The following is a 115,343-nucleotide window of genomic DNA, read 5'->3' as shown; positions in this document are numbered from 1 at the left end:
AGATAATGTGGATGTATTCTACGGGTTTGTGTTCAGTATTGATACAGGCTCGGATCAGGAGATTAAGCTGACTGCCTATGATCAGATGCGTTATTTGCTGGGCAATGGCAGTTATGTTTTGCAGGATGTTACGGCTAATGATGTTATAAAAAAAATAACGCAAGACTACGGACTGCAGACAGGTGTGCTGGAGGATACAGAGTACCGGATTCCCTCTTTAATCGAGGATGACAAAAAGCTGCTGGACATCATTATGGGAGCGATCGGCAGTGAGCTTCAGTATAAGGGGCGGTTGATGGCCTTTTACGATGATTTTGGTAAGCTAACACTGCGAAAACCGGAGTCTATGCTGCTTAATCTGGTGTTGGGAGCGGGGCATTATCTGTATGACTATTCGCTCAAAAAAAGTATTGATGATGATACGTACAACACGATCTTTTTATACAAGGATAATGAGAAGTCTGGTAAGCGTGATTTCTTTCCGGTTAGCGATAAGGATAATGTGAAACGCTGGGGTATCCTCCACTTGTATCAGAAGGCTGATGACAAAGCGAATGCTGCACAAATTCAGGAGAAGGCAAATAATCTGCTAAAAATGCACAACCGTGAAAAGCTTAGTCTCTCCGTACAGGCGATTGGTGATATGCGCGTAAGGGCTGGTAATTTCATATATGTCCTGCTTGATGAATTTAAGACTCAGGTGTTTCTGGTGGATCAATGCAGTCATAAGATTTCCGGTGGGGAGCATACGATGTCCCTCGATATAAAGGTGGTGTAGAAATGATGTTGGATATTATAAAAAAAGCAAGCCTAGGAGCCGTGGGAAATACAAATCCCGTGGCTTTTTCTTATGGGACGGTAACGGAGGTAGCTCCCTTACAGATCCAGGTGGATCAACGTTTTATTTTATCGGGGAATGCGCTAGTGCTGCCTGAATCGGTAATGGAATGTAAAGTCGAGCTAGAGGGTAGAGAACTGGTAGTGCGTCGAGGACTTGCCTCTGGAGATCGGGTTCTGATGGTTCGGATGCAGGGCGGACAAAGCTATATTGTTCTGGATCGGCTGGTGAGTCCAATATGATTCCTGCGATTGGAAAAGCTGGACCGATAACCGCCCTTCTTGAAGGCGAGGTCAACCTTGAGCGTGGGGAAAACCCTAGTCTCACCTACCGAATGGATTGGGACAGAAAAAGGATCACTGGCCAAGCGGATGGACTTGAGGCAGTGCAGCAGGCAGCGGCCAAAATTCTGCGAACCAATAGATTTGAACATCTGATTTACAGTTCGGATTACGGAACAGAGTGGCAGCTGGTTTTGGGTAAGGATCGGCTGTTAGTCAGAGCTGAAATCAGACGTGTCGTTAGTGAAGCCTTACTTCAGGATGAACGAATCCTTAGCTTAGAAAATACTGAGGTCTCTTTTAACGGGGATAATCTAACCTTTGATTGTAAGGTGGTCACACGTTATGGGAATTTTCAGCTGAGAAAGGAGTGGAATGAGGGTGTATGAGGATCAGACGTATGAGGCTCTTTTGGAACGGATGCTGGACCGGGTTCCGTCAGGTCTGGATAAACGCGAGGGCAGCATCATTTATGATGCGCTGGCTCCGGCAGCAGCAGAGCTAGCGCAAATGTACATTGAGCTGGATGTGAATAATAATCTGTATTTTGCAGATACGGCTACCGGTGAGTACTTGGAGCGAAGTATCTCCTGGTCAGGAATTGTAAGGCGTGAAGCGAGCAAAGCGCAGCTGAAGGGGATTTTTTATAAAGCGGATGGGGGACTTCTGGATGTACCTCTCGGCAGCCGGTTCTCTCTCGATATGCTGAATTATACGGCTGTGGAAAAGTTATCTCCTGGAGTGTATCGGTTGGAGAGTGAAACCGCTGGAGAAGAAGGAAACCGATATTTTGGCTCTTTGCTGCCGGTGGATTATATTTCAGACCTTGCACGCGGAGAAATAGCTTCTCTTCTGATCCCTGGGGAGAACGCCGAAAGTGATGAATCGCTTCGCCAGCGTTATTTGGATTCAGCCAGACGCCCAGCTACTAGCGGCAATAAATATCACTACATGGAGTGGGCAATGCAGGTTGCAGGGGTAGGTGGCGCTCGTGTTTTTCCATTATGGAATGGTCCTAAGACGGTAAAGGTGATTATCGTAGATGCTGAGAAACTTCCTGCTTCTGAGCTGCTGGTGACTAAGGTTCAGCATTACATTGATCCGGTCTCTGGAGAGGGTGAGGGGCAAGCCCCTGTAGGTGCTGTTGTATCGGTGGCGTCGGCAACGGGCAAAAGCATCAGTATAAGTGCAAAAGTAACCCTTGCTTCAGGTTATGCGCTGCAAGCTGTTAATGAAGAATTCAAGGCGACTCTTGAGAGCTATCGCAAGGAGAAGGCTTTTTCAGCAACCTATATTAGTCAGTCTGTAATTGGTGCACTATTGCTAGCTACTGAGGGAGTCGCAGATTACAGTGAGCTGAAGCTGAACAGTGGAGCGGGCAACGTAATGTTGAGCGAAGAAGAAGTGCCGTTGTTCGGCAATGTTTTACTGGAGGTGTAGCATGGGTTATCCAGAGCAAATTGATATTTTTCAAGAAAAGCTTAATAAAAAAGCAAACGGTGCCAGTTATGTTATTGAAGAGAGATTATCGCTTGTAAATGGCATGTATAGTGGTGCGCTTGCGCATGACAACATCAATAATCAGAGCATCGCAGTGTACACAGGGTCACAGTATTCCGGGATCGAGCTACGTAATTTTACGGTGTCTTTTCCGGATGAAGCGCCGTGGCGACGGTTGATTAAGATTTTTGCCGATGTGCCTGAGGTTTATGTGACTTACGAAACCCCCGGCGATACCGTTGAAGCAGAGGATATTAACGGTTTGCAGGAAAGTCTTACTGCTGTTCAAACTGAAATAGAACGGTATAAGAACAAGGGACAGATTGACGGAGGATCATTCAGAAGAGAGGTGTAAAATGGCACAGACCATACAAATAAAGCGGGGAACAAAGGCTGAGCTAACGAGTTATGGCGTGTTGAAGGCGGGTGAGCTTGGTTTTTGCAATGATACAAAGGAAGTTTATATTGGTGACGGTACGTCTAATTCCATGGTCGGAAGGGCGTTGTCCGGACCAGAAGCCTCGCGTCCAGTTGCTGGAGCCGTTGGCCGGTTGTATTACGTGACTACGGGTTCGAATAGCGGATATTTATATTTTGATGATGGGGCAGCTTGGCGGCGGGTGAATGCGCAGAAGCTTAGTGACCTGACGGGTACAATTGACGATATCGCTGATGGAGCAACCTACGCGAAGGTGCTTAAAGCGGATATTAGTGCGGGACATATCAATAAAGTATCAGATGGCACGAATGTAAAGACTGCCGCTGAGATCAAGACTCACATTGACGATGTGACCAAGCACCGGACAATCAATGATGCCGGGACTACGATTACAGACTTGTGGTCTGCACAAAAGATTAAAAATGAAATTGAGCTGGCTAAGCATAACATCGAACCGCAAGCGTCGGTAAAAGATCAGAACCTGCTGGCTCCACCAGCCAGTCCGGTTGAGGGTGATCGATACATTATTCCAGCTGGAGCAACTGGGGCATGGGCGGGAAAAACGAATCAAATCGTGGAGTACCAATCTGCTGCTTGGGTATTTTATGTTCCTGCCGTAGGCTGGACCACTTATGTTGATGATGAGCAGAAGATTTATAGCTGGAACGGCAGCGCATGGGTTCGAACGGGTGGTGCATTACAGACCATTACAGCTGGAAACGGACTGATTGGTGGTGGACAGGCCGATGCTGTGACGCTGAATATTGGTGCAGGCAATGGGATTACGGTCACTGCAGACGCGATTGCGGTTACAGCTGGAAAAGGGATCACTGTAGATGGTGCCGGTGTAGCTGTAAGTGTGGATGGAAGTAGCATCATTTATGATGCGGCGAATGGCAATAAACTTACCGTAGCCAGTATTGATGGCGGAACTTTCTAGGGGGCGGGACAATGGCTTTAAAGACATTGATTCAAATACGCCGCGGATTGGAAAGTGCGATTGGAGCACTGGCTATTGGTGAGCTTGGCTACTGTACAGACACAGGTAAGCTATATATCGGTTCTGCTGCTGGGAATGTCTTGCTAGTTGCGGCACAAAGTACCGGAGACATGCTGAAAAGCATTTACGATACGAATAACAATGGCAAGGTAGATTTTGCTCAACAAGCGGATAGTGTAGCTTGGGCGGGGGTAGAGGGGAAGCCATCAGTGTTTCCTCCAGCGACGCATACACATGATTATCTGCCTAAAGGCCCTCTAACTTGGAATCAAATGAAGGGGGTGTAGGGGATGAGCTATGGCAACTCTTTATTCAGCGAATTATTGTATTCCGCAGATGAAGATTCGAATCATCCGGGTGAAGTCGAGGCGCCTGATCTAATGCAGTATTTGCCAGATTATTATAAGGATGTCCGTGAAATGGAGAAGCTTCAGGAGACCATCGGGCTAGAAATTGGTGGACTGAAGGTAGGCACTATAGATGTACTGGATCAGGCGTTTGTTGAAACGGCAACTGTGAGCCTTGGACGTTGGGAGGCCGAGCTTGGACTGAATATCGATTCATCCAAGTCATATGCCACACGCCGAGAGATGATTAAAGCGAAGCTGCGTGGAAACGGGACGACAACGCCGGAGATGATCCAGCGGACGGCGTCCGCTTTTTCAGGTGGAGTGGTTGAAGTTAAGGAAGTGCCTGATGAGTACCGTTTTGAGATTCATTTTGTGAGTACACTGGGCATACCTCCGAATATGGCAGGGTTGATTCAAATTATCGAAGAGATAAAACCTGCGCATTTAGCTTATGAATTTGTGTTCAGCTATACCTGGTGGGACTCTGTTAAGGCTTTGACCTGGGAGAGTGCACACAGTAAGACATGGAACGAATTAAGAACTTATAGATAGGAGAGTGACACATGCAAACCACAGGAAATTTGGGCTTAAAGAAACCAGAGGGAACAGATATCGTTGATATTGCCGATCTGAACGGGAATATGGACATCTTGGATAATGCCGTAACTGGCAAGGTTGATAAAGTTACTGGGAAACAGCTGTCCACGAACGACTACACTACGGCGGAGAAAACGAAGCTGGCGGGGATTGCTGCGGGTGCCAATAATTATGCGCACCCTAATCACACGGGGGATGTTACTAGTAATGGTGATGGAGTTACGGCTATTGCGGCTGGGGTGATTGTTAATGCAGACGTTAATGCTGCGGCTGGGATTGATGCCTCGAAGATTGGGACTGGCGTGGTCTCGAACACGGAGTTCGGGTATTTGGATGGGGTGACTAGCGGGATCCAGGGGCAGTTGAATGGTAAGGCGCCATTGGTTACTACGCCTCAGCAGACTACCGCTGATATTACGTATTATGTGCGGACGGATGGGAATGACAATAATACAGGGTTGGTGAATACGGCGGGTGGGGCGTTTAGGACGATTCAAAAAGCGATTAGTGTAATTCCGCAAATGGTTAATCATGTGGTTAACGTCTATGTCGGGGCTGGAACATACGCGGAAAGCATTTTGCTAAGTGGCTATAGCGGAAAGGGTAGTTTATATGTTGTCGGAGTTTCGGCGGCTACTACTTTTGTGCAAAGTGTTGCCTTGACTGGCTGTTCAATTATTGTGACAGTGGACAGCTTTACATGCACCACTACAACAATGGCGCCGATATCTATCACTTCATCAATCGGCGCTGTTATGAATCAAGTTATTTCCACAGCGAATGCGCCGACACAAACAGGCATTTCTCTCAATTTATCTAAATCGCGTTTAACTGCTTGTGTGATTTCTAACAAAATGCGCGTTATAGATGCAGTTAATGCGGCTGAATGTTATGCGGAAAACTTTAACGGAACAGGTAATGGAGCGAATTATTATGCAGAACTCGGATCGCAAATAAATTGGGCGGGAACACAAGCAAGTTCCACAGCCGGAAATGCTAGTGCTTCTGGTGGTGTGATAGTTGGTGGGGAAGGTGTTCTTAATCCATGGGGAGATAATACAACAGCCATTAGAAGTAGATGCGAAGCCGTTGCTAATTCATCCCAAGCTATAACCGGGTCAACTTTTACAAAGATTCTGTTCGGGAGAGAAGATTATGATGTTTTTAACGAGTATGATGCATCTTTATCTAGGTTTACCGCCAAAGTGTCTGGTGTCTATTTGGTAACAGTGACCATACCGTTATCTGCGTTACCTGCGCAAGCCAGAACTTTAATGGATTTAAGAAGGAATGGTGCAGTCGTTTGGAGATTTCAAGATTCAACATCCTCAGTGCTAAGTGATGCTTCTCTTTCAGGTACAACAACTATGTATTTAAGCGCTGGAGATTATCTTGATATCCAAGTCTATATTGGAGGTTACAATATAAACACAGTAGCAGGCGGCTCATTTTGTGTAACGCGAATAGCATAAAAGGAGGAATGAAGATGAACATAGCATCAGCAATTATGTATCTATTTCCAACCGGTGACCCAATGCAAAATTTTTCCGTACAGGATAACGGGCCGGAGCCGAAGCTGTACCCGGGAGCTGAAGAGAAAGGTAAGGTGCTGTATGAAATCAAGCAGCCGGATAAAGGAGAGGAACCAGTAGAGGGTATACACTACCGTTACGGCATCGACTATAACCTACTAATCGAGGGCAAGGACTACGACATTATTGAACGTGGCCCATACATCGCCGGCTGGAACCTAGACGTACCACAACCAACAGAAGTAGAACTCGAAGCAGCGTGGGAAGCCTACCTAGAGGCCGAAGCCAACAAACCGCCAGAGTTAAGCGAAGTCGAACAACTGCGCGCAGAGAATACGGCTTTGCAGGACCGGCTTCAAGACGTCGAAGTCATCGTGGCTGAATTACTGAGTATATAAAACCAAAAGGAGGTCAGTTGTAATATGACAATGAATTCATTAACAGCCGCCAAGATTCGCTTAATGGCTAACGCATGCATCACTCGTTATGATCGTGAGGAAGGTCCGATAGAGGATATCATTTCTTCCTATAACATGCAGCCGGATAATGAGATTTTGGTAAAGGTGCAGATTATCGATAAACGATCAGATATACCATTTGTTGAGCATAATTCTTCTGAGCAATCATCAGCTATATAACTTGCACGCATCCACACAGGAGCGTGTTTTTTTTGTGCCCTCGGTGGTGCCGGGGGCTATTTTGCACCAACATCATTACAGAAAGGAGCGGACGAATGAAAGAGGGGGATATTGCGCAGTTGGAGAAGCTGCTTCCGCTGGCGGATAAGTATGGGTTGGCTTATATTGTTGCGTTTATTTTGATGATTGTGCTCATGGTATTATTGCGTGCGATTGTCAAAGGGAACCTTGTACCGCGAGAACTGCTGGATCGTGCAGAGGAGGATCGGGATCGTCTGCAAGCGATTCTGGACAAGGAGCGCTCGGAGTTTATGCAGCCGACACTGGACGTCTTAAAGAAACTGAAGATTGACCATACGGAAGACAGGGGGAGTTAGGAATGCTGTCACAATGGATTCGGCGGCTGCTTCTCCCCCGGCATGTTGATAAAGAGATGGAGCTCCGCAGAGCCTCTACCAGCGTTACGCTGACCATAAGTCATTATATAAATGTCTCGCAGGAAATTCAGGAGGAGATTGACCGTAACCGATTCGCCAAATATTTAGTTTATGATCGAGGGGATCATGATGCACATGATTGATTTTTTATTATTGTTGCTATATAGCACTACTGCAGCCTGTGGAGTATACATCATTTATCGCCACAGACAATATTTTTATGAACGATTCCGAAAAGGTGTGGTCAGCGTGTTTATGCTGGCTATGCTTTTTTTCTTAATGGCCTATACATTCAATATGTTAATCATTCTACTATTCCGTTTGGTAGCTCTACTAGGAGCGGACTCGGCGGCACGGCTAATTTGGCTGAACTATAGCTGGGCTATTGCTCAATTCGGAACAACAGTCGGCATTATTATATTGGCTTTAATGACGCGTTCCGGGAGATATGATCAATTCATTTATGTGAAAAAGATAGACAGAAAAGAGGATCATCATGCTGACACTAATGCAGGTAAAAAATAAATCAGCCTCGCGCTTAACCAACCTACATCCCGTAGTCCGTTCCGCGGCTACTGCTCTAATTGAACGTTGCTACAAACTCAACATCCCCATTCTCATTACCCAAGGCCTCCGCACAATTGCCGAGCAGGATGCTCTTTACGCACAAGGTCGCACTAAGCCTGGAGCGATTGTTACCAATGCGCGTGGCGGGTATAGCTACCACAATTTTGGACTAGCCGTAGATTTTGCTCTTTTGCTGCAGAATGGATCGAGTGTGTCATGGGATATGCGACTGGACGGGAATAACAATCAGATTGCAGATTGGCAGGAGGTTGTAAAAGAGGCCAAGACACTTGGATTCGAATGGGGTGGCGATTGGACTAGCTTCAAGGACTACCCTCATTTTCAAATGGTGTTTGGGTTAACGCTCACTCAGTTACGAACAGGGGCAAAGCCCTCAACATCGGCAGTGGAGGCAGCGTACAAAATCATCAATCGGAAGGAGGAGGAAACATTGAAGGGTGACGCAATAGCTGTCGTAAAGGTTAACGGGGTTAAGGTTGCAGATGGAGTGCTTGAAAAAGGCATCACCTACGTTCCCGTTCGTATTATTGCAGAAGCGCTAGGTGCACAGGTGGGTTATGATTCCGCCACTCGAACGGTTGAGATTACAAGTACTCACTAAGGAGGTATCTATCATGGAAACTAGAGAGATTTTAGATGATGTTATGGCGTTTGCCTCAATATTAGCTGTATTCGTACTGGCACTTGTTCAATTGGTCAAAAATAGTATCAATATCCCGCGTAATGCAGTCCCAATTATCGGACTATTAATAGGCTTGCTCATCGGAGCGGCAGCGTATCCTTTTACCGATCTGGATATCGTCCTTCGGCTTTGGGCTGGAGGGCTGGCTGGTTTATCTGCGACGGGGTTGTTTGAGCTAGCTTTTAAGGATCGCCCGGGGACAACGAAAGAGTAAATGGATAATAGGTACGAATCATAAAAAAGGGCTGTTCCAAAAAGTCTGAATAGACCTAAGGAAGAGCCCCATTGTTTTTTTACGAGATTACATAGTTAAGCTTCAGAACGAAAGCGTACTTCCAGGCAGCAAAGAGTACAGCCCTCCAAAACCTTCACCTTCTAATATAGAAGTGACATGATCAATATGCGATTTGGGAGCATGTACGAGCACCGACCGGCGGCTGGGAACCGTTTGGAGCATTTCTCGAATATCCGGTAAGCCTTGGTGGACTTTATAGCGAATGAGTGAGATTGTACATCTCGTGTCGCTAGATTCTTCTACCATAGAATGTTTAATGAGACGGTGCCCGAAACTACCTGCCGCCAAATGTCCCGTAAAAATCACATGGTTGTCAGGAGAAGCAGAGAGCTGGTGAAAATACTCTTGTGCTTTTGCCGACTGCATCATTCCGTCATTGGTAAACACGATTGAGCTTTTGAGATTCAACAATGCCTTTGCACGTTCCTCTGAATTAGATACAATGCACAAGTTCTTTCTATTAAAAAGCATATCAACGCGCTGCATAGCGCCCTCTTTCAGCCATTCGGTCTTATCGCTCAACCCTCTTAAAGGTGCTATGAGCTCTTCTTCGACGATCAGCTGATTATCCGGGAAACACTCGGTTGCCCATACGATCAATTCCTGGCTTCTGCCATGGATAGGAACCGGAAGGAGGATAGCCCCCCCTTTTTGCAGAGTGTTAGAGATCGCTGACTCTAGTTGCTGTAACTTTATAAGCTGCTCATCAGGATCCGCGCCATAAGCGGCATCGATAATGGATAGATCGGCGACATCATTTTTAGCTCCGGCTTCCATAATCGTAGGTGAATCTGCCATGAGCAGCAGCGACTCCTTCGTATAATCCCCTGAGAAAAATACGATTGTTCCATCCCATTCGAGGATCAGCCAAACCGAACCTGCTAAATGTCCGCTTCGCCCCCATTGTACACGAAGATTAGGTGCAATCCTCAGCCAAGTCTGAGGGGGGATATGCTCCTCCAAATACATGAACTGGATAGATTGCTTATCTATTTCTTCATAAGGTAGTGATGCGGACTGAGCAGCCACGTATTTATCCCATGCTTCGAAATAATCGGGAAGCTGTTTAACGGTAGCTTTCGTTGTCCATACCTTACCTGAATATCCGTACTTATATAGTAGAGGAAGTGCTATGGAATGATCCTCATGCGCATGGGACAGAAACACTGCCTGCAAATGTGGGATGATGTCTGTATCAAGCAGGGGGTATTCACCTGGACCTTCTTTTTTGACACCACAATCGAGTAGAATACCAGATTGCCCATCTTTGCTCTGCAAAAGATAGGAGGAACGGCCATGCTCTCCGGCCCCTCCCCAAATCGTTAGTGTGCTCATCGTTGTCTCCGCTTTCTATCTGGGCTTAAATATTCTAATACTAGTAGTAATATAGTAGTAACGCCGACAGAGATTACTGCCATGGCCATCCCCATCGCTACTGCACCTTGTTCAAACTGGGCAAAAATATAGGTCGCCGATGTCTGCATTGAAGGTGGAAGAATGAGTAAGGAGGCTACCAGTTCCCGATTGGAAATGGTGAAGGTCATCATCCAGCCTGCCACCATCCCCGGAAGGATGAGAGGGAGCAGGATACGGCGGAACACATAAAGCTTGCTTCCTCCGAATACTTGTCCCGCTTGCATAAGGGAAGAGTCGATCTGCCCATAGCTCGCTTTTACATACTGAACAGTATAGGGGATGAACAGTACAACGTAGGTTAGCACAACCATCCAGTAGGTATTATAGAGCGGAATAGGCATCCAGCGAGCATTCCATAGCAGGATTAGCCCTACTACAATTACAATTCCAGGAACTGTGTTGGGAAGTAGGCTGAACAGATCTGTAATTTTCTGTTTGAATGTAGCCCCTTTTCCTACGGTTAAAGCAAACCAAGTCCCAAGAATAACTGCGATACTGGAAGCAACGATGGCTAATGTGAAGCTATTTAATAAGGCCTCAAGACCTTGAGAACCCGGTGACAGCAGCTCTGCATAATGTTTTAAGGTTAGATTGCTCCAAGATACGCCCTCTCCTCGCAGCTTTAATAATGAGGCTGTTATGATAGAGAAATAAGGAATGCCGATTGATGCTAGAAGTAGTAGAACAACATATCCCCAACTAAGAACCCCTACGATACCAGTACTTTTATAACGTTTGGTACGAGTCCCTTTGCCGCCTATTAAGCGATAAGAGAAGCGGCTGCTAATTAGAGTCTGGATGTACCACATGACGAGACAAACTCCGAGCAGCAAGGAAGCTAGTGAAGTAGCCTTTCCAAAATCTATTGGCCAACTAGAGATATACTTATGGATCTCAGAGGTCAGAACGTAAAAGCCGATCCTACGACCAAAGGTCGCAGGGGTACCAAATTCGGCAATCGTTTTGACGAAGATGAGAAGAGCGCCAAGCCCATAGCTGGATAATAGCAAGGGAATGATTACTCTTTTAAATCTGTAAAAGAACGGAGCACCATGAACAGAGGCTGCTTCCTCCAGATTGCCCCCGATCTGCAAAAGCGCATTACGCAGCAGTAAATACAGGAAGGGGAATAAATGCAGGCTCATGATCAGCACCATCCCTCCATAACTAAAGAAATACGGAGTCAGCACGGAGGAAGCGGGCAGAAACTGTTCCATATACCCACCCGTCTGCATAAATAACATCCAACCCATTGAACCAATGTATGGCGGAGTCATAAAAGGAATTAGTAGCACAACATCCAGCCAATTATGATGCCCTAAGTCCGTTTTAGCCATAATCCAGGCCAGAGGTAGTGCAAATAGCGTAGTTAGTAGAATAACGCTTACCCCGAGCCCGATAGAATTCAGCAGTACCTCAACCAGATCATGACTACTCATAATGGTTCGTAGTGGCGCGGCTATATCCAGCTGCTCATTGGGATAGATACTGGTCCAAAAAATGAGCAGGAGTGGCAGCAGTACGAGCACTGTCAGTATAAATAAAGCAAGTCCGCCGCTCACCCATTTAAATGAGCGTAAAGAGTTAATATTCATTACGCTTATTTAAAAATTTGTGTGAAGGTCGAGGAAACTTCATCACTATGTTCATTCATCCATTCCCATTTCACATCAAATGTCTTAATTTCATCGAGATTCGCACGATTCTCTGCTTTGACATCGGTTCTGCCTGGCAATAAGTAGGCTTTAGCTACAAGCGCTTGAGCTTCATCAGATAGAAGATAGTCGATAAATGCCTTGGCATTATCTACATTCGGGCTTGTCTTAATAATCGCAGCCGGGCGAGGGCTGATCACTGTTCCTTCAGCAGGGTAGACGATATCTACAGGCTCTCCATCAGCTTTTGCCTTATAAGCCATATAATCTACACCTGAGGCAACGACGGATTTAGCACCGGTAATAACTGGATCAAGGGCCTCCTGATTGGCGCCCGCCATCGCTATACCATTGCTTTTGTATTGTTTAAAAAGATCCCAACCGCTGTCCCCTTTAGCGCTTAAATATCCAGTTACGAAATCTAGAGCTGAGCCAGATAGCGAAGGATCTGGAATATTGACGGTTCCTTTCCATTCCGCTTTAGTGAGATCATCCCATGAAGTCGGAGGTGTGCTAACTTTTTTAGTATTGTAGACAATCCCCAGTGCGGATGCGCTATAGCTAAAATAATTGCCATCTGCTGTGTCTGACCAATCGCTAACGAGCTTATCTGCATTAACCGCCTCTTTATATGGAAGCAATAATCCATCATTCTTCATCCCTTGCATGGACGGAAGGGAGGCAAGAACAACAACATCGACTACTGGATTGGACTTTTCTGCTTCCATACGGGCTAATATTTTTCCAGTAGTGCCTTGGAACATTTCCACCTTCACACCGGTTTTGGCTTCAAAGCCGTCTTTAATTTTATTGGCTAGACCCTCAGGACCTGCGCTGTAGACGACAAGACTGCCACTCAGAGCTTTCTCTGTTGGTTGTGGTGCTTCAGTTTGAGCTGTAGTGTTAGCGGTTGAAGTCGGATTGCTTGCGTTAGCAGCAGGAGTGTTAGTAGAGCTACAGCCGGCTAGACTCGCTCCGATTATAGTTGTTAGAAGAAGTGTACTAAGTCCTTTAGTGTTATTCATTGGTTTCAATGTGAATGCCTCCCTAATATTTTTTGCATCTTGCTGCATGGAACAGCATCATACGAGCTATTCCATGCAGTGGACGCTTAATTCAGATGATGGATCTGGTGCTCAGAAGCGTAGACCTGGATCGTTTCTCCAACAGGTAGACGTTGATCATGATAAGCGGTCCAAGTAGTTCGGTTCTCCATGTCCAGAATGACCTCATAGCGATCACCCATATAGCTCACATGTCGAATCGTCCCCGTAAATGGAAGAGAGGAAGCATCCTCCTGAGCCCAACGTAAATGTTCCGGACGAAGCATTTGCTTATCGGGAACGATCCAGTTGGATTTTCCAATAAAGTGGGCTACAAAAGGATGGTTTGGTTTCTGATAAATCTCTTCAGGAGAGCCTGTTTGTAAAATAGTGCCGCCTTGCATCACGACCACTTCATCTGACATAGACATCGCCTCGGTTTGATCATGGGTGACATATAGAGCGGTAATGCCCATGTTCCTCACCAAGGAGGTTAACTCCAGCCTCATTTCATCTCGCAAGACCGCATCCAGAGCACTTAATGGCTCATCGAACAATACGAGCTGGGGTCTAGTAACTACTGCTCTGGCAAAAGCAACCCGTTGCTGTTGTCCACCGGACAGCTGATGGGGAAAGCGTAGCTCCAGTCCTTCCAGCTTTACGGATCGAAGGGCTTGCTGAACCCTAATCCGTAAATCCTTTTTCTGCTTAGAGGCACGAAGTCCGAAGGCGACATTCTCGAAGACAGTTAGATGCGGCCAGAGCGCGAAATCTTGAAAGACCATGCCAAAGTTTCGGCTATGGATGGGGCGACTAATTTTTTTGTTGCCTGAGAAAATAAACTCGTCATCCATTAGGATTTCTCCCGCATCCGGTGTTTCTAGCCCAGCAATCAGACGGAGTAGTGTCGTCTTTCCACAACCTGAAGGACCGAGTAATGTCGTAAAGCTTCCAGCGGGAATCTTCAGATCTGCAGCCTTTAAGGCATGCACATCTCCGAATTTCTTTTCCAATCTGTGGATTGTAATTTCCTTCATTCTATCTACCTGCCTGTTCTTAAGCTTGTTCTTATTGTAAAGGTAAAGAATTCCCGCTATATTTGCTGAATGTAACTGTGATATTAACTTTTTTGCCGATTTATTTTAACATTCATAGAATTCTTCTATGTTACCGTTTAGTGAATAGGCGAGGAGTGGATGATAATGAACCTTAATTTAATTAAGCTGGAAATCGTAGAATTGCTAAATAAACATAAAAAAATAACTACAGTAGCCGATAAACTCGGACTGAAGCAGCCCACCGTTACGTACCATTTGAAGAATTTAGAGCAGCAATTGGGGGAGAAGTTATTTGAATCCAGAATGGATAAAATGATTCTTACGGAGAGCGGGAAAGCGTTTCTTCATTATGCGACTAAAATCAATGCACTAGCTGCAGAAGCGGAGCGGGTTGTAAAAGAGTTCAGTCAGGCGGGTCGAGGAACGCTTAAGATTGGTGCCAGTTACGTTCCAGCTACTTATATCCTTCCGAAAATATTGGGGCTGTTTGGAGAACAACATCCTGGGATTACGATCTCTTTATCGGTTAAGCCTTCCCCTGTAATCAAAGAAATGCTGGCTAGTCATGAGATTGATCTTGGTATTTTGTCTACAGAATCTTTTTATCTACCAGATCTGCATACTCAAGCCTTGTGTGAGGACGAGCTCGTGCTTGTTTTTGCGCCATCTCATGAATTTGCCTCATTTTCTAAGCTAAACCCGGCTATGATTGCTTCAGCAAGTTTTATATTACATGACAAGGAGTCGAGCACACGCCAACTGACGGATAAATGGTTTGAGCGTGAAGGGAATGAACCGAGGACATATATTCTATTGGATTCACTGGAGGCTATAAAGCAATCGCTTATGAGTGGAAAGTACGTTTCGTTTATATCGCGTCTTGCTGTGGAGGATGAGGTAGCCAGAGGAAGATTGCTAATGCGCACCATTCCAGATTATAATTTTCAAAGACATATTTATTATTCATATAACCGCGATCGTCATTATTCTCCGCTTATTGGCCTGTTCATCGATCAGATTCGAACGCTCCGTATTTAAATACACATAATGAAGGTATGCTGGAGCCATTATATATAAGAAAGAATACATAAAATATAAGGACTGTATAAATTGAGAAATTGGTGTATAATCTTAGATACTGTGTCGCTTTACAGCGCAAAAAAGTTGGAGATTTTCACGCAGTTTTATTGTATGATATGAGGAAAGCTTTAATAGGCGATTTTTAGACAGACAATAATTAACACATTGATCCGGAAGAGAATGGGGGGAGCAGCATGACCGAACTTACGACTACCGTCAGCAAAAGCAACTCTAACAATCTGCTGCGACGGGACGTACGGTTCTTGGGGAACATTTTAGGAGAGGTCTTGGTTCACCAAGGCGGTAACGAACTACTAGAGATCGTGGAGAAAATTCGCGAAACCAGTAAATCGCTGCGCTCACTATTTTTACCTGAACTGCACAGTGAATTTAAGGAGTTAATCAATTCTTTGGATCCAGAGAACCGTCATCAGGTAATAAGAGCGTTCGCTATTTATTTTCAGCTCGTGAATATTGCCGAACAGAACCATCGGATTCGCCGCAAACGTGACTATGAACGTTCAGCTGGGGAGACAGTTCAACCCGGTTCTATAGAAAGCGCGATTAAAGAGCTTCGTGAACGTGATTTCTCTCATGAGGAAGTTAACGAGATTATTGCAGGATTATCTCTGGAACTTGTAATGACGGCACATCCTACGGAAGCTATGCGCCGTGCTATTCTCGATATTCATAAGCGGATATCTGATGATGTTATGGGTCTGGATAACCCTACCTTAACCTTCCGGGAGCGTGAACAGCTCCGTGAGAAGCTATTAAATGAAGTGATTACGCTATGGCAAACGGATGAACTGCGTGACCGTAAGCCTACCGTACTCGATGAAGTACGTAATGGGATGTACTATTTCCATGAGACGATCTTCCATGTATTGCCCGATGTTTATCAAGAACTTGAACGTTGTCTCAGTAAATACTACCCAGGGCAGAATTGGCATGTACCAACCTACTTGCGTTTTGGCTCATGGATTGGTGGAGACCGTGACGGTAACCCTTCGGTAACTTCTACAGTTACTTCACAGACTTTGCGCATGCAGCGTAAGCTGGCGATTCGGGAATATCAACGGATTATGCGTGAACTCATGAAATATCTTAGCTTTAGCACAAGTATTGTTAAGGTGACGCCTGAGCTAGTAGAATCCATTGAAGCTGATCGTGAGATCATTAATCTTGGCAAGATGGAAGAATGGCGCAATGATAATGAACCTTACCGTATTAAGCTCAGCTATATGATCTCCAAGACACAAAATGTTCTGGATGATGAGAAAAAAGATACTCTTGAGCGTTATTCTACACCTGAAGAGTTTATCCATGATTTGAACGTGATTGACCGCAGCTTACGGCATCACTATGCCGATTATGTGGCCGACACTTATATTAAGAAATTGATCCGCCAAGTGGAGCTGTTCGGTTTCCATACGGCGACACTTGATGTGCGTCAGCACAGTCAAGAACATGAGAATGCTATGACTGAAATTCTGGCGAAAATGAACATTACGCCGGATTACTCCAAACTGTCTGAAGATGAGAAGATTGAGCTACTGGAGAAGCTGTTGAATGATCCACGTCCAATCACTTCTTCTTATCAGACTTATAGTGAGGGTACAGAGGAATGTCTTGCAGTGTACCGGACGATCTTCGCTTCGCAAGAAGAGTACGGCAAACAATGTATCACTAGTTATCTGATCAGTATGGCAGAAGCGGCAAGCGATATTCTGGAGGTTATGGTCTTCTCCAAAGAGGTAGGACTATTCCGCAAAGATAATGACGGTACAGTCGTATGTACGCTGCAAGCAGTGCCACTTTTTGAAACGATTGATGATTTGCATGAAGCACCACAAATTATGAATAGATTGCTCAGCATGCCTATCTACCGCGATGCAGTAAGAGCAATGAATGATTTGCAGGAAATCATGCTTGGATATTCAGATAGTAACAAAGATGGCGGCGTGGTTACCGCTAACTATGAACTGCGTGTTGCTCTGAAAGAGATTACAGCTACAGCCGATAAGTTCGGAATCAAGCTGAAGTTCTTCCACGGTCGTGGTGGAGCGCTCGGCCGTGGCGGCATGCCGCTTAACCGCAGCATTCTAGCTCAGCCAGCCTCGACGATTGGCGGAGGCATTAAGATCACCGAGCAGGGAGAAGTTATCTCCTCCCGTTATTCGATGCAAGGGATTGCTTACCGCAGTCTAGAGCAAGCGACATCTGCGCTTGTGACTGCAGCGATCAATGCGAGAATTCCACAAGCGGATTTATATGAAGAGAAGTGGGAAGAGATTGTTGCCCGTATCTCTGAAGTTTCGCTTCACAAATATCAGGATTTGATATTCCGTGATCCGGACTTCTTGACTTATTTCAAAGAATCCACCCCTCTGCCTGAGGTTGGAGAGCTTAATATTGGTTCACGCCCTTCCAAACGGAAGAACAGTGACCGCTTTGAAGACTTGCGTGCAATTCCGTGGGTATTTGCGTGGACACAAAGCCGTTATTTGCTTCCAGCGTGGTATGCTGCTGGAACCGGACTGCAGAGTTTCTATGAGGGTAAGGAAGAGAATCTGAAGATAATGCAGCATATGTATGAGAACTTCTCATTCTTTACTACACTGATAGATACGCTGCAAATGGCTATTTCAAAAGCGGACTTGATCATTGCTAAGGAATACGCCAGCATGGGCAAGAACGAGGAAGCACGTCAACGGATCTTCGGCCAGATTGAAGATGAATTCAAACTGACCTCTGAGCTGATCCTGAAGATTACTGGGCAGCAGGATATCTTGGATAACGTCCCTGTGATTCAGGAGTCGATTAGACTCCGCAATCCTTACGTTGATCCACTTAGTTACCTGCAGGTTCAATTGCTATCTGAGCTTAGAGCGCTCCGTGAAGTCGATGGAGACGATAGCGAATTGCTTCGCGAAGTATTGCTTACTATCAATGGCATTGCCGCCGGTCTTCGGAATACCGGCTGATATAGTCTTAACACAAAAAGTCCGCCCTTTATTGGGCGGACTTTTTGTGCTTAATACGAGCTGTTATGATCATAAACTAATTATTGTTGCTGTGGATTTTACTTGTTCATAAATATTGGAGAGTCAAACCCGATATTTCTTTTTTTACCCTACCCAAGTAACCGAGATGTAATCGGAGGTAAATTAGGAGGGATATAAAATTAGGGGAAAGAGTGCATGGAAAAGAATTTTGGAACTGTAGGAGCGCCAGCGTTCGCCTTTATCCTCAGATTTCGACCGCTATATGCGGTTTATAATCAGGAAATCAGAGGATAACAGCGACCGAAAGTCCAACATTCTATGGAATGCAATCGTATTCCCAACCGTGTTTTACTCCTAAAAATTAACTCAGTTTACATAGAAGGTTACAATACAATCCTTGATTTTTATACAAACTTGAATTACGATTTAATTGCTTGTACCGTGGATATTTCAAGATAAATACCAAGGGCGGCAAGTCTGGGGGAGTTAACAGGTGGAGAATTTGGAAGGCAGATTGACAAAGCTCGCCTTAAAAGGCGACCAAAGGGCATTTGCCGAGCTTGTGGAACTATATAAAGACAAAATATATCATCTGGCGTACCGGATGCTGAACAATCGCCATGAGGCGGAGGATATTGTTCAGGAGACTTTTTTGCGTGTGTATAGAAACTTGGATCGGTATGATGATAAACAGAAGTTCTCTACCTGGATTTATCGGATTGGAACGAACCTCTGTATTGATAGATTACGTAAACGGAAACCAACCTATTCGCTCGATGCAGAAATGAACGATCAGGAGGGCCTTGACGGCTATTCATTGATTCCAAGTGATAATGTGACACCTGAGACCGAATTACTGCTCTCTGAGACGCAGGGGCTAATCTATGAGGCGATTGACAGTCTGCCTGTGAAATACAGGTCTGTGATGATTCTTAGATACCTGCAGGATTTATCACTTCAGGAGATCAGTGATGTGCTCGACATGCCTGTTACCACGATTAAAACGCGCGTTCACCGCGGTCGTGAATTTTTGCGTAAAAAATTAGGCCCGAAAATGTAATAATTGATTTTTTTATGAAACATCTTTTGAAGAGCAACGTATGTAAGTTAAGCAAGTCTTATGTGTCCTGACCCTTTGTCTTAGGATAATTAAATAGCACTCATGAAAGGATTGGCTCCTATGGAATGCAAACTGGCCGTCTCTATGATGCACGATTACTTGGATGACGACTTGCCCGAACAGCAGCAGAGGGAATTGAAGGAGCATCTTCTATCCTGTCCAGATTGCCGTGCAAAGTTTAAAGAATTAGAACAGACAGATATGTTGATGTTCTCCCTTATGCATCAGAATCCCGTCGCCTCAGATGATCTTGTGAGCCGGATAATGAGTTCATTGCCAAAGTCCAAGAAAGAAAAAGCTTTCATTACCTGGATCAAGAGACACCCTGCACTTACAGCGGCATCTCTGTTTCTTGTCGTAATGCTAATGAGCACCGTAACTTTTTGGAGTCCAGATAGACAACTTGTAGTTAGAGGAGTAGATCTGGATCAAGTGGTCATCAAAGGGGATACTGTAATCGTACCTTCCGGCAAGATTATTACCGGTGACCTTACCATAGAGAATGGTAAAGCACAGGTATATGGGGAAGTGAACGGTAACGTAACAGTTATTGACGGCTCTTTGTATCAGGCTTCAACGGCTCATATTTCTGGGCAAGTCAAAAGCATAGACCAAGCAGTAAGTTGGCTCTGGTATAAAGTGACGAACATGTTCTCTGAAGTTGCCTACCGTTAATGCGGGCAGTGGTTACCTTGAGCTGGAATATTATTTTGCGCCTCTTTTTCCGGAAAGATGGCGCTTTTTTGTTGCCTTATTTTAGAAAATTTAGAAAATGCGTGAGGCACTAAACTTGCAACTGGAGCCCGAACGTTATAACCTAGATATGATATAGATCTAACAGACATTTTACATAAACCCAGCTAATATGAAATGACGGGGGTTTTAGGCAATGAGTTATTTTACAGATTTAACATGGAAAGACTCCATTAAAGATATAATTGATATCTTGATCGTCAGCTACATTATTTATAAAGTGCTTAATATGGTGCGCGGAACTCGAGCGATTCAACTGCTAAAGGGGATTCTCGTACTGGTTTTGATTTGGGCTGTGAGTACCATCCTAGATCTCTATACGCTCAAATGGCTAATGAATCAAATGTTTACATTCGGGGTGCTGGCGGTCTTTATCATTTTTCAGCCGGAACTACGAAGGGGACTGGAGCAGCTTGGACGAGGCAGATTTTTCGGACGGGCTGGGGAAAGTGATGAAGAGCTCAGTAAATTAATTGGCGAAGTCATTAAAGCCGTAAATTATTTATCACATAGAAAAATAGGGGCATTAATCGTATTCGAGCGAGAGACAGGCCTCAATGAATATACGGAATCGGGTATCGCGATGCGTTCTCTAGTCAGCTCGGAGTTGCTGATTAACATCTTTATTCCTAACACACCTCTGCATGATGGAGCCCTTATTATGCAAGGAAACCAGATTGCCGCCGCTGCTTGTTATTTACCTTTGTCTGAGAACCCTTTTATTAGTAAGGAACTGGGGACACGGCATCGTGCAGCTATAGGGATCAGTGAGGTTGCGGACTCTGTGTCTGTCATTGTCTCAGAGGAGACAGGACAGATTTCTCTGGCCATCAATGGTCAAATTGTGAGGGACATTAAAGAAGAATCAATGATTTCGAAGCTCCATCAAGAGCTAAGTGTAAGTTCATCGCTGAAGGAGAAAGGTTCAACTTTCTGGAAACGGAAGGGGGACAAAAATCATGGATAAGTGGATGAGCAATAACAATTTCAATAAGATTCTTGCCCTTGCGTTTGGGATTATTCTGTTTACAATGGTTCGTGTCGACACAGCACCTGTTGGACAGACCACGGTCGATACTAAGTCGAAGATTATTGAGAATGTAAAGATCGAAGAGGTCGGTCTAGATAAAGATAAATATGTGCTGGAATACAAGGATGTAGATAGTGTCAGTATGGAGGTTAAGGGGAAGAACTCTGATATCTCCTTTCAGTTCTCGGACGACTATAAAGTGACTCTTGATCTAAGTAAGGTTGAGCCTGGAGATAATACGTTGCCACTCTCTTATTCATTACCTAGAGGTGTAACGCTCGTCAGAATGACTCCTAAAGAGGTCAACGTACATGTAGAGCTGCGAAATACAAAGTCTTTTCCCATAACCTTGGTTACCAAGGGAGAACCAGCAGCGGGTTATCAATTGGGCACCCCTGTCATGCAGCCTACAGATACTGTTGAGGTTACGCTTCCTGATAATGAGTTAAGCAAAGTGGTAAAGGTACAAGGCACCATTGAGCTAAATGGGGAGAATGAAACCTTTAAAGAGAAGAAATTGAAGCTGCACGCTTATGATAGTGAAGGAAAAGAAGTGAAGGACGCTGTAATTGAACCAGCTACCGTATCGGTGGAATTGCCAATTACTTTGCCTTTTAAGAGCCTGCCACTGGATATCGGCTTTACCGGTCAACTTCCAGATTCTCTCGTCTTATCGAATGTGACACCAGAACTGGAATCAGTTGTTGTATATGGTCAAGCAAATGCATTAGCTGCTTTATCAACCTATGAAGCAAGTGTCGATCTTAGCGCTATAGATTCTGCAGGAACGAAGCAGCTGAAGGTAGATCTGAAGCCTCCGGCTGGAACTGAGAAGGTCATGCCTGAAACTGTGAATGTTTCATTAACGATTTCAGAAATTGCTGAACGGAAGGTTGACGCTGTACCCATCAAGTTACAAGGTGTGGGTGATGGGCTAGAGGGAAGTATTGTTAATCCATCAAGTAAGGATATAGACCTTACCTTAACGGGTGCACCTAATTTGTTAAATCAACTAGATAAGAAAGATTTAAGTGTTGTGGCAGATGTGACTGGCCTTACTGCCGGGACTCATGAGGTTTCTTTACGGGTATCACTGCCCAAATTCATTGCACTGGCTAATTCAGGCGTGCCTCTTACCGTGACTGTGCAACTACTATCACCTGCAACGCCGGTGCCTACACCTCATCCAGATACGGGGAGTGTAACTACTCCTGAGCCAAGCTCTGAGCCTGTTATAGGCGATGAGGGAGCCACTGAGAAGCCCACCCATAGTGGAGAGGCTGGTGGGGGGACAGCAACGCCTGACCCGACAGATAGCAATCCAGAGAATAACGGCACAGCTAACACAAGTGCGAATTCCGAAAATCCTGTAGGTACAGGGGGAACATAACCTTTTATTGAAATACGTCTTTTAGGATATGTCCCAAAGGTACACCAAAATAGTATTCAAGTCATATGATAGAACATTAAGCTAATGTAGCGTATTCAAAGGAGAAAAATAATGGGGAAGTATTTTGGAACTGACGGTGTGCGGGGAGTAGCGAACCGTGAATTAACAGCAGAAATGGCCTATAGCATTGGTCGTTGCGGTGGATATGTACTAGCGGGTAACGTGCATAAACCAAAGGTTGTCATCGGAATGGACACACGTATTTCCGGTCCTTTGCTTGAATCGGCTCTTATTGCTGGTTTGCTGTCTATTGGAGCAGATGTAATCCGTATAGGTGTAGTGAGTACGCCTGCTGTTGCCTATATTACTAGATTATTAAAGGCCGATGCAGGGGTAATGATTTCTGCATCACATAATCCGGTTGAAGATAATGGCATTAAGTTCTTTGGCGGAGATGGTTTCAAGCTTACGGATGAAACTGAGCTGCGTATTGAAGAGCTTATGGATGCTGAGGTAGATGAATTGCCGCGTCCTATCGGTTCAGGTTTAGGCATGGTTACGGTTGATAATGATGCTAAGTACCTCTATTTAGAATATTTGAAGACTACAATTTCTCAGGATTTTAAAGGGGTCAAGGTCGTACTCGACTGTGCTCACGGCGCAGCGTATGAACTTGCACCAAGATTGTTCAGAGAGCTTGGCGCTGAGGTTATTTCTATTGGATCTGAGCCTGATGGCTTGAATATTAATGCTGGATTTGGTTCGACACATCCAGAGACTTTGCGTGAAGAAGTATTGCGTCAAGGAGCGGATTTGGGGCTTGCTTTTGACGGAGATGCTGACCGATTGATTGCGATTGATAATAAAGGTGATGAAGTTGACGGAGACTTTATCCTTTGTATTTGCGGGGATGCAATGAACCGTGCAGGCAAGCTAAAAGATAGTACAATTGTATCAACGGTTATGAGTAATATTGGATTCTACAAAGCTACCGAGAAATTATCTCTGAACACTGCTAAAACAGCTGTAGGTGATCGGTATGTGATGGAAGAAATGCGCCGTGGCGGCTTTAATCTAGGTGGAGAACAGTCTGGACATGTTATCTTCCTTGATTATAATACTACAGGTGATGGTATTCTGACGGCTATTCAGCTGGTAGATACACTTATAGCTTCAGGTAAGCAGCTTAGTGAACTCAAAAGCATGATGACAAAGTATCCGCAAGTACTGGTTAATGTTCGTGTTCAGGATAAGACCAATTATCCTAACAACCAGGCTATCGAAGCGGCTATCGCTGAAGTAGAAGGCAAGCTAGGCGACAATGGCCGTGTGCTTGTACGTCCGTCCGGTACGGAGTCTCTAATCCGCGTCATGGCAGAGGGACCTGATAAGGCAGATCTAGATCTTTATGTGAATCAAATTGTAGAAGTTGTTCAACGCGAATTGGTATAATTCATTTCCATAACTATATAGCCGGTGTAGTGTGCGAGATCAATTCGGACTCATTACACCGGTGTTTATCACTTTTAGGCCGGATCCAATGAACAGGAATTGGAAATTTGGGTTGGTGCAGCATTGCCAAAGTACTACAAGGTGCATATAATAGATTAAGTGTCATTCTAGAAGGAAAGCGGGGATTGTGAGGTTCGCAATAGCAAGCGCCAGAGCTTGGTCGAGCGCGGGGGAGAAGGGAAAGCTGCTACATAGCTATGTAGACAAGGGCTTGAACGGATCACGGCAGACGTAAGCTGACGAGGTGGAGGTGTTCGAAATGTTCGGCGGGGACCTCCCGGTGATGCACCAGAGCCGTAAATGGAGACGGAAAATGGAAGGGCGACCTTTCACACAACGTTTTCATGGGTGCATAAGAAATTTAAAAATTCATGTGTGCGCGCATCGTAAAGAAACACGGTAGTTCTGCCACGGCAGAGAAGAAGGCTGTGCATTTCATGAACATAAGATGTAAGTGACAGTTTATTTTGTTGATCCAAAATACAACAGAATATTTGCTTTTTCTCAAAAACATGCCGCACGGCACGTTTCTTTCCTTATGCCGCCACATTACGATAACTCGGACGGGGGAAATTATAATGTGTGGTATTGTAGGATATATTGGTAATCAGAATTCGCAGGGGATCTTGGTTGAAGGATTGAAGAAGCTGGAGTATCGGGGATATGATTCTGCTGGTATTGCTGTATTTACTGGGGAAGGACTGCAAGTAGTGAAAGCACAAGGCCGTTTGGCGAATCTGCAGTCGAAGCTGGAAGGCAGACCACTGGCAGGTAGCGCCGGTATCGGACATACACGCTGGGCAACCCACGGTAAACCATCTGATGAGAATTCGCATCCACATACGGATAACAGCATGAAGTTCTCGGTCGTTCATAACGGTATTGTTGAAAACTATCTGGATCTGAAAGAAGAGCTGATTGCTGGCGGATGCCACTTTGTCTCCGAAACAGATACAGAAGTGATTTCACATCTGATTGCTCGTGAATATGATGGGGATATCGTGAAGGCTGTGCAAAAAGCGATTACCTTCATGCGCGGTGCGTTTGCATTAGGTGTCCTGACTGAATATGAACCAGATAAATTGGTGGCTGTGCGTCAAGCGAGCCCGCTCATTATCGGTCTTGGCGAAGGAGAAAACTTTATCGGGTCAGATATTCCTGCATTGCTTGAGTATACCCGTAACGTATATATTTTGAACGACGGCGAAATGGCAGTCCTGACAAGAGATGCTGTCGAACTGATGACGATTGAAGGCAACTTTATTTCTCGGGAAATGATTACTGTCGATTGGGATGCAGTTACCGCGGAAAAAGGCGGCTACGAGCATTTCATGTTGAAAGAGATCCACGAGCAGCCTAAGGCTTACCGCGACACTATGCGTGGTCGTATTAATGCCGAAGGCAACAAGGTTGTTTTGCCAGAGTTGAACATGACGGAAGAACAAATCAAGAACATCCGTAACATCCAAGTTGTTGCTTGCGGAACGGCATACAACGCTGGTGTGGTAGGACGTACTATGATCGAATCTTTGGTTCGTATTCCGGTTGAGAATGATATCGCATCGGAATATCGTTACCGTTCACCAATCGTGACACCAGAAACTTTGGTTATCGTTGTTAGCCAATCCGGTGAGACCGCGGATACATTGGCTGCTCTGCGTGAAGCGCAAGCTAACGGTGCACATGTATTGGCGATCACTAACGTAGTGGGCAGTTCTATTGCTCGCGAAGCGAATGATGTGTTGGTAACTTTGGCAGGTCCTGAAATTGCAGTAGCCTCGACCAAAGCCTATACTTCACAATTGGTTGCCTTCGGATTGTTTGCTCTTTATTTAGCTGAAGTTCGTGGTACACAAACCGAAGCACAAGTGGCTAAGATTCTAGCAGCTATGCAAGCTCTACCAGAGCAAGTGGAAGAGATCCTGGCTCAAAAAGAAGCGATCAAAGGTTATGCAGAACAAATTTCTGAGCACAAAAACCTTTTCTTCATCGGCCGCGGCGTAGACTACGCTGTTGCTCAAGAAGGATCCTTGAAGCTGAAAGAAATCTCTTATATTCACTCCGAAGCTTATGCCGCAGGTGAATTGAAGCACGGTACGCTGGCTCTAATCGAAGAGGGCGTTCCGGTTATTGCCCTGGCAACTCAGGAAGCTGTGCTTGAGAAGACTGTGAGCAACATTAAAGAAGTGAAGGCTCGCGGCGCTGACGTGCTTGCGATCACTCATCAAGAGCATTTGACTGACCTGCTTAGATCAGTGGATCAAGTGTTTGTGATTCCTAAGACACTGCCAATGCTGACAGCAGCGTTGTCCGTAGTACCTCTGCAATTATTGTCTTATTATGCTTCTCTTGCGCTGGGTCATGATGTGGATAAACCACGTAACTTGGCGAAGAGTGTTACTGTGGAGTAGGGTTTGTTGGGAATAGACAATGTGTTGTTGGTTTTTAATAAAGATTGATAATTTATAATAAAGTTCGATAATTTTAAATAAAAATTGATAACTAATAATAAAGTTTGATAAAAAACAACCTCTGTGGGTAAAATATCCATAAGAGGTTGTTTTTATTTCTGACTTTTGGAGGTTGTTGTATGGAAAGAAGTTTCGAATGGTTATGGGATAAATATAAAGAGGGTGCTCGAGATAAATTTGAGGAGGTTTGTTATAAAATCTATAAAAATGAACATCCGAGTGCTGAAGTTAAACGAGTGAGAGTTAATCAAGGTGATGGAGGTATTGATGTTTATATAGATTATGGAGATAGATATATAGTTGCTCAATGTAAGTTTTTTAGATATGAAGTAGGGAAATCTCAAAAGGACCAAATAATCAGTTCATTTAAATCGGTAGATAAAGACGATTTGAATGAGTGGGTTTTATGTATACCGATTATTATGGATAACAAAGAAGCTTCATGGTGGAGAAAATGGAAAAAAAGAAACGAAGAAGAGTTTGGAATTGCTATTAAATTACATGATGAAGATGACTTGATTGATTTATTGAAAAAACACGATTTATATGATGAATATTTTGAAACAGTGCGATTAGATAAAAACTTTTTCTCAAATAATGCAAAAGATAATGAAAAAGCGAAAATGAGAGAGTTACTTTTTCCTGTAATGAATTTAATTAGTCAAGCAGAAAATGGAATAACTTTAATAGAAGAAATTGATGCAGTACAACCTCTAAATAATCATAAATTTTTTGAACAAAGTGGATTGATTGTTTTGCTAGGGAATCTGTCTGAATATATTTCTCATTGGAACAATCGATACAATAATGAAAAACCTGATAATTATGAGGAAGTTATTTATAAATTGAGAACTCAAATTGTAGAAGAATATCAAAAATTAGATTTATCCTACTAGGAGGTGAAGTCAATGCCAAAACGCAAACGAACAACACCTATAGATAAAAAGGTAAAAGACGGTCATGGACAAGGTATTGGTGTAGATTATAAGCCATGGTTGGTTATTCAAGATGTATCATCGCTAGGACGATCTACTAGATTAAAAGGTATTAAAATTCCTAGGCAATATGAGTTTTTATCGGATTTGGAACGAAACTACTTTTATTTATTGGAATATTCGGATTTGGTAGTCGATATTCGTGAGCAGTTTCCCCTCTTGCCAATTGAGGAAACGCTAATTATTGCGGAAGAATTGGGTATCAAACATCCAACACATCCTCAAACGAAAGAGCCAATTGTAATGACTACCGATTTCGTAGTTACAAAGCTGGAACAAGGTCAACCTGTTAATTTAGCTCGAACACTTAAATATAAAGATGACCTTATGGATAAACGTGTCATTGAAAAGTTTGAGGTTGAACGAGAGTACTGGGAACGTAAAGGAATTGATTGGGGCATCGTTACAGAACTAGAAGTACCGAAAGAAATGGCGTTGAACATTTCTTTCGTACACTCGTATGCTGATTTAAGTAGTATTGAAGATTTCAATAAGTATAGTGAATCGGATATAGATACATTTAGTGTTTATTTAATTTCACAATTACTTAGTATAGATAAAACAGTAAGAGAAGCTTGTACGCAATTAGATGATGTATTTTACTTGTCGCCTGGTAGTGGTCTTACCCTATTTAAACATCTAATTATTACAAAAGTAATTGAAGTAGATTTAATGAACAAATTAGATGTAAACAACGTTATTGAAATCAAATTTGTTCATAGGGACTATTCAGAAAAGGTGAATGCAATATGATTTTTTATAATCAGTTGTACCAGTATGTAAATAACGAAAAGGAAAATCGCATACGAATTATCGAATTAGATGATTCCATCGTTTATTATGTGGAGTTAAATGGCGATACTGCAATGCCGAAAAAAATCAGCTTGAAAACATTAGAGGATGAAATTGATGCAGGTGTGTTGTTAGCAATTTCAGACCCGTTTTTCACAAGTCACGATGATAAAAATCTAACGCCAAAGCAAATTGAAAAACGTGATGAAGATTGGGAAGTAATTAGTAGTACATGGGAAGATTATAAGTGGCAGCTATTAGAAAAGAAAACGCGTGATTTAGCCTTTGATCAAATTGCTGAGAAATTTAATTTAAAAAAGCTCAAGGTTAAAAGGCTTTTCACCCGCTTTTGGCAAAGAGGTTTAAATAAAAATGCACTTTTACCCGATTACAACAAATCTGGTGGTAAAGGTAAAGAAAGAAATTTAGCTAGCGCAAATAAAGTAGGAAGGCCTCGTAAATATGGAGTAAGTAATGAAAAAGAGCAAGGTATTAATATTACAGATGATGTTAAAAAACAGTTTGTACATGTAATAAAACAGTACTATCGCAAAAAAGAACAACTTACTTTAGCGGAAACGTATGAATATTTACTACGTGACTTCTACTCTAATAAATATATTGAAGATGATGAAGTGAAATATAGTGTGTGGGATGCTTCGCGAATTCCGAGCTATAACCAGTTCTACTATTGGTTTAAAAAATATGAAGACCCGCAATTAGATATCTCGATGCGTAAAAGCAAGAAGGAATTTGATTTAGAGCATAGACCAATTTTGAGTAATTCCACACAAGAAACAGATGGACCGGGTACTCGATTCCAAGTAGATGCTACCATCGCAGATATTTACTTAGTAAGTTCATTTAATCGTTCTCTAATTATTGGACGTCCAGTTATTTACGGAATTATAGATGTATATTCGAGATTATTTACAGGTGTATATGTCGGTTTAGAAGGGCCTTCTTGGACGGGAGCAATGATGGCTCTAGATAATATGATTACAGATAAAGTTTTTTACTGTGCCGAGTATGGCATTGAAATAGAAGAGCAGCAATGGCCAGCAAAGCACTTGCCCGAAATATTAATTGCTGATAGAGGCGAGTTTGAAGGATATTCGGTAACGAGTTTAATCAATAACTTTAATATCAAAATTGAAAATACCTCAGCTTATCGTGGTGATTTAAAGGGTATTATTGAACGTCAATTTGGTACCATTAACGGCAAAATTAAACGTAAAGCACCGGGAGCAATTCAAAAGGAATATCGCGAGCGTGGCGATCGAGATTACAGATTAGACGCGACGTTAAATTTAAAGGAATTCACTAAAATTGTAATCCATTTAATGTTACAGCATAATCAAAAAATTATTGATAAATATCCATTGGAAAAAACGATGATTGAAGATGGCTTAGTTGCTACACCACTTAATCTTTGGACTTGGGGTATTGCAAATAAAAAAGGACGCTTACAAGTTACGAATGATAAAAATATATATCGTTTAAATATACTACCTCGTGGAAAGGCTCGCATAACTAGAGCAGGTATAAAATTTAAAGGTCTTTCTTATGGGTCTGATAAGGCTATTAATGAGCAATGGTATGTGAAGTTAAGAAGTACGAGTATTGAAGTTGCATATGACCCTAGAGATATGGATCAAATTTATATTCCCTCTAATGATGGGAGAAGCTTTGATATTGCTTTTTTATTAGATGCAAGTAAACAGTATGAAGGGAATATGTTAGATGAAATTGAATTTTATCAAGAGTATCTTGAAGAGCTAAAAGCAGAGCAATTTGTTGAACAGAAAAATAACAGTATTAACACTGATGTGGCAATAGAAGAAATCATTAAAAAGGCTAAATTAGAAAAGAAAAAGCAACCTAAACCAACTTCAAAAGCGGAACAGGTTCGTAATATAAAAGTAAATAGACAAGCTGAGAAGGTATTACAAAGAGAAGAGGAAAAATTTGATTTAGTTGATAGAGAAACAAAAGTAAATCAACAGCCTACACAAATTCTAGAATTTCCGAAAATAAAGGAAGAACCAACTACTAAATCGAGTTCAGGCCTAATGAGCAAATTGAAAAGAAAGCGAGATGAGGAATTTGGAGAAGACGAATAATGTCGTTTTAAAAGGCGACTATGAGGAAGCAGTCTATAAGCCACAATTTCTTCCAGAGTACGAAAATAACCCTTTTCTAGAAGCTCTACCGCCTATTTTCAATGAAGATGATGTGTTAGAACGCTTTATGGTAACGCCTCGAATAAGTAAGGAAGATAAGCAGAAAGAAGCTAACATTCGGTATCATGTATTAAAGCGTGTCAAAAATTTTATTCAGCCATTACCGATTCATTTTGAAGTGGAACGTCGTCTATCTACGTTGTTACGACGAGGATATTTAGCGCGTAATCCATTAGATAAAAAATTTTTTGAAAGAATTCGAGTGTTACATGAACTTCGAGAAGATGAGGAACAGGCCCATAAGTATATTGATGAGCGTTTGAATTACATTCGTTCAACAGCCGACAGCCTTTCGATCATTGGTATTTCAGGTATCGGTAAAACAACTGCAATTGAACGTCTGTTATTAATGTACCCGCAAGTTATTAAGCATGAAAACTATATGGGAGAGCCATTTAATCGTACACAAATTGTTTGGTTAAAAATTGATTGCCCTTATGATGGAAGTCTTTCGACGCTATGTAAAAGCTTTTTTGAAGCGATTGATAATTTGTTAGGAACTCGCTATTCAGAAAAATTTGGTTCGGGTTATCGAGTTACTTCTACGATGTTATTACATATGACTTCATTAGCTAGTATGTATGGCATCGGATTGCTCGTTATAGATGAAATTCAACATTTATTACATTCTAAAAATGACCAAGAAGAAATGTTGAATTTCTTTGTAACGTTATCTAATACAGTAGGAATCCCTACAGTTTTAATTGGTACATCCAAAGCACAACAACTGTTTAAAGGGAATTTCCGTCAAGCTCGCCGTGCAGCAAGTGATGGATCAATCATTTGGGATCGAATGGATAAAGATAGCGAGGAATGGGAGTTCTTTTTAGAGACTCTATGGAAATTACAATGTCTTAAAACACGTTCAGAGCTAACCGAGGAGATTAAAGATACCTTTTATGAAGAATGCTTAGGAATTACTTCTGTTGCTGTTTGCTTATTTATTCTGTCGCAAGAGCGTGCTCTTTTTGATGAAAATAATCCGGATGAAATATTAACTTCTAAAGTGATTGTTAAAACAGCTAAAGAAGACATGCAATTTATTCAACCGATGCTTAATGCAATTCGTAATAATGACTTTGCAGCTATGTATAAGTATGAAGATATCATGATTAATTTAGATGAATTGATGCAGAATCATAAGCAAAATACAGCTTATGAGGGACGGATTAAACTTGCAATGAAGGAGCGACAAAATACAGTAATCCATAAGAAAAAAGAATTAGTCGAAGGTCTAAGTTTGGAGATTGCTGCTATAGGTATATTTGATTCACTAACTTCAAAGGAAATTTTTGAAGAAACAAAAAAAGTTATTGAATTAGCACCGATTGATACAGATGAGAATATTATTAAAGCACAAATTATTCCTTTGCTGATTGAATTAAACCAGAAGGAAAAAGAAAAAACGGAGAAGTTAATAAAATCTAGTAAAGTATTACCGTTATTAGATTTGAGAGACAAGGCTATAAAGCAGAAAAATCATCCATATGTTCTAATGAAAGAAAGTAATTATATAAAAAATACGATGAGCGAGTTTTATAGTTAATAAATTGGAGTGTGAAATTTTAATGTCTTTTAAAAATGAGTTCCCAGAGTATATAAACTACTCTAATGAAGATTATTTAATGAATGAGGTTACTATCCCTTTATTAAGAGAAATAGCTCAAAAAGTTCCCAGAGTATATGTAGAGCAAAAAAGGAAAAATTTTAATTTAAACTTAGATGGAACTGTTAGAAATGCTTGTGACACTATTTCCCTCTATACTAACAATGAAAAGACACAAAATTGGGGATATGATTATATTATTAGAGACTTTGAAGAACAAATGATGGATTTTAAAGGTGGTAAATTCCATAGATTTATGGATGCTATGCAAGAATTAGCAAGAAATGAAGAAGTCTTAAATGCTTTAAATAGTATATTTGAAGACCATAATTTTGGATATAAATTAATAAAAGATAATCCGAATAAATGGATTTGTATTAATCCTAATATTGGTATTACGATTGATTTTGAGGAATTAATAAAAACTACTTCTGATATTTGTAAACAAACAGCGGAGCATATTAAGCAAGCTAGAGAGCAACTCACTAGAGCAAACGAACCTAGAGCAAGAAAAGATGCAATTCGTGATTGTTTATCCGCAATGGAAGCATTAATGAATTACCTAACAGGAACAAATGATATATCAGAAGCAGATAAGATAATGAGAGACAATGAAAACAAGTGGGGACAAGGATTTATTATAAAAGATGGTATTACTATGTGGAATATGTTTCACAATAAATATAAAGATATTAGGCATGGGAATAATTTCGATATCAGTTTAATTAGTTATGAAGAAACAGTTTATTTTATAGACAGATTGCTAGCATTTGTGAAGTATATTTCTAGTAAAGTAACTGATACTGTCGAAGAAAAAACTTTTTTATTTTAAATTGAGGATGATTAAATGCTACCTTTCTTCACAAACCCCTATCCAAATGAATTGTTGTATTCAGCCATTGCTCGTTACCACTTTTATAGTGGGAATCTTGATTGTAAAGATACGTTGGAAGAGTTGTTTGGCAGTCGTTGTGTGATACCGAGTGTGGAGATTGGCAGCTATTTTTCTGTTTTGGTAGAAAAGCTAGGATCGCATTACTCGGTAGAATCGCTTTTGTCCAACCATACGATTTATCCGTACTATGCTTCGTTTTTATCGAAAGCACGGCAGCAGGAAGTTTTGCAGGATGTATTACAAGATGGACAGGCATTATATACAAGGCTTGGCATGATTGCGGGAAGTGTTTGTAAAAAGGATGATTTATATTATTGTGCCGAATGTGCTAAAGCAGATGATGCACAATACGGAGAACCGTACATTCATAGAGAGCATCAGCTTCAAGGAATTAATTATTGTCCACATCATGAAGTGTCATTGCGTAAATACCCAACTACAACAGATAGTCGGATACAATATGTCAGATTTGAATTAAAACATATGAATTTAAAAGCTATTTACGAAACGGATTCATATAAGGATATAGCTGTAACAATAGCAAAGCAGGCATATCAACTGTTGCAATTACCTTTACATGGACTTTCAAGGGAAATCATAAGCTCTAAGTATCGAGCATTATTAAGAGAGCGCAATTTAATAACAGCCTCAAATTGTGTGCGACAAAAGGAGTTATATCAAACGTTCGAGTCACATTTCCCAAAGGGCTTTTTGCAACTGTATGAAAGTGAATTAAACGAGGCCTATGAATATAATTGGTTGAAGGTGTTACTGCGTAATTCCAAGCGTCATGTACATCCGCTACGTCATTTATTTTTACTACATTTTTTACAACAGGATGTAGAGAGCTTGGGAACTAGTTCTGCTGATCAAGGTGCATTTGGTAATGGTCCATTTCCTTGTTTAAATAAGGCTGCATCACATTACAAGCAGTTCATCATTCAAGATGTAGACGTAACAAGGGATTCTAAAACGAAAAATTTAATTGGCACATTTACATGCTCATGTGGGTTTATTTATGCAAGAAAACAATCGACAGACATATTCAAGATAGGTCGAGTAAAAGAGTTTGGTCATGTATGGCATCAAAAATTAATTGAACTTTCATGTGAAAACATAAGTATCAGAGCAATTGCAAGAGGGTTGGGCGTAGATTCCAAAACTGTAAAAAAATATTTAGAACAGCCATCGTTCAAACAGGACCAGCAAAAGGTCTCAATGACAGTATCAAAATTAGATTCATATAAAGCTGAATTTATTGCGATAGTGCAAAGGCATCCGCAATCAAGTAGAACGCAATTACGCAAAACTTACCAAAAAGAATATATGTATTTATACCGTCACGATAAAGAATGGTTGTTTGGTATATTACCAGCCCCTCAAAAGAGTTTTAACGAGGTTAGAACGATTGATTGGAGTAAAAGAGATAAACAATATTCTAATGATATTAAAACGTTATATGAGCAATTGTGGACGTCTGAAAAGCCTATTCGAATTACAACATCTCTTTTAGGGAAACGTTTGGGGATATTAGCCAATCTTGAAAGACATTTAGAACAGCTGACTATTACAAAGCGTTTACTTGAGCAAATTACGGAAAGTGTGGAGCAATTTCAAATTCGCCGATGCTGTAAAATCATTGATAATCTGAAGTGCGAATTGAGCGATGTAAAATTATGGCGTGTTCAAAGGCTAGCAGGAATAAAGTCAAAGGATTTTAAAACAATTCGGCCAATACTAGAGGTATATTTACAGGAAGGTGGAATCGATGAACAGCAAAGATATAAAGCTTAAATCTTGGCCGTTTGATAAAGGTGCACGCGTGAAATTGGAATGGATCGGTGCGCCTTTTAGATACGAAAAAAAGGTCGTACTGCCAGTTTATTTTAGTGGAAAAGTTAATGGGTATTATACAACTGAAAAGTTAATAGTTGATTGGACCATATTAACTTCTTTGATAATCCAGCATTATTACGTAGATGGAGTTATTACGAAACCTATCTCACCTAATCAAATTGAAGAAATTATAATTATAATAGATCCAAATTACGTTGGCTATTTTGAACAAAACTATTCAATACGTGGAACAAACTATACGGAAACATCGCAAACTTTTGTTATCAAATACAATGGTGAGCGTTTCTACTTACCGTTAATTGAAGTACTGAGAGGAATAGTTGCACCGAATGCATTTCTATTGAATTGCTTATTTGAAATGAACTCTTTCCCGCTATATTTCACAGAGCAATATGAGCCAGATTTATTACGATTACACTTCACATCTTCTTATAATGCAAATTATTTAAAGAATGAGTATTTGCATCATTTAGTTTGGTTGTTAATGAATAATAACGTTCGCAAAGTCTATGAGAACATGTCTAGTAACTTTCATTTTAATAACTCTATAAAGTTTGAATGGCCATTTCAAACACCAATTAAACTTAAGCTGCGTGTAAAAAAAACGGCAACAGGATATACAGTTCTAAATATCAAAGCGATGCTAGAAAAAGAACTACAGATTTCTAATTTAGAGATTACTCACCCGAGCCTTGTTCGTCATGAAAAATCGAATGAGCCAAGAAAGCGTATAATTCTCCCCCTTTCCAATTCAGGTGATTATGAAGCTGATGCAACAGTTGATGGACGTACAAGTGAATTTGATGAGGTAGTAACAGATACTTTAACTCATGAGTACACAGATGCTCTATTAATCACTAGACAAAGAACGGTCTCAACTAAACAACGTGACGGAATTGATGGTAATACAAAAAAGACAGTAAAAGTAGATAATAATAGCCGTTCAATGGGGGATATTGGCGGAACAAGTATATTAAGAGGCTTAGAAGTTAAGCCATTACAAAATACATATGTTAATGATGAATTAGCGGACTTTAAAGAAGTATTAAATGAGTTATCAAGAGCTTATTTTGTAGAAAGTGTGGAGGCATATGTTGGTGAGTTAACTGACATAGGAGAGCGTTCATTTGCGTTTTTAGATGATGGCATTACTCCTAGAAAGTATATAGTGGCATATGTGAAACTAAGGAATGGAAAAGAAGTTGCATTGTTAGAAGTTGAACGCGCTGGGCGTAGTGTTTCTACTTTAATTATTACATCCTTAGATGGTTCAAATATTAAGTTGCATATTGAGCCTTTACTAAAATACATTATATTCAGCTCAGGTAGTTGGTTAAAAGAAGGTTTAGTTAAATGGGAAAAGAGCCTAGCAATTTATAAAGTAAAGCACACGAGTAACTTTAAAAAGTTGGTATTCAATAAAATCTCAGACGTTTAATAAATAATCCTTTTAATACACTTAAACTTTAATTATAAATAAAGAAAATCATTTTTTTGTTGTGATTTTATCCATAAAATGAAAAGGGGATTGGTGACAAACGTTGATATAACGGCATTTGTCGCTTTTTTAGTGGAACATTGTTTATGCAACTTTTTATGCAAGCACCGCAAACACTTGATACAAGGCAGAACAATCTATAAAATAGTAAATGGAAAGGGAGATTATAGTTCCTGCCCGTAATCTTTTTTCTGCAAACGGGCCATTATCCAAAGTACCACATAACAGAAGAAATTTATGATAAATATATATTAAGTTTTGAAATACTGGTATTTATGCCAGAGGGTAGTCAGTACAGTGCAAGAAAAATAGTCTTAGTTAACTTGACTTTTTTTATTAAAAATATATAATTACTAATGTATTTTATAAACTATTAGGAGGATTATTAAAAATGACACATTCTATGAGACTACGTTCCCTATCTTTGAACAAGTAATTAAATATGTTCAAAGGCTCTGTTTGTATTTACAGAGTAAACGGGAGTAGTCTGTCCTTTTTTAATAATCTTCATTTCAAAAATTCACCCAATCCATACTTGTAGTTTGTCTAACTATTTTGATTTAGGCAATATACTGTTTGATTTATTTGGGATGGAAAGATGTTATGATGAGAAAGGCGACTTGTTCTGCCTTTCTTTATTTTTATCTTTTTTCACTTTCTTAGCCATGCTCATGCTAGAGCTAGGTATGTTTAGTGATGACTTTCTACAAGTCACAAAAAATAAGGATGGCTCTCTTTCCCTTTACTCTAAAATCACAAGCAGATGCTTGTGATTTTTTTATTATTTGGAGGTAGGGAAAATGGATAATATGAATTGGAAACGGAAATTTATTGCGATTTTTACAGGGCAGTTCTTTTCACTATTAAGCAGTGCTGCTGTTCAATTTAGTATCATTTGGTGGTTAACAGATACATCAGGAGGTTCTCCACTGATTTTAACGCTAGCAGGACTGGCTGGATTTATGCCACAAGCATTGTTAGGTCCTTTTGCAGGAACTATTACTGATCGTTATTCACGAAAAGTGATTATGATAATTGCAGATATGACGGTTGCACTTGGAAGTTTAGCTTTATTTGTATCAATGTATTTTTATGATCCGAGTATTATATTGGTGATAATTGTATTGATCGTTCGTTCATTAGCAACTGCATTCCATATGCCGGCCATGCAAGCGTCTATTCCACTAATAGCCCCAGAAGAGCATTTGACAAAAGTTTCTGGATGGGGACAGACAGTGGCTTCTATATCAAATATTGTTGGTCCAGCAGCGGGGATGTCATTACTAGCGATAAGCTCTGTTGAGTGGGTTCTATTACTAGATGTCTTTGGGGCAGTAATTGCTAGTAGTATTTTGCTATTTATTCACATTCCAAATGTACAGAGTTCAGAAACTGTTGATTCCTCTAGTTTTATCAGCGAAATGAAAGAAGGATATCATGCACTTGTAAAACATCCTGTTTTATTAAGGTTAACAGTCACGATTACGATTGTTTCGGTGCTGTATATTCCGCTAGGCACTTACTTTCCGCTTATGACACGAAATCATTTCGAGAAGGGCGTAGTTGAAGCTGGAATAATCGAAATTGTTTTTGCTGTTGGCCTCATCTTTGGTGGTATATTAATGGGGATTTTCGGAGATCGATTTGAAAAATTGAAACTCATTGTTAGCGGAATGATACTGATGGGGATTGCCTTATTCATTTCTGGCACACTTCCATCAACTTTATTCTATGGATTTATCGTAATGGCTGGTCTAGTGGGATTGTCTGGTCCATTATTTTCAGCTCCGTTTTATGCTCTTATCCAAACCGAAATTGAACCTCATTTACTTGGGAGAGTGTTTAGTTTTGTTGGAAGTTTGGCATTACTTGCAACACCGTTGGGGTACGCATTTGCTGGGGTTCTGATCCACTTAACAAATGTGGCCGTATTATTTTTGATTACAGGTATATTAATTGTATTAAATGCTGTTATCGTAAGGAAAGCAAAATAGGAGGGGAATTTCATGCAATTTTTACTATTCTTTTGATACGAGCTTGGTTTTGAGAAAGAGGCTCGTATCGATTCTAGCTATCGATACGGAATAAAAATATTTCGGAGGTAGCGAAAGATGGAACAAATCTGTTTTGAATTAGAAAATGTAGAAGTGACATATCTAGATAAAGAGGTTTTAAAGATTGAAAGATTAGCTGTACACCAATTTGACCGTATCGGCATAGTCGGTAAAAATGGTGCAGGTAAAAGCACGTTACTAAAATTACTGGCGGGTATTATTGAGCCAACAACGGGAAAGGTGAATCGGCTTGTTGAGAATGGCTATTTTGAGCAACTTGAAACTCCATCAGTACGTGATGCTGATCCAGTGTTACTTGGAAAATTAGACGTACCGAAAGACTCTAATCAGCTAAGCGGAGGGGAACAAACAAGGTTGAAACTCGCTAAATTGTTTACTCATTATTATGAAGCTTTATTAATTGATGAGCCGACTACTCACTTAGACCAAGAGGGGATTTCGTTTTTGCTCGATGAACTTAGGTATTACTACGGAGCGCTTGTATTAATTAGTCATGACCGTTCTGTATTAGATGAACTAGTTACGACAATTTGGGAAGTTCATGAAGGTAAGGTACGAATCTATTCAGGAAATTACAGCGACTACATGGCACAAAAGAAGTTAGAACGTGAACAGCAGAGTCAAGCACATGAACAGTTCATAAAAGAAAAGAGCAGGCTAGAAAAAGCAGCACAAGAAAAAATGAAGAAAGCTGAAAAAGTTGCACAAGCAGGTCGATTGTCAAAAAAAGATGCGAATGCAAAGCCGGATAAGTCCTTTATGACAAAATCCAAAGGTACGAGCCAAAAAGCTATGCAGCGTGCAGCAAAGGCCATTGAGCAACGAATGGAAAAACTTCAGGAAGTCGATGCTGTAAAAGAGGATAGGCAAATAAACTTCCATCAATCGAGAAATTTAGAGTTGCATAATAAATTTCCGATAATGGCAGACCGATTTACTCTTCAAGTGGATAACAAAGTATTATTAAATGAAGTAAGTTTTCAAATGCCGCTTGGTAAAAAAATCGCAATTTCGGGTAAAAATGGTGCTGGCAAAAGTACTTTACTCCATCATATTGCTATCAATGCGCCCGGTTTAACAATTTCACCAAAAGCAAAAATTGGCTACTTTCGTCAAATGAGCTATCAATATACAAGGGATGAAACGGTATTGGAATTTCTGAAAAATCGTTCTGAATACGACGAGAGATTTTTACGAAGCGTTCTACATTCCATGTTGTTTGTCGGCACAGATATATTAAAAAGTGTAAAATCATTAAGTGGTGGTGAAGCGATTCGTCTACAATTATGTCAATTATTTTTAGGAGAGTATAATATTTTATTGTTAGATGAACCAACCAATTTTTTAGATATCTATGCTATTGAAGCGTTAGAAAGATTTATTACAGCATATAAAGGCACTATTATCTTCGTATCACATGATCGCAGGTTTATTGATTGTGTAGCAGATTGTATATATTTCATTGAAGATCAACAGCTAAAATTAAGGGGTTGATTAATGATGAAGGAGAAATAATGGGGTTATTATCAAAATAAGATCTTCCGTAATTGGGTACTTTTTTGAAGAATACAGTAGAGAATTATCAAACTTTTTTATAAAAATAGTGTAATACTTCATAAAGAAAGAACCCGTTTTGATCAAACTTTTTTCAAAACGGGTTCTTTAAATTTAATGTAAGATAAGGCTTTGTCGCTTCATTTTGATCAAACTTTATTTTAAACCAACATGTGTGTAAAATGACATTAAAGTTAGGTACTAGTATTAATGTGAGTAACCTAACAATAATGTTTGTGTCTTCACAAAATAGATCGTAATTACTATTCAAAATCATTTGTATACCATTAAGCCGCTCATATTTTGAGCGGCTTTTTTTAATATATAATTCGTTAAAAAGAAGTTTATTCTTATAGTCATGAGAGCTGTAAAAAGAAAATAGTAAACTAAACTAAAAAAGAGTATTAGACTCAGCAAATAAAGTTATAGACTGGCGCAAACCCCATCCGGCTAGGCAGCTAGCTGTTCCGCAAACCAAGATACTTCGGAGCAGGCGGTGCTAGGCGCGGACAACATCTCCGTTCTAGTGTCCAAAGAAGCTGAAAATTATCAAGAGCTTGATAGAGGAATAAAGCATTAATCGAGGGCTATCGTTACGCTAACGAGAAGGATAGTTATAAAGATTGTTTGAATACCGTGTAAAAAAAGAATTGACATTGGAGTTAACTCCAATGTTATTGTAAATGTATGGAAAATCGATATTCTATAAAAGAGGTTTCACAGATCCTTGGTATTCCGAAGGATACGCTTCGGTACTATGACCGTATTGGAATCGTATCGCCGTCCCGGGAACACAATTCTTACCGTAGGTATTCGAAGGACGACCTCGTCGATTTGATGAATATTCAAATCATGCAGTATGCGGACTTTTCTCTAGAAGAAATAAAGGGGAAGTTTCAGTTCCACAGAATGCAGAGTGTAGATCCTGCTTATTATCAGGAGGTCGCTGAATTCCTTGATGCCAAAAAAGCAGAAACGCGCAAGAAAATTGCACATCTAGAAAAGGTCAGTCAGTTGCTCGACGTAGCAGTTGAAGCGCTAAGGGACTTAAATTATGAAAGCGACCAGCGACTGGCAGTGTTCGTTCGGGAGATTTACCGGGATCTTCACAGGAAGGATCCTGGAACTAAGGAGGATTGTGATGGACATCAAAATTAAGAATTATTATTATCTGATTGCTGGCGTTCTTGCGATACTGTTTGCCGTTACGCATGCTATGAACGGGCAATCCGTTGTACTGCCGACGCTCTTTGTGAATGATATAGCCGTGGATACACAGATAATATTTAGGTATGTCTGGCACATAATCACTGCAGAGAATCTGGTCTTCGGTATTGTATTCATTATCCTGTCATTGCAAAGCGAGCGATCGAAGAATCGGTCTGCTGCATGGACGATCGCGTCACTTCTGCTCGTTCGTCTGATGGTTATTCTCGGCATAACAGCATTTTATGATGTTTCGGCACTTACGGATACGTTAATCGATTCGATTGCCATCCTAATCTATGTCGCATTTATCATATTGGGCACAAGAATGAAGGAAAAAAAGTTCGGAGGTCAATCGTAACAAACCAGTAGGAAGGTTTGAAGAACTAAACTGCATTTCATCACTGCCAGTGATTTGCAACACGCTAAAGGTGAACGATAGCTCCGTGACAACAGGCAGTTACACGTAAGGTTATAATAGAATATGCCTTTCTTTTAAGGAACAATCCCAACTATAAATAGCATTAAAACAATTTATTGTTTTCTTTCAGAAAGAAAGAAAAAGCTATAGGACATGGAGTTGTGGAAGTATATCTTGATTTGTAACCTTAATCCGGCTGGATTTGGTCCTAAATTAATTAAATGTTGTTATTATCTGATACAGGAGAATGTAAATATGAATTTAAAAGAAGTGTGTGAAAGTATTTGTTTACCAGATCAAATGAAAAGAAAAGTGCTTGACTTTGCAGGCGGATTTGATGAGAAAACAATTAAGCCTCTTTCTGCTGCTCTGTATGATCCGTCTGCCTGGGAAAAGGGAGTTGAAGAACTAATAGGCGTTCTGGGAGAGGATCCGAATGGAAGCAAAATGCTTTCTTTTATGCTTGTACATGCAGTAAAGGCACATAAGGAATATGAAAAAAGAGGAATTAGCGAGACAATTTTTACGGATACGATGAAGTTTTGTACCAGATTCATTATGGAACATTACAGTGTGTATGGGACATATGCATTCACGTGGGGATGGTGGTTTCCTAGACAGATTTCACTTCATGAATTCCGAATCGGTGTACTTGAATATGAAATGATTGAGCAGAAAGAAAAGAAATTAATAAATATACATATCCCTGCTGACGCAGATATGAGGCGAGGGAGTTTGCGGAAGTCATATGAGGATGCTAGGGGATTTTTCGCAAAATATTATCCGGAGTATGGTCAGTCGGATATGGTATGTGATTCCTGGCTGCTTTCTCCAGTCCTTGCTAAGCTGTTGCAAGAGAGCTCAAATATAGTCGGTTTTCAGAAGGCATTCGACTTGATGCGTGTTGATGATGCGAATGACAGCTCTATCAGATGGGTTTATGGAAGAACTGATATTCCAATACAAGAACTTCCGGAACATACATCCTTACAGAAAAAAATCAAGGTTCGTCTGATGGAAGGCGGCAGCATTGGCGCAGCCTACGGAAGACTGCACGAAGATCCCTGGAAGGATTAATGGGAGAGAGGTTAAGTATTAACTTCAAAGGTGATTTGTTAAATTCAGACTGTATTGAAACAGCATCATTAAGATAACGGAGAGCGTTAGTGTAAGGAATGGCGCTGCGATTTTCGATGATTTATTTGACTGGTAATGTATTTCAGGCATTCTTAAGTGATCAAGATCAAATCGATTTGCTCACGACCGTTCACAAACATTTCCAATGGAATCTTTGCATTCGAAGCCCGTAACCGGATGAAACGGAGTTATCCGATCAAGAGGAGACAGAATGGCGATCAGGCGCACAATGTTACGATGCTAGCCAGCACATCATGCATTGGGTCACGAAACGCTACATTCTTTATTAAAACGACACGGCTTTCGCGTCGAACATCAATATGCTGACTGGGATAAAAAAGCCGTTCTCTCCGTCATCTTCATCTATTATTAGCGCTTGTAGGAAATGTTAGGAGAGACATAATACATGCAATAGAAAAAATTCCCTCAGGTCGAGGGGATTTTTGATGATCCTAAGTTTAACAAACTTTTCGCACTAATAATTCAGATCGGTCCGAGGGACATTCGTTTTCTCCACCCATGCGAGAAGATAACGGCTAAGATAAAATATAGGATTCCTCCTTAACCTACATGCAGATAGCTCGTCTTGCACGGATTACAGATCCGGAGAACCGACGTTATGAAAAGTTGCACCCTGTTACCCCGTTGGATATGATTATCTAACGGGGTGTTTTTTGTACAAACTACGCCTATACAAACGGCGATTTTGAGGTTAGGAGTGATCAACATGGAGGTATTTGCAGAATATTTAGCGCAAATTGATAACCCGCAGCATCGGGAACGAATGGAAGAGGTGTTGGGTTGGGTAACTAAGAAATTCACAGAACTAAAACCAAAAATTGCATGGAATCAACCTATGTTCACCGATCACGACACTTATATAATTGGCTTTAGCGTATCCAAACAACATATGGCTGTAGCCCCTGAAATTGCAGGGATTAATCATTTCTCTAACGCAATTGTGCAGGCTGGATATGATCACACTAAGCAGTTGTTACGGATCCGGTGGGATCATCCGGTTGATTACTCATTGCTTGAGCAAATGATTGAGTTTAACATTATGGATAAGGCAGACTGTACAACGTTTTGGCGAAAATGAAAACTTAAAAAAGCTACAGATTTACTAGTGATATGAATATCATAAACCACGGATTAGTCTCATGATGAAAACATCATCGGGACTTTTTTTAGTTGTTTTTGTCGATTCCTTAATTCTTCCTTAGCGGATCATTAGCAAACATGCTAATATAATGACTGAAAAGGTTGAAAACCCTTACTTTTTCCGGATAGGGGCGATCATTCCTTGCTTATATGACGAAGAGGGGAAGAGACTGCATGCGGCGGATACTATTAATGTTAAAGTTAAATACGCTGCGAAATCAAATGTTGCTTGGTTTTCTCGCCGTCATGCTCATCATACTAACGTTTGTTGGAGGGATTACCTTCCATTCGGTCTCGACGCTACTCAAGAACAATGCGGAGAAGCATATTCAGCAAACTGCGATTCAGGCTAACGGCCGTTTGGAAAGCGTTCTCGAACAGATTAATTCTCTGACGACGCTGGTATCTACCAACGATTATATCCAGCAACTGCTTTTACGGGATATAGAAGGTCATCCCGCTACCTTTACAGAACGGCAAGCGCTGCCATCTATTATCAATCTGGTCCAAATCTATACGGACGGCATTAAATCTGTGGAGCTTTACAACAAAGACGGAGTGAGGCTGTATCCGCTCGATGGCAGCACCCTCAGAGATAAGGTACCGGAGGATTGGGTTGAAATGGCGACGAGTAAGGAAGGAGGCCTCGTCTGGTTCGGTATCGATCCGCAAGATTCCACTTCGCTTGTGGCGATCAGGCAGATCAGCCTTATCGATCGGCATTTCATGACAGGCGGGTATTTACTCATCCGCTCAGACCGTGACAAGTTTGCGCTTAAGGGTTCCCTGTCCGGGGAGGGAGACGGAGAAACGGTGTTGCTCCTTGCTCCTGATGGCCAGTTCATCACTTCCAACGATGACACTATTTCGCAAAAGACAGCAGCAAAGCTGGTGGAAGAATCCGACGATCAGATCGCTTCTATCGGCAAGCAGTCCTTTATCGTCGTCAAACAGCGATCTTCCGTAACGGGATGGACATTACTCATCTTAACCCCTGTTAACGTCATTACCAAGGGGATATCGGTCTTGCGAACGACCATCGTCGTATCGGCCTTGATGGGTACCTTGTTATTCACCTTACTTTCATTTTTCCTGTCAATTCTTATTACGAGACCTGTGTTCAAGTTGATCAAAGCTATGAGAAGTACCCGTCTTGGTATTCTGAAGCCTATCGATAACGTATCTTCCACTATGGAAATTCAGGAGCTGAATTATTCTTATAACAAAATGGTTGATAATATCAATGAGCTGATCCAGTTAGTTTATGAGAAGGAGTTATCCCGGAGTCATACGGAGTTAAAAGCACTTCAAGCACAAATTAATCCGCATTTTTTGTTTAATACTCTGGATGTTCTGTACTGGTCGCTGCTGGATAAGGAGGAAGATCAGCTAGCGGAGTACGTTGTCGCCATGTCTGATTTATTCCGCTATACTATCACCGGTTCGAGTAAAGGGGGATGGGTGAAGTTACATGATGAGCTGGAGCATGTAAAGCGATATTTGCTTATTATGAAGATGCGATTTGAAGATCGCTTGGAGTGGGAAATTGTTGCTCCTTCTGAATTTTCGAATGTGGAGTTACCCCGATTGTTACTCCAGCCGCTCGTGGAAAACGCTGTATTACACGGGGTCGAGAGCAAGATTGAACCGGGATGGATAAAGCTAACGGTCGCTGGAGACGAAGAATGGATCACCATTACGGTGGAAGACGACGGGATGGGAATGGACGAGGAGATGCTGCGCTCTCTTGTGGAAGGGCTAGAAAGCGGGAAGGTGTCTTCTTCTAAAGATTCCGGCGTTGGAATTGCCAATGTGCATAGAAGGCTTCAACTGTTTTTTTCAGGAAAAAACGAACAGGGTGCAGTAATGACCATAGATAGCCGTAAGGGTCAAGGCACCCGTATAAACATTAAAATTCCTGTCCGAGGAGACATAACGCCATGAGAAGCCGAAAGATTCTTATTGTCGACGATGAACCAAGATCAAGAGAAGGAATGAAGAAAATACTTGAGGTGTGGGCAGCCGGTCAATATGAGATCCTTACGGCAAGCAATGGGATCTCCGCTATAGAAATTCTGGAGGAGACACCGGTGGAACTTATGATAACGGATATCCGCATGCCGGGAATCAGTGGTCTTTCTTTAGTTAGTCAAATAAGGGACAAAAAAATACAGCGTCAGCCATCCGTTATTCTCATCTCCGGTCATGCGGAGTTCGAGTATGCTCAACAAGCGATCCAGTTGTCCGTAGTGGAATATTTGCTCAAGCCAGCTAGCCGGGAAAAGCTGATCGCATCTGTGGAGGATGCCCTGAAGGCAGGGGAAGAGCAGGAACATATCGGCTTCATGCGGAAGATGGCCGATCCGCAATTAATGGCCATAAGAGATGAAGATGCCACATTAAGTGACCCGGTTCGCCAGGCGATAGACTATGTGGAAATGCATATAGAGGAGGCGATCAGCCTTCAGGAAGTAGCTGGACTAGTACATCTGAATGGGAGTTATTTCAGTTCCCTTTTCAAGGAGCAATGCCAGATGAACTTCAGCGAATACGTCGCCCGCAGAAAATTGCAGAAGTCGAAGGAATTACTACTGAAAACAAATCTGCCCATAGCAGAAATTGCAAGCCTTACCGGTTACCAGACTGTTAAGTATTTCAACAAGCTGTTTAAGGAGTACGAAGGAATGAGTCCAGGGCAGTATCGTTCTTCCATGAGGAATGGTATAGAAGCGAATATTCAATAATGACTCGGCAAGGGGGGAATATCTACGAAGAGAATCGGTTTATACAGTACACTTTTCTTAACATTGTTGTTGATAACAACAGCTTGCAATGGGGACCAAGGGAATAGCACCAAGAGCGACGGCGAGAAGATCACTTTAAAAATGATGCATCTGTGGCCGGATAGCAATAACTCCGCGCAAAACAAAATGGTGAAAGCAATCATCAAAGAATTTGAAGAAGCTAATCCGAATATCACCATCAAGACGGAAGTTCTTGAAAATGAGCAGTATAAAAGCAAACTGAAGGTGCTTGCCGCATCTAATGATCTACCGGACATCGGATTCACCTGGGCGGCAGGCTTTATGGATCCTTATGTTAGAGGAAACAAGTTTGCAGCCGTAGACGATCTTTTACAGGATGAGCTGAAGGGGAAATTCGTAGCCGGTACGACGGAGGGATATTCCTTTGATGGGAAGACATATGCTCTTCCTGTCGAACTGAACATAGTCCCAGTCTATTATAATAAAGAGATATTTTCAGAATTCAATTTACAGCCTCCCCAGACCTTGGATGATCTCAAAGCGATCATTCGAACACTAAATAACAATGGTATAACACCCGTTACTCTTGGTGGCAAGGACGGTTGGCCGGCTTCCTTTTGGTACATGTATCTAGCTGATCGTATTGGGGGACCCAACCTGATGGATAAGGCTGTTGCGGATCAGGACTTCACAGACCCTTCCTTGCTAGAGGCGGCAAGACAAGTGCAAGAGCTGGTAAACTTGAACACATTCATCAAAGGTTACAACGGCTTATCCAATGATGAAGCCAAGGTACAGTTCATGAATGGAAAGTCAGCCATGTTCGTAACAGGGACTTGGGAGCTGCCGGATTTTACGACCACTACGGATATAGCCCAAGAATTTAAAGTCAACATCGGTTATTTCAAGTTCCCGACAGTTGTAGGCGGCAAAGGCAACGTGGATGATTGGGTCGGTGGTCCGGGTACTGGATTGTTCGTTTCCAAGAATTCTAAGCATGCTCTCGAAGCCAAAAAATTCGTCAGCTTTTTCGTTCAAAAGTGGGGAGAGCATTCTGTTGTCAATGCTGGCGTAATCCCGGCTACCAAAGTAGATACTGCGACCATCAAGCTACCGCAAATGTTCATTGATCTTTTAAACGAGTTAAATAAGGCAAATAAAGTAACTCTTTATCTGGATACACAAATGAAACCCGTCGCTTCTACTATACACATGAACCAGATTCAGGCATTGTTCGGCGAAGCAGTCACGCCAGAAGAATTCATTAAGAAACAGGATGATGCGCTAAAAGCGGATAAGTAATGATCAAAAATATAAACAGATAATGGAGACGCCAAGGTACAGATGCCTTGATGTCTCTTTTTTTTTGCGTTGTATAGAACTGAATCTAAAAATAGTGGAAGTTTTCCTAAAGAGGGTGTCCTTATGCTAGAGAATCATAGGCTCTATAATTATGTATGCGGTTACATAAAACCGAGGATCAATATAAAAGGGGAGGCAAAGTATGAAAAGTATGAAACGTAGTTTAGTGGGGATCTCTACATTGCTCGTGATGTCATCTGCTCTCGCAGCATGTGGTGGGAACTCAAATTCCAACTCATCTAGCCCAAGTTCAGCGCCTGCACCAGCAGCCAATACTACCGAAGCTCCAGCAAAAGGAACAGGTGAGAAAGTCACCATCAATCTTTGGAGCTTTACGGACGAAATTCCTAACATGACTAAGAAGTATCTGGAAATCCATCCTGACGCAAATGTAGAGTTCAAAACTACAGTTATCGCAACCACTGACGGAGCTTATCAGCCTGCTCTTGATCAGGCTCTCACAGCTGGAGGCAAAGATGCCCCTGACATTTTTGCAGCTGAATCAGCATTTGTGCTCAAGTATACACAAGGCGACGCCTCAAGCTATGCAGCTAACTATTCTGATATAGGCCTTGATGACCAAATGGTTAAAGACGCTGGCATCGCCCAATACTCGGTTGACATCGGTAGTCTAGACGGTAAATTGAAAGCCCTCGGCTATCAAGCGACTGGCGGCGCTTTTATCTATCGCCGCTCCATTGCGAAGGAAGTTTTTGGAACGGATGATCCAGCCACCATCAAGAATGAAATTGGACCAGGCTGGGATAAATTCTACGATGCAGCTGCGAAGCTGAAAGCTAAAGGATACGGCATCGTTTCCGGTGACGGAGATATCTGGCATCCAATCGAGAACAGCTCGGACAAGGGTTGGCTTGTTGATGGTAAGCTTCATATCGATCCGAAGCGCGAAGAGTTCCTGGATCTCTCTAAAAAGCTGAAAGACAATGGCTATCATAACGATACGACAGACTGGACGGAAGCATGGTATGCGGATATGTCCGGTACCGGCGCCCAACCGATCTTCGGTTTCTTCGGTCCTGCTTGGCTCATCAACTACGTGATGAACGGTCAAGTAAAAGACACGAATGGCGACTGGGCGGTTTCCGAACCACCAACAGGCTTCTTCTGGGGTGGCACTTGGCTGCTTGCCAACAAAGACGTCACGAAGGATGAGGCCAAGAAACAGGCTGTTGCGGACTTTGTGAAGTGGGTTACACTCGACACCTCAGAAACGGGACTCCAATATTACTGGGCTAACGGTACCATGAAGGAAGGCGAGCAAGGAACCAAGGACAGCGTTGCATCCTCAGTTGTGATGTCGAAGTCAAACGGTGAAGTTCCACTGCTCGGTGGTCAAAATATGTTCGATGTGTTTGTACCGGCCAATGCAAACGCTTCAGGTAAGAACTTGACCCAGTACGACGAAACAATCAACAAGCTCTGGCGTGATCAAGTACGTGAATACACCGCGGGCAACAAGGACCGTGCCAAAGCGATCGAAACCTTTAAGCAACAAGTCAAAGACCAACTTGGCATTGAAAGCGAATAAGAAGGATTCGGAGGGGCGGGGGAGTAATCCCGCCCCTTCATATCAACTAAAGAGGTGAGAGCATGCGCCGCAAAAATGTGAACTATTCGAAATACGGTTATATTTTTACCTTCCCGTTTGTCCTTGCATTTCTGATTTTCTCACTGTATCCCATTTTATATACCGCAGTCATTGGATTCACCGATATGAAAGGAATAATACCCAAACCAATCCATATTCTTGATAATCCTTTTCAAAACTTCAAAGATCTTCTCTTTGATAATCCCTCGTTCCGGAAGTCTTTGTTCAATACCGGATTGCTCTGGATTACTAACTTTGTTCCCCAGATGCTTCTCGCGCTCTTGCTAACCGCATGGTTCACGAATAAGCGTCTCAACATAAAGGGACAAGGCTTGTTCAAGATTCTGCTCTATATGCCTAATATCATCACTGCTAGTACGATTGCCGTGTTGTTCAGCACTTTATTCGCCTATCCGATGGGTCCTGTAAACAGTTTGTTTCAAATGTTGGGATGGACAGACGCTCCAGTGTTCTTCCTGCAGGATAAGTCGACAGCACGGGGCATTGTCGCGTTCATCCAGTTCTGGATGTGGTACGGCAATACCATGATCGTCCTGATCGCTGGCGTTATGGGTATAAATCCTGCGCTCTTCGAGTCCGCATCGATTGACGGGGCCAACGGGTTTCAAACCTTCTTCCGCATCACACTGCCGAGTCTGCGTACGATATTGCTGTTCACATTGATTACATCTATGGTGGGTGGTTTGACCATGTTCGATATTCCGCAATTATTCCTTGCAGGCGGACCGGACGATTCTACGCTTACTACGTCCATGTTTATCTATGGGCAAGCATTCAAGGGCAGCTATATGTATAATCGTGCTGCAGCAGCGAGCATGATCATGTTCTTGATTTCGGCGATATTGGCTGGAATCCTGTTCTATGTGATGCGTGACCGCGACGCGTCAAGACTTAAAAAAATAGAAAAGCAAAAGTATAGAAAAGCTGCTATAGCAGCCCGTGAGGGAGGCGTAACACATGGCAAATAATCAGAAAAGCGGAACCGTTAACCGAAAGATAAATAAGACGATTATCTATGTGGTTTGCATCTCTTTGGCGGTACTCAGTATTCTGCCATTTTGGGTCATGTTTGTAAATGCCACACGCTCTACACCGGAAATCCAAAGTGGTCTTTCACTGCTTCCTTCGAGCCATATGATGAGCAATCTGCAAGTATTGCTCGATAAGAGCTTTGATCCGCTTCAAGGGTTCATGAATTCATTCATTATCGCCAGTTCTGCAACCCTCTGCACAGTCTATTTCTCGTCCTTGGCGGCCTATGGGCTCGTAACCTACAGCTGGAAGCTGCGGGGGCCATTCTTTACCTTTATAATGTGCGTGATGATGATTCCTTCCCAGGCAAGCGCTATCGGATTCTATCAGTTCATGTATAAGTTACATTGGACCAACAATTTTCTTCCGCTGATTCTACCAGCGATTGCTGCACCGGCGGTAGTGTTCTTTATGCGCCAATACCTTCTTGCAACTCTGTCGATAGAGATCGTGGAAGCTGCACGCGTAGATGGATCTGGAGAGTTCTTTACATTCAACCGGATCATCTTACCGTTGATGATGCCAGCAGTAGCAACACAAGCTATCTTTGCCTTTGTAGCCAATTGGAACAACCTGTTCATGCCGCTGATATTGCTAACGCAGAAGGAGAAATACACCATGCCGATCATGGTAAGCTTGCTCCGAGGTGATATCTACAAGATGGAGTTCGGCTCGATTTATATGGGGCTGGCTTTAACAGCTTTACCGCTGTTTGTGGTTTACTTCCTGTTATCCAGATACATTATTGCGGGCGTAGCGCTCGGAGGCGTCAAAGAATAACCTCGGCTGCTGGCTTCGAATAAGGGCAGCACCGTGGAATTAATTTATTCCAATCTAGGCCTGTTGATTAGCTAAAAATACCCTGAAAGAGACTTATTGTACCTTTTTTTGGCTAATCAACAGGCGTAATCTCAATGAGGAGGAGAATCCTATTATGGCAACCCCAAATGAGCCGTTAGTTACCCATCTCTATACAGCCGATCCCTCCGCTCATGTATTTGAGGGCAAGCTTTATATTTACCCATCCCATGATATCGACCATGGTGGACCTACAAATGATAATGGTGACCAATATGCGATGGAAGATTATCATGTGTTTTCCTTGGAAGATCCTACATCCCCCTGTGTAGATCACGGAGAGGCACTTCATCTTCGGGATGTGCCTTGGGCTTCGAAGCAAATGTGGGCGCCAGATGCCGCATACCGGCAGGGGACATATTATTTGTTTTTCCCGGCCCGGGATAAGGAGGGGATCTTCCGCATCGGAGTGGCTACGTCAGCTTCACCATCGGGTCCTTTTCAGGCTCAAGAAAGCTATATAGAAGGTAGCTTCAGCATCGATCCCGCTGTATTCGTGGACGAGGATGAAAGAGCCTATATGTATTTTGGCGGCTTATGGGGCGGACAATTAGAAAAGTGGCAGGACGGTATTTTTCAGCAAGATGCGGTAGAAAAGAGCCCAGAGGAGCCGGCTTATGGTCCTTGGGTGGGTGAGCTGAGTGAAGACATGCTGGCATTTAAATCTGCCCCTCAGGAAATCATTATTACTGATGAAGAGGGAAACCCAATTCTTGCGGGTGATGAGGACAGGAGGTATTTCGAGGGTCCATGGATGCACAAGTATCAGGGGAAATATTATCTCTCATACTCCACGGGTACAACCCATAAGATCGTCTACGCGGTAAGTGATAAGCCTTGCGGACCCTTTGTCTTCCAAGGGACGATCCTGAATCCAGTCATCGGCTGGACGACCCATCATTCCATCGTGGAATTTAATGAGAAATGGTATTTGTTCTACCATGACGCATCTCTGTCTGGCGGCGTAGATCATAAACGCAGTATGAAATTTACAGAGCTTCATTATGAGGAAGATGGCAGAATCCGGCCGGTAATACTCTAATTGAAGGTAGAGCCCCCCTTTTTATAGGGTGAATTATGAAATTATACTTAAGGATGTCTTGGAGCTAATACTTCTGAGACATCCTTATTTGTTGTTTTATATTTCGTCAGGGCCCTATGATTTTAGAAGGTAAAAAGCATCCTCTAATATTGTATACATTTTGCAGGGCTATCGCCCTATGGATCGCAGATGTATAATCATGGAATAAAACGCAAAGGATTTGAAGCGATGAAATTTTATCTGGTTATTATTCAAGTTTTATATTTATTATCTCTAATTCCTTGGTTCGTAATTTGGGGATTATCCTTTATGGTTTTTGACAATGGGATCTCAGCATGGGGAATATCAATAATGATAATTGTTTCATTGTATCCAGTTGCTGTTGTTATTTGTTCGATTTTATCTTGGTTCTTTAGGGTTAGATTTAAATCTTTAACTATCTTTTTTATTAGTGCTATTCCGTTATTGTGGGTGATTACGCTAGGAGCTATATTAATTGGTTATTGAAGTACAAACTGACCGCTAGCTTTGTATTTGTTGTTTTTAGTTTCCCATGTAAAAGTCCCATGGACTAAACTATATCCGCCTTCTGTTGCGTACTTTTTCCAGTATTGATGGAATCGGCCCTTTTCATCGATCTCAGCAGAATAGTCAGCCATAAATTGTAGCTTATTAACTAATGTTCCTTGTTCTAAACGATATACATAGACTTGGGTATTGGAAGGAAAATAGTCTACAAGTATAGCTACATGTTTTTCATTTGGTGATTTGGTAATAAGCTTAATTGAAGCGTCATCTTCTTCATAGGCTACGTTTGTATTAATAAGTACAACAACATTTTTAGAATTAACTAAAAATAAATTTCCGGAGTCCGTAAGTATTATGTTTTCGTCTTTTTTGTCCCCGTTCAGGTCCGCTGTCTTAATGAGGCGTATGACTTCCTTTGGATATTTTTTCAGCAGGATAGACTTTGCATGATTAGACTCAGAATACTATAGGCTGTTATGAAGGGGGAATGATTGAATAGAATAAATCCTTGCCTTTTAAATATATTGAGGTTATTATGGATTCGTGAAGTCTTTAATTAAAACGAAGTGAGGTTCGTTCTTTTTTTGAGACTATAATGGACAATATAAGTCTTTAATATCTGTAATATAAATTGAAAAGTGAAGGAAGAATGAAAATGAATTACGATTGTGCGATTATCGGCGGAGGACCGGCAGGTCTCAATGCTGCTTTGGTGCTAGGCAGGGCAAGAAAAAACGTTGTTGTTATTGATGAAGGACGCGCCCGGAATAGGGTTACTCGAGAAACACATGGCTTTCTTACTAGAGATCCTATAAGTCCAAGCGATTTTAGACGAATTGCGAAGGAGCAGATAAGTGCCTATCCATCCGTTACTTTTGCGGAAGATACCGCTATATCGATTACGGGAACCGATGGTGATTTTCAAATTTCGACTGTTCAGGGTCAGACCTATCGAAGTAAAAAGCTGCTCTTTGCGATAGGAATGAAGGATCTTCCGATGGAAATTAAGGGGCTCTCAGATGTGTATGGCAAAAGCGCCTTTATCTGCCCTTATTGTGATGGATGGGAGCTAAGAGATCAGCCTCTTGTAGTAATTGTTAAGGGAGCGGATGCAACGCATATGGCCCAAGTGATATCTGGTTGGACGAATAACATTACCATATGTACTAATGGATCTGATGACTTGACGAATGCACAATGCGAGGAACTTCAACAACATAACATTCCGGTCTATGATTTGCCGATTCAATCGATCGAATCTGACAATGGTATGGTACAGCAAGTTGTGCTGAAGGATGGTACTAGCATCGTATGTACAGGGATATTTTTCAGACCAAAGCTAATGATCGGATCAGATTTGCCGCAAGCCATCGGTTGCGAGATCACAGAAGCTGGAACAGTTATTGTCGATAATCTCGGTAAAACGAACGTTCCAGGCGTTTATAGTGCCGGTGATGCAGCAACACATCTTCATCAAGCCATTATTGCCGCTTCTATGGGTTCCTTAGCTGGGGTCGGCATTAACAACGAACTAAATGAAGAGGAATGGCGTAACATCTGATGCTATTGTACAAAATAGTCTAATTCATTTATTCCCTTGAGCTGAACTTACATCCAGATTAATATAGAAACTATATTTGTTCTGAGAGGGGTAGTTTAAAATAAAAGTTGGATTCCTAATTATTGATATGCAAGACCTTTTCTTACACGATCATATGGAGAAGTTAAATGTAAGCCAGGCTTGTGAATACATTAATCATGTGTCGGGGTTACTTCGTGCAAAAGACCAAATTGTCGTTCATATAAAAGACGTGGAAGGGGCAAACGCAGATACGGATCCAGAAGCAAGAAATATTATTCCGGAAATTACAGTGTTACCTACGGATATCCAGATAGAAAAAGAGTTCTCTAATGCTTTTTGGAAAACAGATTTGGAACAGGTGCTACGTGAACATGGTGTTGAATTTATTATCGTTGCAGGCTTCGCTGCAGAACACTGTATAACCTTTACTATAAACGGTGCACAAGAAAGAGGCTTTCAAGCAGCCATTCTTCAAAAGGGTATCCTTAGCACACAGCCAGATGCCATTAACTCGATTTACCGTGATCGGCATATGATCTCTTACCCGGTGATCGAATTTTTAATGGAGACCATTGCTTGAGATTCTACTAACAGAAGCTATTGTTTATAATTGGAGTTACGTATTAGATAACTAATATGTAACTCCATTTTATAATTGTAAAAATACATATGGAGGTAATTAAGTTTGAGTACTCACTACTATCTCAGTTGGTTTAATAATTTTTTTCCAGAGAAGCTGGTCCATTGTTTGCATGAGGATATACAAGACAGAAAATCGTTTGTTATGATTAGCGCTGAACCGTCTAGTTATACAGGTGAGCAAATTAACATTGATGATGTTTCTGAATGTACATGGTTAAATCAGGCTAACATTATTTTTGATGAATATCATTTCATTGATTACCGCATGCAGAAGGAAGATGCTCAGCGATTAATTCACAACGCTTCTGTCATTTTTTTATGCGGTGGAGATCCTGTTTTGCAAAACGATTTTTTGGCCGATTATGAATTATCAAATGTTATTAAGAACAGCAATGCCGTTATAATGGGTGCCAGCGCCGGTGCGATAAACATGGCTGCAAAATGGTTATGCTTGAAAAACACTGGCAATGAAGTTGAAACAAGTACTATTTATGATGGTATTGGCTTTGATCATTTTGCCTATGAATCTCATTCTAAACGCGACTACGCTACGTTTGTTCAAGGTTACCTGTTCCCCTTGTCTGAAGAGATTGATGTTTATGCGGCAGAACAGGAGAGTGCAATGCGTGTAAAGGACGGAAAAATAGAAATAATGGGTCCTGTATATTTAATTTCCCACTCTAAGATTCAGAAATTGGTTGAGACGCTCTAATTAGGCTTACAGCGAATCATCTCAGGTTTTTAAAATCCCCAGGACTTATTGTTGGGCAAAAATGATAAATTTTTTAGACCGCCTTCAATGGCGGTCTTTCTATGTCCGGCAGATGCTAGCTGCCCATTTTATTGAAGTAAGGGGCAGGATAACTCAGTAATTTCGCGAATAAGACGCTATAAGAAATCAGCGAGAAACTATAAGGAGCAGAAAACATGAAATGCCCTCACTGTAACAACGAATTAAATGAACTTCCTTTATGTTACGGAAGTGAAGCACCCTATTATTTTCACACTGTACCAGAAGAGAAAAGAACAGAATTAATTAGAGATTTTTGTGTAATTGATGAACAGCATTTCTTTATTAGAGGACATATTGAAATACCAATAATTGATAGTAAAGAGAAATTTATATGGAGTGTTTGGGTTTCTCTTAGTGAAGAGAACTTTTTGAAATCTAATGAATTACTGCACGTAGAGGGAAGGGAAACTGAAAAACCTTATTTTGGTTGGTTATCGACTGAACTTTCAATATATCCAATAACCACATTATCGTTAAAGACAATGGTACATACACAAGAAGTTGGTGCTGTTCCGTTAATAGAATTAGAACAAACGAATCATCCACTTGCAGTTGAACAAAGAGAAGGAATTACAATGGGGAGAGTTAAAGAAATTGCTCATTTAATAAATCATAGTCTGTAAGAGAAGAATTTGAAAGAAAGTATGGTCGAAAAAGCTGCCGTGCCGACAGCTTATAAAATCGTATCTACGCCGCGTCACTGCTCTCCTTGGTCTACTAAGCGGTTTTCGGTGAGGCGTAATCAGCAGATAACCCCGCAAGGCTAAATCCATTGGACTCGGTGCGTAATGTCGATTAAGCTAGCGGGGCACATTAGTGGAATAGCGGTTGCTTCGGCAGCCTTTTTTTTTATTTGTTCAACTAACGGGCAGGTTAGTGAAACCACACAGTTTTCTTAAACGTATAATCATTATTCAAATTTTTTCCAATATTGCTCATACAGAGGTGAACTTGACTGGAGCATTTTTATGACTTGGTTCAATTGGCGTTCTCGATCGCTCTCATCTATTCCTTAGTGTCAATTCCATTCACCTATTTTTCTACACAAGAGATTCACTGGGGTTACGAAATTGCTCCAGCCGGTTTAACTTGGTTTGTGGCTGTCAGACTGTCACAACCGAGCAGCATTCTGCGGTGGATAGTACGTACTGCCAGACGAAGAGAAGCACCTAATGAAGAAGACCATAGTCCTTCCCCACATTGATATTCCATACTTTCAATTAGGGAGGACAACGATGAAAAAGATTTTGTTGTTTCAAAAATGGGCCAAGCCCATTCTCGTCATGTTGATTGGAGTTATTCCGATCATTGTGCTCAGCGGGTGTTCGACAGCATCCCATTCAAACTCGATTAATGCCGATTCAGCAGGGGTATTTAACCACTTTTTTATTTATCCATTTTCGATCTTGATCAAATTCTTTGCGAATGCATTTCACGGAAACTACGGATTATCGATCGTGCTGATGACTTTCATCATCAGACTCGCGATCATGCCGCTCATGATGAATCAAACCAAGAAACAAATGGACATGAAAGAAAAGATGGCCGTCCTCCAGCCGGAGTTAACTGCACTTAAGGAGAAGTATAAGAACGACGTCAGTGCGGATGCAAAAAAACAACAGCAAGTCGAGATGATGCAGCTCTACCAGAAGCATCAATTTAATCCCTTAAATATGGGGTGTTTACCGATGCTTCTCCAATGGCCGATCACCCTCGCATTTTACTACGCCATTCGTCGTACCCCAGAGATTGCAGCGGACGATTTTCTGTGGTTTAGCTTGGGGAAAACAGATATGATTTTGCCGCTTATTGCCGCTGCGGTGTATTACATTCAGTTCCGCGTGTCTCAATCCGTTTCAGCGCAGTATCAGCAAAATCAAAATAACCAAATGGCTTTCATCGGATTGTTGTCACCAATTATGATGGGTGTATTTTCTTTTCAGATGCCCGCCGCGTTACCATTATATTGGGCAGTTGGCGGTATATTCATTATCGTGCAAACGATCATACTCAATAAAATGTACACGAAGCCAAATGTAGCGAGTAAAAACTTACCCACCGGTGTAGAAGATTTATAAAATTGAACCAGGTCATAAAACAATACTAAATACAAGGCATCTGAGGCGCGACCTCAGATGCTCTGTTTTTATGTTGGCGGCTCGTTAACGGGGAACATAGTTCAACATAATTAGAAAAGTGAAAGGGCCATCCCACAAAAGGATGGCCCTAAAACTTACCGTTACAGACAGCGCGGAGAACCGTATCATAAATAACGATTAAGCTAATGGGAAACTATAGCTCAATAACATCAGAACAAAGCTGCCGACTTGAATCGGCAGCTTTGTTCTGCTAACGGGCAGTTTTGTACAAGAGAAAATGATAAGCTGGAATAAACACTTGCAGTACTGATGGGAGAAAAAGGTGAATATATGGATTCAAATGAACTAAAACCTTTAATGAACAACACAAAATGGGAAGAAATAAGACAAGCAATGCTCAACTATGCCTTTCCAACCAAATGGAGAACTAAAGACATTGATACTGGCTATATCAGCCTTTGGGATGGAGATTGGTATTACCATTATTCAGATGGTGGCTACAAATTTATTGAGTGGTTAGAAATTCATGCTGAAGATGACTTGATAAAAACTGATTTAATTCAATTCCTGAAAAAAATACATGTTCCAGGTGAAGTAACTACCGACTCCATCATAATTTATGGATATAACAAAACTAATGAATTCATTGATTATATTTGAATAATTACACCAACGGGTAGCGTTAGCTCAAATACGATTAGGCAGCCGTCAGTCAACGTCATCAGCTGCCTTTATTCAACTAACGGGCAGATTAACGCTATAAGCCTCTTAGGATTAGTATGCTTAGGTAAAAGAAGTATTCTCAAGAATTCTCTAATGTAAATAAATACAAATTACACTTCAGTTAATCCATTATCTATACATATTTTTAAGAGTATATTGAGGTAAATAAAGTAATTATTCACTTTGATAAATCCGAAATTGCTATGTCGGTATTATTTTATGGCTTCTTAAGGATTGCAAATCCATCGACAAATGGGAGTTTAAAACAGATGTTGTGCCGTAGTTAGTTTTATGAAAGGAAGGTATAGGGTGAGTATTTATTACGCTTCAAGCAAAGAGGATATCACTAAGGATGCACTCCAAGAGTTATTTCTTTCGGTAGAATGGGAGTCTGGCAAGTATCCAAACGAGCTTTTACAAGCAATCGGAGGGTCTCATTCAATTGTTACCGCTTGGGAAGGAGGAAAGCTTGTCGGTTTAATAAATGCTTTGTCAGATGGTGTTTTAACGGTATATTTTCATTATATGCTTATTAATCCGAGTTATCAGAGTATCGGTATAGGTAAGGAAATGATGAATATAATGCTTGATAGATATAAAGGGTGTAAAACAAAAGTATTAATTTCTTATCCTCATGCAGTGGATTTCTATAATAAATTTGGCTTTAATACAGAGGATGGAGCTACACCAATGTTTATCTCAGAGTTGATATGATTGATGGTATAATTTTTGTATACAAATAATTACATAAATTAAATCCTTATAAAAAGGGATGAGCAATATGGCAAATATCGAGCACTTACAGACCGTGAATGTTCCAGCTTCAACGGTCAATCATTCTTCGTCAGATGAAATGGGTGGAAGTGACCTCATTTTATCGCGTATGTAATTATAACTGGGCTATTTTTTTGTACAGTCTTAAACAGTATTGCGAAGAAGGGAGGGTCTTCCGTATCATTAACGGAAGTTTTAGAACCATTGAAAACACGGATGGGTGAATAAAGTACATGATCCCGAGAACTGATTTCGGAAGTACTGGGTAAGTACGAAGAAGTTGTCACCCAAGTCTTGATAATCATTCGTTCAACAAACGGGAAACTATAGTTCTATAAATAGCGGTAGTTTAAAATTTTTAAAATGCCTTGAACAACTGATGAATGAAAACGATTGAACTTTTGAAATTAGACCACTAAATTTATATATTTTTAGCCTAAAAGATGCATTGACCCGGAAAAGGTTGGAGCCTATAATCATAAACAGGGAAAATTCATTAGATATAGAGCTATCTGTAACCTGAGGATTTCTCAACAGTCCTATTTGTAAACGCATACAATGAGGTTTTTCCATGTTTTCTTAGAAGGAGGAGATTGTATAAGTTAGATTGTTTCTTTTTTTCTCATTTTTGCAAACGTTTGCACAACGGATTTTGTACTTAAAAATTAATGAGGAGGTTATTTATTTGGTACGTAAACAATCTAGGCGGTTTGTTTCTTGGTTGATCATTTTTTCGCTTATTTTTAGTTTATTCGGTTTATCCGGCGGGGCTTCAGCCAGCAACACTGATTATACAGTCTCTTATACGAACTCCACAGCATCTGCTGTAACACTACATTGGACCACGAATAACTGGACGAATATTACCGACACGGTCATGACTAAAAATGGGACCACATTTACGGCCAACCTCAATGTTCAGGAGGGCGCCACACTTATATATTGTTATCACATCACAGCCCCAACGGATAGTTGGGACAGCAACGGAGGGAAGAACTGGACGGTTGTTATTCCGGTTGCTGGTAAATACGAAGCTGAGAGCGCAGCCTTGTCAGGTGGCGCAAAAATAAATACGAATCACACCGGATATACTGGCACCGGTTTTGTTGATGGATACACAACTACAGGAGCAACAACCACCTTTAACGTTCAGTCTTCTGCTGCAGGTGACTATAACGCAACGCTCCACTATGCCAATGCGACGGGCAGTGCCAAGAAAGTTTCTATTTATGTGAATGGAGTAAAGGTAAAGCAGACCACTTTAGCGAACTTGGCAAACTGGGATGCATGGGGGGACCAAACAGAAACGCTCTCCTTACAAGCAGGCAATAATACGATCGCTTACAAATATGACTCGGATGATACTGGGAATATAAATATTGACTATGTAACTCTCTCAAACGCACCAACACCAACATCTACCGCAACACCAACACCAACACCAACACCAACACCAACACCAACACCAACACCAACACCAACACCAACACCAACACCAACACCAACACCAACACCAACACCAACACCAACACCAACACCAACACCAACACCAACACCAACACCAACACCAACACCAACACCAACACCAACACCAACACCAACACCAACACCAACACCAACACCAACACCAACATCAACACCAACACCAACGCCGACCCCAACTGTGACGCCAACCCCAACGCCAACTACGGCTGGCTTAACGGTTCATTTTAAGAAACCAGCAAATTGGAGTTCAACGATCCGAATTCATTACTGGAATCTGAGTCCGTCAACGGTTCCAACAAGCGGGGCTTGGCCGGGAATTCTGATGAAATCTGACGGAAATGACTGGTACAGCTATACTATTTCCAACGCTACCGGCACAAGCCTTATCTTTAATGATGGCAACGGCAAACAGACTGCTGACTTGTCCCGCAGTGTAAAAGAGGGCTGGTATTCTTCAGATAACGTATGGTATGACGCTAATCCGGAAATTCCGAAGATTCCTGTGATTTCAGTCTCTCCTACGCCGAAAACATATGATTCTGCTCAAACTGTGAAGCTCTCCAGTATCAATACTGGCGATAAAATTTACTATACGACAGACGGGTCGACCCCTACGACAGCTTCTACCTTATACACGACACCAATTCAAGTAGCCTCTACTACAACTATTAAGGCTTTTGGTGTTAACTCCTTAGGTCAAGCAGGCAGTGTAGGCACTTTTGCTTATGTCATTGACCTAAATCTCGACCTGCAAGCCCCAACCATAACAGCTAATCTACCTGTTGGGAATTCAAGCTCTGCGGTTACCGTCTCTTTTAATATAAAAGATAACAAAGCAGCAACGACCACAGCATATTACACAGATAATGGTACGGAACCAACTACTAGTTCAAATCTCTATATCTCTGGCAATGCTTTAACTGCTCTGGCAGGACCGTCCATTCTTATTAATAAGACGACGACACTGAAATTCCTGGTGGTCGACGGTGCCGGAAATGAAACGAAACAGAGCTTTGTCTATACGATTGGAAATAAAGGCGATTTCCGTGAAGACACCATATATTTCGTGATTACTTCACGATTCTATGATGGTGATCCGAGTAATAACGTGCATTCATGGGAGGATGCCAAGGCAGGCAATCCGGATTCAGACCCAGCTTGGAGAGGTGACTTTAAAGGACTGATTCAAAAGCTCGACTACATTAAAGCGCTCGGATTCAGTGCTATTTGGATTACCCCAGTTGTGCAGAATGCCAGCGGGTATGATTATCATGGCTATCATGCGATTAATTTTTCCAAAGTAGATCCAAGGTATGAGTCAGCAGGAGCTTCATATCAGGAATTAATTAATGCAGCTCATGCCAAAGGGATAAAGGTAATTCAGGATGTTGTTGTAAATCATACCGGTAATTTTGGGGAAGAGAATCTGTTGCCTATGTTCAAAAAAGATCCGGCTGCAGCGGACACTGTGAATAACATGATCAAAATTACGGATAAACTGCCAGCTAACTATGATACGATGACCCCTGATCAGCAATATCAGGCCAGACTCGCAATCATGAAAAATGCGGAAACCAACAATAACATGTATCATACTGAAAAAAGTCTTTCCTGGGAATCTTACACCGTACAGACAGGACAGATTGCAGGAGACGCTGTGGACTTGAACACGGAAAATCCTGTAGTGAATCAGTATCTAATTGACAGCTATAATCAGTATATTGATATGGGTGTTGATGCTTTCCGGGTCGATACTGTGAAGCATGTGAGCCGGTATATTTTTAACAAATACTTTGTTCCTGCCTGGAAAACAAGAGGGGGCTCAAACTTCTTTGTCTTTGGTGAAGTGGCTACTCGGTACAGAGATGTATGGAATAGTGGAATTCCGGCAATATCGACTCCATTCTATACTTGGAAAAGCTCGAAAGCCTATCCGGGTGACGGACAAAATGACTACGCTTCCAACAAGCTGTCAGTAGAACAAGAGTGGGCAGATAACTCTACTACAGCGGGGCAACCAACCTCAAATAATGCTTTTTTAATAGGCAATAATTATCATGCACCTGACTATTCGATGAAATCGGGTATGGATGTTATTGATTTCCCAATGCATTGGGCATTCAAGACTGCACAGGAAGCATTCAGTATGAAGAGCGGTGATCAGTACTATAACGATGCTACTTGGAATGTAACTTATGTTGACTCTCATGACTATGCACCTGACCAAGCCCCTGAGAATCAACGATTTGCAGGGACTCAAGACACTTGGGCTGAGAATCTCTCGCTGATGTTCACCTTCCGGGGAATACCTGCGATCTATTATGGTTCTGAAATCGAGTTTAAAAAAGGATCAGTCATCGATGTAGGTCCAAATGCACCTCTAAGCTCAACAGGGCGTGCTTACTTTGGAGATCATATTGAGGGTAGCGTTACGGTACAGGACTACGGTAAGTATACAAATGCTACTGGTACACTTGCCGATTCATTGAACTATCCTTTGGCAAAACATATCAGACAACTCAATTTAATCAGAAGAGCTGTTCCAGCCTTGCAAAAAGGCCAGTATTCCACAGAAAATGTATCCGGTGATTTGGCGTTTAAAAGAAGATATACCGACAGCGCGAAAGGTATTGATAGCTTTGCGTTAGTTACGATCTCAGGAAATGCGACATTTACCGGAATACCGAACGGAACTTACGTGGATGCGGTGACTGGCGATACCAAAAACGTTACTAACGGCACAATCACTCTGGTATGCTCCGGAAAAGGAAATGCGAGAGTGTATGTATTGAACGGTAGCGGTGGAATTGGAGTAACCGGAACCTACCTGAAATAGAATAAAGTCTTTTAGTAAAAGAGAAGAAGCAACCTCAGTTCGGATTGTTCACCGATCTAAGGTTGCTTCTTCATATACAACTTAATCATTCAATCCTTTACCATCCAGAATTTGCGGAATCCATTTCTCAACCCTAGACACACGGGTTTTGGATTGCTTGGGTTCCGAAAAATGATGAAGGTATGCTCTTTGCCGCCCGGGCGTTAAGGCTTCAAAAGCGTTTTTCAAGGCAGGTTGTTCATCGAGTTTAGTTTGAAATTCATCAGGAATGATGAAATCTGTATTCTTTTTAAATTCCACTTCCAAACCAGCTTTTTCAATTTCGATGGCTTCATAAATATAGTCTTTTATGATGCTTTCTTTTTCAAGGATCTCTTGAACGTTGGTGAACCGGATCTGTCGTGCAGCTTGCACATTCTCCGTTTGTTGAATCAGAATCCCATGGGTATCCTTTAATAAGACACCTTTATGAAACAGCAGTGCAATATATTCTTTAAATCCATGGATTAAGACAATGTTTTTGTTCTCAAACGTATAACAAGGATGCATCCACTTAAAATCTTCGGTCAACAACTCACTGTCAAGAACGATATTTCGCAACGTCTCGTATTCTTCCTGCCACTGTTTTACTTTTCTTAAGAATCCGTCCACCTTAGCGTTGGTTCTGCTATTTGTCATTAAGGAACACCCTTCTTCCTCGTAATTATATTAAGCTTTCTACTTGCTTAGCTTGTCCCTTTTACGACCGATCTAATTGCATAGTTTGCATATAGACACTAGTGAAGCTAACATAATATTAGATGTCTCTTTTGGAAATGGCTAGTAAAACTTATGTTAGCGAGGTATTTATGAATACAATTACCGTCGATTTAGTTGCAAGATTAATTAATGAACAATTTCCCGCGTGGTCCGATTTAGAGATTAGACCAGTAAAATTCAGTGGGAATGATAATCGAACGTTTCATTTAGGCGAGCATATGAGCGTGAGGTTACCAAGTGCAGCAGCTTATGCTCCACAAGTAGAAAAAGAGCAACTATGGTTGCCCATATTAAGTAAAGAACTCACGTTACCTATTCAAATACCATTAGCCAAAGGGAAGCCTAACGAAGAATATCCATTGCCGTGGTCTATCAATAAGTGGGTAGAGGGTGAAACATTAACGTACCAAAATATTAATAATCTTAATCAGTTTGCAAGAGATTTGGGAGCATTCTTAATAGAGTTACAATCTATTGATGCTAGTGGAGGACCTTTAGCAGGAGAGCATAATTTCTATAGAGGTGGAGCTTTAGCTGTATATGATGAAGAGTCTAGACATGCGATTGAGCATAATAAAGATATTTTTAATGAGAAGCTATTGAGAGGAATCTGGGAACTGGCATTAGCTTCTAAATGGAATTCCAAGCCGGTTTGGGTTCATGGAGATATTGCGCCAGGGAATTTACTAGTCAAAGATGGAAAGCTGTGTGCAGTCATTGATTTCGGAATCTTGGGTGTAGGCGATCCTGCTTGTGATGCGGCAATGGCATGGACCTTTTTTGATGAGGATAGCAGAAAGGTATTTAAGGATGTATTACAGATGGATGAAGAGACTTGGAATAGAGCAAGAGGATGGGCTTTATGGAAAGCTTTAATCACATATAATGGAAATCGATATTTTAACCCAAAGGTAGCGAGGGAATCCTTAAAAATAATTAATCTCATAGCAGATGACTTCGAATTGTAGAAATTGCCCTACATAAAACGTCTAAACTAGCCCATACTAGTTCATAAGTATGATAATTTATGAACATTTAGCGACTGACAACGATTATCATATTAGAATTATTATAAATAACTTGACAGGCCTTAATTTGGTTAATTATAATAATTACAAATAGTATTCAGATATGTGATGTTTGCAGATTTGAATATTGTATCCACAAAAAAAATAAAACTTAAAGGAGATTTAAATAATATGTCACTTATCGGAACAGAAGTCCTACCATTTAAAGCAAGCGCATTTCAAGATGGGAAATTCATCGATGTTACAGAAGAAAACTTTAAAGGTAAATGGAGTGTAGTTTGCTTCTACCCAGCTGACTTTACATTCGTATGCCCAACTGAACTTGAAGATCTGCAGAACCAATATGAAACCCTGAAACAACTGGGTGTTGAAGTATATTCCGTTTCCACAGATACTCACTTTACACATAAAGCATGGCATGAAAGCTCTGCAGCCATCGGCAAGGTAAAATACATTATGATCGGCGATCCTTCTCATGTGATTTCCCGCAACTTTGATGTTCTGATCGAAGCTGACGGTCTTGCTGATCGTGGTACATTCATCATTGATCCAGACGGTATTATCCAAACCGTTGAAATTAACGCTGGTGGTATTGGTCGCGATGCTAGTGCACTTGTTAACAAAATCAAAGCAGCACAATATGTACGCAATCATCCAGGTGAAGTTTGCCCAGCAAAATGGTCCGAAGGTGCAGAAACGCTTAAACCAAGTCTCGATCTTGTAGGTAAGATTTAAGGAGCGAAAGCTAAATGAAATTAGATCAAGAAATCAAAGCTCAACTAGCTCAATACCTAGAACTCTTGGAAGGCGACGTAGTACTGAAAATCAGTGCAGGCTCTGACGAAGCATCTCAAGAGATGGAAGCGCTGGTTGATGAAATTGCCAAAATGTCAGCTAGGATCACGGTAGAAAAAACCGAACTGCCTAGAACCCCAAGCTTTAGCGTAAATCGTGTGGGTGAAGATACAGGCGTTACCTTTGCTGGAACTCCGCTAGGACATGAGTTTACTTCATTAGTGTTGGCTCTATTGCAAGTTAGCGGAAGAGCACCTAAGGTTGAGCAAAGTGTTATTGATCAGATCAAGAGCATTAGTGGCGAATATAAGTTTGAAACTTATGTCAGCCTAAGCTGTCATAATTGCCCTGATGTTGTACAAGCACTGAACCTAATGAGTATCTTCAATCCTGGCATTACCCATACTATGATTGACGGCGGAGTGTTCAAAGAAGAGGTAGAACGCAAAGAAATTATGTCTGTTCCAAGCGTTTACCTTAACGGTGAATTTTTCGAAAGCGGTCGTATGACGGTTGAAGAAATTCTGGCTAAAATGGGTAGTACTGTGGATGCATCAGAGTTTGACAACAAAGCTCCTTATGATGTACTTGTTGTTGGCGGTGGCCCAGCAGGTGCAAGTGCAGCAATTTATGCGGCACGTAAAGGGATTCGCACAGGGATTGTCGCTGAACGCTTAGGCGGTCAGGTCAACGATACCCTTGGCATTGAGAACTTTATCAGTGTTAATTACATTGAAGGTCCTCAGCTAGTGGCTAAACTCGAAGAGCAAGTGAAAGAGTACGGTATTGATGTGATGAAGTTACAACGTGCCACACGTTTAGATAAGAATGATTTAATTGAAGTTGAGCTCGAGAACGGTGCTGTTCTAAAGAGTAAGACGGTCATCCTGTCGACAGGTGCTCGTTGGCGCAATATGGGTGTGCCTGGTGAAGCTGAATTCAAGAATAAAGGCGTAGCCTACTGCCCACACTGTGACGGTCCTTTATTTGCAGGCAAAGATGTTGCCGTTGTCGGCGGCGGTAATTCAGGGATTGAAGCAGCGATTGACCTTGCGGGTATAGTGAAGCATGTAACGGTTCTGGAGTTTGCTCCAGAGCTCAAAGCGGATGCTGTACTGCAAGATCGTCTCTACAGCCTACCTAACGTTACTGTGCTTAAGAACGTGCAAACGAAAGAAATTACTGGAACGGATAAGGTAGATGGTATTTCTTATATCGATCGTGCGACAGAAGAAACTCACCATATTGAATTACAGGGTGTGTTTGTACAGATCGGTTTGGTTCCGAACACAGATTGGTTAGGTGACATGGTTGAACGTACTCGCGTTGGCGAGATCGTTGTAGATAGCCATGGTGCCACAAATGTCCCAGGAGTATTTGCTGCTGGCGATTGCACTAATAGTGCTTATAAACAAATCATCATTTCGATGGGATCAGGTGCAACAGCAGCTTTAGGTGCATTTGATTATCTGATCCGTAACTAATCGATACTGTTAATAAAAGCAAGAAATCAAAAGCCCTCACTTCAAAGTGGGGGCTTTTGTTATGTTATCCGTATGTTGTATGAGAAAAAAGGGGATTTGTAAACTTTTTTGGAGGATTTTATGAGGATTCCTCGAATACATATTTCAAATATGAACTAAGCAAAATTTAGAATTTAGCATGATTAGAAAATTCTTTTTGCTGGAATGGAGACTAGATTTTTGTGATTAACAACATTGAATCCTTAAACAAATTTATCTCGTTTATACCTATTATTAAATTATCTATTCCGGCTGATTTATCCATAGCCATCTGTGATCTGGAAAGGTTTGTTGCTTATTTTCCTGGCGACACCATTGATTTAAACATTAATGAAGGTCAACTGTTAAACAAAGAAGAACCACTTTACTTAGCTATGCGAGATAATCAAGCTTTGAAGTCCGATGTGCCGGCCAACTTCTATGGATTCGAGTTTACGGGTACTGCGACACCTCTTCACGATCAAACGGGTCAAGTCATTGGCGGGATTGCAGTTCAGATTCGCAGACAAAGTGAATTAAAAGCTATTGTAGAACAGATCTCAGAATCACTAACCCAAGCCAATGAGCAAATTGATAATATTTCATATGGCGCAAGTTCACTTGCGGAGTACACTCAGCAACTACTTATACAATCCCAGCAAGCTGGAAGAGATGTGGAGAATACTACAGAGGTCCTATCGATTATTAAAAAGGTTGCTGACCAAACGAATTTACTCGGGCTAAATGCAGCCATTGAAGCGGCGCATGCAGGTGAGAAGGGAAGAGGATTTGAAGTCGTAGCCAAGGAAATTCGAAAATTTTCACGGGAAACCGTTTCCTCAACACAAAATATAAATGAAACCATGCTACAGATTAAGGGGATTACGAACCAAATGGCTAACTCGATAGAGAAGATAGCTGCGATCGGACAAGAACAGGCGGCATCTGTTCAGCATACTTCTGCATTTATTGAGGAAATAAAAATGATGTCCCAAAAGCTTAACGAGTTTGCGAATAAATTGTAGTAAGAGAATCAGTTCTTTTTTTGTTGAAACAAAAGAATATTTTAAACGTATATTTAAATTCATGGATGGTATAGTAAGATAGTAGTGGAGTAACAAACTTAGGAGGAATAAATCATGTCAACACCGCACAATGCAGCACAGAATGGTGAAATCGCCAAAACAGTATTAATGCCAGGAGATCCGTTAAGAGCGAAGTATATCGCAGAAACCTATTTGGAGAACCCAACCCAATTTAATACGGTACGGAATATGTTTGGATATACAGGTACTTACAAAGGAAAAGAAGTGTCAGTAATGGGTTCGGGAATGGGAATGCCAAGTATCGGTATTTATTCTTATGAACTATACAAAAACTATGGTGTGGAGAACATCATCCGCATCGGTAGTGCAGGTGCCTACACAGATAAATTGAACTTATTTGACGTAGTGCTGGCGGATAGTGCTTGGAGTGAATCTACATACGCCTATGTGCAAAGTGGTGTAGAAGGAGACGTGCAACTGCCAAGTAAAGAATTGAATGAGATCATTGAAGCAGCAGCAAAACGCATTAATAAGCCACTTTTGACTGCAAGAATTCATTCCAGCGATGTGTTCTATCATGAAGACAACGTGCCAGGCCACAATGAATTTTACAATGAGCATGGTTGTGTATGTGTAGAAATGGAGAGCTATGCACTGTTCCATAATGCGAAAGTATTAGGTAAACAAGCAGCATGTATTCTTACCATTTCGGATTCATTAGTTACCCATGCAGTAACCACGGCAGAAGAAAGACAAAATTCTTTCAACAGCATGATGGAAGTTGCATTAGAAGCAGCGATTTCCCTTTAAGATTAAGAAGTGAAAGATAAACTAAAACATCTTTATACAGAAATTGTATAGAGATGTTTTTTTGCGTTTTCAAGATTTAAGAGACTATACCCCTTAGGTTAATTATTGACAAGAAGAAAAATCCAGATCATAATAACATATGAGCACTTGTTCATATGTTATTATGATCTGGAGCTTTTGAATACCACTGCGCGCGCATACAAATAATATTTTGCTGAAGGTAAATAGGAGGTAAATCATGAAGAACAAGAAGAATAATCACAATCATCAGATTGAGCATGTAGACGGGCAACACTCCGATCACGATCACAGCGATCACAATCATTCCCATGCAGGACACGATCATTCCCATGGACCTCACGGTCATCATCATTTTGATCCTAGCGGAAACAAAAAAGGACTAATGATTGCATTAATAATTACAGTAGGAATTATGTTTTTGGAGTTTTTTGGCGGACTGGTCACTAACAGCTTAGCGCTGCTATCGGACAGTGGGCATATGCTAAACGATGCAAGCTCCTTAGCATTAAGCTTAGTAGCGGTCTGGTTTGCAACTAAACCTGCCTCTCCTAATAAAACATATGGATTTCATCGGTTTGAAATTCTAGCGGCACTATTGAATGGGGTCACCTTATTTGTAGTTGCTGGTTTTATCATCGTGGAAGCTTATGGCCGATTCTTCGAGCCGCCTACGGTTGCAAGTGGTTCTATGATGCTGATCGCATGTATAGGTCTTTTAGCCAATGTTGCTAGTGCTTGGTCTCTTATGAGAAAAGGGGATGTAAAGAATAACATTAACCTTCGCAGTGCTTATCTTCATGTGCTTGGCGATGCATTAGGCTCCGTAGGGGCTATTATCGCAGGTTTAGTCATGATGATTTTCGGTTGGTATATTGCCGACCCGATTATAAGCGTACTAGTTGCTCTGTTAATTCTTAGAGGCGCTTGGGGAATCATCAAACATACCGTTCATGTTCTTATGGAAGGTACTCCGATTACAGTGAATCCATCTGAGGTGAAGGCAGTTCTAGAAAATATCGAAGGCGTTATAAATGTTCATGATCTTCATATTTGGACGATTACCTCCGGCCTTGATTCACTAAGCTGTCATCTCTTAATTAATGATCAGGAGGATGATCAACGTATTTTACAGCAAGCTATTCAGTTAATAGCGGAACGCTTCAAAATCCAGCATACTACTATTCAAATTGAGACATCGGTGATATTCCATGAAGTGATGAAAGTCTAAACGGTATTTTATATTTTGAATAGAATAGGAGGGCTATAGTATAATAAAACTATATGGAAAGGAGTGATTGGTGCATGGAAGATCATACGCATGAGCACGAATCATGTAGCACGGGTGAACGAAAAAGTCATCACTCTGAGAAGACTAAAAAGAACCTGGTTAGCCGTCTCAATAGAATTGAAGGACAAGTAAGAGGGCTAAAAGGATTGATTGAAAAGGACACCTATTGTGATGATGTGCTGCATCAAATCTCTTCGGTCCAATCTGCTTTGAACGGCGTAGGAAAGCTTTTGTTAGAACATCATATGAAGAGCTGTGTCGTGGAACGAATCCAAGATGGTGAAAATGAAGTGTTAGACGAGTTATTAATTACCATCAATAAATTAATTAAATAATGGATAATAGAAAGGATTCGTTGGTGAATCCTTTTTTGTTAGATTCAAATATAGTATAGGGGGGTATACTAACAATATTAGAAAATATACTGAAGGAAGGAGATCCATATGAATGTAGAGGTATTTACAACACCGACCTGTGAGGATTGCAGAAGTTTTAAAAAGTTCTTAAGTGAGCATCGTATTCCATTTACTGAATTTAATATTGCAGATCATCCTGAGCACGCAGATACACTATTTAATCGAACAGGAAAAAGGCTGGTTCCTACCATTTTCATTAACAATCAGGTATTCTTCGGATTTGTGTTCAATCGTCAAGAAATTGAGAAGCAGCTTCTTGTCTAAGGCTCAGGACTTTATATAATCATCATCCGGCAATTTCTCAGAGCATGATAAGTTAGCTCAAGATTGGGTATATATAGAGTAGGGGACTATCCTAAATTACATCTTGAGAGGAGCTTATACGATGTCACATCAAGATTATAAAGCGTGTATTGAAGAGTGTTTAAAATGTATGGTTGCTTGTAATCACTGTTACTCATCTTGCTTGGAGGAAGACCATGTTGCCATGATGAAGGAGTGCATTCGTCTTGATCGTGAATGTGCAGAGATATGCGGATTCACGGCGCATGCCATGTCGATGAATAGTAAATATGTTAAAGCCCTATGTTTAGCTTGTGCAGAGGCTTGTGAAGCCTGTGGAAACGAATGTAAAAGACATGACCACGAGCATTGCCAGCAATGTGCAGAAGCATGTTTTGCCTGTGCAAGAGTTTGTCGTGAAATGGCCGCTTAACCTAGTAGAGAGTGCTTCAAATCAGACGAATGAAAAAAGGGAGTGTTCTCAGAAACAGGATTTCTGTTACTGAGAATGCTCCTTTTTAGGTATTTGCAGTAGAGCTTGTTGCTTGACATAATATAGGGTAGGGGGGTATACTAACATCAAGAAGAAGATGATACAAACCATGAAAATCATCACAAAAGTGGAAGAGGTGTTTATATAATGGCTACTACTGGGGCGGGGCAATCACAAACGTCACTTCAGATCACAGGGATGACTTGTGCAGCATGTGCAAACCGTATAGAAAAAGGCTTGAATAAACTTGAAGGTGTAAGTGAAGCCAACGTAAACTTCGCAATGGAGAGGGCTACAGTGACTTATGATCCGAACATAGTGGACGTAATTAAGATGGAAGCAAGTATTCAGAAGCTTGGGTATAGCACGGCTAAAGAAGCTGTGGATTTACAGCTTGTAGGTATGACATGTGCCGCTTGTGCGCTGAAAATTGAAAAGACTCTGAATAAGCTACCAGGCGTAAGCACGGCTAATGTGAACTTTGCGATGGAAACAGCCCATGTCGAATATAACCCCGTTGAAGTTTCTGTATCTGATATGCAGAAGCGGGTAGAGAAGCTTGGATACAAAGCTGTTCCCAAACAGGAGCAAGGTGACCCCTCAGAGCAGCGACAACAAGATTTATCCAAGCAAAAAAGTAAGCTTCTGATCTCCGCAATTCTATCGTTTCCACTACTGTGGGCGATGGTGAGCCACTTTTCGTTCACTTCGTGGATATGGCTGCCCGATCTTTTTATGAATCCATGGTTCCAATTGGTTTTGGCAACACCGGTTCAATTTTATATTGGTAAACAGTTTTACATCGGTGCCTACAAAGCTCTACGTAACGGCAGTGCGAATATGGATGTACTGGTTTCACTGGGGACCTCAGCAGCCTTTTTTTACAGCTTGTACCTAACCATAGTTTGGGCTGTTGATGGTGGGAGCGCGCATCATGGACCAGAAATGTATTATGAAACGAGTGCAGTATTGATTACTCTCGTTCTAATGGGGAAATTGTTCGAATCCTTGGCAAAAGGACGGACATCGGAAGCGATTAAATCCTTGATGGGACTGCAAGCTAAGACGGCTTTGGTTGTCCGCGATGGTGAAGAATTAAGTATTCCTGTAGAGGAAGTTATTGCAGGTGATATAGTCCTTGTTCGTCCAGGGAATAAAGTCCCTGTGGATGGTGAAGTTCTGGAAGGAATCTCGTCGGTAGATGAGTCCATGTTGACAGGCGAAAGCCTCCCTGTTGAAAAGAAAGCCGGAGATTCCGTCATTGGAGCGACAATTAATAAGAACGGAATGCTTCGAATCAGAGCAACCAAAGTAGGTAAAGAAACTGCTCTTGCACAGATTATTAAAGTGGTTGAAGAAGCGCAGGGTTCGAAAGCCCCTATTCAACGGGTCGCTGACGTCATTTCCGGTATTTTTGTTCCTATCGTTGTCGGGATTGCAGTTATTGCATTCTTAGTGTGGTACTTCTTCGTAACACCGGGTGATTTTGCAGGAGCCTTGGAAAAAGCAATCGCCATTCTGGTTATTGCATGTCCTTGTGCTTTGGGTCTGGCTACGCCAACCTCCATTATGGCTGGTTCCGGACGTGCAGCTGAATGGGGCATCCTGTTTAAAGGCGGAGAACATTTAGAGCAAACGCATAAAATTGACACAATCATCTTAGATAAAACAGGTACAGTAACAAAGGGCAAACCTGAGCTTACCGATATTTTGGTTGAAGGTGATGAGACAGAATTTCTTAGACTGGTGGGTGCAGCGGAGAAGAATTCAGAACATCCACTTGCAGAAGCTATTGTCGCAGGCATCTTGGAAAAAAATATTGAATTGCCAGGGACAGAATCTTTTGAAGCCATTCCAGGGTTCGGGATCAAGGCTGTCGTGGAAGGTAAAGAGCTGTTAATTGGTACTCGGCGTCTCATGGACAAATACGGAGTAGAGGCAAGTCATGCCTATAACATCATGTCTACCTTAGAAGAATCCGGTAAAACAGCAATGCTTGTTGCTATAAATAAAGGGTACGTGGGTATGGTAGCTGTAGCGGATACGATTAAAGAAACCTCTCAGACTGCTGTCAGTCGCTTGAAAGGAATGGGAATCCAGGTCATCATGATCACCGGTGATAACGAACGTACAGCAAAGGCGATCGCAGCCCAAGTTGGCATTGATCATGTACGCGCTGAAGTGCTTCCAGAAGGAAAAGCGGAGGAAGTGAAAAAATTACAAGCGGAAGGAAAAATAGTAGCCATGGTTGGGGACGGCATTAACGATGCTCCTGCTCTTGCTACTGCAGATATTGGGATGGCAATCGGTACCGGTACGGATGTGGCTATGGAAGCTGCGGATGTTACTTTAATGCGTGGCGATTTATCCAGTATTCCAGATGCTATCTACATGAGCCGTAAAACGATGACTAATATTAAACAAAATCTATTCTGGGCACTTGGTTACAACTCACTTGGCATTCCGATTGCAGCACTGGGTTTCTTAGCTCCATGGGTAGCGGGGGCGGCAATGGCTCTCAGCTCGGTTTCCGTTGTTCTTAATGCACTTCGTCTGCAACGTGTGAAGATCCGTAACTAAATGGCTAGAGGAATGGAGACGGGGATAAGTATGGGAGAGATAACGAAAATAGCAGTTGCGCCGCCAATTCAAGTGGGGGGAAGCCTGTTTACACCAGAGCAGCTGGCTACAATTGGGGCTATTGTAGGGAAGAATGCGAAAATTGAAATGACACCTTTTAAACAGCTTTATTTGGAGGTGCCTCTGGAGCAACGAGAAGAGATAGTGGAACAACTTGAGCATACAGGATTGGAATTATATCCAGCGGGATTTGTCACGAAAAGCCTGATTGCCTGTAATTTTTGCAGAGGGGCTGAGGATGCGGGGCTGGCAGTTGCACAGAAATTAAATCAGTCTATAGCAGGGATTGAAACACCTTGGCCACTGAAGATTGGTTATGCGGGCTGTGCACTCGGAACAAGTGAACCCTTGTTGAAAGATATTAGCGTTGTGAAAATGCGTAATACTTATGAGGTTTTTGTTGGAGGAGAACCTAAGGGGCTTAAGACTTCAATCGCACAATCCTTTAGATCAGGGCTGACTGAGGATCAACTCATTCCACTGATTTTGTCATTGATTAACTACTATAAGGCCAACGCCAAAGGGAAAGAGAAATTCAGAAAGTTTATTGACAGGATGACATTAGAATCGATGCAACAAGTTGTTGCAGTATAGTAAAATTATAATTTTAAGAGGGGCTTCCTTTATAGGAGCTCCTCTTTTTAGTGTGATCTAAGAATAATGCTGCGAAATGCAAAGTTTGTAAAATTAATAAACTATTTAAGTAAATATAGTGTTAAAATTTATTAAAATAATACCTTTATTATCAAGATAAATAGATGCCATAGGGGATGGCATGGAAGATGCGATGATCATTATATAAACAGTATGAGAGGGAAGTTGACCAAATTATGATCAATCTTAGTTCAGAGCGACAACAGCAAGTTAGCTATATTGGGATTACTGAGGCTGATTTAAATGTATTGAAAAGTAAGGAAAAAGAATTCAAGCAAATCGTTAGCTCGCTTGTAGATGAATTGTATAAACAGATGATTGAGGAGCCTGAGCTACTCCACATCATTGAACAGCACAGTACACTTGATCGATTGAAGGAAACGCAACAGTGGTATTTTTTATCCATGGCATCGGGTGTGATTGATGAAGCATTTATTGAAAGACGCCTGCTTATTGGTAAAATTCACTCGCGTATTGGTCTGACAACGAATTGGTATTTGGGCACTTACATATTATATTTGGATCTCGCTACAGCTTATTTTGAACGGATATTACCGACCGAGTGGAAACCCGTCATTCATGCATTAACTAAGATGTTTAATCTGGATTCTCAGTTGGTTCTTGAAGCCTACGAAGTCGATGAAAAAGCGAAAATAGAAAATTTATTGGAAAAGCAAAACCACTTGCTTACAGGGGTTAGTTCTGCGGTTCAAGAATTAGTATCCTTAATGGTTCAACTAAAAGACAGCAGTGAATCTATAGAGGAATTAGCTAGTAAGAATGCTGATTATCAAGAGAAAACACATCAAACTGTGTTATATCTCGACAAAGAGGTAGAGTCTATTCATCAAGTGGGTACAATGATTAGAGAAGTGGCTGATCATACGCATCTTTTGGGCTTAAACGCGGCGATTGAAGCGGCAAGAGCAGGGGAGCATGGAAGAGGCTTTGAAGTTGTTGCGAATGAAGTAAGAAAGTTAGCGCGTCGCTCTAAAGATTCAGTAGGTACGATTGATGAGAAGCTGAATAATATCAACTCCACACTGTCCAAGGTGAAAAAAGAGTCGGAACACAATTCTATGTATTCCAGAGATCAGGTGAAGGGCTCTCAAGAACTGGTATCTTTCGTGAGTCTGATTGAAAAAGTGACCGTTGAGTTAGAAAAATTGAAGTGAACAAGCAAGTTGCTGATTGATTTATTAAGTCTCAATTCCTGATACAGGGAGCGATGAGTGTGTCCGTAGAACATTATGTACAAGATGCAGAAGCTTCAACTAGAAAGATCGTGGCAGGATTATTCATGTCGCTGGATGGAGTGGTAGACTCGCTTGAAGCCTCACCTAAGAAGTGGGGGAGTACTGAAATGAACGAGACGATTGCTGCAGGTGTCGCTCAGGCGGACACTGTACTGCTTGGACCACGTACTTACAGAATGCTAGCCCAGTTCTGGCAGCATCAGAGTGACGATCTGCCTATGGCAAGATTTCTGAACCGTTCTGCTAAATATCTGGTCTCAAGTACAATTACGGAGGATAAGCTCAAATGGCAACCTGCGACGTTGATTAAGGGGAAGCTCTTCGAGGAAATTACGAAGCTAAAGCAACAGCCTGGAAAGAACATTCAGATTCCTGGCAGTCCGAGATTAGTTCGATCCCTATTGATGAATGGACTGCTAGATGAGCTTAGGCTTAATATTTGTCCCGTAGTCGTTGGCTCTGGAATGCGGCTTTTTGACGAAATCACGAATCTGGTTCCTCTTCAGCTTGTGGACTCAAAAGCTTACAGCAACGGTGTGGTAGGCTTAACGTATCGCATATAATCTTTGAATTGAAACACTCCTTCAGAATATTCTGAGGAGTGTTTTTTTGGTTTAGCAATGCACTTTAGACGTCTGTTTTGGAGACACCGTTTAAGCTGGGGACGTAATCGGCAGCTTTATCGATGTTTACCATCTGAGCCGCTTCATTAAAATTATTGTTATTCTGTGCGTTGTTTTTCTTACTCGGTTGATGTTTTCCCGGTTCACCTTTGGGACTGGCATTATTTTTAGGTATGACATTCACCTCCTTATTCTCCCCATAGTATGAGAAGGTAGTTTGAATTTTATGCCAGCCCTTGGTTGCTACGGATCCAGGAACGCTAATCGACATTTATGTGAAGTGCAAAAGTCTTTATATTGCGGTACACACACGTACCACCGCAATATATTTGTGGTTTTAACGGCAGTTGTTTTCGGTGATAGGTCCTGACTGCCGTTGTAAAATTGGATTATATAGGAAAAATAGGAAGCTAAAAAAAGTGAGGTGAGAATATTGCTCTCGGACAAGAAACAATCTCTTCTATTTATTTTTATCGTGTGGGCAATGGCGCTTGGAATGCTGCTACTCCCAGAATCAGCCCAAGGTTTGTACGGATTCACTCCGTTACTGGCAGTATGTCTCATGATGTTCTTGATTGTGCGAGACGGTTATCGTGCTGAGGGATGGAGGAGATTAGGCTTCAAATTTAGAGGAGGGAAAGAATACGCATTGGCTTTAGTCATTCCTGTAATTTCACTGGGAGCGGGATATGCTGTCTATTGGACAGGATGGGCATCAAGCTTGGTGCCTCCAGATTCATGGATCAAGACTGCTATATATTTGATCGTTTATATTGTTCTGGGTTCGCTATCCGCATTGGGTGAAGAAATAGGCTGGAGAGGCTGGCTGCTCCCGCGTTTTCAATGGATGGGAAGAGTTAGTTCCAGTATCACAATGGGCTTGATCTGGGCGATATGGCATTATCCGGCGATTCTTGGCCCGCGGGCCTATCATTCTTCAGGAAACCGCTGGCTTGTGTTGACCCTGTTCACCTTATCCGTTGTATTTGCGGGAATCATTATTAATGAACTGCGTCTGACTTCTGGCAGCATATGGCCGGCAGTGCTTTTGCATGGAGCTAATAATGCGGTGGATAGTGTGTTGCGCAATATTACTTCCAGTTCATCACCGATGCTGGAGTATGTAGCTGGAGAGAGTGGTTGGGTCCCAGTGATTTTATATGGCGCTGTGGCCATCTGGATGCTGAATCGAAACCTCAAGATAAAACGGCAGTCGATCAGTTTAGGGCAATAGCTTTGCGCATTCGTTTATAAACGAAGGAATATCATGCATAAAAGTATATTATTCCCTGTTGAATTCATTTAAAATGGTAGAGAATACACGGATTAGATTACAAATATGTATAATTTTGTTGTTCCGGGGGATTCAAATGAGAGTAAAGCTCCGTTATGTTTACATATCAGGATCACTTTGTATTTTTGCGTTTCTTATCATTCATTTTGTGGGGATCATTCACTCCAACCTCTTACTTGAAGTCGGCTTGGCGCAGAATGAACAAGGACAATATTTTATCGCAGAGATCGATGCTTCCAGTGAAGGTTATAAACAGAATCTGCGAGAAGGAGATATCATAGTAGCGGTTAATGGAACACCGATTGAGAAAGTGGATGGACCCGTGAGATATGGAAATCTGACGCAAGTTCATTCCATTGACCTCCTCCGTATTTCTAGAGAGGGTGCTCTGGTGGCGGAACATTATGATATCAAGAATAAATCCTCCGTATATCATACGTTTGCACAGCTTGTAGTTCCTGGAGCGACCTTTGTTTTTTTGGCCGTGTTGAGTCTTCTTTTATACCGTAGAAAAAGTGGAGAACGCGCAGCAGAACTACTAATTTTGTTCTTTTTATTGGTGGGCGTGACGTACTTTGCGGGATATGCCTCAAGCAGATCAGACCTCATCGCTAGAATTACTATGAGTTGCCTGTTACCTTTAATCCCGCTGGTGTTTATCCATTTTCTCCAAGTGCATCTGAAACGATTTAATGTTCTATTTCTTTCGACTTTTCTAATTAAGATTTTTTATGGGTTCGTCATTTTGTTAGGGATACTGGCAACCTTAAGTTTAGTTATTTACTCCTGGGATAGGTCTTTATATTCCTTGATACGTCTGATTGTTATCGGTTTCTTTGTAGTTGGCATCCTATACAGCATAGTTAAGCTGCTCTATTTATACATCAATTATCGGAGCACAGCACTTAAATCGATGTTTAAAATAATGCTCACCGGACAGATCCTTTCGTTTACACCTTTTGTTCTTCTATCAGCGGTGCCGATAGTTTTTGGGGTCGATTTGATTCCTTACGAAATCACTACGATTTTCTTGTTTTTAATGCCGGTTACCTATTTTTATCTGCTCACTGCTAAACAGCTTTTTGATATTGATTTCGCTTTTAGTCGATTCAAATATGATCTTTTCATTGCTTTTATTCCGGCGCTAATGATTGTGTCAGTGCTTGCGATCATTCAGAGTAGACCGGAATATGATTGGATCAAATGGGTGCAGATGTTTTTGGTAGTATATTTATCGATTACGACCTTCTTATTCTTCAAGGAGAAAATAGATTGTTATTTCCGGCCTAAGCTGTTCCGTGAACTTCACCATTATCAAGGAAGTTTGGAACGATTCTCTCAGCAAATCTCAAAGGTTATGAAGATATCTGATTTGGAAGCTGCACTCAACAAGGAGATCAATGAGATTCTGCCGGTGAATCGGTCAGCTTTTTTTGAGATAGATGAGGCTGAGAATTTGCGTACTCTTCATCCACTTGTGGACGATTCAGGCCAAGAAATCCATTTGCATTTTGTATCACAATCTCCTGTTCTTAAAGTAGGTGAGGTGATTCAACTCCAGCAAGGGATCCTACTAGTGATAGGCCGTCATAAAAAGAGTGTTCATCTCTTATGGATCGATCATAAGAAGAATCATATCAAGTTTAACAGAGAAGAGATAAATTGGTTAAGTACCATCGCAAACTATGCAAGCATCGTCTATGAAAATTTATATCTGATTGAAGGCCTAATTGAAGACCTTGAAGCTGAAATGAAAAAAGAACACCATGGGACCCCATGGGTTTTGCGCCTGATTTTTAACTTATCAGAGAATGAACGTAGAAAGTTGGCGGCGGATTTACATGATTCTGCACTTCAGGATCAGCTTATTTGGCTTCGTAGGCTGGAAACACTGATCTCCGATCACGACATTTCAACGGAAATCTTACCGGAGCTGCTTCAGATTAAAGAAGGGCTTTTGGATGTCATCTATCAGATTCGGGAGACTTGCAATGAACTGCGTCCTCCGCTTCTTAGAGAAGCTGGAATTGTGAAGGCGCTGGAGATTTTGTTTGAGTATGCTCAGTTACAGTCCAATTATACTATTACCTTTACTTCAAGTCCGATAGGCGAGCTGGATGACGAACTAGTGATCACCATTTATCGAATTGTACAGGAGCTTTTACGGAATGCCGCGAAGCACGCTAAGGCAAATCAGATTGAGCTTGAGCTTGATCAGAAAGAGTATCTCTATTTCCGTTACAAGGATGATGGAGTAGGCATGAATATCGTGGATATTAAGGAATCCTTTCAGCATATGGGCTTGTCTGGTATCAAAGAGCGTGTAGCGAGTTTAGAAGGAAAATGCACGTTTAACTCTGAGAAGGGTAAGGGGCTAGAGGTCATTATTTATTTACCGACAACGACTTTCGCGGAAGAAAAGAACAGAGGAGGCGATGGCGATGATACGTATCTTGTTGGTTGATGATCATCCTTCAGTTGGAGAAGGAACCAGGAATATGATTGAGCAGGATGCTGATATGGAGGTAACCTTTGTTTTGTCAGCGATGGAAGCTTTCGATAGGCTAGAGCAGCAAGAATTTGATGTGATTTTATGCGATCTTAATATGCCTACAATTAGCGGACTTGAATTCACTAAAAGGGCTGTTCAGCGTGATCCCGAATCTAAAGTGGTGATTTACACCGGATATGAAATCAGTGCCCATTATAACCTGTTGATAGAGTCGGGGGTTACGGGATTTATCTCTAAAACAGCTTCCAGAGAGCAGTTGTTAAATACCATTCGGTGCGCATTAAGAAATGAGGCTGTCATTCCAGTTTCCTTACTTAAGCAGCTAAGAAGAAATGATATTAAGATAACTAACAATCGTGGTACTCAACTCATTGAAGAGGTATCTATTAATCAAAAGGAACAAGAAATACTCCAAGAAGTAGCCAGTGGAAAAAGCAATAAAGACATAGCCAGCAAGCTCTTAATGTCACAAAGGACTGTGGAGTATAACTTGACGAGAATCTTCGAGAAGCTGAGTGTACATTCCAGATCCGAAGCAATCGTGGAGGGAAAGCGTCTGGGACTTGTTAGATCAGAGCAATATTAATATCTTGCTGTGTGGTTATCATATCGCTGAGCAATTATCAGAATGATGAAGACGGCAAGGGTCCCCAAAAGAAGAGGCATATCTCCTTCAAATTCGCCACCTAGAATCATCATTGCAATAAACTGAACAACGGCAACGATCAAGCCTATCCATACAAACCGAAATTTGTCTTGCTTGATGGCAATATACATCTGAATGATTCCTAAGTTTAATAGAAGATAAATTCCAACGGCTATAAGTATCCATAGCCATTTAGCTTCTTCTGTTCCAGCAAAGGTGGACCAAATCGCCAGTGGAAAGGCATAACAATTAATTCCTATAAGAGCAATTATCCATACGACCCAATACATAGTTTTGTTAGTCTTATTCATGGTGTTAAGCACCTCACTTTGATTTCTTGTTTGTCATTACCTGTAATGAATGCTTCTGAACCATTCAGGGATGTGGATTTATAATTCCAAAGATATGAAGGAGAGATTCCAATATGATCGATATGAACAGAATTTATCTTATCTCAGATATTCCTGGTTACTCACCGCAAATTAGTCGTCTTTTATCTATGATGAATTATGCAAGACACACAACATTAGCGGCTGTTAAGGACTTAAGTGTTGATCAGCTAGACTATTTATTGGATTCGGAGAGTAACTCTATTGGCGCATTATTATTACACTACGCTGCCGTGGAATATGCGTATCAAGTGTCAACGTTTGAGGGAAGAGATTTATCCGAAGAAGAGTTAACAATCTGGGGACCGGCACTGAACTTAGGGGATGAAGGTCGATCGGTTATTAAAGGAAATGAGCTTAGTTATTATTTAGACCGTTTAAATGAAGTAAGAGAAAGAACTTACGAATTATTTTTAACCGTGAATGATGACTGGTTAGATGTAGAAGAAGAGTTCTGGTATAACAAACCAGCGAATCGCTATTTCATGTGGTTTCATGTATTCGAAGATGAAATCAATCACAGAGGTCAAATTAGATTAATACGAAAAAGAGCGCTAGCTTAAATGAAAGAGGAACATAAATGAAGTTCATAGAGGAAAGTATAATGCCCTTATTTAAAAATTATCCGCTGCTCTCGAAAGTTATAGTAACGGTACTAATTATAGATATTGTTTATTATGCAGGAAAAGAAATTGGCCGTTTAGCTTATAATTTGACTCATTAAGTTCTTAATAATCCGGACAAGACAACCTCAGTTAATGAAGGTTGTCTTTTTTTGTGGAAATCATGAAAGTTTTCAGTTCATTTTCAGTTCACATAAATTTGTTAGGATTGGAAACATCAAAGGAAGAGAAAAAGTGCGTGATCCAAGAGAGGAAGAAATCAAAATGAACATATTAGAGGTTAAGAATGTTAAGAAATCGTATACTTTGTATGGTAAGGAAAAAGTTCCAGTACTCCATGATGTCAACTTAAGCTTTGAGACAGGTGAATTTGTCTCCATCCTCGGTGAGTCCGGTTGTGGTAAGTCCACACTGATGAATATCATCGGTGGAATGGACTCTGATTATGAGGGCGATGTCCTTGTTCACGGAAAGAACCTGAGCAAGATGACCGAAAAGGAAATGGATGATTATCGGAAGAATAATATCGGCTTCGTATTTCAAAACTTCAATCTGATCCCCCATTTATCAGTATTGGAGAATGTTACGGTTGCGATGCAGATGACGAATACGAGTGAGAAGGAACGGAATAAGCGTGCTATAGAGATTTTGACTGAGGTAGGATTAAAGGATCATCTGAAAAAACGTCCGAATCAACTGTCCGGTGGACAGAAGCAACGGGTATCCATTGCACGTGCATTGTCGAATAATCCAGACATTATTTTGGCCGATGAACCTACGGGTGCGTTGGATAAAGATACAGGTGATCAAATATTAGTCTTGTTGGACAGCATTGCGAAAAGAGGGATTTTGGTCATTACTGTGACCCACTCACAAAAAGTAGCTGATTACGGTAGCCGTATCGTTAAGCTTGAAGAGGGATTGGTGAAAGACGATATTCATTTGAAGGAACGTTCCATGGCTACCTACGATGGGGGTGATGGTTCAGCCCGAAACCTCAGCTTAATGGCTTCTTTCAAAATGGCCCTTCAAAATATGAAGCTCAACGCCAAACGTAATGTATTGGTAGCATTGGGCGGTTCGATAGGTATTTTAAGTGTACTTTTGATGCTTTCCTTAGGGAATGGGATCACGAGCTATATTAATAACGAAATTAATTCAAGTATGGACCCTTTACTGGTGGATATCACTAAGCCGAATCCAGAAGCCAAGGACATGAAAGGTCCAGAAGCGATGATGTTACCAGGCGTTTCGTTTACAAAGGCCGATGTTGAAACGATTCGGAACCTTCCAAATGTAGATCATGTGGAGACCATTACAACCATTACAGGCAAATCTACTACGGTTTTTGGTGATCAAACGGGTAGTCTCACACAATTAACCACCTTAAACGATACGTTTGATAAAGCGACGATTAAAGCAGGGGCTTTACCAAAAGAAAATGAAATGTTATTACCAACGAAAATAGCGAGTCAATTAAGCGGAAATGACCAACCAAATACTATGGTAGGGAAGTCTATTCATCTGTATATTACTGAAATGGATGCTCAACATAAACCGATAACGTTGGAAAAAGAAATTACTGTCTCTGGTGTTTATGAAGCCACTGATCCAAGAGCGCAAATGTCACCGACAGGGTATATTCCAACACAGACACTGGAGCAAATGTATGCCGATAAAGGGATTGCCATTGGGCCGATTCAGGTTAATGCTTTTGCAACGGATATGAAATATGTGAATGATATTAATAAAGCGGCTGTTGATGCGGGCTTCTCGGGCTCCCAAACAGCAAAAATCATGGAGCGTATTACGACTTATGTGGATATGGCTACGATCGTTTTGTCTGGTATTGCAGGGATTTCACTCATCGTATCAGGGATTATGATTTTGGTTGTGCTTTATATTAGTGTAGTCGAACGGACTAAAGAAATTGGAATTCTTCGTGCAATTGGGGCAAGAAAGAAAGATATCAAGCGAATATTCTTTTCCGAATCTGCATTATTGGGAATATTTAGTGGTATTATTGCGGTAGTCTTTGCAGCAGTCATTAGCTATGGATTAAATATTTTCTTGGAAAATGCTTTCGGAGTCAAGCTTATTAATCTCTCTGGATCTTATATCGTATTCGGATTAGTTGTAAGTACAGGGATTAGTATTATTGCTGGTTTGATGCCTTCATCGAAGGCGGCCAAGCTCGATCCAATGGAATCTCTAAGATACGAATAAATACAACTTTGGAAAGGAACATTGATGTATGAGCACAATTCTAGTGGTTGATGATGATTCCCATATCCGAAAATTAATCCGATTATATCTTGAAAAAAATCAGTTTTCCGTAGTGGAAGCGGAAGATGGTCGAATGGCATTAGATATTCTGGCTCATACGAAAATTGATTTAGCAATTGTGGATGTGATGATGCCGCATATCGATGGTATTGAACTGACAGAAGATATTCGATCTTATATCGATATGCCAATCCTTATGGTTACAGCCAAAGGAGAGTCTAAGGATAAAGTCAGGGGATTTAATGCCGGGTCAGACGATTATTTAGTAAAACCGTTTGATCCCATAGAATTGGTTCTCCGTGTGAAATCATTATTGAAGAGATATCATGTGACCCCTTCGAATGTTATTCAATTAGGGGGAGCAACGATTGATCTAGGGAATTTAACAGTCACTAATGCCGATCAAACGGTTGAACTAAAAAAGAAGGAATGTGAATTGTTATTTGCTTTGGCGGGTTCGCCAAAGCAAATTTTCACACGGACTCAGCTAATAGAAAATGTCTGGGGAATGGATTATGAGGGCGATGAGAGGACGGTTGATGTGCATATCAAACGCTTGAGAGAACGTCTTGAACCCATTCCGCAGCTAATTATTTCTACGGTAAGAGGACTTGGATATCGTTTGGAGCTAGCCTAGATGCTGAGAAAAAGCCTTCGTCTTCGAATCGTTGCTACTTTTATTGGTATTGTTTTAGTAAGTTTAATTATTTCCTTTGTTCTTTTTACGCAGTTTTCAGAAAAAAATAATACCCCAAACCATATGTTCATTAATATTGCTAAAGATATAGCTAAGGTGATAACTTTAATCGATGATCCGGAAAAAGTAGATGCGTTTGCAGACCTGCTTAATCGATTTGGTATAGATATAGCGATCGTTAATGAGCCAAGCAACGCTGTATTTTCGTTAAACAAGGAACAAATCGCAACCCTGTTCAAACCAAACACAAGCGATGCCGTTTTTCTATCGGGCAAGAGTGGACTTGCTATCGTAGGGATTCCTAAGATAGATGATGCGAAAGGCGCTTTCATCATCAAGCTTGATTTTTCATCGATTGTAAAAGGGTTGAGAATTACGCTCTTGTCTACACTTTTAGCTGTACTAATCATTGGAAGCTTGCTTATCTTGTTCATGTCCAGGTATATAGTGAAGCCTATCAACAAGCTGACAGATGCAGCTAAGGAAATGGCGTCAGGCAATTTATCTGTCAGATTAACTTATCGTAATAAAGATGAGTTAGGTGAATTGATGGAAAGCTTTAATCGTATGGCAAGTGAGCTGCAGAAAATGGACTCTGTTCGTGATGATTTTGTCAGCAATGTTTCCCATGAAATGCAGTCACCCCTTACATCGATTAGAGGCTTTACAAGAGCGCTGCAAGACGGTGTCATTCCACTGGAAGAGCAAAAGGAGCATCTGGATATTATTTATGAGGAAACATTACGCCTTTCTAGGCTTAGTGATAATCTGCTCCGGTTAGCGTCACTCGATACGGAACATCATCCGGTGAATCCCACCACCTTCCAATTAGACGAACAATTAAGAAGAACGATTGTATTTGCGGAACCACAGTGGGAGCAGAAGGATATTACGATTGAATTGGATTTATTGCCTTGCGAGATTACGGTGGATAAAGATTTATTTGATCAGGTCTGGCAGAATTTGATAAATAATGCTATTAAATATACGGAACCAGAGGGTACCATTCATGTGGAAATCGAGGTATCTGAGCCGTTTGTGAAGGTATATATTAAAGATTCAGGACGAGGGATTCCAGAGGAAGCACTTCCGCTCATCTTTGATCGATTCTATATGGTGGAAAAAGCGCGGAGCAGTGCCCTTAAAGGGAATGGACTAGGACTTTCCATTGTAATGAAAATTCTAAAAATACATGATTGTAAAATTGATGTAGAGAGCAAAGTAGGAGAAGGTACTCAGTTTATTGTAACCATCCCAAGAACCTAAATCACATGCTAAATAAGTCCATAGAAATAGATAAGGCTGATAGCTCTCGCAAGAGAGCTGTCGGTCTTTTTTTCATAAATATGATCTGACAAATTTACATGTAATATCAAGTCATATGAATAGTTAACGGACTGAATCAAAATATAAACTCTGAGAACAATTAAGAGAAGCGAGTACATAAAATTCTTGCTTCTTCCTATCTAGATCATTATAATATAAGCATTCGCTTATATAAGCATTGGAGGGAGGGGAAGAAGAAATGGATTCACTTACGAATATTGCTGATGACTTGAAGCTACTAGGAGATAAGACACGTCTCGCTATGCTTTCTCTTCTGAAGGAACGGGAATGGTGCGTGTGTGAATTTGTTGATATTTTTGATATATCCCAGCCGGCGATTAGTCAGCATTTACGAAAACTGAAGAGTAGAGGGATCGTAAGGGAAAGCAAACGAGGACAGTGGGTACATTATTCGTTAAATGTGGAGGATAAACCGCATCTTAGAGCTGTTCTTCAAGAGATGCCTAGTTCTGAATCAATATTGACTGCTCTGAATAAAGAACTTAAGGCAACGTGCTGCGATTCAAACTAGTTGTGGATTTTTTTAGACTACATATAACTATATAGTTATATGGTGATATGTATTCGTAGATTATAGGGGTGTTGAGAAAGATGTGGTTGTACAGTTCAGGGGGGATGGCACAGTGGCCATTCTAGCCATACTTATATTTATAGTAACTTTAATCTTTGTGATCTGGCAGCCTCGAAATTTATCGATTGGATGGTCAGCCTGCGGCGGGGCTATCATCGCTTTATTAGTAGGTGTCGTCAGCTTTAATGATGCGCTCGAAGTAACACAGATGGTGTGGAATGCTACTTTGGCGTTTGTCGCAATTATCTTAATTTCATTAATTCTAGACAGTATCGGATTTTTCGAATGGGCTGCGTTACATATGGCGCGGGCGGCACAGGGGAACGGAACACGAATGTTTGTGTATGTTATCGTTCTTGGTGCATTGGTTTCTGCTTTTTTTGCGAACGATGGAGCGGCCCTTATTCTTACGCCTATTGTGCTTGCGATGGTAAGGGCGCTGAGTTTTGATGAGAAAAAAGTATTTCCGTTCATTATCGCCAGTGGTTTTATAGCGGATACCACCTCATTGCCGCTTGTGGTTAGCAATCTTGTGAATATCGTATCGGCCGACTTTTTTGGGATTACCTTTATGGAGTATGCAGGGAGGATGATCGTACCTACGTTATTCTCTTTGATGGCGAGTATCGTGGTGCTCTATATTTTTTTTCGCAAAAGTATTCCGAAGCAATTTAATGACTCTCAGCTAAAAGAACCGCAAGAGGCTATCAAGGATAAGAAATTGTTCCGACTGTCTTGGATGGTACTGGCTATTCTTCTAATAGGATATTTCGTCAGTGGATTTTTGAATATTCCAGTATCAGTGATTGCGGGAATTATTGCAATTCTGTTCCTGCTCCTCGCGAGAAGAAGCCCTTACGTCAAGGTGAAAGAAGTGATTACAGGAGCTCCTTGGGCAATTGTGTTCTTCTCTATCGGAATGTATGTCGTGGTATATGGACTTCGGAATGCGGGTCTAACAGATTTACTTGCTAAAGCGATTGGCGTGATTGCTGATCAGGGTCTGTTCGCTGCAACCATGGGTATGGGCTTCATTGCCGCATTGATCTCATCGATGATGAACAATTTGCCTACTGTAATGATTGACGCACTCGCAATTGATGCAACGCATACAACCGGAATCATTAAAGAGGCTTTAATATATGCGAATGTTATAGGTTCAGATTTAGGGCCTAAAATCACTCCAATTGGTTCATTAGCCACGCTGCTGTGGCTGCATGTACTGTCGGCTAAAGGTGTGAAGATATCCTGGGGAACGTACTTTAAGACAGGAATTATATTAACCATCCCGACGTTGTTTATTACGCTTCTCGGTCTTTATTTGTGGTTATTGGTTACCTAATTTGAAAAGGGGAAGATCATGATGAACAAAAAAACCATTTATTTTTTATGCACAGGAAACTCTTGTCGGAGTCAGATGGCCGAAGGCTGGGCTAAGCGATATTTAGGGAAGGAATGGGACGTGTATAGCGCTGGAATTGAAGCCCATGGTCTAAACCCAAAAGCTGTACAAGCCATGAGCGAAGTAGGAATTGATATCACCGGACAGACCTCGGATATGATTGATTCTAATCTGCTGAATAACGCTGATCTAGTCATTACCTTATGCGGGGATGCTGCGGATAAATGTCCAACGACACCTCCGAAGGTGATGCGGGAACACTGGGGCTTCGATGATCCGGCAAAAGCGCAAGGCACCGATGAAGAGAAGTGGGCAGTGTTCCAGCGTGTGCGTGACCAGATAGAGGAAAGAATCAAACAATTTGCGGAGTCTGGCGAATAGTTATTAGATGAAGCATCCTTTTTAAGAAAATACAAGAAAGTATAAGTTTCACCCGATACCTTATCCTTATATTTCTCGCAAAAACGCTTACCGCCCTTTGGGGACACCGGAGGCGTTTTTGCTTGGCTTAGGGTATTTCACTACGGGCCATTTCACCTTCCTTAAGGCGTCTATAACCTCTGGTCCAACGTTTAGGTTACTTTGAACCAATTCATGAGGAGTGAGTGCCATCCATTGGTTTAGAGAAACGTCAGCAAAGCGGTCACTCTTAAACATTTCAAGAAACCATAAGGAATCTTCGCCTGTATTTTGAATATAATGTCCGAAAGCAAAAGGAACATACCCTACATCGCCTGCTCTGTAATTAAACGTTCGTGCTACACCGTTTCCGGCAAATACAGTCATTCTTCCTTTTCCGGTAAGATAATATTGTCATTCATCGTTATTTGGATGCCAGTGCAGCTCTCTCATCCCTCCGGGTTCAATTTCTACCAATGCGGCAGCTACGGTTTTGGAGATGGGAAAGTTACTGGAATCGACAATTCTGACGCTCCCGCCGGGAGTCTTCAGCGGAGGTTGAGCCAATAAGGAATGTTTAAAGGTTTGTGGGATCTCTCCGTATGGAGATTCTACCTTTTGGCTTTGCAATGAACCCGGAACCTGATCCTGATAAATATAGACCTGTTCGGTGGGAATAGAGTCAAATGCAGCGGCAGGCACCCCAAAGTTAGCCGAAAGCACTTCTTTCGGAGTATGGGCAAACCAATCGGAAATGGACAAGGTGTTTAGATCAGAGAAACTTCCATCGTCGAATACAAGCAGAAACTCACAGCCTTCTTCAAGACCCTGTAATGAGTGGGGAATACCCGGAGGGAAATACCAAAGATCGCCTGGTCCCACATCGGCGATGAAGTTTCGACCATTCTGATCCACGGCAGTAATTCGAGCTCGACCTAGCAGCATATAGGACCATTCTGCTTGTTGGTGCCAATGGAGTTCGCGTACTCCTCCGGGGGTAAGGCTCATGTTTACGCCGGCTAGTGTAGTGGCGATGGGGAGGTCCCTGACCGTCACCTCTCTCGACCAGCCGCCATGGTTAAGCTGCATATGCGCATCGGAGAAAGAGAATTTTAAATTGGGGACAAGACCGGCATCGGTCACGGGAGGGACAAACATATCCGGATTCTCCAAATCCCGCATAATATCACGCGGTCCTTTATCTAATCCCCCTGCGCCATCGCTTCGAATGGGCTGGGGGATATTTGTCTTTCTTGGTGAATCCTGTCCAGCATCGGTCATCCATCGCACTCCTTTCTTGATTCTAAATAACTCAATGGAAATATATGCAGAATCCTGTCTTTTATGATGAATAACAAAAGTGGAACAAGTTGACATGCGCCAAGGGATCATTGATTATTACTTATATAGATTGAGGATCTAAACGGAGCAGAGAGGGAGAGGGGTTTAAGATGAATCATGTTAAGGAGTCCTTACAACGACTAGGAAAAATAAGAGCTTATATCATCGGTCTGTTAGTGATCATGTTCGCCGCAGGTTCAGCGGTTACACCTACATCGGTGTCGGCGGCTGTCCAGTTAGGGACTCAGGTAATGCCACTGTCATACGGGGGGTATTACGTCCTTTTTCCGGGTAAACTCGCTCCTTATTTTAAATCAGGTAAATTAATGGTGCCGATTCGGGCTTTTTCGAGTGCGATTGGTGCAGATTTGCTCTATGACGCACTAACGAATAGTGTTACGGTTTCACTACTTGACCGGTCGGTTGGGAAGATTAAAGCAGGACAGCTAGAGGCAGAATTTAATGGGGAGACAGAAGATTCATTAGGGATTGCCCCGGAGATCAAGGATGGAATCCTATTTGTTCCAGCATCTCCTATCCTAGAGGGTTTAAAGACATTTCGCTGGGAAACCCAATTCAATAACGTGAATAAACTAACCCTTGGCATTGGTGCGAGAAAAGGGGAGGAATGGGCGAAGCCTGAGGCAGATCGAGCGCTTGCTCCTTACCCAGTGGAAACAACAGCACATCCATATCCTTTATATCCCTGTACGCTGACACAGACTCCATCCGGGAAAGAATACAAAATAACCTTAGGTGTGCAAAATACCTCTGGCTTCGTCATCCCTAAAGGGAACGCGGAACTGGAGCTGGTGAGTGTGGACAGCAAAGGGAATTCTTACTACCAAACGTTAAAAGGACCTGATTCGTTAACCTCTAAAGCGGGATTATTGTCATTTTCTGTTTCCATTCCGGCAGAGGCTGAATACGTTCTTTTCAGGTCACGCACATTGAGAGCGGAATAAGTAACAGTAACATAGGTGTTCTAACAAGATATACAGAGAGCAGGTTAAGAAATAGATGACAGGTAACGAAGGGCAGCACTATCGCTTCAGTGAAGCACCCATTTGGGAATTACAGCGGGCTTATTATGAAGAAAAGGGTTTAAAGGCTTGGAATAATGATCAGGTTCCGCAGTATATTACGAGTAATCCTATGATTGCGACTGCATATGCGGAAATGATCTTCGGATTCCTGCAAGATCGGGCTGGACAAGGACATCTCTCTGAAACAGTCACTATACTGGAATTGGGAGCGGGAGCAGGGCGGTTAGCGTTCCATATCCTTAAGAAGCTATGCGAAATCATAGATTATGCGGGGACTCCACTTCCTCCTTTTCGTTATGTGATGAGTGATTTACCCGTAAAAAATATAACCAGCTGGCAGCAGCACCCAAGCTTACTTCCATTCGTAGAGCAGGGTATACTGGATTTTGCACGTTTTGATGCTGTACAGGATACTGAACTGCATTTAGTGCACGCTAAGCTCAGCATCAAACCTGGTGATTTACAGCAGCCGCTGCTGCTTGTGGCGAATTATTTTTTTGACAGTATCCCGCAGGAATTAATTTATGTGGATGAAGGTAAAATATTTGAATGTGAGATGTCGATTCAGTATTCTGAGGATGCAGATTCGGATAACCCCTCAGAGGTACTCGGTACAATTATCCCGCAATATCATTATCGTCGTGCGGCTGATTACGAAGCGGAAACTTATCCCTATCACGATGTTATAAAGCTCTATCAGCAGAAGCTGGAGGATTCGCATATTCTGTTTCCAGTGGTGGGGCTTACTTGTTTGGAGAGGCTAGCTAAGTTATCTACAGGAGGGTTTGTACTCCTTACAGCGGATAAGGGCGATCACCGAATAGAGAATTGGGAATTTGCGGAGCCGCCTATGCTAATTCATCATGGTAGCTTCTCCTTAACAGCGAACTATCATGCGATTCAGCATACGTTGGAGCAACAAGGAGCGCATTCCTTATTTACCTCTCATCATTATAAAAACTTGAACATCGGATGTATTCTTATGCTGGAATCGCCGATGAGCTATGCGAACACTCGGTTAGGTTACAAACGGTTTATAGAGCGTTTTGGCCCGGATGATTTCTTCAGTATGAAGGAATGGATGGATCAGCAAGTAGATACGATGGGGCTTCAGCAGATTTTGGCTTTTTGGCGCTTAGGTGGGTATGATGCAGAATGGTTTATCCATAGTGCTGAACAGATCTCGGAGCTGCTGCCGGATGCCAGTGATGAAGAAATGCTGGATCTTCAGCGAGGGATTCAGCTCATGTGGACAGGTTATTATCCGATGGAACAGAGCTATGACCTCTCACTGGACGCTGGTTTATTGCTGTATGAAATGGATAAGTTCGAGGAGGCGTTAGTCTACTTAGAGCGGTCTATGCATGCCAATGCGGAAGAACCATTAGCATCGGTGCTCTATAGCATGGCGATTTGTAACTATGAGCTTGGAGCTGAAGGGGCTGCACTGGAATACGCGCGTAGAGCTTTGACCGTAGAGCCGGATAATGAAGTGGTGCTGGAACTGATAACAGCTCTGAGCGAGGAATAGATCGTAAGCGGACAGAAGAGAAAGCACACCATTTACACAGGACCATCTATTTGGTATCCTATACAAAATAATTAAACGCGATGACGAGAAGAGTAAATAAAATCATTCCTTCACAGAGAGCCCTGGATGATGAGAACGGGGTAAGGAGGATTTTATCGAAACAAGCCTCTGAGCGGCATGTCGGAACCGGGTGACGGGGATGGTATGACGGGAGCTCCTGTTATAGAGCTAGAGTATAAGCACTGCGAAAGATGCATTGCCGTACTTGATGAGATTAATATGGCGACATATTAATGAACCTGGGGTGGTACCGCGAGAATTTCGTCCCCAAGACCATAAGTCTTGGAGGTGAGGTTCTTTTTATTTTGCAGATAAACAAGGCGGATATCGCTAATATACAGGAGGTAACAACAATGAATAAGCCATCAGAAGTAGTGGCAGAAAGTTACATTGACAGATTTATTCAAGAAGAGCTTGAGGCTGAAACTTACAGCACAGACATTTGCACCAGATTTCCACCGGAACCTAACGGATATTTGCATATTGGCAGTGCGTATGCCATTGACACGAATTATACAACTGCAAAAAAGTATGGCGGAAAGTTCCACTTGCGTTTCGATGACACGAATCCTTTAAAAGAGGATCTGGAATATGTAAATGCCATCATCGAAGATATTGAATGGATGGGCTACTCACCGGACCATATTTTCTATGGATCAGACTATTCAGAAAAAATTTACAATAGCGCAGTAAAGCTAATCCGAAAAGGAAAAGCCTATGTCTGCGATTTATCACCTGAAGAGGTGACAGCATATAGAGGGACGCTTACAGAGCCGGGAAGGAACAGTCCCTATCGGGAGCGTTCTGTGGAAGAAAATATGAAGTTATTCGCAGAGATGAGGGATGGCGTTTATCCTACGGGTGCCAGAGTATTACGCGCCAAAATAGATATGCGCTCACCGAATATCAACTTGCGTGATCCGGTGATTTATAGAATTATCCATGCGGAACATTATAGAACAGGCAACGATTGGTGCGTCTATCCGATGTACGATTTTGCACATCCTATACAAGATGCGATCGAAGGGATTACGCATTCCCTATGCTCCATTGAGTTTAAGGATCATCGGCCCCTGTATGAGTGGGTACTAAATGAGCTGGATACCCCCGAAGCTCCAAAGCAAAGGGAGTTTGGACGCGTAAACATCACTGGTGTCGTTACTAGCAAACGGTACATTAGACAATTGGTTGCAGGACATTATGTGGATGGTTGGGATGATCCAAGGCTTCCCACGCTTCGCGGACTTCGGAGAAGAGGTTTTACGCCGGAGAGTATTCGGAATTTTGTGAAAGAAATCGGATTTGTCCGACATAGCACCATTGTAGATATAGCCATGTTAGAGCATTCGCTTAGACAAGATTTGAAGGCGAAGGCACCTAGCGTAATGGCTGTTCTAAAGCCGCTAAAGGTGGTTATTACTAACTATCCCGAGAATCAAAGCGAATGGCTTACGATTGAGAATAACAGTGAAGATAAGACGCTTGGGGATAGAGAGGTTCCTTTTTCACGTACGCTTTATATTGAACAAGAGGATTTCATGGAGGAGCCGCCTAAAGGTTATCACAGGCTGACTATAGGGAATGAGGTAAGGTTAAAAGGTGCCTACTTCATTAAGTGCAATGAGGTGATCAAGGACGAAGCAACCGGAGAAGTGATGGAGCTTCGCTGTACCTATGATCCGAGAACGAAGAGTGGAAGTGGATTTAATGAACGTAAGGTCAAAGCGACCATCCACTGGGTATCGGCAGAACACGCAATCAAGGCGGAAGTTCATCTATATGAGCGGCTGCTAAAAGAGAATGACGGTCCTAAAGAAGACGATGAGCGCTGGGACGCGTATCTTAATCCAGATTCTTTAATGATTCTGAAGGATTGTTTGCTGGAGCCTTCCATGAATAGTGCACTTCCAGAAGATAAATATCAATTCATCCGCCATGGATTCTTTTGTGTGGATAAGAAGCATACGACAGCAGATAAGCTGGTACTGAACCGGATTGTACCGCTGAAGGATACATGGAAGAAGAATTCGTAATTCACAGCACATCCTTTCTCCACAAGTATTCTTTATGATATAGAGGTCATAAAGAATTTCTAGGAGGTAAAAGCTATGAATTGGTCTTGGTTAATTACATTGATCTGCCCTTTAATGATGATATTTATGATGTTTGGACTGGGCGGGAAGCATGGACACGGGCATGGGTCGAGAAAGCAAGCGTCACCTGATTATCAGGAGCTTCAGAAAGAATTGAATGAGCTGAAAACGCAGAATGAACAAATGAGAAGAGATATTCAAAGTCTCACACCATAAGCAATGCGGAGTAATTGGCTTAAGCCGGGCAAAGATCGGGTAATTCCTGATGTTGTCCGGTTTTTTTTGTCGATCAGAAGTGTACAAGCGTATGAAAATTCCTAATGAAACATATTTACATTTTTCAGAAATGAGCATATACTTTAAATATAAGTTGCACAGAGGAAACTTTCGTGTATATAGACAACTTTTTTTTGGGCAAGAGGAGGAGCTGACATGCTAGAACAAACTTTAGTGGAAACACCACATATAGAACAACCACATATAAAACAACATAAAAACTCGATTTCAGCGCAAGCCGTTCTTAACGGGGAGACCAAAGGAATTAGAAGATTACTGCCTTTCTTAGGTCCAGCGTTTATCGCTGCGGTTGCTTATCTGGATCCAGGTAATTTTGCCACCAACATTACGGCGGGTTCAAAATATGGCTATCTCTTATTATGGGTCATTGTAGCCTCGAACTTAATGGCTGTTCTTATTCAGGCGTTGTCCGCTAAGCTTGGTATTGCTACAGGGAAGAACCTTCCGGAGATCGCTCATGATCGTTTCCCGAAGAGTGTATCGATCTTCTTATGGATTCAAAGTGAACTGGTAATAATAGCTACGGATCTGGCGGAGTTTATCGGGGCAGCATTAGGACTTTATTTATTGTTTGATATCCCTATGCTGCCTGCAGCAATGATCACTGCCGTGGGTTCTTTTGCTATCTTAGAGCTTCAGCGTAGGGGATACCGCTCACTTGAAGCCGGAATTGCTGCAATGATTCTTATTGTCGTTTTAGCCTTCGCCTTTCAAGTTATTGTAGCTAAACCGGATATGGGTGCGGTTGCTGTAGGCATGTTTACACCTAAGTTTGAAGGGGTCGACAGCATCCTTTTGGCTGCAGGAATTCTAGGCGCAACCGTGATGCCACACGCCATTTATCTACATTCATCACTTACTCAGAACCGCATCGTAGGGGTGAATGAAGCGGAGAAAAAACAAATTTTTAAATTGGAATTCATAGATATTATTATTGCGATGATTATTGCAGGTGCGGTTAATCTGGCGATGGTCATTGTCTCCGCGGCATTGTTTTTCAAAAATGGTCTTGTAGTTGAGGACCTGGATGTCGCGTTTCAGCAATTTAGTCACTTGGCTGGACCTGTAACGGCGATTTCGTTTGGCTTAGGACTACTTATCGCGGGACTATCGAGCTCTTCTGTAGGCACTATGGCTGGTGATGTGGTGATGCAAGGCTTTATCAACAAAAGAATTAATCTGTACTTACGCCGTGCGATTACGATTATTCCGCCATTGGCGATCATCGGTTTTGGTGTAAATCCAACGAAGGCACTCGTTATCAGTCAGGTGGTCTTATCCTTTGGGATTGCATTTGCCCTGGTACCACTGGTTATGTTTACTAGCAATCGTCAGATTATGGGCGGGTTAGTGAATCGTAAGATGACAGCTGCTCTCGGCTGGCTTATCTCCGGACTGGTTGTATCGTTAAATTTATTTTTGGTCTATCAAATGTTTGTATAAGGCAGGACATCTTTATTTGGTGAATGAAAAAAGGTATACTGGAGCATGTTTATAATTCATAATTCACGCCAAAGTAAGGAGATCGACAATGTCCATGCAGGAAATATCCGGTTATAAGTCTATAGCCCTTGATATTGCACAAAGAATTGTAAGCGGGGAATTCCCCGTACAGAGTAAGCTTTCGGGGCGTTCTCTATTAGCAGGCCAGTACCATGTTTCTCCTGAGACGATCCGTAAAGCTATGGGATTATTGAAGGATGAGAATATAGTATTTGTCTCGCAGGGGAAAGAGATTATTGTCATCTCTGATCAAAAGGCGTATGAGTATATCACTAGAAATAATTATTTGAAATCAGTTTATTCACTGAAAGAGGATCTACAGCAATTGTTGCTGGAAAAGAAGAAGCTCGACAGCAAATTTGAGAAGCTGCTCACTGGAATTATCGAGGCATCAGACCGGATGAAGAATTTGAAACCTTATCACCCGGAAGAAATTACAATCCATGAACAATCACATGTGGTCGGTAAAACCATTGGAACACTACAATTTTGGCAGAATACAGGGGCTACTATTATAGCGCTTCGCCGAGGGGCGAACGTAACAATCTCCCCAGGTCCGCATGTCATACTCAGAGAAAATGATGTACTTGTAGCAGTTGGTGATGAGAAAATGTACCAAAGAACAGAGCAATTTATTAATAAAAATGCTGAGAATCATTTATAATAATAGGTCGAGAAAAGGCTATCCAGCGGGGTTTATCACTGGATAGCCTTTTTTTTGATTATTAAATTACAATAAATTACAAACAACCTATATGCTCATTGTAGGTTGTCAGTTTGGGAGTTGTTTGTTATAGTTTAACTTACAGAGTCGCCCGGCGAGATGATCTGACGATAGAGATAAGAAGGAGAGACCCTATGCTGAAATTTGAAAAAGTAGGTAAGAAATACCCTAATGGTTATGAAGCAGTTAAGAACATTAGCTTTGAAATTGAAGCTGGAGAAATACTAGTGCTGATCGGTCCTAGTGGTTGCGGAAAGACAACAACGATGAAAATGATAAATCGTCTTGTTCCGCATACTTCAGGCCATATTTATATCCACGGTAAAGATATCACCAAGGAGAACCCTGTAACCCTCCGCAAGAACATCGGATATGTTATTCAACAAGCTGGTTTATTTCCGCACTACACCATAGAAGACAATGTAGGCCTGATTCCCGACCTAAAGGGGTGGGATGTTAATAAGAAAAAAGAACGGGTGCTAGAAATGCTCCGTCTAGTCGGACTGGATCCGACCCTATATGCCAAACGTTATCCGAAACAATTATCAGGTGGGCAGCAGCAACGTGTAGGAGTAGCCCGTGCATTGGCGGCTGATCCTGAGATTATATTGATGGATGAACCGTTTGGTGCTTTGGACCCTATTACCCGTGAGCAGCTGCAGGATGAACTGCTACGCATGCAACAAGAAGTAAAGAAGACCATTGTATTTGTAACGCATGATATGGATGAAGCACTGAAGCTTGGAGATAAGATCGCTATTCTTAAAGACGGTGAAATCGTTCAACTGGATACGCCATATGAGCTGCTCAGCCGGCCTGCTAATGATTTCGTAGAATCTTTTATCGGCAAAAACCGTATTTACCAAAACCCTGAGTATATCCCCGTAACAGAAGTTATGCGCGACAATCCATCTACATCGCTTCCAGGGCGGACGCTGGGCAAAGCTCTTACCTTTATGCGTCAACGCAAAATGGATACATTACTGGTTGGAAACGAGAAAGGTAAGCTGCTTGGCATAGTCTCCGCTTATGATGTTACCGCCAAAATGGAACAAAGCCTTACTATCGAAGAAATTATGACACCACCTCAAGTGGTGCTGCAGGATACAGCAACAGCAAGAGACGCATTATCATTGATTACGGAAGCTCCTTACGGCATTATTCCGATTGTAACCGCTGAGGGGATCATTGCCGGGATTGTTACAAGAGGCAGTCTTCTGACGGCGTTTGCCGCACAATGGGGAGGCGTGAAAGAGGAGGAAATGTCTATATGAGAGATCAATCATTATGGCAACAGCTCATATATCAATTAGATATACGTAGGGAAGATTTGATTCATTCTATGGGCGTGCATATGCAACTTGTGCTCTTGTCCATGTTATTTGCAATTATTGTTGGCATTGCGCTAGGAATTATGATTACAAGGGTTAAACCTCTGAAAGGTGTTACGCTTGGTGCAGCTGGGATTCTTCAGACGATACCTAGTCTGGCGATGCTCGGATTTATGATTCCTCTATTCGGCATAGGGATGAAGACGGCGGTTGTAGCTTTATTTCTGTATTCACTGCTGCCAATTATCCGCAACACATACACCGGAATAACTGATGTGGACCAATCTATAGTGGAAGCGGCCCGGGGAATGGGTATGAAGAACTGGCAGATTCTATTCCGGGTCCAACTCCCTTTAGCTTTAAGTGTAATTATGGCAGGGATCCGTACTGCTGCAGTTATTAATGTCGGGACAGCAACACTGGCAGCCTTTATCGGTGCTGGCGGATTGGGTGAATTTATTTTCCTGGGTATTCAACGGAACATCGAAGCTCTAACCTTACTTGGAGCTATTCCGGCCGCGATTCTTGCACTCGTGCTGGATTATCTACTCGGATTGCTCGAACGCCTTACGACTCCAAAGGGATTGAAAGTATAACTTAAGCTCTGGTATAGAAAGAATATAAAAGGGGAGATTATATATGAAAATTCCAAAATTGATGACAGGCGTTTTAACTACAGTATTAATGGGGGCGCTACTTGCTGGATGTGGTGGCGGGAATAATAACGCTGCTGCTGGTAACAGTGGAGAAATCACAATTGGCTCCAAAAACTTCACGGAGAATGTTCTACTCGCTCATATGATGGCAGATCTGATAGAAGATAAAACAGATATTAAAGTGAAGCGCCAGATGAACTTGGGAGGCTCTAATGTAGCTTGGAGTGCACTTGAGAATAATAACATTCAGCTATATCCGGATTACACCGGTACCATTGTAGCTAATTACTATCAGGAGAAGACAGGAAACTCCGAGGAATCGTTGGCTAAAACAAGAGAACTGCTTGAAAAAGATGGACTGGCCTTTCTGGATCCATTCGGCATAAATAATACCTATACTTTAGCTGTTAGTCGCGAAACGGCTGAGAAGTACAATCTAAAGACCTTCAGCGATTTGGCGAAAGTATCTGGAGAAATGGTTCTTGGCGTAGAGTTCGAGTTCTTGGATCGTGAGGACGGATACCCTGGTATCCAAAAACTCTACGGTATGGACTTCAAGCAGAGCAAAGGAATGGACCATGGTATCATGTACCGTTCGATCGACGATGGGGAAACTGATGTAACCAATGCATATGCAACGGATGCGCAAATTAAAGTACATGATCTGGTGATTCTGCAGGATGATAAGGAATTCTTCCCTCCTTATGATGCAGGACCGATTATTCGTCAGGAAACGCTAGATAAATACCCTGAACTAGAGGGTATCTTAAATCAATTGAACGGACAGATCAGTGATGAAGAAATGCAACAATTGAACGCAGAAGTTGATGTGGATGCACTCAAGGAAGAGGATGTAGCTCGTAATTTCCTGATCAAGAAGGGATTAATAGAAGGTTAAATATGAGATGCAAACTAAAGCAGGCTAGGAATTTTCTAGCCTGCTTCTTTTTCTGTTATTTCTTTGTAGGTCTGGCTAGTTTCTAAAGTAGTCTGCCAATCCTTCCGCGATGGCTTTGGCTGCTTTTTTCTGATAGGAGGATTTGCGGACAATTGACTCATCTGTAGGATTGGTAAGAAATCCGAGTTCAACTAAGGTAGCTGGAATTCGATTCTCCCTCAGGATGTGATAATCGCCAAAGGATAACCCGTTGCTCTTTAGACCAATGCCATGGCCTAGCCGGGATTCTATCGCCCGTGCCAGCTTCAGATCATCGGACTCGGAGTAAAAGAAGGTCAGTGTTCCGGACACTTTTTTAGGTGAGGAATTATAATGAATGCTTATAAATGCATCAGCATGCAGAGCCTCAGTCATTTGAACTCGCCGAGCGAGTGTAGGCTTCTGGTCCTCCCGGGTACGTGTCATCTCAACCCGTGCACCTTTAGCTAAAAGGGCATCGCGGAGATAAAGGGCAGTATGCAGATTCAAATCCTTTTCCATGGTGTTATATGTAGTGCCGAGCATTCCTGGATCACTGCCGCCATGACCGGGATCTACGACGATTAATTTTCCTCGTAAATTTCCTGTGCGCGAAACGGTGTTTGTGATGCTTTGCGTTGCTCCGGTACGGATATATTGCGCTGCGACCCAACCGGTGTCACCGCTAGCTGTTCGAATCCGCGCCCAATCGTTCTGACGAAGGAGGAGGGTAACAGTATCCTTGGCTTTTAAAGAACCAAGCATCTTATATTGTGTTCCCGGACCGCTTCGGATACGCAATGAATCTGCCGTTACGGTAGCCTTTGTGGTGTTACCCGAAGGGCTGGTTGAGGTGGAAGAAGCATTACTGGTGTTGGAAGATTTAGAAGCGCCAGATTGCTGGGAGCTGCTGTTCACCTTTTTAAGGTAATAGCCGGCTACCCAACCAGAGGTGTTTCCGGTCTTCACCTTTAACCAACCGTGTTGCTCATCGGACACAGTTACTTTGGCACCGTTCTTAATAGATCCTACTACAGTTGCATTCTTAGCCGGCTCGCTGCGTACATTTAAAGAGTTCGCGTATACCTGAGCGGTATAACTGGCTGCTGTTTTAGCTTCAGCAGGCTGTGACGCTGCCATACCCATAAGACTTGCCGCAAGTAATGTGACACCTATCATTTTATTCATAGTATCCTCGCTTTTTCAAAGTAGTCGTAATTTTTTACCCACTTTACGAGGTTTAGAATAATATTTTTTAAGAATAAGGCCTCTTTTCCAGCTGTCTAAAGACTTGTATAATTATTACATAATGGGAAAAGGATGAAGGAGACTGCCGTGACTAAACCAAAGCTATTCATTGGATCTTCCAGGGAATCCATACGGTATGCAAGAGCGATTCATGAGCAGCTAAAGAGGGATGCTGAAGTTCATCCTTGGTATGCCAATGCCTTTCGAGCGAATGAATATACAATGGAGGCACTGGAGCGAAATTTGGATGAGAGCGATTTTGCTGTATTTGTGTTCTCGCCAGATGATGTTGCCAAAATACGCGGTAAATTTTATTATGTGACACGTGATAATACGGGGTTTGAAATGGGTTTATTCTGGGCTAGATTACGGCGTAGCCGCGTATTTTGTCTAGTGCCTGATCAGGTGACTGCCCGTGATGATTTAATCCCTGGAGAGAATGTTGAAGAGTACCATCTGTTGTCTGATTTATCAGGAATTACATCTCTAGAGTATGAAGTGCATCATGATAATCCTACAGCTGCTGTAGATGTGAGCTGTGGTAAGATTATTGATAGTATTCAAGAGCGTGGTAGATTCCGGGACCCGGTTAAAGATTTAGAGCAGCTAAAGATAGAATTAAGGCGCAAAGAAAGTATCCTTCATTTCTTTTGGCAATATAATAGTAATGTGACCATCTCCGAAAATGGAGAGAAGTATCACGCACTCAGCGAGGCGATACGCAATTCCTTTTTACCTCCGAAGCATTGTCGTGTAATCGGTGCAGCGATTTGGCAGGCTCAAGAGCAGGAGACTCTTGTTCAGGTCGGAGGGAATGTTGGGCGTGGTCACTCTTACCCCCTGTCTGTAACGAGAGGGAATGAGAAGCGGCCTAGTGTGGTGGATGCTTTTTTATCGAGCAAATGGACTTTTTTTCAACGAACAGAAGTTGCAGAGGTATATATCCTATGCTATCCTCTAGGTAAGAAACATGTTCTTTCCGTACATTTTTCAGGGAGTGATGGGTTATCTGCGGATGATCTTAAGGCGGTAGTTGGGCATAATCAGGATTTATTCCGTACCATCAATCATTTAGTAGGGGAGGATTCAGCATGAAGAGAATAAAGGGCATGAATAACTTAACGGGTGCTGTTCTCCGATCTGCAAGTGGTGGAAGCAGTAGTTCAGGAGATAAGAACACCTCAAGTAAAGCAGGCTCGAGCCATACTGCTCAGCAACCAGCTTCAGCTCAAATTTATACTGCGCCTTCTTTAGACGGCGGAGACGATGAATATAAGAAGCTTATTAGCGGTAAGGTAGATAATAATAAACCTTCCTTTGCGTGATAAGCATAAGTGGCTGTCTCAAAAGTAGAAATCTACTTAAGGGGCAGCTTCTTTTTTTTGCGTAAATGTAACGCTCGATTGAGGTATTAAGCTGTGGGACTAATGAAATTTTTGGAGTAATTAGGGAAAAACTCCCTAAAAATAGCTGGTAATAACTCTAAATGAATGGAATTAGGGAATTCCTCCCTAAAAATCGGGGGAATATCTATATTTAGCACCGAATCAGGTCAATTATAGGGAGATATTCCCTAATTGTTAGAATAATGAGCAGAAATCTCCGATTATTAGGGAGATATTCCCTAATTCCTAAGCAGAGCTTCTGTTTCAATTCTTCAGCCGTTGTGAGGGCGCTCTGCACAACGTGTTGTAGCAAGTCATACATAGTGCACCAAGCCACAAACAATGCTGCAGCAGCACATAGAAGCGCTTCTCCATTAACAGGAGAAGCGCTTCTATGCTTACTGGGACAGCCTTCAGCTCTATCGACTGCTTTTCTTGGCAATTTCGCGTCGTACGACAGGTGCAACCTCTGTTGCCAATAGTTCAATTGCCTTGGCTACCTTGGCGTAAGGAAGGCCACCGATGTCGAGTTGAGTCATAAAACGGTTATGGCCGAACAGCTCATGCTGATAAAGGATTTTTTCGATAATTTGCTGCGGGCTGCCCACAGCCATCGTGTTATCAGCAGATACATATTGGCCAAAGTCGTCACGAGAGACGCTGTATTCTTGTCCAGGTTTTGGGCTGATGGAATTACGATAACTATAATAGTAAGGGTAATATTCATCGAGTGCCTGCTGTGAAGTTTCGGCAATGTAGCCGTGGCTAGTAATTGCAATCTTTAATGCTTCAGGTGAATGCCCCGCCTGCATTCCAGCGCGTCGATAAGTTGCGGCAAGCTCTTGGAAAGGTTCTGGACTACCGCTAAGAATGGCGATGGCCATTCCAGTTCCGAGTACGCCGGCTTTCTCCGCGCTTTCAGGAGAACCTCCTACACCAATCCATACCGGCAGGCTTTGTTGAAGAGGGCGTGGAGCAATCTCAGAATCCTTCAAGGATGAACGGAAGGAACCTTCCCAGTTCATAATTTCATGCTTATTAAGCTCGAGAAGCAGATTGATATTCTCGGTGAAAAGTCGATGATAGTCTTCAAGTTCATACCCGAAGAGCGGGAAAGATTCCACAAAAGCACCACGTCCAGCAATAATCTCTGCACGTCCATTCGACAGTAAATCAAGCGTGGCGAAATCCTCGAACACGCGCACGGGATCAATGGTGCTTAATACGGTGGTGGCGCTCGTCAGTTTGATTCTACGGGTAACCTGAGAGATGGCGGCCAGAACGACTGGAACCGAAGAAATTGCAAAATCAAGACGGTGATGCTCACCTACACCGAATACATCAAGCCCCGCTTCATCCGCTAACTTCGCCGCAGCTACAACTTCGTCAAGTCGTTGTTTCGGGCTGATCTTATTGCCGGTATGACAATCAGCTACTATGTCTCCTAAGGTGTAGATACCGAATTCAAAATCGGCTGCTGATGCTGTGGTTACCTCGTTACTCATGATCACAAACCCCTTGTTATTCATATATTTGATAAAGCTTGTTCGTTTATGAAAGAATGTGATTATTATAACACAATAACTTACAAATTGTAAGTTTATGAGTAAATGTTTTGAATTCCAGTCTTTTAAATTACAAAATGAGGAAGATTAATCCATGTTATTACATTATAATTGTCATTAGTATTATATTTCATTTTAAAAATATATCCAAAGATAGCATTTATATGAGGAGGCGTGTGGTAGTGGGAGGAACATTATTAAAATCACATCTTCGTACTGCAGTTATTGGTTTAGGGGTATTGCTTATGGTAAATCCGGTACAAGCTGCTGGGATTGATTCACACACCTCGTATATAGGCTCAAACTTTGAGGATTATTATGCAAATCTGCCTTCTGCGAAGGTAGAGTGGTCAACAACGATGGATTTACCAGCATTAGAAAATGTACCGACGGATTACCTCATGGGGAAGGGGGTTGTTTCTGTTGGTGCAGGTAAAGTTTTTATGCTTCAAAAGGGTCAACTGCTTGCCGTTAACGCTCAGACAGGAAAAGTTGTGTGGAAATACGGTGCTAAATTAAAAACACCGATGCTTTATCAAGACGGCGTGGTTTACGCGACTTCTGAGGCGGGTACCATCTATGCAGTGAATGCAGCTACTGGAAAAAATAAATGGAGCTCGTCAGCAAATAGTAAAGGTGTCAGTCAATTGGTTCTTGATAAAGATCAGCTATTTGCCGCAGCCAATGGTGATATTCAAGCCTACAATCTGAAGGATGGCAAGTTGCAGTGGCGTGATAACTTCAGAGATCAGCTGTTTGAACCGTTTATGGTTGAGGGGAATCTGGTACTAGCTCAAAACTCAGTATCTGGAGCATATACGTATGACATCTTGCATGCGTTTGATCGAACAACGGGTAAGGAGCTTTGGAATAATAGAGATTATGATCTTCCGATTGCAGAGATTAATGGAACGCTTGTCGTACAACGGAAAGCTACCTTATTCGATACTTACCCACTTCCGACACTCGACAGTCTGGATGTTAAGACAGGGAAAGTGGTAAAAACCGTAGAGTATAATCCTGCTAATATTGACCCGAATGATCCCGAAGCATTTAAGGGAGGCAGTGCCTGGAGTGACGGTGACAGAATTTATATAACAGGGGAAAAGGGTGTTTTTAGTTACCCCCTGAATGCAGATCCTGCTACCGTAACACGAGATAATTACTCGTATGCATCTATCGGATCGAATTTAGAATACGCAGCTGGTCCTTATGATGGAAGAATTCTTTTTAGTAAGGGACAAAGTATTTATGGTGTTAAAATGGCGAATAAATCAGCGGTTCAGTATAGTGGGGTTAGCAATCCGATTGCACGCTTTGATCTGCTCGGACATGGTATGTATGTGGCCCAGACTGACGGGAAATTAATCGCGATAGACCTGATTACCGCAAAACCGATCTTACAGCTCAAAACACCAGATAGAGTATTTGGCCCAACCTTGCTGGAGAACGGGATGATTATTGTACAGAGCAAAGGGAAGCTAACTGCTTTCAAGGAGCCGCAGGCACTGAAGATGAAATAATAGAATTCATAAGCGGCTCGCCGAAGAATATTCGGTAGAGCCGTTTTCTGTGAATTGGACTTTAAAATCCCAGTGCGAAAAACACAATTCTAATTTATGATTAATAGGTTATAGATTTAAGAAATTAAATAGAAGGACCGGGGGACTTTATGGAACAGCAAGCAATTTGGGCGATAGGTATTTTTCTACTGATTTATGGACTGATTATATCTGAAAAAATTCACCGTACGATCCTAGCGATGTTAGGCGCTATTGTTATGGTAGCGATGGGCATTGTGGATCAGGAGACGGCATTGCATCACATCGATTTTAATACCATTGGATTACTTGTAGGCATGATGATGATTGTAGGAATTACTGCAGAGACAGGGCTCTTTAAATATGCAGCCGTGAAATCGGCTAAGATGGCGAAAGGGAAGCCGAGACGGATACTGATTGCCTTATTTGTTATTACTGCTGTGGCTTCTGCCTTCTTGGATAATGTTACAACAGTGCTACTTATGGTACCCGTTACCTTCAGTATTACAAGACAACTGCGCATAAATCCGCTGCCTTTTTTGATGTCACAAATTATCGCATCGAATGTCGGTGGGACAGCAACATTGATAGGAGATCCGCCGAATATTATGATTGGCAGTGCTGTGAAAGAGCTGACTTTTATGTCCTTTATCAGCAATCTGACGCCCGTGATTATTATCATTATGTTGGCGTATATCCCGCTTTTCCTGTTGATGTTTGGTAAGCAAATTAAATCTACGCCGGAATTGCAGCAAAGCATCATGAGCATGGATGAGAAGGCGATGATTACGGATCATAAGCTGCTGCGAAAGTGCTTGATCGTACTTGGAATTACGATTACAGGTTTCTTTTTACATCAGGCGTTACATTTGGAGTCTGCTACGGTTGCCTTAGCAGGGGCTTTTTTACTGCTCTTACTAACTGGAGGAGAACACATGCTGGAGAAAGCTTTTCACAGCGTGGAGTGGATTACGATCTTCTTTTTTATTGGACTGTTTGTTCTAGTATCAGGACTCGTCGAGACGGGTGTCATCGCGGAGCTGGCTGCCAAAGCAATCGATTTAACGGGTGGGGATGTGCTCATGAGCTCGATGATGATCTTATGGGTAAGTGCAATCGCTTCTGCGTTTCTTGATAATATTCCTTTTGTAGCCACGATGATTCCTTTGATTCAGGAGATGGGACAGATGGGGATTACCAATTTAGAGCCCCTCTGGTGGAGTTTGGCCTTGGGTGCTTGCTTAGGTGGTAATGGTACATTGATCGGTGCCAGTGCGAATCTGATCGTTGCCGGTCTAGCCGGAAAAGAGGGCTACCCGATTACGTTCATGAAGTACTTAAAGGTGGGCTTCCCTTTGATGCTGCTGTCCATTGTGATCTCAAGTGTATATTTATATTTAAGATACCTGATGTGAACAAGTGTGTCAGAAATAAGTTTTATTGTTGACAGCTTTTCAAATGGATGATATTTTAAATGTTATAATTCCAATTGATTTACTTTGAATAAAAATTACCGACTGTTCCTACAGAGGTATTGCGCATGTAAAAGCGCAATACCTCTGTTTTTTTGTAAATATAAGAATGTATAAGTTTCACGCTATACAGTATCCTTATATTTCTCGCATAAACACTTATTGTCCTAGTAAGGATGCTGAAGGCGATTGGGCTTGACTCAAACTAGAAGGTAGGGGTTCCGGTGGGAGAAGCGTTGCTGGCTATTTCAAATCTGAATAAACGTTTTGAGTCTGCAGGGGGTCATGTTCAGGCACTGTATAATGTTGATCTCCATGTGCAAGAGGGTGAATTCATTACGGTCATCGGCCCCAGCGGTTGCGGCAAAAGCACGCTGCTGCGCATCGTGGCCGGTTTGGATAGCGGTTATACGGGGAGTGTTACCCTAGGAGGGACGGAAATTGGAGGTCCCGGAATTGATAAAGGGTTTATTTTTCAAGAGCATCGTCTCTTTCCTTGGCTCACTGTAGAGAAGAATATTGCTTCCGATTTACCGCTAGGGAACAAGGAGATTAGACGGAAGGTCGATGAGTTGATTGATCTCGTCAAGTTAAATGGATTTGAGAAATCCTATCCCCGGGAGTTATCAGGAGGGATGGCCCAACGGGTGGCGATAGCCCGTGCACTACTGCGAAATCCCAAAATCCTGCTGCTGGATGAACCGTTTGGTGCACTGGATGCGTTCACCAGAGCACATATGCAGACGGTATTACTGGACATTTGGCGTGCGAATAAAACAACCATGATTTTTGTGACACATGATATTGATGAGGCTGTATTTCTAGGTAATCGGGTAGTGATTCTAGAACCGCGCCCCGGAAAAATACGTAAGATTGTACCGGTTGATCTGCCGTATCCACGCAAAAAAACAACGTCTTCCTTTCAAGAGCTACGTTTGAAGGTGTTGAATTATTTTGAAAAAGTCGATGAGCTTGAGCTTATTGACGGGGCAGGAATATAAATAAGTCGACCATACCAATGGAGACCTCCGAAAGTGTTCAATATTCGAGGGTCTCTTTTTGTTATTTAAAGAGATTGTAAAGCTAAAAAAAGGCGGGTGCAGAGCATGACAAATCGGGCTATGGCCGTAAGAACTTCCGGACGCCCCGGAAAGGTAACAACATTGGGACTGGGTCTTCTGTTGCCGGGCACTGTGCTGATTCTATGGCAGACCCTAGGACACTATGGAATGATCTCAGAGATGCTGTTCCCGACACCGTATACCATTGCGGAATCATTTGTATCCTTGGCCGTCTCAGGGGATTTATGGCCGAACTTTAGGATCAGCTTGGTGAGAGCTCTTTCCGGCTTCCTGCTCGGTGGTGGACTTGGACTGCTATTAGGCATTCTTGTAGGTCTGTTCCGCAGATCAGAGAAATTGCTAGATCCATCCCTGCAAATGATTCGCATGATTCCGAGCTTGGCGGTAGTGCCGCTGTTCATCTTATGGTTCGGGATCGGCGAGGAATCTAAAGTGCTGTTGATTGCTAAAGGCGCATTTTTCCCACTTTATATTAATACGTTCATGGGCATTCGCGGTGTGGATAATAAGCTGTTCGAAGTTTCTCGAGTGCTTGGGTTCAGTCGGTTTAAGCAAGTTGTAAGATTAGTGCTTCCAGCGGCGCTGCCGAACATTATTCTCGGAGTGCGCCTTTCCTTGGGGCTATCTTGGTTAGGTCTGGTAGTAGCAGAGTTGATTGCTTCCACTTCAGGCATTGGGTATATGATGTCGGACGCGCGTCAATTCGCGGATACCCCTGTGGTGTTCGTGGGAATTATTATTTTTGCTATTGCAGGACTGGTGAGTGACTCTGTTGTCCGCTACATCGAACGACGGCTGCTGAGATGGCAGGACAACTATCGTGGATAAACAGAAAACGCGCACGAAACGAAAGGGGGATGCACCATGAGCGATGGAGTAGAAGCTATTTTAAAAAATGCTACAAGAGCACGGGAATCGTTAGATAGCAGTGATACTGCTCCTTTATCGACTAAGAAATCGGAGAGATCCGCGGTACCTATAGCATGGAAATCTCTACTGTCAGATTGGGGAACGGGCGCTATCATTCCGGTGGTGACGATCGTCCTTTGGCAGCTGGCAGGAAGCACCGGACTGATTTCCGCGCAGTTTTTGCCGACTCCGTTGTCGATCGCCAGAGCGTTTACAGGCCTATTGGTTACTGGAGAGTTAACTCATCATCTAGGTGTCAGTATGGGGAGAGCGGGAATTGGTTTTCTCATCGGAGGTGTTCTAGGCCTTTTATTCGGAGTCCTGACTGGTTTATTTCGCAGTGTGGAATATGTGCTAGATCCTAGTGTGCAGGTGTTGCGGCTTGTCCCGCATCTAGCTATAGCACCGCTGATTATTTTGTGGTTTGGCTTTGGGGAGATGTCTAAAGTAGTGATCATTCTGACAGGGTCATTTTTTCCACTTTATATTAATACGTTTATGGGCATCCGCAATGTGGATAACAAGCTGTTTGAAGTGTCTCGGGTGTTAGGCTTTAGCCCGTATCAGAAGCTGCGCAGGCTGATATTGCCGGCAGCATTACCTGGGATTTTGTTAGGATTGCGGCTGTCATTGGCTGTAGCATGGATTGGTCTTGTTGTAGCTGAGCTCATTGGATCACAGTCCGGCATCGGATTCCTGATCAATGAGGCGAAGCAGAATTCAAATACAGAGGTTGTATTTGTAGGCATTATTATTTTTGCTATTGTCGGTAAGCTAATCGACTCTTTGTTCCGAATCATTGAACGCAAGTTCTTGTTCTGGCGCGATAGTTACGAAGGGTAAACCAATTGAGGAGGTCTTGGGCTATGAGTAGATCGATACAAAAAGGATCGTTGAATTTGGTGGCGGATGTGCTCGTTATAGGCGGAGGACCGGCAGGAACATGGGCAGCCCTTACGGCCTCAGCAAAGGGTGCGAAAGTTGTCCTCGCAGATAAAGGCTATTGCGGTTCGAGCGGTGCAACTGCGCCTTCGGGAACAGGGGTCTGGTATGTCAAGCCGGATGAAAAGCTCCGGGAGGAAGCTAAGGCAAGTCGATATATATTGGGCGGTCAGCTGGCTGAATCCCGCTGGATGGACCGAGTGCTAGACCGTACGTATGTCAATATGAACAAACTTGGCGTTTCAGGATATCCATTCCCTGTAGATGAGCAGGGCAATCAGTTTCGTAGGAGTCTTCAGGGACCGGAATATATGAAATTAATGCGTAAACTGGTGAAAAAGGCGGGCGTTAAAATTTTAGATCATAGCCCAGCCATGGAGCTCCTTGCGGATGAGCATGGCGTAGCCGGAGCGGCTGGCGTTCATACGCAGAGTGGTGAGACCTGGACGGTTCAAGCCGGAGCGGTCGTTATTGCTACTGGGGGGTGCGCCTTCTTAAGTAAGGCACTCGGCTGCAACGTGCTTACTGGTGATGGCTATTTATTCGCTGCTGAGGCCGGAGCAAATCTGTCAGGTATGGAGTTCTCTAATGCCTACGCGATTTGCCCTACGTTCTCATCGGTGACCAAGACGGCGTACTACAGCTATGCCAGCTTTTATTATGAAGATGGGAGCATTGTGGAAGGGGCAGGTTCCAAGAAAGGGCGTTCAGTGATCGCTCGGAATTTGCTGGCAGGCAATCAGGTGTACGCCAAACTGGATGGAGCGCCCGAGGATTTAAGACCGCTGCTGCGGGTGGCGCAGACGAACTTTTTCCTTCCCTTTGATCGACAAGGGATCGATCCGTTCAAGGATGCTTTTCCGGTTACGCTTCGTCTCGAAGGAACGGTTCGCGGGACGAGTGGTATTCATATCACAGACGAAAGCTGTGGCACAGGTGTTCCGGGACTTTATGCGGCAGGAGATGCAGCAACCCGTGAGCTGATTTGCGGGGGATTTACTGGTGGTGGCAGTCATAATGCGGCTTGGGCTATGTCATCCGGCTCTTTTGCAGGAGAGGGGGCAGCTGTCTATGCGCAGAGCCTTGGCTCACATGCAGCGCACCGTAATCCAGTCGGCTTATCATCTTCCCCACTGGTTCATCAAGAAGTGAAGCCAGGAGTGACTGCTCAAACGACAGAGGTTGTATCTGCTGTGCAGGCTGAAGTGAAGCCGTATGACATTAATTTATTCCGTACGGACAAAGGGCTGACCTCTTCATTAGGTCGTCTGGATGAACTGTGGAAAGATCAGCGCAGCCGTGAGATTCAGCGTACACCTGAAGGGGTTAAAGCGCGTGAAGCTGAAGCCATGACAGCAACCGCCCGCTGGATGTACAATTCTGCGCTTGCCCGTACAGAGACGAGGGGCATGCATAAGCGTGAAGATTTTAAGGGAACGGATCAAGATCAGCATCATCGCTTGATTAGCGGTGGATTGGATCAGGTATGGGTGAAGACAGAAGCCGTGTCCAAGGAGGGTGTTTTATCGTGATTGAGGTGATCAGCGCTGCCAGATGTGTAGAGTGCAACCAATGTGTATCGGTCTGCCCGACCAATGTTTTCGAACGGGTAGAGGATGGCATTCCTGTTATTGCCCGGCAGAGCGATTGCCAGACTTGCTTTATGTGTGAGCTGTACTGTCCTGTGGATGCTCTTTATGTAGCGCCAGATTCAGAGAAAGTGATTGGGGTGACAGAGGCAGGGCTTCAAGAGCAGGGGCTACTTGGTGGTTATCGTGAAAAAGTAGGCTGGGGCAAAGGCAGACAGCCGGTAGCAAGTCATGACTTTATGTACAAGTTGGCGTCGAGGGCAGGGTTCTGATCTTGATTAAGATTTAAATAAATAACATTTACTAGGGGGAGAAAGTAATGAAACAAGCGTACAGAGAGATTCAAGGGAAACGATCTAAAAGGATACGATTTGCACTTTTAACTACGATAATGATGATCATGCTGGTGCTTCAGGCTTGCGGAAATAACGCTGGGGGCAATGGAGCATCTGCATCCGGCGGCTCTAATACAGAGAAATCTGGAGGAGAGACCGCGAGTAATGTTCCAGCGGTTCTAAATTTTGGTTTTATCGGCTCCAATAAGCTGAATGTGCCAGGTGGCGCGGAGGGCTGGGGCTTTTATAAGGGGATTATTCAGGAAGAGTTAAAGAAATATGGCATTACTGAGGTGAAGCTTACGGGCTTTCCAAACGGTCCCGATCAGACAGAATCCTTAATTAGTGGTCGGCTGGATATCGGCAGTCTTGGGGATACACCTGCTATTATTGCTTATGCTTCTGGCGCCAAGACGCGTCTGATTTCACAATCCTCAGCCAACACTATCGGTTATTTAATCGGTAAGAAGGATGGGCCTAAGACGGTGAAAGATCTGCAAGGTAAAACTATCGCGATTCAAAAAGGCTCTTTTATGCACCGCTATGTGGTCGGATTACTACAAGAAGAAGGCGTGACCGACTACAAACTCGTGCATATGCTCATTCCGGATGCTACCGCAGCTTTAGCACGTGGAGATGTAGATGCTACTACGAACTTGGGTGTTCCTGCGCTGAAGTTAATTGACCAAGGCTATACTCACTTGGATGACGCCTCGAAGCATCCGAACCTGCTTGGCACTAGCGCAACCGTTGTGTCTGAGGATTATCTGGCGAAATTCCCTGATTTCCCTAAGGTATGGAATGCCGCTCGTGAGAAAGCATTGGCTGACTTGAAGCAGCATGAAGATGAATATTATCAATTCCTCGCCGAAATCGGAGATACAACCCCTGAGCTGGCGAAGCAAGTAAATCCGATCAGCGATATCAAGGATACCGCATTTACTGATGAGGGAACCAAGCTGCTGGAGGGTACTAAAAACTTCCTTGTCGAAGAAAAGCTTGCGAAAAAGGATTTTAATATTAGTGATTGGCAGCTGAAATAACGATGGCTGGGAAGAACAACCTGAATTTGAAGCGGTCTAAAATAGCATGTGCTAGCTAATTTTTTTGGGAGGAAGTCAAATGTCGCAGATTAAGAAGGAAATGACAGTGGATGTCCTCGTGCTTGGAGGAGGCCCCGCAGGTGCTTGGGCGGCATGGAGTGCAGCGTCGCAAGGTGCAAAGGTAGTCCTGGCCGATAAGGGCTACTTGGGCACAAGCGGGGCTACTGCTCCGGGCGGTACAACGCTGCTCGTTATCCCTCCGATTGCCGAACTGCGAGAGCAGGCGGTTCAATCCAGGCTGAAATCCGGTGGATATTTGTCGGAGAATGCTTGGATTCACCGAGTGCTGGATCAGGTAGAGCAGAATCTGGCTCTAGTCGAGCAGTGGGGTTATCCTTTTCCAAAGGATGAGGCAGGCAACTCACTTCGTACACATCTGCATGGAGCAGAATACATGCGGATTATGCGAAGAGTTGTCCGCAAAGCGGGGGTCACGATCCTCGATCAGTCGCCAGCGCTAGAGCTTCTTCATGATGAACATGGGGTTGGCGGGGCACGTGGAATCAACCGTCTGACAGGGGAGTCTTGGGAAGTGAAGGCTAATGCCGTAGTGATGGCAACCGGTGGCTGCGCTTTTCTCAGCAATGGTCT

104 protein-coding genes, 1 pseudogene and 1 other annotated feature (2 of these 106 only partly in view) are annotated in these 115,343 nt (G+C 42.1%); of the genes and pseudogenes, 95 read left to right on the top strand and 10 right to left on the bottom strand.

Features of this window, described 5'->3' with window-relative positions:
- The 16 genes from ACN6MV_RS28085 to ACN6MV_RS28010 all read left to right on the top strand — a co-directional run.
- Positions 1-778: the 3' portion of an XkdQ/YqbQ family protein gene (locus tag ACN6MV_RS28085; RefSeq protein ID WP_076120989.1), read on the top strand. Its footprint begins 185 nt before the window's first position; only the last 778 of its 963 coding nucleotides appear in the window; its start codon lies beyond the left edge, outside the window; it ends in the stop codon at positions 776-778.
- A 5-nt stretch (positions 779-783) separates the two neighbouring features.
- Positions 784-1,080 carry a DUF2577 domain-containing protein gene (locus tag ACN6MV_RS28080; protein WP_076121002.1) on the top strand — a complete coding sequence of 99 codons (297 nt, stop codon included), beginning with the start codon at positions 784-786 and terminating at the stop codon, positions 1,078-1,080.
- On the top strand, positions 1,077-1,508 hold the full coding sequence (locus ACN6MV_RS28075) for a DUF2634 domain-containing protein (protein WP_419885319.1): 432 nt from the start codon (positions 1,077-1,079) through the stop codon (positions 1,506-1,508). Before ACN6MV_RS28080 ends, ACN6MV_RS28075 begins: the two co-directional genes overlap by 4 nt.
- Positions 1,495-2,559, top strand: coding sequence for a baseplate J/gp47 family protein (locus ACN6MV_RS28070; protein WP_349651466.1), 1,065 nt, complete (start codon positions 1,495-1,497; stop codon positions 2,557-2,559). The genes ACN6MV_RS28075 and ACN6MV_RS28070 overlap by 14 nt, the downstream gene beginning before the upstream one ends.
- A gap of 1 nt (position 2,560) precedes the next feature.
- The gene (locus tag ACN6MV_RS28065; RefSeq protein WP_042131191.1) at positions 2,561-2,974 is read left to right on the top strand and encodes a hypothetical protein; all 414 of its coding nucleotides are present in this window, start codon (positions 2,561-2,563) and stop codon (positions 2,972-2,974) included.
- A 1-nt stretch (position 2,975) separates the two neighbouring features.
- Positions 2,976-3,998: a DUF2793 domain-containing protein gene (locus ACN6MV_RS28060; RefSeq protein WP_042131189.1), complete on the top strand. Its 1,023-nt coding sequence runs from the start codon at positions 2,976-2,978 to the stop codon at positions 3,996-3,998.
- Between the two features lie 11 nt (positions 3,999-4,009).
- Entirely contained in the window at positions 4,010-4,345 is a 336-nt protein-coding gene (locus ACN6MV_RS28055; protein ID WP_081954205.1) for a hypothetical protein, read from the top strand.
- Positions 4,346-4,348: 3 nt separating this feature from the next.
- Complete coding sequence (locus ACN6MV_RS28050; protein WP_419885318.1) at positions 4,349-4,960, top strand: putative phage tail protein; 612 nt, start codon at positions 4,349-4,351, stop codon at positions 4,958-4,960.
- An 11-nt stretch (positions 4,961-4,971) separates the two neighbouring features.
- The gene (locus ACN6MV_RS28045; RefSeq protein WP_419885317.1) at positions 4,972-6,477 is read left to right on the top strand and encodes a C1q-like domain-containing protein; all 1,506 of its coding nucleotides are present in this window, start codon (positions 4,972-4,974) and stop codon (positions 6,475-6,477) included.
- On the top strand, positions 6,456-6,935 hold the full coding sequence (locus ACN6MV_RS28040; protein ID WP_419885316.1) for an XkdW family protein: 480 nt from the start codon (positions 6,456-6,458) through the stop codon (positions 6,933-6,935). The genes ACN6MV_RS28045 and ACN6MV_RS28040 overlap by 22 nt, the downstream gene beginning before the upstream one ends.
- Before the next feature lie 24 nt (positions 6,936-6,959).
- Entirely contained in the window at positions 6,960-7,175 is a 216-nt protein-coding gene (locus ACN6MV_RS28035; RefSeq protein ID WP_419885315.1) for a hypothetical protein, read from the top strand.
- Between the two features lie 95 nt (positions 7,176-7,270).
- Positions 7,271-7,552, top strand: a complete 282-nt coding sequence (locus ACN6MV_RS28030) for a hypothetical protein (protein ID WP_076301001.1) — start codon at positions 7,271-7,273, stop codon at positions 7,550-7,552.
- Positions 7,553-7,554: 2 nt separating this feature from the next.
- Complete coding sequence (locus tag ACN6MV_RS28025) at positions 7,555-7,755, top strand: hypothetical protein (RefSeq protein WP_419885314.1); 201 nt, start codon at positions 7,555-7,557, stop codon at positions 7,753-7,755.
- A complete protein-coding gene (locus ACN6MV_RS28020; RefSeq protein ID WP_419885313.1) occupies positions 7,748-8,137 on the top strand; it encodes a hypothetical protein in 390 nt (129 codons plus the stop codon). The genes ACN6MV_RS28025 and ACN6MV_RS28020 overlap by 8 nt, the downstream gene beginning before the upstream one ends.
- On the top strand, positions 8,109-8,801 hold the full coding sequence (locus ACN6MV_RS28015; protein WP_419885312.1) for a M15 family metallopeptidase: 693 nt from the start codon (positions 8,109-8,111) through the stop codon (positions 8,799-8,801). The genes ACN6MV_RS28020 and ACN6MV_RS28015 overlap by 29 nt, the downstream gene beginning before the upstream one ends.
- A gap of 13 nt (positions 8,802-8,814) precedes the next feature.
- On the top strand, positions 8,815-9,096 hold the full coding sequence (locus ACN6MV_RS28010) for a holin (protein WP_149647924.1): 282 nt from the start codon (positions 8,815-8,817) through the stop codon (positions 9,094-9,096).
- Positions 9,097-9,198: 102 nt separating this feature from the next.
- On the opposite strand, the gene ACN6MV_RS28005 is transcribed toward ACN6MV_RS28010, so the two are convergent.
- The 4 genes from ACN6MV_RS28005 to ACN6MV_RS27990 all read right to left on the bottom strand — a co-directional run bounded on the left by ACN6MV_RS28005 (position 9,199) and on the right by ACN6MV_RS27990 (position 14,328).
- On the bottom strand, positions 9,199-10,512 hold the full coding sequence (locus ACN6MV_RS28005) for an MBL fold metallo-hydrolase (protein ID WP_419885311.1): 1,314 nt from the start codon (positions 10,510-10,512) through the stop codon (positions 9,199-9,201).
- On the bottom strand, positions 10,509-12,188 hold the full coding sequence (locus tag ACN6MV_RS28000) for an ABC transporter permease (RefSeq protein ID WP_076120979.1): 1,680 nt from the start codon (positions 12,186-12,188) through the stop codon (positions 10,509-10,511). The genes ACN6MV_RS28005 and ACN6MV_RS28000 overlap by 4 nt, the downstream gene beginning before the upstream one ends.
- 5 nt (positions 12,189-12,193) lie before the next feature.
- Positions 12,194-13,273, bottom strand: coding sequence for an ABC transporter substrate-binding protein (locus tag ACN6MV_RS27995; RefSeq protein WP_419886826.1), 1,080 nt, complete (start codon positions 13,271-13,273; stop codon positions 12,194-12,196).
- 86 nt (positions 13,274-13,359) lie between these two features.
- Positions 13,360-14,328: an ABC transporter ATP-binding protein gene (locus tag ACN6MV_RS27990; RefSeq protein ID WP_419885310.1), complete on the bottom strand. Its 969-nt coding sequence runs from the start codon at positions 14,326-14,328 to the stop codon at positions 13,360-13,362.
- 165 nt (positions 14,329-14,493) lie between these two features.
- Here ACN6MV_RS27990 and ACN6MV_RS27985 point away from each other — a divergent pair, with 165 nt between their 5' ends.
- The 36 genes from ACN6MV_RS27985 to ACN6MV_RS27810 all read left to right on the top strand — a co-directional run bounded on the left by ACN6MV_RS27985 (position 14,494) and on the right by ACN6MV_RS27810 (position 64,304).
- Entirely contained in the window at positions 14,494-15,387 is an 894-nt protein-coding gene (locus tag ACN6MV_RS27985; RefSeq protein WP_419885309.1) for a LysR family transcriptional regulator, read from the top strand.
- A gap of 236 nt (positions 15,388-15,623) precedes the next feature.
- A complete protein-coding gene (gene ppc, locus ACN6MV_RS27980; protein WP_419885308.1) occupies positions 15,624-18,416 on the top strand; it encodes a phosphoenolpyruvate carboxylase in 2,793 nt (930 codons plus the stop codon).
- 514 nt (positions 18,417-18,930) lie between these two features.
- The gene (gene sigW / locus ACN6MV_RS27975; protein WP_036681288.1) at positions 18,931-19,497 is read left to right on the top strand and encodes an RNA polymerase sigma factor SigW; all 567 of its coding nucleotides are present in this window, start codon (positions 18,931-18,933) and stop codon (positions 19,495-19,497) included.
- A gap of 120 nt (positions 19,498-19,617) precedes the next feature.
- Positions 19,618-20,232, top strand: a complete 615-nt coding sequence (locus tag ACN6MV_RS27970) for a zf-HC2 domain-containing protein (protein ID WP_042131175.1) — start codon at positions 19,618-19,620, stop codon at positions 20,230-20,232.
- Between the two features lie 214 nt (positions 20,233-20,446).
- A complete protein-coding gene (gene cdaA / locus ACN6MV_RS27965; RefSeq protein WP_042131174.1) occupies positions 20,447-21,277 on the top strand; it encodes a diadenylate cyclase CdaA in 831 nt (276 codons plus the stop codon).
- Positions 21,270-22,730, top strand: coding sequence for a YbbR-like domain-containing protein (locus ACN6MV_RS27960; protein WP_052414752.1), 1,461 nt, complete (start codon positions 21,270-21,272; stop codon positions 22,728-22,730). Before cdaA ends, ACN6MV_RS27960 begins: the two co-directional genes overlap by 8 nt.
- 111 nt (positions 22,731-22,841) lie before the next feature.
- Positions 22,842-24,182 (top strand): phosphoglucosamine mutase, encoded by a 1,341-nt coding sequence (glmM, locus tag ACN6MV_RS27955; RefSeq protein ID WP_042131172.1) that lies wholly within the window; start codon positions 22,842-22,844, stop codon positions 24,180-24,182.
- 638 nt (positions 24,183-24,820) lie between these two features.
- Entirely contained in the window at positions 24,821-26,653 is a 1,833-nt protein-coding gene (glmS, locus tag ACN6MV_RS27950; RefSeq protein WP_419885307.1) for a glutamine--fructose-6-phosphate transaminase (isomerizing), read from the top strand.
- Between the two features lie 179 nt (positions 26,654-26,832).
- Positions 26,833-27,609, top strand: coding sequence for a hypothetical protein (locus tag ACN6MV_RS27945; RefSeq protein ID WP_419885306.1), 777 nt, complete (start codon positions 26,833-26,835; stop codon positions 27,607-27,609).
- A 12-nt stretch (positions 27,610-27,621) separates the two neighbouring features.
- Positions 27,622-28,461: a TnsA endonuclease N-terminal domain-containing protein gene (locus ACN6MV_RS27940; protein WP_419885305.1), complete on the top strand. Its 840-nt coding sequence runs from the start codon at positions 27,622-27,624 to the stop codon at positions 28,459-28,461.
- Entirely contained in the window at positions 28,458-30,623 is a 2,166-nt protein-coding gene (locus ACN6MV_RS27935; protein ID WP_419885304.1) for a Mu transposase C-terminal domain-containing protein, read from the top strand. Before ACN6MV_RS27940 ends, ACN6MV_RS27935 begins: the two co-directional genes overlap by 4 nt.
- Complete coding sequence (locus ACN6MV_RS27930) at positions 30,598-32,289, top strand: ATP-binding protein (protein ID WP_419885303.1); 1,692 nt, start codon at positions 30,598-30,600, stop codon at positions 32,287-32,289. The genes ACN6MV_RS27935 and ACN6MV_RS27930 overlap by 26 nt, the downstream gene beginning before the upstream one ends.
- Positions 32,290-32,311: 22 nt before the next feature.
- On the top strand, positions 32,312-33,181 hold the full coding sequence (locus tag ACN6MV_RS27925) for a hypothetical protein (RefSeq protein WP_419885302.1): 870 nt from the start codon (positions 32,312-32,314) through the stop codon (positions 33,179-33,181).
- A gap of 15 nt (positions 33,182-33,196) precedes the next feature.
- On the top strand, positions 33,197-35,038 hold the full coding sequence (locus ACN6MV_RS27920; RefSeq protein WP_419885301.1) for a TnsD family Tn7-like transposition protein: 1,842 nt from the start codon (positions 33,197-33,199) through the stop codon (positions 35,036-35,038).
- Positions 35,013-36,539 (top strand): Tn7-like element transposition protein TnsE, encoded by a 1,527-nt coding sequence (locus tag ACN6MV_RS27915; protein ID WP_419885300.1) that lies wholly within the window; start codon positions 35,013-35,015, stop codon positions 36,537-36,539. The genes ACN6MV_RS27920 and ACN6MV_RS27915 overlap by 26 nt, the downstream gene beginning before the upstream one ends.
- A gap of 860 nt (positions 36,540-37,399) precedes the next feature.
- Positions 37,400-38,593 (top strand): macrolide efflux MFS transporter Mef(F), encoded by a 1,194-nt coding sequence (locus ACN6MV_RS27910; protein WP_419885299.1) that lies wholly within the window; start codon positions 37,400-37,402, stop codon positions 38,591-38,593.
- Between the two features lie 117 nt (positions 38,594-38,710).
- Positions 38,711-40,168, top strand: a complete 1,458-nt coding sequence (gene msr(G) / locus ACN6MV_RS27905) for an ABC-F type ribosomal protection protein Msr(G) (RefSeq protein WP_419885298.1) — start codon at positions 38,711-38,713, stop codon at positions 40,166-40,168.
- 747 nt (positions 40,169-40,915) lie between these two features.
- Positions 40,916-41,386 (top strand): MerR family transcriptional regulator, encoded by a 471-nt coding sequence (locus tag ACN6MV_RS27900; protein WP_419885297.1) that lies wholly within the window; start codon positions 40,916-40,918, stop codon positions 41,384-41,386.
- Complete coding sequence (locus tag ACN6MV_RS27895) at positions 41,370-41,795, top strand: hypothetical protein (protein ID WP_170880365.1); 426 nt, start codon at positions 41,370-41,372, stop codon at positions 41,793-41,795. The genes ACN6MV_RS27900 and ACN6MV_RS27895 overlap by 17 nt, the downstream gene beginning before the upstream one ends.
- 315 nt (positions 41,796-42,110) lie before the next feature.
- On the top strand, positions 42,111-42,932 hold the full coding sequence (locus tag ACN6MV_RS27890; protein WP_042131144.1) for an acyltransferase domain-containing protein: 822 nt from the start codon (positions 42,111-42,113) through the stop codon (positions 42,930-42,932).
- Between the two features lie 787 nt (positions 42,933-43,719).
- Complete coding sequence (locus tag ACN6MV_RS27885) at positions 43,720-44,091, top strand: iron chaperone (RefSeq protein WP_419885296.1); 372 nt, start codon at positions 43,720-43,722, stop codon at positions 44,089-44,091.
- Positions 44,092-44,345: 254 nt separating this feature from the next.
- A complete protein-coding gene (locus tag ACN6MV_RS27880) occupies positions 44,346-46,097 on the top strand; it encodes a sensor histidine kinase (protein WP_419885295.1) in 1,752 nt (583 codons plus the stop codon).
- Positions 46,094-46,897 carry a response regulator transcription factor gene (locus ACN6MV_RS27875; RefSeq protein ID WP_042131141.1) on the top strand — a complete coding sequence of 268 codons (804 nt, stop codon included), beginning with the start codon at positions 46,094-46,096 and terminating at the stop codon, positions 46,895-46,897. Before ACN6MV_RS27880 ends, ACN6MV_RS27875 begins: the two co-directional genes overlap by 4 nt.
- Positions 46,898-46,960: 63 nt before the next feature.
- Positions 46,961-48,220 (top strand): extracellular solute-binding protein, encoded by a 1,260-nt coding sequence (locus ACN6MV_RS27870; RefSeq protein WP_042131140.1) that lies wholly within the window; start codon positions 46,961-46,963, stop codon positions 48,218-48,220.
- A gap of 202 nt (positions 48,221-48,422) precedes the next feature.
- A complete protein-coding gene (locus tag ACN6MV_RS27865; RefSeq protein WP_339288216.1) occupies positions 48,423-49,829 on the top strand; it encodes an ABC transporter substrate-binding protein in 1,407 nt (468 codons plus the stop codon).
- A gap of 62 nt (positions 49,830-49,891) precedes the next feature.
- Positions 49,892-50,878: a carbohydrate ABC transporter permease gene (locus tag ACN6MV_RS27860; protein WP_042131139.1), complete on the top strand. Its 987-nt coding sequence runs from the start codon at positions 49,892-49,894 to the stop codon at positions 50,876-50,878.
- Positions 50,868-51,722 (top strand): carbohydrate ABC transporter permease, encoded by an 855-nt coding sequence (locus ACN6MV_RS27855; protein WP_042131138.1) that lies wholly within the window; start codon positions 50,868-50,870, stop codon positions 51,720-51,722. The genes ACN6MV_RS27860 and ACN6MV_RS27855 overlap by 11 nt, the downstream gene beginning before the upstream one ends.
- A gap of 154 nt (positions 51,723-51,876) precedes the next feature.
- On the top strand, positions 51,877-52,842 hold the full coding sequence (locus ACN6MV_RS27850; RefSeq protein ID WP_339288212.1) for a glycoside hydrolase family 43 protein: 966 nt from the start codon (positions 51,877-51,879) through the stop codon (positions 52,840-52,842).
- A gap of 1,177 nt (positions 52,843-54,019) precedes the next feature.
- On the top strand, positions 54,020-54,931 hold the full coding sequence (locus ACN6MV_RS27845) for an NAD(P)/FAD-dependent oxidoreductase (RefSeq protein WP_419885294.1): 912 nt from the start codon (positions 54,020-54,022) through the stop codon (positions 54,929-54,931).
- 100 nt (positions 54,932-55,031) lie between these two features.
- Positions 55,032-55,532 (top strand): cysteine hydrolase family protein, encoded by a 501-nt coding sequence (locus tag ACN6MV_RS27840; protein ID WP_419886825.1) that lies wholly within the window; start codon positions 55,032-55,034, stop codon positions 55,530-55,532.
- A gap of 105 nt (positions 55,533-55,637) precedes the next feature.
- Positions 55,638-56,306: a Type 1 glutamine amidotransferase-like domain-containing protein gene (locus ACN6MV_RS27835; protein ID WP_419885293.1), complete on the top strand. Its 669-nt coding sequence runs from the start codon at positions 55,638-55,640 to the stop codon at positions 56,304-56,306.
- Between the two features lie 215 nt (positions 56,307-56,521).
- Positions 56,522-57,010: a DUF2199 domain-containing protein gene (locus ACN6MV_RS27830; protein ID WP_076120972.1), complete on the top strand. Its 489-nt coding sequence runs from the start codon at positions 56,522-56,524 to the stop codon at positions 57,008-57,010.
- Positions 57,011-57,622: 612 nt separating this feature from the next.
- Positions 57,623-58,465 (top strand): membrane protein insertase YidC, encoded by an 843-nt coding sequence (gene yidC, locus ACN6MV_RS27825; RefSeq protein WP_339288210.1) that lies wholly within the window; start codon positions 57,623-57,625, stop codon positions 58,463-58,465.
- A gap of 351 nt (positions 58,466-58,816) precedes the next feature.
- Entirely contained in the window at positions 58,817-59,146 is a 330-nt protein-coding gene (locus tag ACN6MV_RS27820; RefSeq protein WP_419885292.1) for a DUF6678 family protein, read from the top strand.
- A gap of 372 nt (positions 59,147-59,518) precedes the next feature.
- Positions 59,519-59,923 (top strand): GNAT family N-acetyltransferase, encoded by a 405-nt coding sequence (locus tag ACN6MV_RS27815; protein ID WP_038573410.1) that lies wholly within the window; start codon positions 59,519-59,521, stop codon positions 59,921-59,923.
- 745 nt (positions 59,924-60,668) lie between these two features.
- Positions 60,669-64,304, top strand: a complete 3,636-nt coding sequence (locus ACN6MV_RS27810; protein WP_419885291.1) for an alpha-amylase family glycosyl hydrolase — start codon at positions 60,669-60,671, stop codon at positions 64,302-64,304.
- Positions 64,305-64,385: 81 nt separating this feature from the next.
- Here the strand turns inward: ACN6MV_RS27810 and ACN6MV_RS27805 are convergent, their stop codons facing one another.
- The gene (locus ACN6MV_RS27805; protein ID WP_375104107.1) at positions 64,386-64,982 is read right to left on the bottom strand and encodes a YdeI/OmpD-associated family protein; all 597 of its coding nucleotides are present in this window, start codon (positions 64,980-64,982) and stop codon (positions 64,386-64,388) included.
- 170 nt (positions 64,983-65,152) lie between these two features.
- On the opposite strand from ACN6MV_RS27805, the gene ACN6MV_RS27800 reads away from it, so the two are divergent.
- The 13 genes from ACN6MV_RS27800 to ACN6MV_RS27740 all read left to right on the top strand — a co-directional run bounded on the left by ACN6MV_RS27800 (position 65,153) and on the right by ACN6MV_RS27740 (position 77,857).
- On the top strand, positions 65,153-66,031 hold the full coding sequence (locus ACN6MV_RS27800) for an aminoglycoside phosphotransferase family protein (protein ID WP_339291485.1): 879 nt from the start codon (positions 65,153-65,155) through the stop codon (positions 66,029-66,031).
- Positions 66,032-66,262: 231 nt separating this feature from the next.
- Positions 66,263-66,826, top strand: coding sequence for an alkyl hydroperoxide reductase subunit C (ahpC, locus tag ACN6MV_RS27795; protein ID WP_042131127.1), 564 nt, complete (start codon positions 66,263-66,265; stop codon positions 66,824-66,826).
- Between the two features lie 14 nt (positions 66,827-66,840).
- Positions 66,841-68,370, top strand: a complete 1,530-nt coding sequence (ahpF, locus tag ACN6MV_RS27790; RefSeq protein ID WP_283909160.1) for an alkyl hydroperoxide reductase subunit F — start codon at positions 66,841-66,843, stop codon at positions 68,368-68,370.
- A gap of 221 nt (positions 68,371-68,591) precedes the next feature.
- Complete coding sequence (locus ACN6MV_RS27785) at positions 68,592-69,413, top strand: methyl-accepting chemotaxis protein (protein ID WP_042131125.1); 822 nt, start codon at positions 68,592-68,594, stop codon at positions 69,411-69,413.
- A 114-nt stretch (positions 69,414-69,527) separates the two neighbouring features.
- Positions 69,528-70,244 (top strand): purine-nucleoside phosphorylase, encoded by a 717-nt coding sequence (gene deoD / locus ACN6MV_RS27780; RefSeq protein ID WP_042131124.1) that lies wholly within the window; start codon positions 69,528-69,530, stop codon positions 70,242-70,244.
- A 238-nt stretch (positions 70,245-70,482) separates the two neighbouring features.
- A complete protein-coding gene (locus tag ACN6MV_RS27775) occupies positions 70,483-71,493 on the top strand; it encodes a cation diffusion facilitator family transporter (RefSeq protein WP_339288202.1) in 1,011 nt (336 codons plus the stop codon).
- 74 nt (positions 71,494-71,567) lie between these two features.
- Positions 71,568-71,888 carry a metal-sensitive transcriptional regulator gene (locus tag ACN6MV_RS27770; protein WP_042131123.1) on the top strand — a complete coding sequence of 107 codons (321 nt, stop codon included), beginning with the start codon at positions 71,568-71,570 and terminating at the stop codon, positions 71,886-71,888.
- A 108-nt stretch (positions 71,889-71,996) separates the two neighbouring features.
- Positions 71,997-72,233, top strand: coding sequence for a glutaredoxin family protein (locus ACN6MV_RS27765; RefSeq protein ID WP_076120967.1), 237 nt, complete (start codon positions 71,997-71,999; stop codon positions 72,231-72,233).
- Between the two features lie 121 nt (positions 72,234-72,354).
- The gene (locus ACN6MV_RS27760) at positions 72,355-72,684 is read left to right on the top strand and encodes a four-helix bundle copper-binding protein (protein WP_081954200.1); all 330 of its coding nucleotides are present in this window, start codon (positions 72,355-72,357) and stop codon (positions 72,682-72,684) included.
- Positions 72,685-72,891: 207 nt separating this feature from the next.
- A complete protein-coding gene (locus tag ACN6MV_RS27755; RefSeq protein ID WP_339288198.1) occupies positions 72,892-75,324 on the top strand; it encodes a heavy metal translocating P-type ATPase in 2,433 nt (810 codons plus the stop codon).
- Positions 75,325-75,354: 30 nt separating this feature from the next.
- Complete coding sequence (locus ACN6MV_RS27750; protein WP_419885290.1) at positions 75,355-75,978, top strand: nitrite reductase; 624 nt, start codon at positions 75,355-75,357, stop codon at positions 75,976-75,978.
- Between the two features lie 236 nt (positions 75,979-76,214).
- Positions 76,215-77,213, top strand: a complete 999-nt coding sequence (locus tag ACN6MV_RS27745; protein ID WP_042131118.1) for a globin-coupled sensor protein — start codon at positions 76,215-76,217, stop codon at positions 77,211-77,213.
- A 59-nt stretch (positions 77,214-77,272) separates the two neighbouring features.
- Positions 77,273-77,857: a dihydrofolate reductase family protein gene (locus ACN6MV_RS27740; RefSeq protein ID WP_197069716.1), complete on the top strand. Its 585-nt coding sequence runs from the start codon at positions 77,273-77,275 to the stop codon at positions 77,855-77,857.
- A gap of 64 nt (positions 77,858-77,921) precedes the next feature.
- On the opposite strand, the gene ACN6MV_RS27735 is transcribed toward ACN6MV_RS27740, so the two are convergent.
- Entirely contained in the window at positions 77,922-78,101 is a 180-nt protein-coding gene (locus tag ACN6MV_RS27735) for a hypothetical protein (RefSeq protein WP_076120322.1), read from the bottom strand.
- A 240-nt stretch (positions 78,102-78,341) separates the two neighbouring features.
- On the opposite strand from ACN6MV_RS27735, the gene ACN6MV_RS27730 reads away from it, so the two are divergent.
- The 3 genes from ACN6MV_RS27730 (at position 78,342) to ACN6MV_RS27720 (ending at position 82,309) form a co-directional block, all read left to right on the top strand.
- Positions 78,342-79,151 (top strand): type II CAAX prenyl endopeptidase Rce1 family protein, encoded by an 810-nt coding sequence (locus ACN6MV_RS27730; RefSeq protein ID WP_419885289.1) that lies wholly within the window; start codon positions 78,342-78,344, stop codon positions 79,149-79,151.
- 136 nt (positions 79,152-79,287) lie between these two features.
- A complete protein-coding gene (locus ACN6MV_RS27725) occupies positions 79,288-81,675 on the top strand; it encodes an ATP-binding protein (protein WP_419885288.1) in 2,388 nt (795 codons plus the stop codon).
- Positions 81,653-82,309, top strand: a complete 657-nt coding sequence (locus tag ACN6MV_RS27720) for a response regulator (protein WP_419885287.1) — start codon at positions 81,653-81,655, stop codon at positions 82,307-82,309. Before ACN6MV_RS27725 ends, ACN6MV_RS27720 begins: the two co-directional genes overlap by 23 nt.
- Here ACN6MV_RS27720 and ACN6MV_RS27715 read toward each other — a convergent pair.
- The gene (locus tag ACN6MV_RS27715; protein WP_042131112.1) at positions 82,306-82,680 is read right to left on the bottom strand and encodes a hypothetical protein; all 375 of its coding nucleotides are present in this window, start codon (positions 82,678-82,680) and stop codon (positions 82,306-82,308) included. The genes ACN6MV_RS27720 and ACN6MV_RS27715 overlap by 4 nt on opposite strands.
- 113 nt (positions 82,681-82,793) lie before the next feature.
- On the opposite strand from ACN6MV_RS27715, the gene ACN6MV_RS27710 reads away from it, so the two are divergent.
- The 7 genes from ACN6MV_RS27710 (at position 82,794) to arsC (ending at position 90,065) form a co-directional block, all read left to right on the top strand.
- Entirely contained in the window at positions 82,794-83,321 is a 528-nt protein-coding gene (locus tag ACN6MV_RS27710) for a DinB family protein (protein WP_419885286.1), read from the top strand.
- Positions 83,322-83,615: 294 nt separating this feature from the next.
- Positions 83,616-85,607 carry an ATP-binding cassette domain-containing protein gene (locus tag ACN6MV_RS27705; RefSeq protein ID WP_419885285.1) on the top strand — a complete coding sequence of 664 codons (1,992 nt, stop codon included), beginning with the start codon at positions 83,616-83,618 and terminating at the stop codon, positions 85,605-85,607.
- A 28-nt stretch (positions 85,608-85,635) separates the two neighbouring features.
- On the top strand, positions 85,636-86,304 hold the full coding sequence (locus tag ACN6MV_RS27700; RefSeq protein WP_042131111.1) for a response regulator transcription factor: 669 nt from the start codon (positions 85,636-85,638) through the stop codon (positions 86,302-86,304).
- Positions 86,305-87,630, top strand: a complete 1,326-nt coding sequence (locus tag ACN6MV_RS27695) for a HAMP domain-containing sensor histidine kinase (protein WP_341115233.1) — start codon at positions 86,305-86,307, stop codon at positions 87,628-87,630.
- Between the two features lie 259 nt (positions 87,631-87,889).
- Complete coding sequence (locus ACN6MV_RS27690) at positions 87,890-88,222, top strand: metalloregulator ArsR/SmtB family transcription factor (RefSeq protein ID WP_341115231.1); 333 nt, start codon at positions 87,890-87,892, stop codon at positions 88,220-88,222.
- 112 nt (positions 88,223-88,334) lie between these two features.
- A complete protein-coding gene (locus ACN6MV_RS27685) occupies positions 88,335-89,624 on the top strand; it encodes an arsenic transporter (RefSeq protein ID WP_341115228.1) in 1,290 nt (429 codons plus the stop codon).
- A gap of 21 nt (positions 89,625-89,645) precedes the next feature.
- A complete protein-coding gene (arsC, locus tag ACN6MV_RS27680; protein ID WP_419886824.1) occupies positions 89,646-90,065 on the top strand; it encodes an arsenate reductase (thioredoxin) in 420 nt (139 codons plus the stop codon).
- A gap of 87 nt (positions 90,066-90,152) precedes the next feature.
- Here the strand turns inward: arsC and ACN6MV_RS27675 are convergent.
- Positions 90,153-91,364: pseudogene (locus tag ACN6MV_RS27675) on the bottom strand (oxalate decarboxylase family bicupin).
- A 170-nt stretch (positions 91,365-91,534) separates the two neighbouring features.
- Between ACN6MV_RS27675 and ACN6MV_RS27670 the strand changes: the two are divergent.
- The 9 genes from ACN6MV_RS27670 (at position 91,535) to ACN6MV_RS27630 (ending at position 101,563) form a co-directional block, all read left to right on the top strand.
- Entirely contained in the window at positions 91,535-92,389 is an 855-nt protein-coding gene (locus tag ACN6MV_RS27670) for a copper amine oxidase N-terminal domain-containing protein (protein ID WP_419885284.1), read from the top strand.
- 55 nt (positions 92,390-92,444) lie between these two features.
- A complete protein-coding gene (locus tag ACN6MV_RS27665; RefSeq protein WP_419885283.1) occupies positions 92,445-94,001 on the top strand; it encodes a tetratricopeptide repeat protein in 1,557 nt (518 codons plus the stop codon).
- A 71-nt stretch (positions 94,002-94,072) separates the two neighbouring features.
- Positions 94,073-94,333, top strand: a binding site (T-box leader).
- A gap of 81 nt (positions 94,334-94,414) precedes the next feature.
- A complete protein-coding gene (locus ACN6MV_RS27660; protein ID WP_419885282.1) occupies positions 94,415-96,094 on the top strand; it encodes a glutamine--tRNA ligase/YqeY domain fusion protein in 1,680 nt (559 codons plus the stop codon).
- Positions 96,095-96,169: 75 nt separating this feature from the next.
- Positions 96,170-96,370, top strand: coding sequence for a DUF2933 domain-containing protein (locus ACN6MV_RS27655; RefSeq protein WP_042131102.1), 201 nt, complete (start codon positions 96,170-96,172; stop codon positions 96,368-96,370).
- 216 nt (positions 96,371-96,586) lie between these two features.
- Positions 96,587-97,894 carry an Nramp family divalent metal transporter gene (locus ACN6MV_RS27650; RefSeq protein ID WP_081954198.1) on the top strand — a complete coding sequence of 436 codons (1,308 nt, stop codon included), beginning with the start codon at positions 96,587-96,589 and terminating at the stop codon, positions 97,892-97,894.
- 88 nt (positions 97,895-97,982) lie between these two features.
- A complete protein-coding gene (locus ACN6MV_RS27645) occupies positions 97,983-98,618 on the top strand; it encodes a TrkA C-terminal domain-containing protein (RefSeq protein WP_231573950.1) in 636 nt (211 codons plus the stop codon).
- 194 nt (positions 98,619-98,812) lie between these two features.
- Positions 98,813-99,952 (top strand): ABC transporter ATP-binding protein, encoded by a 1,140-nt coding sequence (locus ACN6MV_RS27640; protein ID WP_042131101.1) that lies wholly within the window; start codon positions 98,813-98,815, stop codon positions 99,950-99,952.
- Positions 99,949-100,605 (top strand): ABC transporter permease, encoded by a 657-nt coding sequence (locus tag ACN6MV_RS27635; protein ID WP_042131100.1) that lies wholly within the window; start codon positions 99,949-99,951, stop codon positions 100,603-100,605. Before ACN6MV_RS27640 ends, ACN6MV_RS27635 begins: the two co-directional genes overlap by 4 nt.
- 43 nt (positions 100,606-100,648) lie before the next feature.
- On the top strand, positions 100,649-101,563 hold the full coding sequence (locus ACN6MV_RS27630) for a glycine betaine ABC transporter substrate-binding protein (protein WP_341115211.1): 915 nt from the start codon (positions 100,649-100,651) through the stop codon (positions 101,561-101,563).
- Between the two features lie 75 nt (positions 101,564-101,638).
- Here ACN6MV_RS27630 and ACN6MV_RS27625 read toward each other — a convergent pair whose 3' ends face one another.
- Positions 101,639-102,769, bottom strand: a complete 1,131-nt coding sequence (locus ACN6MV_RS27625) for an N-acetylmuramoyl-L-alanine amidase (protein ID WP_419885281.1) — start codon at positions 102,767-102,769, stop codon at positions 101,639-101,641.
- Positions 102,770-102,916: 147 nt separating this feature from the next.
- Between ACN6MV_RS27625 and ACN6MV_RS27620 the strand changes: the two genes are divergently transcribed.
- Positions 102,917-103,924 carry a TIR domain-containing protein gene (locus tag ACN6MV_RS27620; RefSeq protein WP_231573941.1) on the top strand — a complete coding sequence of 336 codons (1,008 nt, stop codon included), beginning with the start codon at positions 102,917-102,919 and terminating at the stop codon, positions 103,922-103,924.
- Positions 103,921-104,154: a hypothetical protein gene (locus tag ACN6MV_RS27615; protein WP_042131096.1), complete on the top strand. Its 234-nt coding sequence runs from the start codon at positions 103,921-103,923 to the stop codon at positions 104,152-104,154. Before ACN6MV_RS27620 ends, ACN6MV_RS27615 begins: the two co-directional genes overlap by 4 nt.
- Before the next feature lie 479 nt (positions 104,155-104,633).
- Here ACN6MV_RS27615 and ACN6MV_RS27610 read toward each other — a convergent pair whose 3' ends face one another.
- Positions 104,634-105,719 carry an LLM class flavin-dependent oxidoreductase gene (locus tag ACN6MV_RS27610; protein WP_076120308.1) on the bottom strand — a complete coding sequence of 362 codons (1,086 nt, stop codon included), beginning with the start codon at positions 105,717-105,719 and terminating at the stop codon, positions 104,634-104,636.
- Positions 105,720-105,961: 242 nt separating this feature from the next.
- Between ACN6MV_RS27610 and ACN6MV_RS27605 the strand changes: the two genes are divergently transcribed.
- The 9 genes from ACN6MV_RS27605 to ACN6MV_RS27565 form a co-directional block, all read left to right on the top strand.
- Positions 105,962-107,302, top strand: coding sequence for a PQQ-binding-like beta-propeller repeat protein (locus ACN6MV_RS27605; RefSeq protein ID WP_419885280.1), 1,341 nt, complete (start codon positions 105,962-105,964; stop codon positions 107,300-107,302).
- A 149-nt stretch (positions 107,303-107,451) separates the two neighbouring features.
- A complete protein-coding gene (locus ACN6MV_RS27600; RefSeq protein WP_419885279.1) occupies positions 107,452-108,735 on the top strand; it encodes an SLC13 family permease in 1,284 nt (427 codons plus the stop codon).
- A gap of 281 nt (positions 108,736-109,016) precedes the next feature.
- Positions 109,017-109,793 (top strand): ABC transporter ATP-binding protein, encoded by a 777-nt coding sequence (locus tag ACN6MV_RS27595; RefSeq protein ID WP_419885278.1) that lies wholly within the window; start codon positions 109,017-109,019, stop codon positions 109,791-109,793.
- Positions 109,794-109,898: 105 nt separating this feature from the next.
- Positions 109,899-110,702: an ABC transporter permease gene (locus ACN6MV_RS27590; RefSeq protein WP_419885277.1), complete on the top strand. Its 804-nt coding sequence runs from the start codon at positions 109,899-109,901 to the stop codon at positions 110,700-110,702.
- Positions 110,703-110,738: 36 nt separating this feature from the next.
- On the top strand, positions 110,739-111,626 hold the full coding sequence (locus ACN6MV_RS27585) for an ABC transporter permease (RefSeq protein ID WP_419885276.1): 888 nt from the start codon (positions 110,739-110,741) through the stop codon (positions 111,624-111,626).
- Positions 111,627-111,649: 23 nt separating this feature from the next.
- Positions 111,650-113,257 (top strand): FAD-dependent oxidoreductase, encoded by a 1,608-nt coding sequence (locus ACN6MV_RS27580; protein WP_419885275.1) that lies wholly within the window; start codon positions 111,650-111,652, stop codon positions 113,255-113,257.
- The gene (locus ACN6MV_RS27575; protein ID WP_076120303.1) at positions 113,254-113,586 is read left to right on the top strand and encodes a 4Fe-4S dicluster domain-containing protein; all 333 of its coding nucleotides are present in this window, start codon (positions 113,254-113,256) and stop codon (positions 113,584-113,586) included. The genes ACN6MV_RS27580 and ACN6MV_RS27575 overlap by 4 nt, the downstream gene beginning before the upstream one ends.
- Before the next feature lie 47 nt (positions 113,587-113,633).
- Positions 113,634-114,692 (top strand): ABC transporter substrate-binding protein, encoded by a 1,059-nt coding sequence (locus tag ACN6MV_RS27570; RefSeq protein ID WP_339288175.1) that lies wholly within the window; start codon positions 113,634-113,636, stop codon positions 114,690-114,692.
- Between the two features lie 79 nt (positions 114,693-114,771).
- Positions 114,772-115,343, top strand: partial view of an FAD-binding protein gene (locus ACN6MV_RS27565; RefSeq protein ID WP_419885274.1) — the 5' end (the start) only. It continues 1,039 nt past the right edge of the window; only the first 572 of its 1,611 coding nucleotides appear in the window; the start codon lies at positions 114,772-114,774; the stop codon falls past the right edge of the window.

This window comes from Paenibacillus sp. B-A-8 (assembly GCF_048572915.1).
GTDB lineage: Bacteria > Bacillota > Bacilli > Paenibacillales > Paenibacillaceae > Paenibacillus_AQ.
The sequence above is the reverse complement of the archived record's forward strand: the minus strand, read 5'-3'. Positions and strand labels throughout refer to the sequence as shown.

Excerpts from the sequence above, each read along its gene's own strand:
- ACN6MV_RS28080 (WP_076121002.1), top strand. The coding sequence starts at position 784 with ATGTTGGATATTATAAAAAAAGCAAGCCTAGGAGCCGTGGGAAATACA.
- ACN6MV_RS28075 (WP_419885319.1), top strand. The coding sequence starts at position 1,077 with ATGATTCCTGCGATTGGAAAAGCTGGACCGATAACCGCCCTTCTTGAA.
- ACN6MV_RS28070 (WP_349651466.1), top strand. The coding sequence starts at position 1,495 with ATGAGGGTGTATGAGGATCAGACGTATGAGGCTCTTTTGGAACGGATG.
- ACN6MV_RS28065 (WP_042131191.1), top strand. The coding sequence starts at position 2,561 with ATGGGTTATCCAGAGCAAATTGATATTTTTCAAGAAAAGCTTAATAAA.
- ACN6MV_RS28060 (WP_042131189.1), top strand. The coding sequence starts at position 2,976 with ATGGCACAGACCATACAAATAAAGCGGGGAACAAAGGCTGAGCTAACG.
- ACN6MV_RS28055 (WP_081954205.1), top strand. The coding sequence starts at position 4,010 with ATGGCTTTAAAGACATTGATTCAAATACGCCGCGGATTGGAAAGTGCG.
- ACN6MV_RS28050 (WP_419885318.1), top strand. The coding sequence starts at position 4,349 with ATGAGCTATGGCAACTCTTTATTCAGCGAATTATTGTATTCCGCAGAT.
- ACN6MV_RS28045 (WP_419885317.1), top strand. The coding sequence starts at position 4,972 with ATGCAAACCACAGGAAATTTGGGCTTAAAGAAACCAGAGGGAACAGAT.
- ACN6MV_RS28035 (WP_419885315.1), top strand. The coding sequence starts at position 6,960 with ATGACAATGAATTCATTAACAGCCGCCAAGATTCGCTTAATGGCTAAC.
- ACN6MV_RS28030 (WP_076301001.1), top strand. The coding sequence starts at position 7,271 with ATGAAAGAGGGGGATATTGCGCAGTTGGAGAAGCTGCTTCCGCTGGCG.
- ACN6MV_RS28025 (WP_419885314.1), top strand. The coding sequence starts at position 7,555 with ATGCTGTCACAATGGATTCGGCGGCTGCTTCTCCCCCGGCATGTTGAT.
- ACN6MV_RS28020 (WP_419885313.1), top strand. The coding sequence starts at position 7,748 with ATGATTGATTTTTTATTATTGTTGCTATATAGCACTACTGCAGCCTGT.
- ACN6MV_RS28015 (WP_419885312.1), top strand. The coding sequence starts at position 8,109 with ATGCTGACACTAATGCAGGTAAAAAATAAATCAGCCTCGCGCTTAACC.
- ACN6MV_RS28010 (WP_149647924.1), top strand. The coding sequence starts at position 8,815 with ATGGAAACTAGAGAGATTTTAGATGATGTTATGGCGTTTGCCTCAATA.
- ACN6MV_RS28005 (WP_419885311.1), bottom strand. The coding sequence starts at position 10,512 with ATGAGCACACTAACGATTTGGGGAGGGGCCGGAGAGCATGGCCGTTCC.
- ACN6MV_RS28000 (WP_076120979.1), bottom strand. The coding sequence starts at position 12,188 with ATGAATATTAACTCTTTACGCTCATTTAAATGGGTGAGCGGCGGACTT.
- ACN6MV_RS27995 (WP_419886826.1), bottom strand. The coding sequence starts at position 13,273 with ATGAATAACACTAAAGGACTTAGTACACTTCTTCTAACAACTATAATC.
- ACN6MV_RS27990 (WP_419885310.1), bottom strand. The coding sequence starts at position 14,328 with ATGAAGGAAATTACAATCCACAGATTGGAAAAGAAATTCGGAGATGTG.
- ACN6MV_RS27985 (WP_419885309.1), top strand. The coding sequence starts at position 14,494 with ATGAACCTTAATTTAATTAAGCTGGAAATCGTAGAATTGCTAAATAAA.
- ppc (WP_419885308.1), top strand. The coding sequence starts at position 15,624 with ATGACCGAACTTACGACTACCGTCAGCAAAAGCAACTCTAACAATCTG.
- ACN6MV_RS27970 (WP_042131175.1), top strand. The coding sequence starts at position 19,618 with ATGGAATGCAAACTGGCCGTCTCTATGATGCACGATTACTTGGATGAC.
- cdaA (WP_042131174.1), top strand. The coding sequence starts at position 20,447 with ATGAGTTATTTTACAGATTTAACATGGAAAGACTCCATTAAAGATATA.
- ACN6MV_RS27960 (WP_052414752.1), top strand. The coding sequence starts at position 21,270 with ATGGATAAGTGGATGAGCAATAACAATTTCAATAAGATTCTTGCCCTT.
- glmM (WP_042131172.1), top strand. The coding sequence starts at position 22,842 with ATGGGGAAGTATTTTGGAACTGACGGTGTGCGGGGAGTAGCGAACCGT.
- glmS (WP_419885307.1), top strand. The coding sequence starts at position 24,821 with ATGTGTGGTATTGTAGGATATATTGGTAATCAGAATTCGCAGGGGATC.
- ACN6MV_RS27945 (WP_419885306.1), top strand. The coding sequence starts at position 26,833 with ATGGAAAGAAGTTTCGAATGGTTATGGGATAAATATAAAGAGGGTGCT.
- ACN6MV_RS27940 (WP_419885305.1), top strand. The coding sequence starts at position 27,622 with ATGCCAAAACGCAAACGAACAACACCTATAGATAAAAAGGTAAAAGAC.
- ACN6MV_RS27935 (WP_419885304.1), top strand. The coding sequence starts at position 28,458 with ATGATTTTTTATAATCAGTTGTACCAGTATGTAAATAACGAAAAGGAA.
- ACN6MV_RS27930 (WP_419885303.1), top strand. The coding sequence starts at position 30,598 with ATGAGGAATTTGGAGAAGACGAATAATGTCGTTTTAAAAGGCGACTAT.
- ACN6MV_RS27925 (WP_419885302.1), top strand. The coding sequence starts at position 32,312 with ATGTCTTTTAAAAATGAGTTCCCAGAGTATATAAACTACTCTAATGAA.
- ACN6MV_RS27920 (WP_419885301.1), top strand. The coding sequence starts at position 33,197 with ATGCTACCTTTCTTCACAAACCCCTATCCAAATGAATTGTTGTATTCA.
- ACN6MV_RS27915 (WP_419885300.1), top strand. The coding sequence starts at position 35,013 with ATGAACAGCAAAGATATAAAGCTTAAATCTTGGCCGTTTGATAAAGGT.
- ACN6MV_RS27910 (WP_419885299.1), top strand. The coding sequence starts at position 37,400 with ATGGATAATATGAATTGGAAACGGAAATTTATTGCGATTTTTACAGGG.
- ACN6MV_RS27900 (WP_419885297.1), top strand. The coding sequence starts at position 40,916 with ATGGAAAATCGATATTCTATAAAAGAGGTTTCACAGATCCTTGGTATT.
- ACN6MV_RS27895 (WP_170880365.1), top strand. The coding sequence starts at position 41,370 with ATGGACATCAAAATTAAGAATTATTATTATCTGATTGCTGGCGTTCTT.
- ACN6MV_RS27890 (WP_042131144.1), top strand. The coding sequence starts at position 42,111 with ATGAATTTAAAAGAAGTGTGTGAAAGTATTTGTTTACCAGATCAAATG.
- ACN6MV_RS27885 (WP_419885296.1), top strand. The coding sequence starts at position 43,720 with ATGGAGGTATTTGCAGAATATTTAGCGCAAATTGATAACCCGCAGCAT.
- ACN6MV_RS27880 (WP_419885295.1), top strand. The coding sequence starts at position 44,346 with ATGTTAAAGTTAAATACGCTGCGAAATCAAATGTTGCTTGGTTTTCTC.
- ACN6MV_RS27875 (WP_042131141.1), top strand. The coding sequence starts at position 46,094 with ATGAGAAGCCGAAAGATTCTTATTGTCGACGATGAACCAAGATCAAGA.
- ACN6MV_RS27865 (WP_339288216.1), top strand. The coding sequence starts at position 48,423 with ATGAAAAGTATGAAACGTAGTTTAGTGGGGATCTCTACATTGCTCGTG.
- ACN6MV_RS27860 (WP_042131139.1), top strand. The coding sequence starts at position 49,892 with ATGCGCCGCAAAAATGTGAACTATTCGAAATACGGTTATATTTTTACC.
- ACN6MV_RS27855 (WP_042131138.1), top strand. The coding sequence starts at position 50,868 with ATGGCAAATAATCAGAAAAGCGGAACCGTTAACCGAAAGATAAATAAG.
- ACN6MV_RS27850 (WP_339288212.1), top strand. The coding sequence starts at position 51,877 with ATGGCAACCCCAAATGAGCCGTTAGTTACCCATCTCTATACAGCCGAT.
- ACN6MV_RS27845 (WP_419885294.1), top strand. The coding sequence starts at position 54,020 with ATGAAAATGAATTACGATTGTGCGATTATCGGCGGAGGACCGGCAGGT.
- ACN6MV_RS27830 (WP_076120972.1), top strand. The coding sequence starts at position 56,522 with ATGAAATGCCCTCACTGTAACAACGAATTAAATGAACTTCCTTTATGT.
- yidC (WP_339288210.1), top strand. The coding sequence starts at position 57,623 with ATGAAAAAGATTTTGTTGTTTCAAAAATGGGCCAAGCCCATTCTCGTC.
- ACN6MV_RS27820 (WP_419885292.1), top strand. The coding sequence starts at position 58,817 with ATGGATTCAAATGAACTAAAACCTTTAATGAACAACACAAAATGGGAA.
- ACN6MV_RS27805 (WP_375104107.1), bottom strand. The coding sequence starts at position 64,982 with ATGACAAATAGCAGAACCAACGCTAAGGTGGACGGATTCTTAAGAAAA.
- ACN6MV_RS27800 (WP_339291485.1), top strand. The coding sequence starts at position 65,153 with ATGAATACAATTACCGTCGATTTAGTTGCAAGATTAATTAATGAACAA.
- ahpC (WP_042131127.1), top strand. The coding sequence starts at position 66,263 with ATGTCACTTATCGGAACAGAAGTCCTACCATTTAAAGCAAGCGCATTT.
- ahpF (WP_283909160.1), top strand. The coding sequence starts at position 66,841 with ATGAAATTAGATCAAGAAATCAAAGCTCAACTAGCTCAATACCTAGAA.
- deoD (WP_042131124.1), top strand. The coding sequence starts at position 69,528 with ATGTCAACACCGCACAATGCAGCACAGAATGGTGAAATCGCCAAAACA.
- ACN6MV_RS27775 (WP_339288202.1), top strand. The coding sequence starts at position 70,483 with ATGAAGAACAAGAAGAATAATCACAATCATCAGATTGAGCATGTAGAC.
- ACN6MV_RS27770 (WP_042131123.1), top strand. The coding sequence starts at position 71,568 with ATGGAAGATCATACGCATGAGCACGAATCATGTAGCACGGGTGAACGA.
- ACN6MV_RS27765 (WP_076120967.1), top strand. The coding sequence starts at position 71,997 with ATGAATGTAGAGGTATTTACAACACCGACCTGTGAGGATTGCAGAAGT.
- ACN6MV_RS27760 (WP_081954200.1), top strand. The coding sequence starts at position 72,355 with ATGTCACATCAAGATTATAAAGCGTGTATTGAAGAGTGTTTAAAATGT.
- ACN6MV_RS27755 (WP_339288198.1), top strand. The coding sequence starts at position 72,892 with ATGGCTACTACTGGGGCGGGGCAATCACAAACGTCACTTCAGATCACA.
- ACN6MV_RS27750 (WP_419885290.1), top strand. The coding sequence starts at position 75,355 with ATGGGAGAGATAACGAAAATAGCAGTTGCGCCGCCAATTCAAGTGGGG.
- ACN6MV_RS27745 (WP_042131118.1), top strand. The coding sequence starts at position 76,215 with ATGATCAATCTTAGTTCAGAGCGACAACAGCAAGTTAGCTATATTGGG.
- ACN6MV_RS27725 (WP_419885288.1), top strand. The coding sequence starts at position 79,288 with ATGAGAGTAAAGCTCCGTTATGTTTACATATCAGGATCACTTTGTATT.
- ACN6MV_RS27720 (WP_419885287.1), top strand. The coding sequence starts at position 81,653 with ATGATACGTATCTTGTTGGTTGATGATCATCCTTCAGTTGGAGAAGGA.
- ACN6MV_RS27715 (WP_042131112.1), bottom strand. The coding sequence starts at position 82,680 with ATGAATAAGACTAACAAAACTATGTATTGGGTCGTATGGATAATTGCT.
- ACN6MV_RS27710 (WP_419885286.1), top strand. The coding sequence starts at position 82,794 with ATGATCGATATGAACAGAATTTATCTTATCTCAGATATTCCTGGTTAC.
- ACN6MV_RS27700 (WP_042131111.1), top strand. The coding sequence starts at position 85,636 with ATGAGCACAATTCTAGTGGTTGATGATGATTCCCATATCCGAAAATTA.
- ACN6MV_RS27695 (WP_341115233.1), top strand. The coding sequence starts at position 86,305 with ATGCTGAGAAAAAGCCTTCGTCTTCGAATCGTTGCTACTTTTATTGGT.
- ACN6MV_RS27690 (WP_341115231.1), top strand. The coding sequence starts at position 87,890 with ATGGATTCACTTACGAATATTGCTGATGACTTGAAGCTACTAGGAGAT.
- arsC (WP_419886824.1), top strand. The coding sequence starts at position 89,646 with ATGAACAAAAAAACCATTTATTTTTTATGCACAGGAAACTCTTGTCGG.
- ACN6MV_RS27670 (WP_419885284.1), top strand. The coding sequence starts at position 91,535 with ATGAATCATGTTAAGGAGTCCTTACAACGACTAGGAAAAATAAGAGCT.
- ACN6MV_RS27665 (WP_419885283.1), top strand. The coding sequence starts at position 92,445 with ATGACAGGTAACGAAGGGCAGCACTATCGCTTCAGTGAAGCACCCATT.
- ACN6MV_RS27660 (WP_419885282.1), top strand. The coding sequence starts at position 94,415 with ATGAATAAGCCATCAGAAGTAGTGGCAGAAAGTTACATTGACAGATTT.
- ACN6MV_RS27655 (WP_042131102.1), top strand. The coding sequence starts at position 96,170 with ATGAATTGGTCTTGGTTAATTACATTGATCTGCCCTTTAATGATGATA.
- ACN6MV_RS27650 (WP_081954198.1), top strand. The coding sequence starts at position 96,587 with ATGCTAGAACAAACTTTAGTGGAAACACCACATATAGAACAACCACAT.
- ACN6MV_RS27645 (WP_231573950.1), top strand. The coding sequence starts at position 97,983 with ATGTCCATGCAGGAAATATCCGGTTATAAGTCTATAGCCCTTGATATT.
- ACN6MV_RS27640 (WP_042131101.1), top strand. The coding sequence starts at position 98,813 with ATGCTGAAATTTGAAAAAGTAGGTAAGAAATACCCTAATGGTTATGAA.
- ACN6MV_RS27635 (WP_042131100.1), top strand. The coding sequence starts at position 99,949 with ATGAGAGATCAATCATTATGGCAACAGCTCATATATCAATTAGATATA.
- ACN6MV_RS27630 (WP_341115211.1), top strand. The coding sequence starts at position 100,649 with ATGAAAATTCCAAAATTGATGACAGGCGTTTTAACTACAGTATTAATG.
- ACN6MV_RS27625 (WP_419885281.1), bottom strand. The coding sequence starts at position 102,769 with ATGAATAAAATGATAGGTGTCACATTACTTGCGGCAAGTCTTATGGGT.
- ACN6MV_RS27615 (WP_042131096.1), top strand. The coding sequence starts at position 103,921 with ATGAAGAGAATAAAGGGCATGAATAACTTAACGGGTGCTGTTCTCCGA.
- ACN6MV_RS27610 (WP_076120308.1), bottom strand. The coding sequence starts at position 105,719 with ATGAGTAACGAGGTAACCACAGCATCAGCAGCCGATTTTGAATTCGGT.
- ACN6MV_RS27600 (WP_419885279.1), top strand. The coding sequence starts at position 107,452 with ATGGAACAGCAAGCAATTTGGGCGATAGGTATTTTTCTACTGATTTAT.
- ACN6MV_RS27590 (WP_419885277.1), top strand. The coding sequence starts at position 109,899 with ATGACAAATCGGGCTATGGCCGTAAGAACTTCCGGACGCCCCGGAAAG.
- ACN6MV_RS27585 (WP_419885276.1), top strand. The coding sequence starts at position 110,739 with ATGAGCGATGGAGTAGAAGCTATTTTAAAAAATGCTACAAGAGCACGG.
- ACN6MV_RS27580 (WP_419885275.1), top strand. The coding sequence starts at position 111,650 with ATGAGTAGATCGATACAAAAAGGATCGTTGAATTTGGTGGCGGATGTG.
- ACN6MV_RS27570 (WP_339288175.1), top strand. The coding sequence starts at position 113,634 with ATGAAACAAGCGTACAGAGAGATTCAAGGGAAACGATCTAAAAGGATA.